At 73.9% G+C, this 113,075-nt stretch carries 103 protein-coding genes, 1 tRNA gene, 4 pseudogenes and 1 riboswitch (2 of these 109 only partly in view); of the genes and pseudogenes, 55 read left to right on the forward strand and 53 right to left on the reverse strand.

Translation table 11 applies throughout. From position 1 onward, the window contains the following. Positions 1-1,042, forward strand: the end of a protein-coding gene (locus IEY96_RS11865) for a prolyl oligopeptidase family serine peptidase (RefSeq protein WP_229791550.1). 1,091 nt of this gene lie to the left of the window's left edge; 1,042 of the gene's 2,133 nt are visible here — the last part of the coding sequence; its start codon lies off the left edge, out of view; its stop codon occupies positions 1,040-1,042. Positions 1,043-1,062: 20 nt separating this feature from the next. Here IEY96_RS11865 and IEY96_RS11870 read toward each other — a convergent pair whose 3' ends face one another. Then, complete coding sequence (locus tag IEY96_RS11870) at positions 1,063-1,911, reverse strand: alpha/beta hydrolase (protein WP_189194882.1); 849 nt, start codon at positions 1,909-1,911, stop codon at positions 1,063-1,065. A 43-nt stretch (positions 1,912-1,954) separates the two neighbouring features. After that, positions 1,955-2,695 (reverse strand): TetR/AcrR family transcriptional regulator, encoded by a 741-nt coding sequence (locus IEY96_RS11875; protein WP_189194883.1) that lies wholly within the window; start codon positions 2,693-2,695, stop codon positions 1,955-1,957. A 112-nt stretch (positions 2,696-2,807) separates the two neighbouring features. Between IEY96_RS11875 and IEY96_RS11880 the strand changes: the two genes are divergently transcribed. The 5 genes and pseudogenes from IEY96_RS11880 to IEY96_RS11900 all read left to right on the forward strand — a co-directional run bounded on the left by IEY96_RS11880 (position 2,808) and on the right by IEY96_RS11900 (position 7,867). Next, positions 2,808-4,256, forward strand: coding sequence for a DHA2 family efflux MFS transporter permease subunit (locus IEY96_RS11880; protein WP_189194884.1), 1,449 nt, complete (start codon positions 2,808-2,810; stop codon positions 4,254-4,256). An 83-nt stretch (positions 4,257-4,339) separates the two neighbouring features. Further along, positions 4,340-5,233, forward strand: a pseudogene (locus IEY96_RS33135) (ABC transporter ATP-binding protein). Positions 5,234-5,264: 31 nt separating this feature from the next. Further along, positions 5,265-6,071 carry an ABC transporter permease gene (locus IEY96_RS11890; RefSeq protein WP_189194885.1) on the forward strand — a complete coding sequence of 269 codons (807 nt, stop codon included), beginning with the start codon at positions 5,265-5,267 and terminating at the stop codon, positions 6,069-6,071. A 21-nt stretch (positions 6,072-6,092) separates the two neighbouring features. Further along, complete coding sequence (locus IEY96_RS11895; protein ID WP_189194886.1) at positions 6,093-7,247, forward strand: sensor histidine kinase; 1,155 nt, start codon at positions 6,093-6,095, stop codon at positions 7,245-7,247. Beyond that, positions 7,244-7,867 (forward strand): response regulator transcription factor, encoded by a 624-nt coding sequence (locus IEY96_RS11900; protein WP_189194887.1) that lies wholly within the window; start codon positions 7,244-7,246, stop codon positions 7,865-7,867. The genes IEY96_RS11895 and IEY96_RS11900 overlap by 4 nt, the downstream gene beginning before the upstream one ends. Before the next feature lie 6 nt (positions 7,868-7,873). Here the strand turns inward: IEY96_RS11900 and IEY96_RS11905 are convergent, their stop codons facing one another. Both IEY96_RS11905 and IEY96_RS11910 read right to left on the reverse strand, forming a co-directional pair. Next, complete coding sequence (locus tag IEY96_RS11905) at positions 7,874-8,788, reverse strand: L,D-transpeptidase (protein ID WP_189194888.1); 915 nt, start codon at positions 8,786-8,788, stop codon at positions 7,874-7,876. A gap of 102 nt (positions 8,789-8,890) precedes the next feature. Then, positions 8,891-10,336, reverse strand: coding sequence for an alpha-amylase (locus tag IEY96_RS11910; protein ID WP_189194889.1), 1,446 nt, complete (start codon positions 10,334-10,336; stop codon positions 8,891-8,893). 246 nt (positions 10,337-10,582) lie between these two features. Here IEY96_RS11910 and IEY96_RS11915 point away from each other — a divergent pair, with 246 nt between their 5' ends. From IEY96_RS11915 to IEY96_RS11930, 4 genes are read left to right on the forward strand one after another with little or no spacing between them, the layout of a single operon-like run. Beyond that, complete coding sequence (locus IEY96_RS11915) at positions 10,583-12,202, forward strand: hypothetical protein (protein WP_229791551.1); 1,620 nt, start codon at positions 10,583-10,585, stop codon at positions 12,200-12,202. Next, positions 12,199-13,665 carry an NADH-quinone oxidoreductase subunit NuoF family protein gene (locus IEY96_RS11920; RefSeq protein ID WP_229791552.1) on the forward strand — a complete coding sequence of 489 codons (1,467 nt, stop codon included), beginning with the start codon at positions 12,199-12,201 and terminating at the stop codon, positions 13,663-13,665. The genes IEY96_RS11915 and IEY96_RS11920 overlap by 4 nt, the downstream gene beginning before the upstream one ends. Before the next feature lie 21 nt (positions 13,666-13,686). Next, positions 13,687-14,274: a TlpA family protein disulfide reductase gene (locus IEY96_RS11925; protein ID WP_189194891.1), complete on the forward strand. Its 588-nt coding sequence runs from the start codon at positions 13,687-13,689 to the stop codon at positions 14,272-14,274. After that, positions 14,271-15,149 carry a cytochrome c biogenesis CcdA family protein gene (locus tag IEY96_RS11930; protein ID WP_189194892.1) on the forward strand — a complete coding sequence of 293 codons (879 nt, stop codon included), beginning with the start codon at positions 14,271-14,273 and terminating at the stop codon, positions 15,147-15,149. The genes IEY96_RS11925 and IEY96_RS11930 overlap by 4 nt, the downstream gene beginning before the upstream one ends. Here the strand turns inward: IEY96_RS11930 and serS are convergent. The 5 genes from serS to IEY96_RS11955 form a co-directional block, all read right to left on the reverse strand. Beyond that, the gene (serS, locus tag IEY96_RS11935) at positions 15,133-16,419 is read right to left on the reverse strand and encodes a serine--tRNA ligase (protein ID WP_189194893.1); all 1,287 of its coding nucleotides are present in this window, start codon (positions 16,417-16,419) and stop codon (positions 15,133-15,135) included. The two genes, IEY96_RS11930 and serS, sit on opposite strands and share 17 nt — an antisense overlap. A 443-nt stretch (positions 16,420-16,862) precedes the next feature. Then, positions 16,863-17,936, reverse strand: a complete 1,074-nt coding sequence (locus IEY96_RS11940; RefSeq protein WP_189195255.1) for a DNA polymerase III subunit beta family protein — start codon at positions 17,934-17,936, stop codon at positions 16,863-16,865. A gap of 47 nt (positions 17,937-17,983) precedes the next feature. Next, positions 17,984-19,159, reverse strand: coding sequence for a saccharopine dehydrogenase family protein (locus tag IEY96_RS11945; RefSeq protein ID WP_189194894.1), 1,176 nt, complete (start codon positions 19,157-19,159; stop codon positions 17,984-17,986). A 31-nt stretch (positions 19,160-19,190) separates the two neighbouring features. Beyond that, positions 19,191-20,339 (reverse strand): zinc-binding dehydrogenase, encoded by a 1,149-nt coding sequence (locus IEY96_RS11950; protein WP_189194895.1) that lies wholly within the window; start codon positions 20,337-20,339, stop codon positions 19,191-19,193. Beyond that, positions 20,336-20,773, reverse strand: coding sequence for a hypothetical protein (locus IEY96_RS11955; RefSeq protein WP_189194896.1), 438 nt, complete (start codon positions 20,771-20,773; stop codon positions 20,336-20,338). The genes IEY96_RS11950 and IEY96_RS11955 overlap by 4 nt, the downstream gene beginning before the upstream one ends. A gap of 165 nt (positions 20,774-20,938) precedes the next feature. Here IEY96_RS11955 and IEY96_RS11960 point away from each other — a divergent pair, with 165 nt between their 5' ends. Continuing rightward, the gene (locus IEY96_RS11960; protein ID WP_189194897.1) at positions 20,939-24,016 is read left to right on the forward strand and encodes a helix-turn-helix transcriptional regulator; all 3,078 of its coding nucleotides are present in this window, start codon (positions 20,939-20,941) and stop codon (positions 24,014-24,016) included. Between the two features lie 12 nt (positions 24,017-24,028). Here the strand turns inward: IEY96_RS11960 and IEY96_RS11965 are convergent, their stop codons facing one another. After that, positions 24,029-24,580, reverse strand: a complete 552-nt coding sequence (locus IEY96_RS11965) for a DsbA family protein (protein WP_189194898.1) — start codon at positions 24,578-24,580, stop codon at positions 24,029-24,031. 59 nt (positions 24,581-24,639) lie between these two features. Next, entirely contained in the window at positions 24,640-25,317 is a 678-nt protein-coding gene (locus IEY96_RS11970; protein WP_189194899.1) for a BON domain-containing protein, read from the reverse strand. A gap of 314 nt (positions 25,318-25,631) precedes the next feature. Between IEY96_RS11970 and IEY96_RS11975 the strand changes: the two genes are divergently transcribed. Continuing rightward, entirely contained in the window at positions 25,632-28,346 is a 2,715-nt protein-coding gene (locus IEY96_RS11975; protein WP_189194900.1) for a cellulose binding domain-containing protein, read from the forward strand. A gap of 62 nt (positions 28,347-28,408) precedes the next feature. Here IEY96_RS11975 and IEY96_RS11980 read toward each other — a convergent pair whose 3' ends face one another. Beyond that, positions 28,409-28,813 (reverse strand): hypothetical protein, encoded by a 405-nt coding sequence (locus tag IEY96_RS11980; RefSeq protein WP_189194901.1) that lies wholly within the window; start codon positions 28,811-28,813, stop codon positions 28,409-28,411. A gap of 425 nt (positions 28,814-29,238) precedes the next feature. On the opposite strand from IEY96_RS11980, the gene IEY96_RS11985 reads away from it, so the two are divergent. Then, the gene (locus IEY96_RS11985) at positions 29,239-29,598 is read left to right on the forward strand and encodes an STAS domain-containing protein (RefSeq protein WP_091319593.1); all 360 of its coding nucleotides are present in this window, start codon (positions 29,239-29,241) and stop codon (positions 29,596-29,598) included. Positions 29,599-29,907: 309 nt separating this feature from the next. On the opposite strand, the gene IEY96_RS11990 is transcribed toward IEY96_RS11985, so the two are convergent. The 5 genes from IEY96_RS11990 to IEY96_RS12010 all read right to left on the reverse strand — a co-directional run bounded on the left by IEY96_RS11990 (position 29,908) and on the right by IEY96_RS12010 (position 36,273). Next, positions 29,908-30,666 (reverse strand): hypothetical protein, encoded by a 759-nt coding sequence (locus IEY96_RS11990; RefSeq protein WP_189194902.1) that lies wholly within the window; start codon positions 30,664-30,666, stop codon positions 29,908-29,910. Between the two features lie 97 nt (positions 30,667-30,763). Continuing rightward, entirely contained in the window at positions 30,764-31,828 is a 1,065-nt protein-coding gene (locus tag IEY96_RS11995; protein WP_189194903.1) for a coiled-coil domain-containing protein, read from the reverse strand. 5 nt (positions 31,829-31,833) lie between these two features. Then, a riboswitch (cyclic di-AMP (ydaO/yuaA leader) is annotated at positions 31,834-31,963 on the reverse strand. A 143-nt stretch (positions 31,964-32,106) separates the two neighbouring features. Then, positions 32,107-33,021 carry a cation diffusion facilitator family transporter gene (locus IEY96_RS12000; RefSeq protein WP_189194904.1) on the reverse strand — a complete coding sequence of 305 codons (915 nt, stop codon included), beginning with the start codon at positions 33,019-33,021 and terminating at the stop codon, positions 32,107-32,109. An 86-nt stretch (positions 33,022-33,107) separates the two neighbouring features. Beyond that, a complete protein-coding gene (locus tag IEY96_RS12005) occupies positions 33,108-35,222 on the reverse strand; it encodes a HelD family protein (protein WP_189194905.1) in 2,115 nt (704 codons plus the stop codon). Between the two features lie 109 nt (positions 35,223-35,331). Beyond that, positions 35,332-36,273, reverse strand: coding sequence for an alpha/beta fold hydrolase (locus tag IEY96_RS12010; protein ID WP_189194906.1), 942 nt, complete (start codon positions 36,271-36,273; stop codon positions 35,332-35,334). 134 nt (positions 36,274-36,407) lie between these two features. On the opposite strand from IEY96_RS12010, the gene IEY96_RS12015 reads away from it, so the two are divergent. Beyond that, the gene (locus tag IEY96_RS12015; RefSeq protein WP_229791553.1) at positions 36,408-37,037 is read left to right on the forward strand and encodes a carbonic anhydrase; all 630 of its coding nucleotides are present in this window, start codon (positions 36,408-36,410) and stop codon (positions 37,035-37,037) included. A 64-nt stretch (positions 37,038-37,101) separates the two neighbouring features. Here the strand turns inward: IEY96_RS12015 and IEY96_RS12020 are convergent, their stop codons facing one another. Continuing rightward, the gene (locus IEY96_RS12020; protein WP_189194907.1) at positions 37,102-37,431 is read right to left on the reverse strand and encodes a hypothetical protein; all 330 of its coding nucleotides are present in this window, start codon (positions 37,429-37,431) and stop codon (positions 37,102-37,104) included. A 331-nt stretch (positions 37,432-37,762) separates the two neighbouring features. Between IEY96_RS12020 and IEY96_RS12025 the strand changes: the two genes are divergently transcribed. The 4 genes from IEY96_RS12025 to IEY96_RS12040 all read left to right on the forward strand — a co-directional run bounded on the left by IEY96_RS12025 (position 37,763) and on the right by IEY96_RS12040 (position 43,365). Then, on the forward strand, positions 37,763-38,254 hold the full coding sequence (locus IEY96_RS12025; RefSeq protein ID WP_091319620.1) for a DUF3145 domain-containing protein: 492 nt from the start codon (positions 37,763-37,765) through the stop codon (positions 38,252-38,254). A gap of 25 nt (positions 38,255-38,279) precedes the next feature. Next, positions 38,280-40,010 (forward strand): glycoside hydrolase family 3 protein, encoded by a 1,731-nt coding sequence (locus tag IEY96_RS12030; protein ID WP_229791554.1) that lies wholly within the window; start codon positions 38,280-38,282, stop codon positions 40,008-40,010. A gap of 95 nt (positions 40,011-40,105) precedes the next feature. Beyond that, complete coding sequence (locus IEY96_RS12035; RefSeq protein WP_268247147.1) at positions 40,106-41,092, forward strand: glycosyltransferase family 2 protein; 987 nt, start codon at positions 40,106-40,108, stop codon at positions 41,090-41,092. Further along, positions 41,089-43,365 (forward strand): hypothetical protein, encoded by a 2,277-nt coding sequence (locus IEY96_RS12040; protein WP_189194909.1) that lies wholly within the window; start codon positions 41,089-41,091, stop codon positions 43,363-43,365. The genes IEY96_RS12035 and IEY96_RS12040 overlap by 4 nt, the downstream gene beginning before the upstream one ends. Positions 43,366-43,372: 7 nt before the next feature. Here the strand turns inward: IEY96_RS12040 and IEY96_RS12045 are convergent, their stop codons facing one another. Both IEY96_RS12045 and IEY96_RS12050 read right to left on the reverse strand, forming a co-directional pair. Continuing rightward, positions 43,373-44,005 carry a lipoprotein gene (locus IEY96_RS12045; protein WP_189194910.1) on the reverse strand — a complete coding sequence of 211 codons (633 nt, stop codon included), beginning with the start codon at positions 44,003-44,005 and terminating at the stop codon, positions 43,373-43,375. An 84-nt stretch (positions 44,006-44,089) separates the two neighbouring features. After that, the gene (locus IEY96_RS12050; RefSeq protein WP_189194911.1) at positions 44,090-44,800 is read right to left on the reverse strand and encodes a class I SAM-dependent methyltransferase; all 711 of its coding nucleotides are present in this window, start codon (positions 44,798-44,800) and stop codon (positions 44,090-44,092) included. Between the two features lie 117 nt (positions 44,801-44,917). On the opposite strand from IEY96_RS12050, the gene IEY96_RS12055 reads away from it, so the two are divergent. After that, positions 44,918-45,139: a hypothetical protein gene (locus IEY96_RS12055; protein WP_189194912.1), complete on the forward strand. Its 222-nt coding sequence runs from the start codon at positions 44,918-44,920 to the stop codon at positions 45,137-45,139. A gap of 58 nt (positions 45,140-45,197) precedes the next feature. Here IEY96_RS12055 and fabF read toward each other — a convergent pair whose 3' ends face one another. The 5 genes and pseudogenes from fabF to IEY96_RS12080 all read right to left on the reverse strand — a co-directional run bounded on the left by fabF (position 45,198) and on the right by IEY96_RS12080 (position 50,063). Further along, a complete protein-coding gene (gene fabF, locus IEY96_RS12060; protein ID WP_189194913.1) occupies positions 45,198-46,424 on the reverse strand; it encodes a beta-ketoacyl-ACP synthase II in 1,227 nt (408 codons plus the stop codon). Between the two features lie 2 nt (positions 46,425-46,426). After that, positions 46,427-46,666, reverse strand: a complete 240-nt coding sequence (locus IEY96_RS12065; protein ID WP_088972559.1) for an acyl carrier protein — start codon at positions 46,664-46,666, stop codon at positions 46,427-46,429. Between the two features lie 87 nt (positions 46,667-46,753). Further along, complete coding sequence (locus IEY96_RS12070; protein WP_189194914.1) at positions 46,754-47,698, reverse strand: beta-ketoacyl-ACP synthase III; 945 nt, start codon at positions 47,696-47,698, stop codon at positions 46,754-46,756. Positions 47,699-47,759: 61 nt separating this feature from the next. Then, positions 47,760-48,683: pseudogene (locus IEY96_RS12075) on the reverse strand (ACP S-malonyltransferase); the annotation flags it as partial. A 78-nt stretch (positions 48,684-48,761) separates the two neighbouring features. Continuing rightward, entirely contained in the window at positions 48,762-50,063 is a 1,302-nt protein-coding gene (locus tag IEY96_RS12080) for a PucR family transcriptional regulator (protein ID WP_308429902.1), read from the reverse strand. 55 nt (positions 50,064-50,118) lie between these two features. Between IEY96_RS12080 and IEY96_RS12085 the strand changes: the two genes are divergently transcribed. Then, positions 50,119-50,664, forward strand: a complete 546-nt coding sequence (locus IEY96_RS12085; RefSeq protein ID WP_189194917.1) for an orotate phosphoribosyltransferase — start codon at positions 50,119-50,121, stop codon at positions 50,662-50,664. A gap of 2 nt (positions 50,665-50,666) precedes the next feature. On the opposite strand, the gene IEY96_RS12090 is transcribed toward IEY96_RS12085, so the two are convergent. Further along, complete coding sequence (locus IEY96_RS12090; protein ID WP_189194918.1) at positions 50,667-51,527, reverse strand: septum formation family protein; 861 nt, start codon at positions 51,525-51,527, stop codon at positions 50,667-50,669. 182 nt (positions 51,528-51,709) lie between these two features. On the opposite strand from IEY96_RS12090, the gene IEY96_RS12095 reads away from it, so the two are divergent. Together IEY96_RS12095 and IEY96_RS33140 are read left to right on the forward strand one after the other, a co-directional pair. Further along, positions 51,710-52,045 (forward strand): hypothetical protein, encoded by a 336-nt coding sequence (locus IEY96_RS12095; RefSeq protein ID WP_189194919.1) that lies wholly within the window; start codon positions 51,710-51,712, stop codon positions 52,043-52,045. Positions 52,046-52,081: 36 nt separating this feature from the next. Continuing rightward, positions 52,082-53,008 (forward strand): NADP-dependent oxidoreductase, encoded by a 927-nt coding sequence (locus tag IEY96_RS33140; protein WP_189194920.1) that lies wholly within the window; start codon positions 52,082-52,084, stop codon positions 53,006-53,008. Positions 53,009-53,018: 10 nt separating this feature from the next. Here the strand turns inward: IEY96_RS33140 and IEY96_RS12105 are convergent, their stop codons facing one another. Then, positions 53,019-53,681, reverse strand: a complete 663-nt coding sequence (locus IEY96_RS12105) for a hypothetical protein (protein ID WP_189194921.1) — start codon at positions 53,679-53,681, stop codon at positions 53,019-53,021. Positions 53,682-53,924: 243 nt separating this feature from the next. Between IEY96_RS12105 and IEY96_RS12110 the strand changes: the two genes are divergently transcribed. Then, complete coding sequence (locus IEY96_RS12110) at positions 53,925-54,506, forward strand: copper resistance CopC family protein (RefSeq protein WP_229791555.1); 582 nt, start codon at positions 53,925-53,927, stop codon at positions 54,504-54,506. Positions 54,507-54,565: 59 nt separating this feature from the next. Here the strand turns inward: IEY96_RS12110 and gltX are convergent, their stop codons facing one another. Genes gltX through IEY96_RS12125 form a run of 3 tightly spaced genes read right to left on the reverse strand, consistent with a single transcriptional unit; the run spans position 54,566 to position 58,630 of the window. After that, positions 54,566-55,975 (reverse strand): glutamate--tRNA ligase, encoded by a 1,410-nt coding sequence (gene gltX / locus IEY96_RS12115; RefSeq protein WP_189194922.1) that lies wholly within the window; start codon positions 55,973-55,975, stop codon positions 54,566-54,568. Between the two features lie 49 nt (positions 55,976-56,024). After that, a complete protein-coding gene (locus tag IEY96_RS12120) occupies positions 56,025-57,302 on the reverse strand; it encodes an MFS transporter (protein ID WP_189194923.1) in 1,278 nt (425 codons plus the stop codon). Next, entirely contained in the window at positions 57,299-58,630 is a 1,332-nt protein-coding gene (locus tag IEY96_RS12125; RefSeq protein WP_189194924.1) for a GH1 family beta-glucosidase, read from the reverse strand. The genes IEY96_RS12120 and IEY96_RS12125 overlap by 4 nt, the downstream gene beginning before the upstream one ends. Positions 58,631-58,817: 187 nt before the next feature. On the opposite strand from IEY96_RS12125, the gene IEY96_RS12130 reads away from it, so the two are divergent. Next, the gene (locus IEY96_RS12130; protein WP_091319671.1) at positions 58,818-59,264 is read left to right on the forward strand and encodes an SRPBCC family protein; all 447 of its coding nucleotides are present in this window, start codon (positions 58,818-58,820) and stop codon (positions 59,262-59,264) included. Between the two features lie 84 nt (positions 59,265-59,348). On the opposite strand, the gene IEY96_RS12135 is transcribed toward IEY96_RS12130, so the two are convergent. Next, positions 59,349-59,876 carry a PadR family transcriptional regulator gene (locus IEY96_RS12135; RefSeq protein WP_189194925.1) on the reverse strand — a complete coding sequence of 176 codons (528 nt, stop codon included), beginning with the start codon at positions 59,874-59,876 and terminating at the stop codon, positions 59,349-59,351. A 74-nt stretch (positions 59,877-59,950) separates the two neighbouring features. Between IEY96_RS12135 and IEY96_RS12140 the strand changes: the two genes are divergently transcribed. Further along, positions 59,951-60,772 carry an alpha/beta fold hydrolase gene (locus IEY96_RS12140; RefSeq protein ID WP_189194926.1) on the forward strand — a complete coding sequence of 274 codons (822 nt, stop codon included), beginning with the start codon at positions 59,951-59,953 and terminating at the stop codon, positions 60,770-60,772. Positions 60,773-60,883: 111 nt separating this feature from the next. On the opposite strand, the gene aceE is transcribed toward IEY96_RS12140, so the two are convergent. Then, on the reverse strand, positions 60,884-63,628 hold the full coding sequence (gene aceE, locus IEY96_RS12145) for a pyruvate dehydrogenase (acetyl-transferring), homodimeric type (protein ID WP_189194927.1): 2,745 nt from the start codon (positions 63,626-63,628) through the stop codon (positions 60,884-60,886). 199 nt (positions 63,629-63,827) lie between these two features. Here aceE and IEY96_RS12150 point away from each other — a divergent pair, with 199 nt between their 5' ends. Continuing rightward, the gene (locus IEY96_RS12150) at positions 63,828-64,232 is read left to right on the forward strand and encodes a YjbQ family protein (protein ID WP_189194928.1); all 405 of its coding nucleotides are present in this window, start codon (positions 63,828-63,830) and stop codon (positions 64,230-64,232) included. A 62-nt stretch (positions 64,233-64,294) separates the two neighbouring features. Here IEY96_RS12150 and IEY96_RS12155 read toward each other — a convergent pair whose 3' ends face one another. Beyond that, positions 64,295-65,947: an alkaline phosphatase D family protein gene (locus IEY96_RS12155; RefSeq protein ID WP_189194929.1), complete on the reverse strand. Its 1,653-nt coding sequence runs from the start codon at positions 65,945-65,947 to the stop codon at positions 64,295-64,297. Positions 65,948-66,084: 137 nt separating this feature from the next. Further along, positions 66,085-66,855, reverse strand: a complete 771-nt coding sequence (locus IEY96_RS12160; RefSeq protein ID WP_189194930.1) for an AraC family transcriptional regulator — start codon at positions 66,853-66,855, stop codon at positions 66,085-66,087. Positions 66,856-66,943: 88 nt separating this feature from the next. Here IEY96_RS12160 and IEY96_RS12165 point away from each other — a divergent pair, with 88 nt between their 5' ends. The 6 genes from IEY96_RS12165 to IEY96_RS12190 all read left to right on the forward strand — a co-directional run bounded on the left by IEY96_RS12165 (position 66,944) and on the right by IEY96_RS12190 (position 72,896). Further along, positions 66,944-68,386 (forward strand): MFS transporter, encoded by a 1,443-nt coding sequence (locus IEY96_RS12165; RefSeq protein WP_229791556.1) that lies wholly within the window; start codon positions 66,944-66,946, stop codon positions 68,384-68,386. A gap of 37 nt (positions 68,387-68,423) precedes the next feature. Beyond that, on the forward strand, positions 68,424-68,906 hold the full coding sequence (locus tag IEY96_RS12170; RefSeq protein ID WP_189194931.1) for a MarR family winged helix-turn-helix transcriptional regulator: 483 nt from the start codon (positions 68,424-68,426) through the stop codon (positions 68,904-68,906). 276 nt (positions 68,907-69,182) lie between these two features. Next, a complete protein-coding gene (locus tag IEY96_RS12175) occupies positions 69,183-71,645 on the forward strand; it encodes a thiamine pyrophosphate-dependent enzyme (RefSeq protein ID WP_373293565.1) in 2,463 nt (820 codons plus the stop codon). Positions 71,646-71,756: 111 nt separating this feature from the next. Then, positions 71,757-72,194 (forward strand): DUF3052 domain-containing protein, encoded by a 438-nt coding sequence (locus IEY96_RS12180; RefSeq protein ID WP_091319704.1) that lies wholly within the window; start codon positions 71,757-71,759, stop codon positions 72,192-72,194. A gap of 80 nt (positions 72,195-72,274) precedes the next feature. After that, positions 72,275-72,742 carry a peroxiredoxin gene (locus tag IEY96_RS12185; protein WP_091269137.1) on the forward strand — a complete coding sequence of 156 codons (468 nt, stop codon included), beginning with the start codon at positions 72,275-72,277 and terminating at the stop codon, positions 72,740-72,742. 79 nt (positions 72,743-72,821) lie between these two features. After that, positions 72,822-72,896, forward strand: a tRNA-Val gene (locus tag IEY96_RS12190). Between the two features lie 352 nt (positions 72,897-73,248). Here the strand turns inward: IEY96_RS12190 and IEY96_RS12195 are convergent. Further along, the gene (locus IEY96_RS12195; RefSeq protein WP_189194933.1) at positions 73,249-73,911 is read right to left on the reverse strand and encodes a tetratricopeptide repeat protein; all 663 of its coding nucleotides are present in this window, start codon (positions 73,909-73,911) and stop codon (positions 73,249-73,251) included. 188 nt (positions 73,912-74,099) lie between these two features. Here IEY96_RS12195 and IEY96_RS12200 point away from each other — a divergent pair, with 188 nt between their 5' ends. Then, complete coding sequence (locus IEY96_RS12200) at positions 74,100-74,621, forward strand: hypothetical protein (protein WP_229791557.1); 522 nt, start codon at positions 74,100-74,102, stop codon at positions 74,619-74,621. 843 nt (positions 74,622-75,464) lie between these two features. Next, a complete protein-coding gene (locus tag IEY96_RS12205; protein WP_189194934.1) occupies positions 75,465-76,013 on the forward strand; it encodes a hypothetical protein in 549 nt (182 codons plus the stop codon). 214 nt (positions 76,014-76,227) lie between these two features. On the opposite strand, the gene IEY96_RS12210 is transcribed toward IEY96_RS12205, so the two are convergent. Continuing rightward, positions 76,228-77,184, reverse strand: a complete 957-nt coding sequence (locus IEY96_RS12210; protein ID WP_229791558.1) for a sulfotransferase family protein — start codon at positions 77,182-77,184, stop codon at positions 76,228-76,230. 197 nt (positions 77,185-77,381) lie between these two features. On the opposite strand from IEY96_RS12210, the gene IEY96_RS12215 reads away from it, so the two are divergent. Beyond that, positions 77,382-78,476 carry a winged helix DNA-binding domain-containing protein gene (locus IEY96_RS12215; protein WP_189194935.1) on the forward strand — a complete coding sequence of 365 codons (1,095 nt, stop codon included), beginning with the start codon at positions 77,382-77,384 and terminating at the stop codon, positions 78,474-78,476. A 42-nt stretch (positions 78,477-78,518) separates the two neighbouring features. Here the strand turns inward: IEY96_RS12215 and IEY96_RS12220 are convergent, their stop codons facing one another. Beyond that, positions 78,519-78,734 (reverse strand): hypothetical protein, encoded by a 216-nt coding sequence (locus IEY96_RS12220; protein WP_189194936.1) that lies wholly within the window; start codon positions 78,732-78,734, stop codon positions 78,519-78,521. A gap of 136 nt (positions 78,735-78,870) precedes the next feature. On the opposite strand from IEY96_RS12220, the gene IEY96_RS12225 reads away from it, so the two are divergent. Then, entirely contained in the window at positions 78,871-79,638 is a 768-nt protein-coding gene (locus IEY96_RS12225) for a hypothetical protein (RefSeq protein WP_189194937.1), read from the forward strand. Here IEY96_RS12225 and IEY96_RS12230 read toward each other — a convergent pair. The 3 genes from IEY96_RS12230 to IEY96_RS12240 form a co-directional block, all read right to left on the reverse strand. Continuing rightward, positions 79,626-80,024, reverse strand: coding sequence for a hypothetical protein (locus IEY96_RS12230; protein WP_189194938.1), 399 nt, complete (start codon positions 80,022-80,024; stop codon positions 79,626-79,628). The two genes, IEY96_RS12225 and IEY96_RS12230, sit on opposite strands and share 13 nt — an antisense overlap. A gap of 74 nt (positions 80,025-80,098) precedes the next feature. Continuing rightward, complete coding sequence (locus tag IEY96_RS12235; protein ID WP_189194939.1) at positions 80,099-80,875, reverse strand: hypothetical protein; 777 nt, start codon at positions 80,873-80,875, stop codon at positions 80,099-80,101. A 106-nt stretch (positions 80,876-80,981) separates the two neighbouring features. Beyond that, positions 80,982-81,353, reverse strand: a complete 372-nt coding sequence (locus tag IEY96_RS12240; RefSeq protein ID WP_189194940.1) for a hypothetical protein — start codon at positions 81,351-81,353, stop codon at positions 80,982-80,984. Between the two features lie 106 nt (positions 81,354-81,459). Between IEY96_RS12240 and IEY96_RS12245 the strand changes: the two genes are divergently transcribed. Then, positions 81,460-82,209, forward strand: coding sequence for a hypothetical protein (locus IEY96_RS12245; RefSeq protein ID WP_189194941.1), 750 nt, complete (start codon positions 81,460-81,462; stop codon positions 82,207-82,209). 62 nt (positions 82,210-82,271) lie between these two features. Here the strand turns inward: IEY96_RS12245 and IEY96_RS12250 are convergent, their stop codons facing one another. Next, a complete protein-coding gene (locus IEY96_RS12250; RefSeq protein WP_189194942.1) occupies positions 82,272-83,177 on the reverse strand; it encodes a hypothetical protein in 906 nt (301 codons plus the stop codon). A 118-nt stretch (positions 83,178-83,295) separates the two neighbouring features. Here IEY96_RS12250 and IEY96_RS12255 point away from each other — a divergent pair, with 118 nt between their 5' ends. After that, entirely contained in the window at positions 83,296-84,300 is a 1,005-nt protein-coding gene (locus IEY96_RS12255) for a DUF3800 domain-containing protein (protein WP_189194943.1), read from the forward strand. Between the two features lie 65 nt (positions 84,301-84,365). On the opposite strand, the gene IEY96_RS12260 is transcribed toward IEY96_RS12255, so the two are convergent. Genes IEY96_RS12260 through msrB form a run of 3 tightly spaced genes read right to left on the reverse strand, consistent with a single transcriptional unit; the run spans position 84,366 to position 86,616 of the window. After that, positions 84,366-85,592, reverse strand: coding sequence for an epoxide hydrolase family protein (locus IEY96_RS12260; RefSeq protein ID WP_229791559.1), 1,227 nt, complete (start codon positions 85,590-85,592; stop codon positions 84,366-84,368). 44 nt (positions 85,593-85,636) lie between these two features. Next, complete coding sequence (gene msrA, locus IEY96_RS12265) at positions 85,637-86,152, reverse strand: peptide-methionine (S)-S-oxide reductase MsrA (protein WP_189194944.1); 516 nt, start codon at positions 86,150-86,152, stop codon at positions 85,637-85,639. Next, positions 86,149-86,616 carry a peptide-methionine (R)-S-oxide reductase MsrB gene (gene msrB / locus IEY96_RS12270; protein WP_189194945.1) on the reverse strand — a complete coding sequence of 156 codons (468 nt, stop codon included), beginning with the start codon at positions 86,614-86,616 and terminating at the stop codon, positions 86,149-86,151. Before msrB ends, msrA begins: the two co-directional genes overlap by 4 nt. Before the next feature lie 165 nt (positions 86,617-86,781). Between msrB and IEY96_RS12275 the strand changes: the two genes are divergently transcribed. After that, positions 86,782-86,970: a ribonuclease gene (locus tag IEY96_RS12275; protein ID WP_189194946.1), complete on the forward strand. Its 189-nt coding sequence runs from the start codon at positions 86,782-86,784 to the stop codon at positions 86,968-86,970. Between the two features lie 10 nt (positions 86,971-86,980). Here the strand turns inward: IEY96_RS12275 and IEY96_RS12280 are convergent, their stop codons facing one another. Together IEY96_RS12280 and IEY96_RS12285 are read right to left on the reverse strand one after the other, a co-directional pair. Then, on the reverse strand, positions 86,981-88,831 hold the full coding sequence (locus tag IEY96_RS12280; RefSeq protein WP_189194947.1) for a glycoside hydrolase family 15 protein: 1,851 nt from the start codon (positions 88,829-88,831) through the stop codon (positions 86,981-86,983). A gap of 65 nt (positions 88,832-88,896) precedes the next feature. Next, positions 88,897-89,865, reverse strand: coding sequence for an NAD(P)/FAD-dependent oxidoreductase (locus tag IEY96_RS12285; protein WP_189194948.1), 969 nt, complete (start codon positions 89,863-89,865; stop codon positions 88,897-88,899). 81 nt (positions 89,866-89,946) lie between these two features. Here IEY96_RS12285 and IEY96_RS12290 point away from each other — a divergent pair, with 81 nt between their 5' ends. The 6 genes from IEY96_RS12290 to IEY96_RS12315 all read left to right on the forward strand — a co-directional run bounded on the left by IEY96_RS12290 (position 89,947) and on the right by IEY96_RS12315 (position 95,897). Beyond that, positions 89,947-90,540, forward strand: coding sequence for a helix-turn-helix domain-containing protein (locus IEY96_RS12290; RefSeq protein WP_189194949.1), 594 nt, complete (start codon positions 89,947-89,949; stop codon positions 90,538-90,540). Between the two features lie 128 nt (positions 90,541-90,668). Beyond that, positions 90,669-91,787, forward strand: a complete 1,119-nt coding sequence (locus tag IEY96_RS12295) for an acyltransferase family protein (protein WP_189194950.1) — start codon at positions 90,669-90,671, stop codon at positions 91,785-91,787. Between the two features lie 77 nt (positions 91,788-91,864). Further along, a complete protein-coding gene (locus IEY96_RS12300) occupies positions 91,865-92,602 on the forward strand; it encodes a Stf0 family sulfotransferase (protein ID WP_189194951.1) in 738 nt (245 codons plus the stop codon). 242 nt (positions 92,603-92,844) lie between these two features. Then, the gene (locus tag IEY96_RS12305; RefSeq protein WP_189194952.1) at positions 92,845-94,326 is read left to right on the forward strand and encodes an NCS2 family permease; all 1,482 of its coding nucleotides are present in this window, start codon (positions 92,845-92,847) and stop codon (positions 94,324-94,326) included. 227 nt (positions 94,327-94,553) lie between these two features. After that, positions 94,554-95,036, forward strand: coding sequence for a GNAT family N-acetyltransferase (locus tag IEY96_RS12310; RefSeq protein ID WP_229791560.1), 483 nt, complete (start codon positions 94,554-94,556; stop codon positions 95,034-95,036). 63 nt (positions 95,037-95,099) lie between these two features. Then, positions 95,100-95,897, forward strand: a complete 798-nt coding sequence (locus IEY96_RS12315) for an alpha/beta fold hydrolase (protein ID WP_189194953.1) — start codon at positions 95,100-95,102, stop codon at positions 95,895-95,897. On the opposite strand, the gene IEY96_RS12320 is transcribed toward IEY96_RS12315, so the two are convergent. From IEY96_RS12320 to IEY96_RS12335, 4 genes are all read right to left on the reverse strand, one after another. Continuing rightward, complete coding sequence (locus tag IEY96_RS12320; RefSeq protein WP_189194954.1) at positions 95,869-97,254, reverse strand: beta-propeller domain-containing protein; 1,386 nt, start codon at positions 97,252-97,254, stop codon at positions 95,869-95,871. The two genes, IEY96_RS12315 and IEY96_RS12320, sit on opposite strands and share 29 nt — an antisense overlap. Next, complete coding sequence (locus IEY96_RS12325; RefSeq protein ID WP_189194955.1) at positions 97,251-97,754, reverse strand: SigE family RNA polymerase sigma factor; 504 nt, start codon at positions 97,752-97,754, stop codon at positions 97,251-97,253. Before IEY96_RS12325 ends, IEY96_RS12320 begins: the two co-directional genes overlap by 4 nt. 140 nt (positions 97,755-97,894) lie before the next feature. Continuing rightward, complete coding sequence (locus tag IEY96_RS12330; protein ID WP_189194956.1) at positions 97,895-98,830, reverse strand: phosphotransferase family protein; 936 nt, start codon at positions 98,828-98,830, stop codon at positions 97,895-97,897. Positions 98,831-98,870: 40 nt separating this feature from the next. Beyond that, a complete protein-coding gene (locus tag IEY96_RS12335) occupies positions 98,871-99,449 on the reverse strand; it encodes a dihydrofolate reductase family protein (RefSeq protein ID WP_189194957.1) in 579 nt (192 codons plus the stop codon). 91 nt (positions 99,450-99,540) lie between these two features. Here IEY96_RS12335 and IEY96_RS12340 point away from each other — a divergent pair, with 91 nt between their 5' ends. Together IEY96_RS12340 and IEY96_RS12345 are read left to right on the forward strand one after the other, a co-directional pair. After that, positions 99,541-100,119, forward strand: coding sequence for a TetR/AcrR family transcriptional regulator (locus tag IEY96_RS12340; RefSeq protein ID WP_189194958.1), 579 nt, complete (start codon positions 99,541-99,543; stop codon positions 100,117-100,119). A gap of 73 nt (positions 100,120-100,192) precedes the next feature. Next, on the forward strand, positions 100,193-101,335 hold the full coding sequence (locus IEY96_RS12345) for a polysaccharide pyruvyl transferase family protein (RefSeq protein WP_189194959.1): 1,143 nt from the start codon (positions 100,193-100,195) through the stop codon (positions 101,333-101,335). An 8-nt stretch (positions 101,336-101,343) separates the two neighbouring features. Here IEY96_RS12345 and IEY96_RS12350 read toward each other — a convergent pair whose 3' ends face one another. Next, positions 101,344-101,550 (reverse strand): DUF8847 domain-containing protein, encoded by a 207-nt coding sequence (locus tag IEY96_RS12350; protein ID WP_189194960.1) that lies wholly within the window; start codon positions 101,548-101,550, stop codon positions 101,344-101,346. 84 nt (positions 101,551-101,634) lie between these two features. Between IEY96_RS12350 and IEY96_RS12355 the strand changes: the two genes are divergently transcribed. Further along, positions 101,635-102,156, forward strand: a complete 522-nt coding sequence (locus IEY96_RS12355; protein WP_189194961.1) for a DinB family protein — start codon at positions 101,635-101,637, stop codon at positions 102,154-102,156. Positions 102,157-102,163: 7 nt separating this feature from the next. On the opposite strand, the gene IEY96_RS12360 is transcribed toward IEY96_RS12355, so the two are convergent. Then, on the reverse strand, positions 102,164-103,036 hold the full coding sequence (locus IEY96_RS12360) for a carbohydrate kinase family protein (RefSeq protein ID WP_189194962.1): 873 nt from the start codon (positions 103,034-103,036) through the stop codon (positions 102,164-102,166). Positions 103,037-103,099: 63 nt separating this feature from the next. On the opposite strand from IEY96_RS12360, the pseudogene IEY96_RS33345 reads away from it, so the two are divergent. The 3 genes and pseudogenes from IEY96_RS33345 to IEY96_RS12370 form a co-directional block, all read left to right on the forward strand. Next, positions 103,100-103,601, forward strand: a pseudogene (locus tag IEY96_RS33345) (ATP-dependent helicase); the annotation flags it as partial. 98 nt (positions 103,602-103,699) lie between these two features. After that, a pseudogene (locus tag IEY96_RS12365) lies at positions 103,700-106,375 on the forward strand (DEAD/DEAH box helicase); the annotation flags it as partial. Beyond that, positions 106,372-107,322 (forward strand): SWIM zinc finger family protein, encoded by a 951-nt coding sequence (locus IEY96_RS12370; RefSeq protein WP_189194964.1) that lies wholly within the window; start codon positions 106,372-106,374, stop codon positions 107,320-107,322. The pseudogene IEY96_RS12365 and the gene IEY96_RS12370, both read left to right, overlap by 4 nt. Positions 107,323-107,343: 21 nt before the next feature. Here the strand turns inward: IEY96_RS12370 and IEY96_RS12375 are convergent, their stop codons facing one another. Continuing rightward, positions 107,344-107,601 carry a DUF3040 domain-containing protein gene (locus IEY96_RS12375; protein WP_089013185.1) on the reverse strand — a complete coding sequence of 86 codons (258 nt, stop codon included), beginning with the start codon at positions 107,599-107,601 and terminating at the stop codon, positions 107,344-107,346. Positions 107,602-108,053: 452 nt separating this feature from the next. On the opposite strand from IEY96_RS12375, the gene IEY96_RS12380 reads away from it, so the two are divergent. The 4 genes in view from IEY96_RS12380 to IEY96_RS12395 are tightly spaced (at most 14 nt apart) and all read left to right on the forward strand, a layout consistent with a single transcriptional unit that may run on beyond the window. Then, complete coding sequence (locus tag IEY96_RS12380) at positions 108,054-110,084, forward strand: DUF1800 domain-containing protein (protein WP_189194965.1); 2,031 nt, start codon at positions 108,054-108,056, stop codon at positions 110,082-110,084. 14 nt (positions 110,085-110,098) lie between these two features. Beyond that, on the forward strand, positions 110,099-111,472 hold the full coding sequence (locus tag IEY96_RS12385) for a DUF1501 domain-containing protein (RefSeq protein WP_229791591.1): 1,374 nt from the start codon (positions 110,099-110,101) through the stop codon (positions 111,470-111,472). After that, positions 111,469-112,884 (forward strand): ferredoxin reductase family protein, encoded by a 1,416-nt coding sequence (locus IEY96_RS12390; RefSeq protein ID WP_189194967.1) that lies wholly within the window; start codon positions 111,469-111,471, stop codon positions 112,882-112,884. The genes IEY96_RS12385 and IEY96_RS12390 overlap by 4 nt, the downstream gene beginning before the upstream one ends. 13 nt (positions 112,885-112,897) lie before the next feature. After that, a protein-coding gene (locus IEY96_RS12395; RefSeq protein WP_189194968.1) for an FMN-binding protein crosses the window boundary here: on the forward strand, positions 112,898-113,075 show its beginning. 407 nt of this gene lie beyond the right edge of the window; only the first 178 of its 585 coding nucleotides appear in the window; it begins with the start codon at positions 112,898-112,900; the stop codon falls past the right edge of the window.

Here is a 113,075-nt window from a genome sequence, read left to right on the forward strand (position 1 = left end):
GCCGGAGTACGAGCACAGCCAGGTCGTGGAGACCGACCCGGACCACGGCGACGACTATCTGCTCGCCGCGGAGGGGTTCCTGCAACCGGCGACGCTCCGGCTCGGGCAGGTCGGCGGCACGGCGGAGACACTCAAGCGCGAGCCGGCGTACTTCGACGCGGGCGGCCTGACGGTCCGCCAGTTCTTCGCCACCTCCGCCGACGGCACGTCGGTGCCGTACTTCCTGGTCGGTGACCCGGACCCGACCGCCCGGCCGACGCTGCTCACCGGCTACGGCGGGTACGAGCACTCCATGACCCCGGGTTACGACGGAGTCGTCGGGCGCGGCTGGCTGGCCCGGGGCGGCAGCTACGTGGTGGCGAACATCCGCGGCGGCGGGGAGTACGGCCCGGAGTGGCACCGCGCGGCGATCCGGGAGAACCGGCCTCGGGCGTACGAGGACTTCGCGGCCGTGGCCGCCGACCTGGTGATGCGAGGGATCACCACCCCCGAGCAGCTTGGCGTCGAGGGTGGCAGCAATGGCGGGCTGCTGGCGGGCGTGATGCTGACCCGCTACCCGGAGCTGTTCGGCGCGGTCGTCGCGCAGGTGCCCGTACTTGACATGCGGCGCTACCACCGGCTGCTGGCCGGCGCCTCATGGATGGCCGAGTACGGCGACCCGGACCGGGAGGAGGACTGGGCCTACCTGCGGAGGTACTCGCCGTACCACAACGTTCGCGGCGACCGGCGGTACCCGCCGGTCCTGCTGATCACCTCGACGCGGGACGACCGGGTGCATCCGGGGCACGCCCGAAAGATGGCGGCGCGGCTGCGCGAGTACGGGCACGAGGTGGCGTACTACGAGAACGTCGAGGGCGGGCATGGCGCGGCGGCGAACAACGAGCAGTGCGCCTTCATCTGGGCGTTGGCGTGTGAGTTCCTGTGGCGGACGCTGGCGGGACCGGCACTGCAGCCTTTGCCACGCCAAGCGTCGCCGGTCCGCGGGGACAACGCCGACCGCTCGGTGCCGGCGTGGCTGCCGGGTGGACCGGAGGTGCCATAGGTGTGCGCCGTCGGCCCGGCTCAGCGGCGGGGGGCCGTGGTGACCACGGTCGGCGAGTACTCGTTCGCCGCCTCCACGGCCCACTCCAGCGCGAAGTCGGCCTCCTCCTCCCAGCCCGGCTCGCCGCCGACGAAGTGCGACCGCCCCGGGAACTCCCGGTAGCTGGTGATCGCCGTCGAGCCGCGGTAGAGGTTGGCCGCGGCGGACGCCAGCGAGGGCGGCACCACGTGGTCCTCGCCGCCGGTCGTCACCAGCAGCGGCGCCCGGTCGGACCGCTTGGTGTCCGCCGCCGTGGCCGAGTTCGGGTCCACGTTGGCGAACGCCCCCTCGAAGAAGACGTGGCCCGCGGCGGGCACCGCGTACCGCTCCCAGGCGGCGTCCGAGTCCTCGGCGCTGATCGTGTTACCGAAGGTGTAGCGGAAGTCCTCGCGGGTGAACGGCACCGCGCGGTGCCGGTTCGCCGGGTTGCGCAGGATGGGGAACCCGGAGCGCAGGGTGCTGAGCGGTAGCTTCAGCACGCCCTTCACCGCCACGGGGTGCAGGCCGACGACGGCTGCGCCGAGGCCCCGGTCCATGAGCAGTTGGGCGATGAGGCCGCCGAACGAGTGCCCCATGATGATCGGCGGCCGGGGCAGCCCGCGGATGATCGCGGCGTAGTGGTCGACGATTCCGGTGACCCGCTGCGCGGCGATCGGCGTCGGGTCCTCCCGCAGCCGCTCGACGTCGACGTCCATCCCGGGCCAGGCCGGGGTGAGCACCTTGAAGCCGCGCGCCGTGTACCGGTCGGACCAGTGCTCCCAGCTGCGTGAGGTCATCCAGAGGCCGTGGATCAGCACAACCGTGTCGACCCGTCCCGTTGGTGTGCCCATGCCCTGACCTCCCTGGTGCCGCGACGACTGGGCCGGGCGCTGGTTACCCGGCCCGGCCCCCCTCACGCCCCGGCGGGACGTACGTGGCGACGCCCCGGACCAGCAGGTCGACGCCGAACAGGAACCGCTCGTCGCCGCCGCCCTCCATGAGGTCGTCCAGGTGCCCGGTGACGTTCGGGTACGTCTCGGCGGGCAGGTTTCCGTAGTAGGTGCGCAGCTGCTGGGACAGTCCGGCCCACCAGGTCTCCCGGTCCTGCCCGGAGGCCCGCACCTTCTCCTCGTAGAGGGCGCCCTCGTAGGCGTCGCCGGCGATGTAGAGGAAGAGCCGGTCGAGGAACCACGCCGCCGGGCGGGGCGGCACGCCGCCGGCGAACAGGATGGCGAGCATGCCTTCGGTGACCCGCAGCGCGTTCGGGCCGGTCGGGATGGTGGCGAGCGAGGCGAGCGCCAGGTTGGTGTGGGTGGCGTAGACCCGGTACGCCTGAAGGGCCACCTCCCGGATCTGCTCGGTCCACCGGTCCGGCTCCGGGGCCGGCACGACGATCTCGGCGCTGGCCCGGTCGACCAGCAGTTCCAGCAGTTCCTCCTTGCCGGAGACGTGGGCGTAGAGCGAGGCGGGGCCGGTGCCCAGCTCCTGGGCCACCCGCCGCATGCTCAGCGCGCCGAGCCCCTCCCGGTTGATCAGGGCGAGGGCGGCGTCGACGACGGCTTGCTGGCTCAGCGGTCGGCGGGTCGCCCGGCTGCGCGGCCGGGTACGCCACGGGGGCGCGGGGGTTTCGCTCACGGACGACCTCCGGGACGGGGGGCGGACTCGAACATCGTACTTGCTGCGAACGCCGTTCGTTGGTAGAACAGTGTTCGTCAACGAACAGTGTTCGCTTCCGATCGGGGGACCCATGACCACCGAACTCACCGCGCCGCACCCCGCGGCGCCGGCCGTCGCGGGCCACCGCTGGCGCTGGATCGCCCTCGCGGTGATCCTCACCGCCGAGGTGATGGACCTGCTCGACGTGCTGGTCACCAACCTCGCCGGCCCCGCGATCCGGGCCGACCTCGGCGGCTCGCCCACCGTCATCCAGTGGATCGGCGCCGGCTACACCCTCGCCATGGCCGTCGGCCTGGTCACCGGCGGCCGCCTCGGCGACCTGTACGGCCGGCGCCGGATGTTCCTGATCGGGGTGCTCGGCTTCACCGCCGCCTCGGCGGCCTGCGCGCTCGCCGGCAGCCCCGGCACGCTGATCGCCGCCCGGGTGGCGCAGGGCCTGCTCGGCGCGCTGCTCCTCCCGCAGGGACTCGGCCTGATCAAGGAGATGTTCCCGCCGGAGCAGCTCGCCGCCGCCTTCGGCGCGTTCGGCCCGGTGATGGGGATCTCCGCCGTCGGCGGGCCGATCCTGGCCGGCTGGCTGGTCGACGCCGACCTGGCCGGCACCGGCTGGCGCGCCATCTTCCTGATCAACGTGCCGCTCGGCCTGCTCGCAGCGCTGGGTGCGGCCCGCTTTCTGCCGGCCTCCCGCCCCGGCCACGCCACCCGGCTCGACCTGCCCGGCGTCGCGCTCCTCTCGGTCGCCGTGTTCCTGCTGGTCCACCCGCTGGTCCAGGGCCGCGAGCTGGGCTGGCCCGCGTGGAGCTTCGCGATGCTCGCCGGCGCGGTCGTCGTGCTGGCCGTCTTCGCCCGCTACGAGCAGCGCCGGCAGCGGGCCGGCCGGGACCCGCTGGTGGTGCCCGCCCTGTTCCGCCGCCGCGCCTTCACCGGCGGGCTGGTCGCGGGGCTGGCCTTCTTCACCGCGCTGGCCGGCTTCTCGCTGGTCTTCAGCCTCTACCTCCAGCTCGGCCTCGGCTGGTCGCCGCTGCGCGCCGGGCTGGCCGGCGTGCCCCAGGCGCTCGGCATGGTGGCCGCCTTCGTGCTCGCCGGAGCCGGCCTGGCCCAGCGGCTCGGCCGGCGCCTCATCCACCTCGGCCTCGGGGTGGTGCTGGCCGGCGTCACCGGGATGCTGCTCACCCTCACCGTGGCCGGCGCCGACGTCACCCCGTGGCGGATGACGCCCGCGCTGCTGGCGGTCGGCTTCGGCATGGGCCTGGTCATGGCGCCGTTCTTCGACATCGTGCTCTCCGGGGTCGAGGAGGCGGAGACCGGCTCGGCGTCCGGCACGCTCACCGCCGTGCAGCAACTCGGCGGCGCGCTCGGCGTGGCGCTGCTCGGCACGGTCTTCTTCGACGGGCTCACCGACTCGGTGTCGCACGCCGTGCGGGTCACCCTCCTCGCCGAGCTGGGCCTGCTGCTGGTCACCGTCGCGGGCGCGTTCCTGCTGCCCCGCCGGGCCCGCGAAGGGGCCGGCGGCCACTGAGCGCCGACCCCTGACAAATGTCACCCCCGGAAGATGACGCCCGCTCCGGGGACCGGACCCCCGGTCCCCGGAGCATCGTTGTCATGACCGACACCCACCCTGCCGTCGAGCTCGCCGGACTCACCAAGACCTTCGGCCCGGTGACCGCCGTCGACGGGCTCGACCTCCGCATCGCCCCGGGCGAGGTGGTGGCCTTCCTCGGCCCCAACGGCGCCGGCAAGACCACCACCGTGGACATGCTGCTCGGGCTGGCCCGCCCGGACGCCGGCACCGTCCGGCTCTTCGGCGGCACGCCCGCCGACGCCGTCCGGCTCGGGCGGGTCGCCGCCGTGATGCAGACCGGCGGCCTGCTCAAGGACCTCACCGTCGCCGAGACGGTACGGATGACCGCGCACTTCTAAGGCCACACCCGGCCGGCCGCCGAGGTGCTGGAGCGGGCCGGCATCGCCGACATCGCCGACCGCCCGGTGGGCAAGTGCTCCGGCGGCCAGCAGCAGCGGCTGCGCTTCGCCCTGGCGCTGCTGCCCGACCCGGACCTCATGGTGCTCGACGAGCCGACCACCGGGATGGACGTCGAGGGGCGGCGGGACTTCTGGCAGGCCATCCGGGCCGACGCGCGCTCCGGCCGTACCGTCCTGTTCGCCACCCACTACCTCGACGAGGCCGACGCGTACGCGGACCGGATCGTGCTGGTCCGCCAGGGCCGGGTGGTCGCCGACGGCACCACCGCCGAGATCAAGAACCTGGCCGCCGGACGGGTGGTCCGGGCCACCCTGCCCGGCGCCGACCAGGCCGGGCTGGCGGCGCTGCCCGGCGTGCAGTCGGTCGAGGTGCGCGGCGACGCCGTGCTGGTCCACACCGAGGACTCCGACGCCGTCGCCCGGCACCTGCTCACCCGGACCCATGCCCGGGACCTGGAGATCACCTCGCGCAACCTCGAGGACGCCTTCCTCGCCCTGACCGCCACCGCCGCCTGACCGCCGACCGCGCCGAACCCGGAGCCCTGAGATGACCGTCACCGCCCCGTCCGCGACCACCTCCGCCCACCGAACCGGGAACCGCCGGCCCCCCGCCCTGGGCGGCTTCTCGACCGCCGTGCTCGGCATCGAGATCCGCCGGGTGCTGCGCAACCGCCGTACGCTGATCTTCATCCTGGTCATGCCGGCGGTGTTCTTCCTGCTGTTCGGCCTGCCGCAGCGCGGGCAGAACCTGGACAACGGCCTGCCGGTCACCGGCTGGATCATGATCAGCCTGGCCGTCTACGCGGCCATGGTCGCCACCACCAGCGCCGGCGCGGCCGTCGCCACCGAACGGGCGCTGGGCTGGAGCCGGCAGCTGCGGCTCACCCCGCTGCGCCCGGCCGCGTACGTGGCCACGAAAGTGGCCACCGCGATGGTGCTCGGCCTGCTCGGCGTGCTGGTCGAGTTCGCCGTCGGCGCCGCCTCCGGGGTCCGGCTGCCGGCGCACGTCTGGGTGGAGTCCGGCCTGACCGCCTGGATCGGCTCCCTCGTCTTCGCCGCCCTCGGCCTCTTCGTCGGCTACCTCGCCCCGGCTGAGAACGTCATGCAGTTCATGGGGCCGGTGCTGGCCGTCCTGGCCATGCTCGGCGGGCTGTTCGTCCCGCTCGACGTGCTGCCCCACGCGCTCCAGCAGATCGCCAAGTTCACCCCGGTCTACGGCGTCGGCCAGCTCGCCCGGGCGCCGCTGACCGGAGCCGGGCTGGACTGGGTCGCGGTCGGCAACGTGGCCGCCTGGACCGCCTTCTTCGGCCTCGGCGCGGCCCGGCTGTTCCGCCGCGACACCACCCGCGTCTGACGCGCGACCGCGGAGGCTAGCGTGTTCACCGTGGGCCTGCCGCGCGAGCCGAGCCAGCCGGTGAGCCGCCGTTGGCGGATCACCGGCTGGCTCCTGGCCGCGGTCTGGCTCTTCTTCCTCAACATCCCGCTGCTCACCGCCCTGCACCAGCCCGAGGTCTGGCGCCGGGTGCTCGGCGCGGTCACCCTGGTCGGCTTCGGCGTGTTCTACGTCTGGGTGTTCGAGTGGGCGCGCGGCCGCCGGCAGGCGCACCGGACCATCCCGCGCGGTCGGGCCTGGACGGCCTTGGCGGTGCTGCTCGGGCTCGGCCTCGCCGGCATCCCGGGCACCGAGGGGGACTGGCTCACCACGCTGGTCTTCGTCGCGGCGGCCGCGGTGTTCCTGCTGCCGTCGCGGGACGCGCTGCTGGTGGTCGCGCTGGCCGCGCTCACCCCGCCGGTCGCGGCGGCGCTGGTGCCCGGCTGGGAGGCCGAGGGCACGGTGGTCTTCGCCGTCGTGCTCGCCTCGTTCGCCATGTTCGGGGTGAGCCGGCTGGCCCAGCGCAACGCCGAGCTCCAGGCCGCCCAGAAGGAGATCGGCCGGCTGGCGGTGGCCGAGGAACGGGCCCGGACCGCGCGGGACCTGCACGACATCCTCGGGCACTCGCTGACCGTGGTGGCGGTCAAGGCCGAGCTGGCCGGGCGGCTGCTGGAGCTGGATCCGGCCAAGGCGGCCACCGAGATCGCCGACATCGAGCGGCTGGCCCGGCAGGCCCTGGCCGACGTGCGCGGCACCGTCGGGGCGTACCGCGGGGTGAACCTGGCGACGGAGTTGGCCGGCGCCCGCTCGGCGCTGGCCGCCGCGGGCATCGCCGCCGACCTGCCGGAGACGGCGCCGGCGCTGCCGGCGGAGCGGGACGAGCTGTTCGGCTGGACGGTCCGCGAGGGGGTGACCAACGTGGTCCGGCACAGCGGCGCCCGGCGCTGCGAGATCCGGGTCGACCCGACGGCCGTGGAGATCCGCGACGACGGCCGGGGGCCGGTCGGCGAGCCGGAGGCGGCCGGCCACGGCCTGGTGGGGCTCCGCGAGCGGGCCCGGCGGTTGGACGCCACGGTCACCGTCGCTCGCGCACGCGGCGGGCGCGGCTTCCTGCTCCGGGTGACGCTGGCCGACCCGGGACGGGAGGCGACGAGATGACCGAGCCGATCAGGCTGCTGCTCGCCGACGACCAGGCACTCGTCCGGGGCGCGCTCGCCGCGCTGCTGTCGATGGAGCCGGACCTGACCGTGGTGGCCGAGGTGGGACGGGGCGACGAGGTGGTGCCGGCGGCGCTGCGGACCCGACCCGACGTGGCCCTGCTCGACGTGGAGATGCCCGGCCTGGACGGGGTCGCGGCGGCCGCGGCCCTGCGGGCCGCGCTGCCCGGCTGCCGGGTGCTCGTGGTGACCACCTTCGGCCGTCCCGGCTACCTGCGCCGGGCCATGGAGGCCGGCGCCAACGGCTTCGTGGTCAAGGACACCCCGGCCCGGCAGCTCGCCGACGCGGTCCGCCGGGTGCACGCGGGGCTGCGGGTGGTCGACCCGACGCTCGCCGCGGAGACGCTGGCCACCGGGTCGAGCCCGCTCACCGAACGGGAGACCGAGGTGCTGCGCACGGCCCGGTCCGGCGGCACGGTCGCCGAGCTGGCCGCGACGCTGCACCTCTCCGAGGGGACGGTGCGCAACCACCTCTCCGCGGCGATCGGCAAGACCGGAGCCCGCAACCGGGCCGACGCGGTCCGGGTGGCCGAGGAGAACGGCTGGCTGCTCGGCGACTGAGCCGGCTCAGGCGGTGGCCGGCGGGGCGGGAAGCTGGTCCACCACCACGACCGCGGTGCCGGGACGCAGCGCGGCGAGAAGCTGCCGCTGGCCGCTGCGGGTGAGCCGGATGCAGCCGTTGGTGACGTTCTTGCCGAGCGTGTCGTCGGTGTACCAGCTGTGCAGTCCGATGTGCGCGCCGCGCAGTCCGGTCGGCACCGCGTCCGGGTCGTCGGGGATCGCACCGAGGGCGAAGATGTCCACCCCGCCGTAGACGTCCTGCGGGGGCGGGGTGCGACCCAGGACGAAGGTGCGGCCGAGCGGGGTGGACTGGCCGGGCATGCCGAGGCTGACCTCCCAGGAGCGCACCGCGCGGCCGTCCCGGAACCAGGTGAGCCGGTGCGGGCGGCGTTCCACCACGATCTGGTCGGGCAGCGCCACCGTGCTCCAGCCGCCGGCCGGCAGCCAGGCGATCCGGCGGTTGGCCGAGGGGAGCAGGACCGCGGTCCAGCCGACCCGCCGCTCGACGATCGGCACGGTCAGCTCGACGCCGCTGATGGTGGGGGCGAGGAAAGCCAGCGGGCGGCCGCCCGGCGCGTCGTACGCGGCCACGGTCCGGGTCGGTGTCAGCCCCTCGGCCAGCGGGCGGGTGTCGGCCGGGCCCGGGTCGGCGGGAAACCCGCCGGGCGCCGGGTCGTAGGTGACCACCGGCAGGTCGTCCGGGGCGGGGGCGGCGGCCGGCACGGACTCCTCGGGGGACGGGCTCGGCTCGTCGGGGGCGGGCGGGATCGCCGCGGTGGGTGCGGCGGCGACCGGCGCCGGGGCCGGACCGGCGGTCAGGGCCCGTCCGACCAGCAGCGCGGCCGCCAGCAGCACCGGTACGCCGACCGCGGCGAGCAGCCAGCCCAGCGCCCAGCGCGAGAACAATCGGTCAAACAGCACGATCTGTACTGTAATCGGGCAGGAGGCCCCCCGCGCCGCGAAACGGCGGTGCGGGGGGCCTCCTGGTTCGGTGGGGGCGGCCGGATCGCGCCGCCGGAGTCGTCAGGACAGCTTCGCGCCGATGTGGATGGCGATGGCGTCGTGCGCGTTGACGGTCGCGGCGAACCAGCCGCTCGCGTCCACGGTGATCACCGGGCCGCTGCACGAGCCGTTGCTGAAGTCGCCGTGGATGACGTCGCAGTAGCGGCCGGCGGGCAGGCCGGTGTAGTAGGACCGGCCGGTGACGGCGAAGTCCTCGTCGTTGAGGGTGAGGTAGCCCTTGCCGGCCCGGCTGAACGCGATGTGCTGCCAGCCGTTGTCGTACCAGTTGGCGACGCCGGCGCCCTGGGTGGCGTTGGCGAAGCCCACCATGTTGGCGATCACCCGCCAGCGGTGCTCGCACTCCCAGCCGGAGTAGCAGGTGGTGTTCGACGTCTTGTTGCTGGCGTCCGAGGGCGGGCCCTGGTCCTTGTTGCTGAACGTGTAGCTCGACATCACCGCCGGGGTGCCGTACGGCCAGGCGAGCATGAAGGCGTTCGCGAGGGCGTACTCACCGCGGTCGCGGTAGGTCAGCACGCCGCCGTCGCGCTGGGTGTCGTGGTTGTCGGTGAAGACCACCGCCGAGCCGCCCGGCAGGTAGCCCCAGGACTCGCCGAAGTTCTTCAGGTACGCCAGCCGCTCGCTGTTGAACATCCGGGCCAGGTCCTTGCCGTACCGGAACTCGTGCACGTCGCCGTTGCCGGTGTACTCGGTCGGCTGGATCGGCTCGCCGGCGCCGTAGATGACCTCCTGCACGAGGTACGCCGACCGGGACAGCTTGCCCTTGATGGCGGCGATGTCGGCGGCCGGCATGTGCTTGCTGGCGTCCAGTCGGAAGCCGTCGACGCCGAGCGAGAGCAGGTCGTTGAGGTACGTGGCGAGCCGGGTGCGCACGTAGTCCGACTCGGTCTTCAGGTCGGCGAGGTTGACCAACTCGCAGTTCTGCACCTCGTACCGGTCGCCGTAGTTGACGATGTCGTTGTTGCCGTTGCGGCCGCAGTAGTGGAAGTCCTGCGAGCCGTAGGTGCCCGGGTAGTCGTAGTGGCCGTAGGTGCTGCCGGCCCAGCCGGTGCCGCCGTTGTCCTGGCCGGACATGTGGTTGACCACGGCGTCGACGATCACCTTCACGCCGGCGTTGTGGCAGGTGTTCACCATCGCCTGGAACTGGGCGCGGGTGCCCTTGCGGGACTCGATCCGGTAGCTGACCGGTTGGTAGGCGACCCACCACTGGTTGCCCTTGACGTGCTCCTGCGGCGGGCTCACCTGGACGTAGCCGTAGCCCTTCGGGCCGAGCACGGTGGTGCACTCGTTGGCCACCGAGGTCCAGTTCCATTCGAAGAGCTGGACGATGACCTTCTTGCTGCCGGGGGTGGAGGCGGCGGCCGGGGGAGCCGCCACGGTGGTCGGGACGAGCAGGCTGGCGGCCAGGCCCAGGGCGAGGGCCGCCGAACGGCATCGACGTCGATGCATCGGGACTCCTGAGGGGGTGCGGCGCGGGGGAAGGATCAGTGCCGACTTCTTGCAAGTCGGACTGAAATTTTCGGCAAGGTTACAAGCGTGTTGCAAGACCTGTCAACGCATGGACATACGTCGTTGCGAAATGCGCTACACGCGCTCCGGTGCCGAACGGTTCGACGGACCGGCCGAGAAATTCCCCACCGGAGGTGATCCGCCCGTGCCGTCCGTCCGTACTGGAGGAGGGAGCAGGGTCGGCCGGTGGGGCGCCGCCGCGAGACGATCGAGGAGCAGATGGCCCGGGCAGAGCAGAACGAGAAGGCGACGACCGTCCGGACCACCACCAGCAGCCGTGGTGCCCGGACGATGTCGAGGTCCGCGATGGTGGCGCTCGCCGTGTCCGCGCTCGGCGTCGCGTGGGCCGGCCTGGAGCTGGCCGGCGCCGGCGCCGTCATGTACTCGTACGGATTCTTCTTCACCGAGTTCTTCGCCGGGGTGGTCGCCCTGGTCTCGCTCAGTCTCACCGTGATGTTGGGGCTGCTCGCCACCGACCGGCTGGTGCTGCTCATCCGGCACCGGGTGCTGCTCCAGTCGGCGCACCGGGCCACCGGCGTCCTCGGCGTGGCCGGGCTGGTCTTCCACGTGATCACCAAGATCTCGACCGGCCGGGCCGCGCCGACCGACGCGGTGGTGCCGTTCCTCGGCGGCCGGGGCCTCTACGTCGGGCTGGGCACCGTGGCCGCGCTGCTGATGGTCGGCGTGTTCTGGACCGGCATCGTCCGGGTCCGGTTCGCCGGCGTCGGTCCGAAGTGGTTCTGGCGGGCGCTGCACTCCATGGCGTACGTCTCCTGGCCGTTCGCGCTGCTGCACGGGCTCAACGCCGGCCGGGCCGCGAAGACCTGGGTGGTGCTGAGCTACCTGGCCTGCGTGCTGCTGGTGGTGGTGGCGCTGCTGGTCCGGCTCTCCGTCCACCTCGGCAAGCGCAGCCGGGAGCAGCACCAGGCCGCCGCGCTGAACAAGGCGATGGCCGGCAAGGGAGAGGAGCGGACCGGCCTGCTCGCCGGGCTGACCCGGCGCCGGGCCACCGCCAAGGAGGAGAGCCGCTCCGGCCGGGGCCGCGAGGGCGGCTGGGCCGAGGCCACCGCCACCTGGACTGCCCCGGCCGGCACCGCCCGGCGCCGCGACCCCGAGCGGTTCGCCGTACCCGTGGTGCCGGAACCCGGGACGCTGCGCGAGCCGGTCCGCGCGGCGGCCACCCGGCGGCGCGACGAGCGGGTGGCCCGGCGCGCCGAGCGCGAGCGGGTGGCCCGCGGCGAGGAGCGCGTGCCCACGGCCCGGCGCCGCGACGACGAGCGCCCCGCCCGCCGCTACCGGGACGAGGAGGAGCGGAGCCCCCGGCGGTCCCGCGTCGACGCCGACGCCGCCGCCCGCTACTCGGCCCCGCCGGAGAGCGGCGGCCGCCACTCGGCCCCGCCGGACACCGGTTCCCGCTACTCCACGCCGCCGGACGCCGTCGCCCGCTACTCGGCTCCGCCCCGCCGGGACCAGCCGGAGGAGCCCTGGGACAGCCCGCGCCGCTGGGAGAGCCAGCCGGTCTCCGGCGAGCCGATCTCGGCCGGACCGATCTCGTCGGCGCCCCGCAGCGGCAGCGGCCGGCACAGCATCGAGGAGGACGTGCCGGAGGAGCCGGACTACTGGCGCCCGCCGGCCCGCTACGCCGCCGACGACGCCTTCGTCGACGACACCCCGACCCTTGTCGACCTCGCCTCCCGGCGGGCCCTGCGGGCCTCCGGCGAGGGCCGGTCGAGCCGGCGTAAGCGGGCCAACGCGGACGCGGTGGACGGGGCGTACTGGGCCGGGCTGCGGGGTGAGGCCAAGTGATGCGGACGACCGTGCCACCGGTGGCCTGCGTCGGCGAGCCCCGGCTCACCGCCGGCTTCGCCGAGTTCGGCCGGCTCGACCTGCTGGCCCACGAGGAGGTGCACGGACCCATCGGGCCGGTGGAACCGGCCGCCCTGCTCCGGCTCGCCGAGGCGATCGACCTCAAGGGCAAGGGCGGGGCCGGCTTCCCGTTCGCCCGCAAGCTGCGCGCCGTGCTGGAGTCCTGCGAGCGGCAGGATCTGGCGGCCGTGGTGGTGGTCAACGCCACCGAGGGGGAGCCGGCGAGCTGGAAGGACAAGGTGCTGCTCACCCGGGCCCCGCATCTCATCCTGGACGGCGCCGCGCTGGCCGCGTACGCGTTGGACGCCGAGGAGATCGTGATCGGGGTGGCCGACGACGACGTGGGCCGGCCCTCGCTCACCGAGGCGTTGCAGGAGCGGCGGATGCCGGTGCCGACCACCATCGTCACCGTGCCGCACCGGTTCATCTCCGGCGAGGGCGGCGCCCTGGTCAACGGGATCAACGGGCTGCCGCACATCCCGCCGGGGACCAAGAAGCGGTCCAGCGACTCCGGGGTGAACGGCCTGCCCACCCTGCTCTCCAACGCCGAGACGTACGCCCAGCTCGCGGTCGCCGCCCGGATCGGCCCGTACGAGTACGCGGCGCTCGGCACCGACGACGAGCCGGGCACCGTGCTGCTCACCGTCACGGGGGCGGCCAAGCGGCCGGCCGTGGTCGAATGCGCGGCCGGCACCCCGCTGCGCGAGATCCTGGAGCTCTGCGAGGTGCCCGACGGGCCGGGCATCCTCATGGGCGGCTACCACGGCAAGTGGATCACCCCGGAGGCGGCGGAGCGGGCCGAGGTCTCCCGCAAGGGGCTCGCCGCGGTCGGCGGCACGCTCGGCGCCGGCATCATCCTCCCGCTGAGCCGGGACACGTGCCCGCTCGGCGAGGCCGCCCAGGTGGTCCGCTACCTGGCCGGCGAGTCCGCCGGGCAGTGCGGCCCCTGCAAGATGGGCCTGCCCGACCTGGCCCGCGCCGTTGACCTCGCGGTCTCGGGCAGCGCCCCGATCGAGGTGGTCCGCGCCGCGGCCGGCGACGTGAAGGGGCGTGGCGCGTGCAGCCACCCCGACGGCACCGCCCGGTTCGCGCTGTCCGCCATGGAGGTGTTCGCCGAGGACCTGCGGCTGCACGCCACCGGCGAGGGCTGCGGCAAGCGGGTCAAGGGCCTGATGGGGCTGCCCGGCGCGCCCGACGGCAACCCGCAGAAGCTCACCCTCGACTGGTCCCGCTGCGACGGGCACGGGCTCTGCGCCCACGTGGTGCCGGACTTCATCCGGCTCGACGGCAACGGTTACCCCGCCTTCCCTCCCACCCCGGTGCCGACCTGGCTGCGGCAGGGCGCGCTCAAGGCGGTCAAGGTCTGTCCCGAACTCGCGCTCCGGCTGGTCAAGGCCGAGTAGCCGAACCCCGAGGAGACGCGGATGCCCCCACGTACCGCCCGCCGGCTCGCCACCGCCGCCGTGCTGGCCGCCACGCTGCCCGGCGCGGCGTCCTGCGCGGTCGGCGCCGAGCGGGCCACCCCGGTCGGCGTGGTGGCCGCCGCGTCGCCAGCCGCCCCGTCCGGGTCCGCGTCGCCGGCCGCTCCGGTGGTCCCGGCCCGGGTGCCGGAGACGCTGTCGTTCACCGCGAAGACCCTGGACGGTACGGCGTTCTCCGCCGCCGCCCTGGCCGGCAGGCCGGTGGTGCTCTGGTTCTGGGCGCCCTGGTGCGCCACCTGCGCCAGCCAGGCGTGGACGGTCGCCGAGATCGCCCCGAAGTACCGGGACACCGTGTCGATCGTCGGCGTCGCCGGCCTGGGCGAACAGAAGGCCATGAAGGAGTTCGTCACCGAGTTCGACCTGGCCGGCACCCCGCAGCTCGACGACCGGTCCGGGACGCTGTGGCGCCGGTTCGAGGTGGTCGAGCAGAGCACCTTCGTGATCGTGGACCGGGACGGCCGGGTGGTCCACCAGGGCTTCCTGGACGGGGAGTCGCTGACCCGCCAGGTCGACGCGCTGGCCCGGGGATGACCGGCGGGCTCCTGCTCGCGCTGACCGCGGGCATGCTCGCCGCGGTCAACCCGTGCGGCTTCGCCATGCTGCCCGCGTACCTGTCGCTGCTGGTCGCCGGCCCCGCCGACGGTCGCGGCGCGGTCGGGCGCGCGCTCACCGCCACGGCCGGCCTGACTCTCGGGTACGCGCTGGTCTTCGGCGCCTTCGGGCTGGCCGTCGCGCCGCTGGCCGACTGGCTGCGCCCCCGGCTGCCCTGGCTGACCGTGACCCTCGGCGTGCTGCTGGCGCTGGCCGGCTGCTGGCTGCTCGCCGGCCGGCGGCTGCCCACCCCGCGCCCGTTCGCCCGGGCGCCCCGGCTCACCCACACCTGGCCGTCCATGGCCCTGTTCGGGGTGGCGTACGCGCTGACCTCGCTGACCTGCTCCATCGCGCCGTTCCTGGCGATCGTGGTGACCAGCCTGCGGGCCGGCTCGACCCTGCGCGGGCTGGCGCTCTTCGGCGCGTACGCGATCGGGATGGGTCTGGTGGTCGGGGTGGCCGCCCTCGGCGTGGCGTTGCTGCGCGGCCGGGTGGTGGCCCGGCTGCGCGGCGCCGGCGCGTGGGTGCCCCGGCTGAGCGGCCTGGTGCTGCTGGTCGCCGGCGGCTACGTCGCCTGGTACGGCTGGTACGAGGTCCGCCTCGCCCAGGGGCGCCACGACGCCTTCGGCGACCCGGTCGTGCGGGCCGCCGCCCGCGTGCAGCAGGCCCTGGTCCGCGCGGTGGACACGGCCGGCCCCGCGCTGCTCGCGGCCGCCCTGGTGCTGTTGCTGGCGGCCGGCCTGCTCTGGAGACGACGGCGGGGGCCGGACGAGCCGACCCCCGCCGCGCGTCAGGCGGTCAGCGGACCGGGGTGAGCCGGTCGGTGCCGAGCTTGTCGCGGAGCACCTCGGGCACCACGACCGAGCCGTCGGGCTGCTGGAACTGCTCCAGGATGGCCGGGAAGAGGCGGCTGGTGGCCAGCGCCGACCCGTTGAGGGTGTGCACGAAGCGGGTCTGCTTGCCGCCCGGCTCCCGGTAGCGGATGGCCGCCCGCCGGGCCTGGTAGTCGCCGCCCCAGGAGACCGACGACACCTCCTTGTACTTGCCGGTGCTCGGCATCCAGACCTCGACGTCGAGGGTCTTCTTCATGGCGGCGCTGGAGTCGCCCGCCGCGAGCAGGCTGGTCTGGAAGTGCAGGCCCAGCTTCTCGACCAGGCCCTCGACGTGGCCGACCATGGCCTCCAGCGCGGCCCCCGCCTGCTCGGGCAGGGTGAACTGGAAGATCTCCACCTTGTTGAACTGGTGGCCGCGCACGGTGCCGCGCTCGTCGGAGTGCGAGCCGGCCGCCTCGCGCCGGTAGCAGGGGGTGTAGGCGAACGCCTTCAGCGGCAGCTTCGCGGTCTCCAGGATCTCGTCCTGGAACGCGCCGAGGATCGCCGTCTCCGCGGTGGGCAGCAGGAACTGGCCGCGCGGGGCGGACTGCTTGTCCAGGTGGTAGACGTCGTCGTAGAACTTGGGGAACTGGCCGGCCGCGAAGCCGGCGCTGTCCAGCAGCAGGTGCGGCGGGAGCAGGAACTCGTAGCCGGCCTGGATGTTCTGCTCGATCAGCCAGTTGACCAGTGCCCACTCCAGCCGGGCGCCCAGGCCGGTGTACATCCAGAAGCCGGAGCCGCCCAGCTTGACCCCGCGCTCGTGGTCGACGAGACCGAGCGCCTTGCTCAGCTCCACGTGGTCGCGGATCTTCTCGACGGCCGGTGGCTCGCCGAAGGTCCGCACCACCCGGTTGGCCTCCTTGCCACCGGCGACCACGTCGTCGGCGGGCAGGTTGGGCAGCTCGCTCATGGTGGTGCGCAGCCGGGACTGCACCTCGTCCAGCTGGGACTCCAGCTCGGCGAGCTGCTTGCGCTCGGCCTCCGGCGCGACCGGCTCCGGCGTGACGCCGGACCGCTTCGCCTCCGCGTACGCCCGCGCCTCGGCCTTGCGGCGCTGCCGCTCGGCGTCGATCTCCATGATCAGGGCGCGACGTTCCTGGTCGAGCCGCTGGATCTCGTCCAGCGCCCGGTTGGCCTCGGCGGGATCCAGACGCTTCGCCAGCGCGGTCGCCACCGCCTCGCGATCCTTCCGGATCAACTCCATGTCGAGCATGCTGCTCCGTACGCCTCCGTCCAGGCAGTCAGGTGGGACCACCAGATGCTACCGTCGCGGCCCCTTCCGCCCGCCCCGGCCCGTGGAGGCGGTCGCCGGATCGGTGGTCCGTACCCCGCCGGCGGTCACCTTCGGTGACCAGCGCGTGGCGGGCGGCGCGGTGTGACGGTGGGTGACGGGCGTCGGGGTGCCCGAGCGCGCCACGTCCGCCCGCAGTGGAGGCGCACGCAGTTGAGCTGCGCTTTCTTTCCCCACCCTTCGCGACCCCCGGTACCATCCAGCACCCGCTTTGCTCTGCAGCCACGGACGCAGCGGTCGCGGTGCGTGCCCGCTGCGCCGATGGCTGCAGAGCAAAGGCGGTCGTGGGATGGTGGGCGGTTGGGCCGCGCGGTCGCTCAGGGTGACGGCCTGGGGCCGGCCGGCCGGGCGGGCGGGGGTGCCGGTCAGAGGCGGACCGGCATGAGGATGGAGAAGACGTCCTCGTCGTCGGGGCGGCGCACGGCCAGCGGGGCGATCGGCCCGTCCAGCTCCAGCACGAGCTGGCCCCCGCCGCCGGCGTCCAGGGCGTCGAGCAGGTACTCCCGGTTCACGCCCACCCGCAGGCCGTCCGGCGCGTCGGGGCCGAGCACGCACAGGCCGCCCCGGTCGTCCAGGCCGAGCACGACCACCTCGTGGTCGACCCCCGCGTACTCCCGGAGCAGCACCGGAGCGCCCTCCGCGGTGAGCGCGCGCCGCAGCGCCCCCGCGTCGACCGGGATCCGGTGGATGGGCGCGCCGCCGACCTGCCCGTGCAGGAGGCGGCGGTAGTCCGGGAAGTCGTACGGCAGCGCGGCGGCGGTCACGGGCCGGCCGGCCACCGAGACCTCGACCCGGTCCGGGGCCACGGTGAGGTGCGCGTCCGGCGTGATCCCGGCGCCGGTGTCGAGCAGGGCGCGCACCGCATCCACCGCGTCCGCCGGGAGCAGCGCGCGCACGGGCGAGCCGTCGACCCTCCCGCCGACCCGGGCCACGGCCAGCCGGTGCCGGTCGGTGGCGACCAGCCGGACGCCGTCCGGCTCGACCTCCAGCAGCACCGCGGAGAGCACCGGCAGTTCCGGGTCGGTGCCGACGGCGAAACGGACGGCGTCCACGGCGGCGGCCAGGTCGGCGCGGCGCAGCACGAGTCGGGTGGTGGTCATGGGGGTCTCCTCCGGATCGATCAGGGCGCGGATCCGGGAGAGCTCACGGCGGGCGTCGGCGAGGCCGTCCTCCAGGCGGCGCAGGTGCGCGTCCAGCAGCCGGTGCACCGCCGCCGGCCGGTGCCGGTGCCGCAGCGCCTCGGCGATCCCGGCCAGCGGCATGCCCACCCGGCGCAGCCCGGCGACGAGGCGGGCCGGAGCCACCTGGTCGTCGGTGTACCAGCGGTAGCCGGTCGCCGGGTCCACCAGCGCCGGCACCAGCACGCCGGAGCGGTCGTAGAACCGCAGCGCGCTCACCGTCAGCCCGCTGGCCCGGGCCAACTCGCCGATGCTGCGCAGTTCGCTCTCCACGACGCCGGATCCTGTGCCCTCAACCCGGTCGAGGGTCAAGCGTCCAGCACCCGGAACGTGATCCCGGCCCGGACCAGCCGGTCCAGCAGGGCGTCGCCCATCGCGGTCACCGGCGTCACCTGCCCGGCGGTCGCCGGCAGGTCGTCGAAGGCCAGGCAGAGCGCGGACTCGGCGAGCATCTTGGCGGTCTCGTCGTAGCCGGGGTCCCCGCCGGCCACCTCGGTGCGTACGGTCCGGCCGCCGCCCGTGCCGACGAACCGCACCCGGAACCACGACTTCGCCCGCTGGGCGGCGCTCGGGCCCTGGCCGGAGGAGAGCCGGCCGAGCAGCCAGCGCCGGGTGGGCGGCAGCTTCACCAGCCCGACCACGCCGGCCAGGCCCACCCCGGCGGCCAGCACGGTGGGCAGCCGCTTCACCGCGGCGAAGTGGCGGTAGCGGAAGTCCGGGCCGTACTCCGGGCGGGCCGCCGCCGACCGGCGGACCACCTGCGGGTCGATGGTGGGCAGCGGCACCGCCCACAGCCCGAATTCCCTGACCCGGCCGACCCGGCCGGGCACCGCCCGGACCCGGCGGCCCTCCGGCCGCGGCTCGACCGCCTTGCGCGCCTTCGCGGCCCGGCTCATCTCGCCGGTGCGGGAGAAGGCGGTGAGCGCCGAGTGGTACGTGCCGGCGGAGAACCGGCCGCCGGCCCGGACGTAACCGTCCACGGTGACCGGCCCGTCGGTGGGCAGCTGCTTGACGGTGAACCAGGCGCCCAGGTCGTGCGGGATGGAGTCGAAGCCGCAGGCGTGCACCAGCCGCGCCCCGGTGCGCACGGCCTCGGCGTGGTGCCGCACGTACATGAGGTCGACGAACTCAGGCTCGCCGGTGATGTCGACGTAGTCCGTGCCGGCGGCGGCGCAGGCCGCGACCAGCGGTTCGCCGTGGTGGATGTACGGGCCGACGGTGCTGGCGACCACCCGGGCGCTCTCCGCCACGGCGCGCAGCGACGCCGGGTCGGTGACGTCGGCGGTGAGCAGCGGCAGCCCGGCCAGGTCCGGGTCGATGGCGGCCAGCCGGTCCCGCACCCCGGCCAGCTTGCCCGGGTTGCGGCCGGCCAGCGCCCAGCGCAGCCCGTCCGGGGCGTGCCGGGCCAGGTATTCGGCGGTCAGGCCGCCGGTGAACCCGGTGGCGCCGAAAAGGACGAGGTCGTACGGGCGGTCGTCGCGCATCCGCCGAGTGTGCCACCCCCGGCCGCCGCGATCACGGGGAGAAGACCGCCCGGACGCAACCGTCGGCCCGGTCCCGGAACAGCGCGTAACCCTCCGCGCCCCGCTCCAGCGGCAGCCGGTGGGTGGCCAGGTGCTCGGTACGCAGCTCGTCGCGGGCCATCCGCTCCAGCAGCATCGGGATCCAGCGCTGCCCGTGCTGCCGGCCGCCGCGCACGGTCAGCCCCTTGTCCAGCACCGCGCCCAGCGGGAAGGTGTCCACGAACCCGGTCCCGGTGCCGAGCAGCACCACGGTGCCGCCCTTGCGGCAGGAGTGCACCGCCTCGCGCAGCGCCGGCGATCCGTCCGCGCGCCGGCCGGGCCGGCCGGCGAACAGCCCCGGCGAGGCCGCCGGGCCGACCGCCTCCACGCACACGTCCGGGCCCCGGCCGCCGCTGCGCTCCCGCAGTTCGGCGGGGACGTCCAGGTACCGGTAGTTGAGCGGTTCCGCGCCGACGTGCCGCTCGACCATGCGCAGCCGCTCGTCGTGCTCGTCGACCACGATCACCCGGTCCGCCCCGCGCAGCCGGGCCGCCGCCGCGGTGAGCTGGCCGACCGCCCCCGCACCCCAGACCGCCACCACGTCGCCGGGGGACACCTCGCCCAGCTCGGCGCCCATCCAGCCGGTCGGGGCGGCGTCCGAGGCGAAGACCGCCCGGTCGTCGCTGACCCCGTCGGGCACGGTGAACGCGCCGACGTCGGCGTACGGCACGCGGACGAACTCGGCGTGGCTGCCGGCGAAGCCGCCGAGCAGGGCCGGCCGCCCGTAGCAGCCGCCGGTGGGCTGCCCCCACTCCGGCTCTGCCCCGGCCGTGCCGGTCGTCCCGTTGTCGCAGCAGGCGAAGAGGCCCTGCCGGCAGAACCAGCAGGCCCCGCAGGCGATGCCCGCGCAGACCACCACGCGGTCGGCGACCCGGTGCCGGCGTACCTCCGGCCCGACCTCGACCACGTCGCCGAGGAACTCGTGCCCGAGCACGTCCCCGGCGGCCAGGTGGGGGACCCGCCCGGCCAGCAACGGCAGGTCGGCGCCGCAGGTCACGCTCCGGCGGACCCGGACGATCATGTCCTGGGCGTTGCGCAGCTCCGGGTCGGGGACCTGCCGGACCGCCAGCGTGTCGGCGCCCTCCCAGCACAGCGCCCTCATCCGGCCGTCCCCGGCCGGTCCAGCCGCGAGCGGTCCGCCCGCAGCACCTCCCCGGTCTCCACGAGCTGCTTCGCCTCCCGCAGCGCCTGCCGCAGGAACCGGCCGGGATCGTCGCCGACCAGGTGGGCGGCGAGGCCCGGCAGCGTCGGCTCGCCGCTGAGCGGGCGGGCCGCCAGTTCGGTGCCGCGGCCGCCGGGGGCCGGGCGGGCCGACAGTTCGACCGCGCCGTCGAGCCGGCGCAGCGGTTCGGGCCAGCGCCCGGGCGGCAGCACCTCCTCGGGTCGCCCGGCCACCGTCACCACCTGCCAGCGTCCGGGCCGCGGGTCGGGCGCGGCCGTGGGCGGCCGGTGCCGGTGCCGGCGTACGAGGGCCAGCGCCCCGCCCGCCAGCACCAGGGCGAGCCCACCGCTGGCCAGCCGTCCCATCCGTGCCACCTGCCCCTCCCGTCGTCGGGGGTCGCCGGGCGGCCGGCTCCGCACGGCCGGCCGCCCGCGTGCCTCCAGGGTGCGGCCGGGCGGGGTGAGCGGGGTTCGCCCCGAAGGGGTGAACCGGCCCGGGCCGGGTAACCGCTGCCCGCACCGACCCGGGGGAGGGGCCGCATGCCGGAGGAGGCTGACCGCACCGAGGTCACCGCGCCGACCGACTTCACCACGGCGACCGACATCACCACGGCGACCCACGTCGCCGGCACGCCGCAGCCCGGCCCCGGCACGCCGCAGCCCGGACCGGCGGTCGTCAGCACGCCGGAGCCCGGCCCGGACGTCGCCAGCACGCCGGTTCCCGGTCCGGGTGGCGCCGGTGCGGCGGCTGCCGGCGCGGCGCCGGGCGGGGGCGGGTCGGCGGGCGGTCTCGGGGTGGTCGGCCCGCCGCTGCTGGCGTCCCGGCTCTCGCCGGCCGCGCTGCCCGAGCCGGTGCTGGTCCGGCCCCGGCTGCTGGACCGGCTCGACCGGGGCACCGCCGGGCCGGTCACCCTGGTGCTCGCGCCCGCCGGTTGGGGCAAGACCACCCTGCTCGCCGGCTGGGCCCGGGCCGTGCGGGCCGAGCCGCCGCCGGCCTGGGTGACGGTGGAGGCGGGGGACACCGGGGAGCGGCTCTGGGCCTACCTGGCGGCGGCGCTGCGGGCGGCCGCCGAGGGGGTGCCGGGCGAGGGGCCGCAGCCGCCGGTGCCGGACGGCCCGCCCCGACCGGACCAGCTCGAACTGCTCGCCGCGGCGCTCGCTGCCCGGGAGCGCCCGGTGCTGCTGGTCCTGGACGACCTGCACCGCGTGACCGACCCGGCCGCGCTGGCCGGGCTGGAGTTCCTGCTCCGGCACACCGAGGGGCGGCTGCGGGTGGTGGCCGGCGCGCGGACCGACCCGCCGCTGGCCCTGCACCGGTGGCGGCTGGCCGGCGAGCTGACCGAGATCGGCCCGGCGGAGCTGGCGTTCACCCCCGACGAGGTCGCCGACCTGCTGGTCGCGCACGGGGTGCCGCTGCCGGCCGCGGCGGTGCCGCGGCTGGCCGACCGGACCGGGGGCTGGCCCGCCGGCCTGCGCTTCGCCGCGCTGGCGCTGCGCGCCCAGGCGGATCCGGCCCGGGCGGTCGACCGGTTCACCGGCGACCAGCCGGATGTCGCCGGGTACCTGCGTGACGAGGTGCTCGCGCCGCTGGACCCGGCCGCCCGGGACGTGCTGCGCCGCAGCGCTGTGGCCGCCGCGGTCTGCGCCGACCTGGCCGACGCGGTGACCGGGCGGGCGGACGCCGGTCAGGTGCTGGCCGACCTGGCCCGGGAGGGCGGCTTCGTCCAGCGGGACGGGAGCAGCCCGCCCTGGTACCGGTGCCAGCCGCTGCTGGCCGACCTGCTCCGCGACGAGCTGGACCGGCTCCCCGCCGACGAGCTGGGCGAGCTGCACCGGCGGGCCGCCGGCTGGTACGCGGACCACGACCGGCCGGCCGAGGCGCTGCGGCACGCGCTGGCCGGGGGTGAGTGGGACACCGCCACCGAGCTGCTGATCGCCCGCTGGCCCGAGCTGGCGCCGTACGAGCGGGACCGCCCCGCCGCCCCGGCCCCACCCGAGCCGCCTGCCGAGGCGCTGCGCCGGGATCCCGAGCTGGCGCTGGCCGGCGCGGCCGAACGGGCGTACGCCGGGGACGCCGAGGCCGCCGCCGGACAGTTGCGGCGGGCCGTCGAGCACGCCCGCGACCTGCCCGCACCGCGTCGGGACCGGTTCCGGCGGCTGGCCGTCGCGGTCGAGCTGACCCTGGCCCGGCTCGCCGGGGACCACGACGAGGTGCGCCGGGCCGCCGGGCGGCTGCTCGCCACCGGCACGCCGGCCGGCCCGGTCGACGACCCGCGGGCCGGGGCGGGGGAGGACGCCGACGTGCGGGCGGTCGCCGGCACCGCGCTCGGGCTGGTGGCGCTGGCCGAGGGGGAGCTGCCCGAGGCCGCCGCGCGCTTCGCCGAGGCGCTGGCGGCGGCGCGACGGGCGGGCCGGACGCGTACCGAGCTGGTCTGCGCCAGCCGGTCGGCGCTGCTGGACGCGGCGCACGGCGCGCTGCGGGCCGCCGAACGCCACGCCCGGGAGGCGCTGGCCCTGCCGTCCTGCGAGGGCTGGTCGTCCCGTCTGGACTGCGGGTACGCGTACCTGGCGCTGGCACTGGTGGCCTGGGACCGCGACGAGCCGGCGGAGGCCGCGGCGAACCTGACTCTGGCTGGGCCGGCGACCGCGGAGCCGGGTGCGGCGGCGTTGGCCGCGCTCTGCCGGGCCGGGCTGCTGGCGGCCGGTGGAGAGCCGGCGGCGGCGCTGCGCGCCCTCGTGGCGGCCCGGGAGACGGCGCCCGGCCCGGAGCTGGGCGCCTGGCTGGCCGCCGACGAGGCCCAGCTACGCGCCGCCGTCGGGGACGTGGAGAGCGCCCGGGCCCTGCTCACCGACGCGGGGGCCGGTGCGACAGAGGCCGCGACCACAGCCGATCCGTCGCGCGCGACGGAGGCCGTGGCCGGAGCCGATCCGTCACGCGCGACGGAGGCCGTAGACGCAGTCGATCCGTCGCGCGCGGCGGGCGCGGGGCCGGCCGGCCCGGAGCAGGGCGGGGCGGGCGGCGGCGGACAGGCCGCCCTCGACGTGGCACTGGCCCGGGTGCGGCTGCGGTCCGGTGACCCGCGCGCGGCCGGGCGGGCGCTGCCCGACTGGACCGGCCCGGACGCTGCGGCCTGGCCGCTGTCCGTGCGGCTCGCCGCCGGGCTGCTCGACGCGGTGCTCGCCGGCGCGGCCGGTGACGGCCGCCGGGCCGGGCGGACCCTGGAGCAGGTGCTGGACCTGGCCGAGCCGGAGGGCTTCCGGCGGGTCTTCACCCGCGCCGAGCCGGCGGTCCGCGACCTGCTCGCCGCGCACCTGGACTCCGGCACCGCACACTGGCCGACGGTGAGCGACCTGGTCCGCGGGGCGGACGAGCGCCGGGCCGACGAGCCGCCCGAGCACCCGGCCGGACCGGAGCGGACCCTGGACGAGCCGCTGACCGAGCGGGAGCTGACCATCCTGCGCTACCTGCAGAGCATCCTGTCCAACGTGGAGATCGCCAGCGAACTGTCGCTGTCGGTCAACACGGTGAAGACCCACGTGCGCAACATCTACCGCAAGCTCGACGCGACCCGCCGGCGGGAGGCCGTCCGGCGGGCGCGCGAGCTCCGGCTGATCTGACCGGGCCCGGGGTCAGGCGTTCGCGGCGGCGTCCACGGCGGCCAGCAGGTCGGCCAGGTCGTAGCCGCCGTCGTGGCGGACCTCGTTGACGAAGAGCGTCGGGGTCCCGTCGACCCCGCTGCGGATGCCGCCCACGAAGTCCTGCCGGACCCGGTCGGCGTGGGCCTGCCGCCCCACCTCCGCGCCGACCTCGTCGGGAGGCAGCCCGAGCTGTTCGACGCCGAGCGACAGGTGCACCGGGTCGAGTTGGTCCTGGTGCTCGAAGAGCCAGTCGTGCATCTCCCAGAACCGCCCCCGCCGCCCGGCCGCCTCGGCGGCCTCGGCCGCGCTCTCCGCGTACGGGTGGACGTTGGCGATGGGGAAGTGCCGGTAGACCAGCCGGACGGTGTCGACGCGCTGGCGCAGCACCTCGGCCAGGTTGGCGTACGCGGCGCCGCAGAACCGGCACTGGAAGTCGCCGTACTCGACGAGGGTGACCGGCGCGTCCGCCGGCCCGCGGACGTGGTCCGTCGCGGTCACCGGGATCCGCAGCCGGGCGGTGGTCACCTGTAGTGGCGTGGTCATGATTCCCACCCTCGCGCGTGACCGGGTGAGCCGGGATCACCCCGCCCGGGTGGTCCGGCTCACCGCCCCACGGTCACGTGGTTGTGCACCTCCCGGATGCCGGGCGCGTTCCACACCACCCGCTCGATCTCCGCGCGCTCCGGCGCCGAGTGGACCAGCCCTTCCAGCAGCACGGTGTCGCCGTGCACCCGGACGCTGATCCCCTCCGCCTCGGTGGCGCCGTTGCGGGCCAGCGCGTCCACGATCCGCTCGGCCAGGTCGTGCCCGTCTGCGCGAGCGGTCGGCCGCACGGTGATGCTGTTGCTCACCCCACGTACGCCGGTGAGCCGGGCGACGGAGCGTTCGGCGGCCCGACGCTGGTACTCCCACTCGACCTCGCCGTGCAGGGTGACCCAGCCGTCGGCGACGGTCACGTCGAGCGCCTCGATCGGCACGAACGCGTCCCACTCCAGCGCTCGGCTGGCCGCGGTGGCGATCTCCGGGTCGCTCTTCTCGGCCGAGGTGGCGATCCGGACGGCGACGTCGTTGGCGACCGCCCGGACGCGGGGCACCCGGTGGGCGGCCCGCTCGGCGGCCCACTTCTTGGCGTAGCTGTCCACCCAGCCGCTCAGCGTCACCACGCCCTCGGTGACGGTCACCCCGATCTCGTTGGGGCGTACCCGCGGCTCCCAGGTCAGTTCGTCGAGGACGGCGGTCTGGATCTCCTGATCGGTGCGGGTGGTCGTCGCGGTGGCCATGCTTGGCTCCCTCCGGGGTCGGGTTCGCGGTTCGCCGGGCTCCGCCGCCGGCACGGAGTCCCGCAACCCCGATCCTGCGCGCACCCCGGGTGACCTGCCCTCACCCCATCCGGGTGGACGGAGTTGCTTGGGAGCGCTTCCAAATGCCGGGGCGCAGTGGTTAGGGTGAATGTCCCTCGGCTGCGGGAGCCAGCACGCCGACGGGGAGCCCGGGCAGCTCCCCCAGATCCCTCGACGTCGTCAGGGCACGGTCGTCCGCCGACCGCCACGCGTCGCTCCCGTCTCACCACCGGGCAACCGAGAGGAACCGCCCCATGCGTAGAAGTCTCGCCAGCGTGGCCGCCGCGGCGCTGGCCGCCACCGCGGCGGCCGTTGTCGTGCAGTTCGCCGCCGCGCCCGCCACCCCGGCCGCCGCCGCCTCGGCCGAGCCGTACAGCTGGAAGAACGTCCGGATCGACGGCGGCGGCTTCGTCCCCGGCATCATCTTCAACCAGACCGAGAAGAACCTGATCTACGCGCGCACCGACATCGGCGGGGCGTACCGCTGGGAGCAGTCGACCCAGTCGTGGACGCCGCTGCTGGACTGGGTGGGCGCCGACCGGTGGGGCTGGAACGGGGTGGTCAGCCTCGCCACCGACCCGGTGCAGACCAACCGGGTGTACGCCGCGGTCGGCATGTACACCAACGACTGGGACCCGAACAACGGGGCGATCCTGCGCTCCACCGACAAGGGCGCCACCTGGCAGGCCACCGCGCTGCCGTTCAAGAACGGCGGCAACATGCCCGGCCGCGGCATGGGCGAGCGCCTCGCCGTGGACCCGAACCGGAACAGCATCGTCTACTACGGCGCCGAGGGCGGCAACGGACTGTGGCGCAGCACCGACTACGGGGTGACCTGGGCCAGGGTGGCCACCTTCCCCAACGTCGGCAACTACCGGGCCGACCCGAACGACAGCTCCGGCTACCAGAGCCAGAACCAGGGCCTGACCTGGGTGAGCTTCGACAAGAGCACGGGTACGCCCGGCGCCGTCACGCAGACCGTCTACGCGGGCGTGGCCGACAAGCAGAACCCGGTGTACCGGAGCACCGACGGCGGCGCCACCTGGGAGCGGATCCCCGGCCAGCCCACCGGTTACCTGGCCCACAAGGGCGTGGTCGACCCGGTCGGCGGCTACCTCTACATCGCCACCAGCGACACCGGCGGCCCGTACGACGGCGGCAAGGGCGACGTGTGGAAGTTCAACCGGGCCACCGGCGCGTGGACGCAGATCAGCCCGGTCCCGTCGAGCAGCGCCGACGCCTACTTCGGCTACTCCGGGCTGACCATCGACCGGCAGCGCCCGAACACCCTGATGGTCGCCACCCAGGTCTCCTGGTGGCCGGACGCCATCTTCTGGCGCAGCACCGACGGGGGCGCCACCTGGACCCGGATCTGGGACTTCGCCGGTTACCCGAGCCGCACGAAGAGATACACCATGGACATCTCCTCGGTGCACTGGCTGACCTTCGGCACCAATCCCGCACCCCCGGAGGAGAGCCCGAAGCTGGGCTGGATGAACGAGTCGCTGGAAATCGACCCGTTCGACAGCAACCGGATGATGTACGGCACCGGCGCGACCATCTACGGCACGACCGAGCTGACGAAGTGGGACACCGGCGGCCAGTTCACCGTCAAGCCGATGGTCAAGGGGCTGGAGGAGACCGCAGTGCTCGACCTGGTCAGCCCGCCCTCGGGCGCGCCGCTGGTCAGCGCGCTCGGCGACATCGGCGGCTTCCGCCACACCGATCTGACCGCGGTGCCGCCCATGATGTTCACCCAGCCGACCTTCACGAGCACCACCAGCCTCGACTACGCCGAGGCCAAGCCGGCGGTGATGGTCCGGGCCGGCAACTTCACCGACGCGGACCGCCCCAACGACAGCCACGTCGCGTTCTCCACCGACGGCGGGGCGAACTGGTTCCAGGGCAGCGAGCCGTCCGGGATCAACAGCGGCGGCACGGTTGCCGCCTCCGCCGACGGCGGCCAGTTCGTCTGGGCGCCGGGCGACGCCGGCCAGCCGGTGGTCCGCTCGGTCGGCTTCGGCACCTCGTGGACCGCCGCGACCGGCATCCCGGCCAACGCGGTCGTCGAGTCCGACCGGGTCAACCCGAACAAGTTCTACGGCGTCAGCGGCGGGCGGTTCCACGTGAGCACCAACGGCGGCGCGAGCTTCACCGCCACCGCGGCCAGTGGCCTGCCCACCACCGGGGTCAAGGTCAAGGCCCTGCCCGGCCGCGAGGGTGACGTCTGGCTGGCCGGTGAGGGCGGGCTGTGGCACTCGACCGACTCCGGCGTCAGCTTCACCAAGCTGGCCGGTGTCACCTCGACGGTCAACGTGGGCTTCGGCAAGGCCGCGCCCGGGCAGACGTACCCCGCGCTGTTCACGGTCGGCACCGTCGACGGCAGGCACGGCGTCTACCGCTCGGACGACGCCGGCGCGGCGTGGGTGCGGATCAACGACGACCAGCACCAGTACGGCAACGCGGGCGAGGCGCTCACCGGCGACCCGCGGGTCTACGGCCGGGTCTACCTGGGCACCAACGGCCGGGGCATCCTGGTGGCCGACCGGCTCGGCGGCACGCCCAGCCCGACGCCCACCTCGGCCAGCCCGTCCCCGACCTCGCCCAGCCCGTCCCCGACCTCGCCCAGCCCGTCGCCCACGTCCCCGAGCCCGTCGCCGACCGGCAGCGGCTGCGCCGCCACCTACGCGGTGACGAACTCCTGGCCGGGCGGCTTCCAGGGCGAGGTGACGGTGCGCAACTCCGGCACCGCCCCGATCGCCGCGTGGACCGTGGCCTGGACCTTCCCGGACGGCCAGAAGATCACCCAGCTCTGGAACGGGTCGTACACCCAGACCGGGTCGGCCGTGACGGTCAGGGACGCCGGCTGGAACGGCAACCTGGGCGTCGGAGGGGTCGCCACGGCCGGCTTCACCGGCACGTACACCGGCGGCAACCGCGCGCCGACGGTCTCCTGCACCGCCCGCTGACCGCACCCCACACACGACGGTGGCCGTCCCCGACGCCGGGGGCGGCCACCGTCGTGTCCGGCTCAGCCGTCGAGGCCGGCGGGGGAGTTGGGGCGGTCGACGTCGACGAACTCGATCTCGTCGACGTCCCGCTCGCGGCTGCCGGCCGCCCGCGCCGCGGTGCCGGCGGCCCAGCCGATCGCCGCACCGGCCAGCGCCGCGGCGATCAGCAGCGTCCAGGGCAGCGCCGGCCGGCGGCCGGCGAGCGCGTCGAAGGCGAGGCTGGCCCGGCGGCGGGCCTCTTCGGCGGCGGAGCCGACCAGGTCGGTGGCGTCGTCGGCGAAGCCGGAGGAGTTGCGGCGGGCCGAGCGGGCGGCGTCCCGCACACTGTCGCCGGCGGAGCCGGCGGCGGCGAGCAGGTGCTGCCACGCCTGGTCGGCGACCCGCTCGGGCTTGCTGCGGCGGTCCAGCAGGGTGGATCCGAACATCGTGTTACCTCCTCGGGGTGCCGAAGTCCGGCGGCCGGTTCGGACTCCGGGGTCATCCGGCGCGTGACGGTTCGCTCCCCGTGCCCAGTGCCCCGAGCCGACCCGGCGCAAACCACCGTGCCGGGGCGGGGCGGCGCGTCACCGGACAGACCACCCGGACGCGCCGGGGGTCGGGTGCCACCCGGACGTGCGCCGGCCCGCTACCCTGGGTCGGCGGATCGGCCGGGCCCGCCCCGGTCGATCGACCGATGGGACCCGCGCCGCGGGGAAAATCGGAGCCCGAAGGTCCGGATTGGGATGCCCAGGTGTGCCCAGTCCGCGAATTGCTCATCCCGAGGGGTGGCGACCGAGGCCGTCGGAGGAATACTCTCGGTCGCGGCCCGCGTACTGATGAGGCGCCCGTACGGGCGAGTGGAGGTGCTCGCGTGAGCCTGTCGATCGTGAAGTCGGTGCTGCCGGGTGGTGTGGTCCAGATCGCTCCGCGAGGGGAGATCGACGTCGACACCGCGTACGAGGTGCGGGAAGCGATCGCCGAGGTGCTCGCCAAGGGCCGCCCCTCCCGGATCGAGCTCAACATGCGGCTCGTCACCTTCATCGACTCCGTCGGCATCAGCGCCATGGTCGCCGGTTTCCAGACCTGCGAGGTCAGCGGCGTCAAGCTGGTGGTCACCGAGCCGAGCCGGTTCGTGCACCGGCAGCTCTGGGTGACCGGCCTGCTCGGCCTCTTCGGCGCGCCCGAGCCCTGGTTCGCCGACAGCACCCGTGAGGTGCTCCCCGGCGCCTGAACGGCCCCCACCCCTCGCTGGTCGACAGGGACTTCCGACCCGTTGCCAGCCCGGCTCCGGTACGGGACGATCGTGCGGACCCACGACGGCGAGGGGGTACCGCTTGCTCAGCAGCGACAGCTTCAGCTACACCGTGCAGGCCCGTTGCACCCGGGCGGACGCGGTGGCCCTGCTCGGCGACCTGAGCCGGCAGGGCGAGCTGCATCCGCTGATCGTGCGGGTCCGCCAACTGCCGCCTCGCCCGGGCGCGCTGGCCAGCTACGCGATCACGGACCGGCTGGCACTCGGCCCGCTGCACTTCCCGGTCACCTACCAGGCCGACGTGCTGATCGCCAACGAGGACGAGGTGGTCACCGTGGCCCGGCAGCAGCCGGCCACCACGGTGCGCAACCACACCCGGCTGCGCGACGAGCCCGACGGGGTGGTGCGGATCGACGTGGAGATCACGCTCTCCGCCCCCGCGCCGCTGTTCGGGTACGCCTTCCGGCAGGCCCGGGCGGCCCACCTCGGCCTGGCCAGCCGGCTCGGCGCCACCCTGGAGGGGCGGGCGGCCTGACTCAGCCGCGCCGCCCGGCCGGCACCGGTCGCCGGGCCGCCCGGGCGGGCCGGCCGCAGCCGCCCCCACGGCTTGTACGTGGACAGCACCGTGACGACGAGCAGCAGCGTGCTGGAGACGGTCGGCGCGACCACGAGGTCGACGCGCAGGTGGGTGGTGGCCGCCCCGGCCAGCTCGCCGAGGTGCCGGACCCGTGGGGTGAGCAGGAGCAGCACCAGCGTGAGCACCACGGTGGTGACGGCGAACTTCACGAGCACCCAGCGCCAGCGCAGCAGTCCCCACGGGGTGAGCAGCGCGCTGGCCAGCCCGACCAGCCAGACCACCACGCTCAGCGGGGCGAACAGCCAGGTGACCAGCAGCGCGGCCGCCGGATAGACCACCTCGGGGTCGGCCCCGCGCAGACCGGCCACGCCGAGGGCGAGCAGCACCAGGTCGGCGCCGAGCCAGCCCAGCGAGGTGACCAGGTGCAGGGTGAGCAGGGCCTTGCGTCCGGCGGGGGAGAGTCGAGTCATGCCCCCGATGCTCGACCGTCGCGGGCGCCGCGTCGTGGGCCGCGCGGCGACACCCGGCGTACGTCGTGAGGCGTAGGCCGGGTGCCGCCGGGGCGGGTCAGTACACCGACAGGTGCACGTGGTTGGTGTGGTCGCTGGACGGGTCGCCGTTGCCGCCGCTGTACGCCTTCCAGCCGCTGCTGGGCAGCCAGATCTGCTTGTACCAGATGACGTAGAGCACGGCGAGCGCGTCGGAGTTGCGGATGAAGTAGGCGGCCAGGTTGTTGCCGTACGTCTTGTCGCCGCCGGTGGCCACGCCGCCGAAGCCGTCCGTCTGCGCGGCGAAGTCGCAGGCCCGCCCCTTCGGGTGCTCGCCCGAGCCGCTGGGCCGGTAGCAGGAGACGTACCGGGTGAAGCCGGCCGCCTTGGCCTGCTGGAGCGCGTGCAGCGTACGCGGGGTGATGCAGCCGTCGGCGGGCGTCGGGTCGTTGACGCTGCACGACTCGGGCGGCCAGGAGCCGTCGGAGTTGCGCGGCGCCGGCTTTGCGTTCGCCGAGGAGGTGCCCTGCACGCTGCCGCCGCTGCTGGACGGGCGGTTGTTCGCCACCTCCAGGGCGCGTTCGGCCTGCTGCTTGCGCTTGGCCATCACGGCGACCTGCTTGCGCTGCTCCTGGATCTCGCCGGTGAGCGCGGCCTGCGTGCGGGTGGCCTGGTCCCGGGTCTCGATCAGGTCGCGCAGCACCCGGTCCTCGTGCGCGGCCACCTGCTCCAGCGCCGCCGCGCGGTCCATGAAGCCCTCCGGGCTGCTGCTGCCGAGCAGGGCCGCGGCCGTGCCCATCCGCCCGGCCCGGTACGCCACCCCGGCGATCTCGCCGACCTTGGCGTCGCGCACGGTCAACTCGGCGTTGACCGTCTTGAGCTGGGCGGTGAGCTGTTGCTGCCGGGCCACCGAGCGGGTCAACGCGGCCCGCGCCTCCAGCCAGCCCTTGCTGGCCGCGTCGAGTTGGGCGCGCAACGCCGGGGTGCCGCCCTCGTCGTCGCCGGGGGCGGCGGCGAGCAGGCCGGTCGCCGGAGCCGCCGAGGCGGGGGAGACCGGCGCGGTCACGACGCCGAGGGCGAGCGTCGCGATGAGCAGGGCCGCCAACCGGGCGGCCGTCCGTCGTACAGGTGCCACTGGGGGCATTCACGTGTCCTTCCGTCAACCGCCGACCGGGTTAGCTGACGGGTTCGGGACGGAAGATCCCTACCGCTCACGCGGATGCACCCCACGAACGTGGTTCCCCGGCTCGCCCTGCGGGCGATTAGGCGACGGCCGCCGCAGGCGCCGGTGGGCGCCGCCCGGCGGAGGCCGCGGTCGAGCCTACCGGCGCTGCTCGGGGCCGGCTCCGCAGGTGGGAGCCGATCGCCCGGTCAAAACCGGCACAAGTGCACAATAGCCACTTGAATTTAAGATTGCCCTAATTACCACTCGACCGCACCGCAGGCCCCGGGAGACGCTCCGGGTTCGATCTGCAACGTGGCGTGATCGATGGAGAAGTCCTCGTGCAGGGCGGTCCGGGCGGCGGCCAGCACCTCGCCCACCTCGGCGCCCGGGGCCATGGTCAGGTGCGCCGAGGCCACCTCCATGCCCGAGGTGAGCGTCCAGACGTGCAGGTCGTGCACCTCGGCGACGCCGGGCACCGCGGCCAGCCGGTCGTGTACCGCGGTCACCTGGACGTGCTCCGGGGCCGCCTGCACCAGGATGCGGACGGCGGCCCGGCCGAGCCGCCAGGTGCGCGGCAGGATGAACAACCCGATCGCCACGGCGACCAGCGGGTCGGCCCACCACCAGTCGGTGAGCGCGATGACCACGGCGGCCCCGATCACCCCGAGCGAGCCGAGCAGGTCGCCCAGCACCTCCAGGTACGCCCCGCGCAGGTTGATGCTCTCCTCGGCGCCCGCACGCAGCAGCGCGAACGCGGCGATGTTGGCGAGCAGGCCGAGCACCGCCACGGCGAGCATCGGCCCGGCGAGCACCTCCGGCGGCTCGCCGAACCGGCGTACCGCCTCGACGAGGACGTAGACCGCCACGGCGCCGAGCAGCACGGCGTTGGCCAGCGCGGCCAGCACCTCGAGCCGGTAGAGCCCGAAGGTGCGCTGCGGGTCGGTGTCGGCGCGCCGGGTGGCGGTGATCGCGGCGAGGGCCATGCCGATGCCGAGGACGTCGGTGAACATGTGCCCGGCGTCGGAGAGCAGGGCCAGCGAGCCGGTGGCGAACGCGGCCACCGCCTCGACCGCCATCAGGGCGGTGAGCAGCCCGAACGCGGCCCAGAGTCGACCCCGGTGACGGTGCGCGGCGTTGGTCACCGCGCCGCTGTGGTCATGACCTGCGCCCACGCCCACACCCTCTCGTCCACCGCCCCGGCCGGGCTCAATCTATGCTCACATCGCTATGTGTGCAAATGAGCGCCGGGGAGCCGTCATCAGCCGACCGGGTCGAGCGTGGTGAGGCGCTGGGTGGCCCGGGAGAGCGCCACGTAGAGGGTGCGGACGCCCGACCCCGGGTCGGCCCGGATCTCGCTCGGGGCGACCAGCACCACGCCGTCGTACTCCATGCCCTTGGCCTGGAGGCTCGTCACCACCTGGAGCCGGCCGCCGAGGTCGCCCAGCCAACCGGCCACCTCGTCCCGGCGCGGCACCGGCGTGATCACACCCACCGTGCCCTCGACCTCGGCCAGCAGCGTGCGGGCCGGCGCCGCGGCGGCGGCGAGCAGGTCGGTGGCGGGCACGGTCCGCTCGACCGGCGCCACGCCGGTCGAGCGGACGGCGGTGGGCAGCGCGAGGTCCGGGTGGACGCGGCGGATCTCCGCGGCCGCCACCGCGAAGATCTCCGCCGAGTTGCGGTAGTTGGTGGTCAGCTCGTACCGGTACCGGCGGCGCCGGCCCAGCGCCTGGTCGCGGGCCCGGGACAGCTCCTGCGGGTCGCCGGTCCAGGCGGTCTGCGCCGGGTCGCCCACCACGGTCCAGGAGGCCAGCCGGCCGCGCCGGCCGATCATCCGCCACTGCATCGGCGAGACGTCCTGCGACTCGTCGACCACCACGTGGGCGTAGTCGCGGTAGTCCTCCGGGCGCTCCCGGGCCGCGGCCCGTGCGGCCCGCTGCCGGTCGGCGGCCGTGCTCAGCTCGCGGACGCCGCCGGCCAGCTGGAACGGGTCCCGCTTCGGCCTCGCCCGCTGCACCGGCTTGCCGAGCAGCGCGTCCAGCTCGTCCAGCAGCGCCACGTCGGCGATGGTGAGCCCCTCGGCGTCCAGGCTCCGGTACGCCTGCGTCAGCAGCCGGATCTCGGCCCCGGAGAGGACGCCGCCGCCGTACCGGCGCAGCCGCTCCGGGCGGGCCAGCCAGTCCAGCACGTGCCGCGGGTGCAGCCGGGGCCACCAGGCCTTGAGGAACTCGCGGAACTCCGGCCGCTCGATGATCTCGTCCTCGAACGCGGGCTGCTCCGGCAGCCGGCCGACCCGCAGCGTGCGGGCCTGCGCCCAGAGTGCCGCGAGCACCGCGTCGAAGGCCGCCCGGCGCACCTCGTTGCGGCGCGCGCCGCGGGACAGCGCCCGGTCCCGGACCGCGTCCAGCTCGGCCCGCTCCAGCCGGAGCAGCTCGCCCCGGTAGAGCAGGCGCAGCTCGGTGGGGGAGTCGGGCACCGCGTCCCGGACCGCGCGCTCCAGCACCCGGCGCATCCGCAGCGACCCCTTCACGGCGGCCACCTCGGGCGGGTCGGTCCGGGTCGCCGACAGGCCCGGGAAGAGCGAGCCGAGCGAGTGCAGGGTGGCGGTCTCCTCGCCGAGCGACGGGAGGACCGAGGCGATGTACTCGACGAACACGCTCGACGGGCCGACCACCAGGATGCCGCCGCCGGCGTACCGGGCCCGGTCGGAGTAGAGCAGGTACGCGGCGCGGTGCAGGGCCACCGCCGTCTTGCCGGTGCCCGGCCCGCCGGAGACGATCGTGACGCCGTTGCCGGGGGAGCGGATCGCCTCGTCCTGCTCCCGCTGGATGGTGCTCACGATGTCCCGCATGCCCCGGCCGGTGGCCCGGGAGAGGGTGGCCAGCAGCGCGCCGTCGCCGACCACCGCCATGTCCGGCGGCGCCGACTCCGGGTCCAGCAGGTCGTCCTCGATGCGGGTGACCCGCTCCGCCGACGACTGGATCGTGCGCCGCCGCACCACACCGCGGGGCTCTGCGGGGGTGGCCTGGTAGAACGCGGCGGCGGCCGGCGCCCGCCAGTCCACCACCAGGGTCTCGGCGTTCTCCCCGCGTACGCCGAGCCGCCCCACGTGCAGCACCTGCCCGGTGCGCAGGTCCAGCCGGCCGAAGACCAGCCCCTCGTGCTCGGCGTCCAGCACGTGGCGGCGCTGCGCCGCGTGGAAGACCATCGCGTCCCGCTCGACCAGCGCCCCGAAGTTGCCGACCCGGGCCAGCCGGTAGCCCTCACGCTCGGCGTCGGCGGCCGACCGACGCAGTTCGGCCAGCCGGGCGTACACCCGGTCGAGATGCCGTTGTTCGACGGCCATCTCCCGTTCCAGGGTGGTCTGGTCGCTCAACGCGGGGGCTCCTGTGGTCAGACGGCGGGCTGAATGAGGGTACGGGCCGCCGGACCGGCCGCTGTCGGGGCCATGCCGTTGCCCGCTGCCCGCCGGTGCGGGATGCCCGTTATCCGGACGTTCCCACCCGTTGCCCGGACGTTCCCGCGTCCCTCCCCGTGAGCACCTGGTGCAGCACCCCGGCGACGGCCGCGTTCACGTCGTCGGGGCGTTCCATCATCAGCATGTGACCGGCGCCGGGGCAGACGGTCAGCTCGGTGGTGGGCAGCGCCGCGGCGATCGACTCGGCGCACGGCGGCGGGGTGAGCCGGTCCCGGTCGCCGACGAGCGCGGCGGCCGGCAGCCGGCCCAGCGCCGCGAGGGTGTCCAACCGGTGCTGGGTCCCGATCGAGGCGCGGAAACCGCCGATCGAGCGCAGCGAGGCGTGCGCCACCGCCGAGGTGACCAGCCGGATGTCGGCCGGGTCGCAGCGGTCGCCGAACAGCATCCAGCGGATGCTCGGGCGCAGGGCGCGCAGCAGCGCGTGTGGCGGGCGCCAGGCGCCGCAGCGGGCCAGCACCCCGGCGCCGGTGGTCTCGGCGAGCCGGATCAGCCGGGCGATCCGGGGGGAGAGCCCGTAGACGGTGTGGGTGTGCCCCTCGGCGGTGGTGGAGACGAAGACCAGGCCGGCGGTGCGGCCGGCGAAGTGCTCGGGGTGGCGGTGGGCGTACTCCATCACGGTCATGCCGCCCATCGAGTGCCCGACCAGCACGATCCGCCCGGACGGGACGATCTGGTCGACCACGGCGGCCAGGTCGTCGCCGAGCTGGGCCAGCGTGGCGGTGCGCAGCGCCATGCAGCTCGACCGGCCGTGCCCGCGGGCGTCGTAGGTCACCACCCGGACCCGCTCGCCGAAGCGCTCACGCAGGTCGGCGAGCTGGCGGTGCCAGCTGCGCCCGTCCAGCGTCCAGCCGTGCAGCAGGATCGCGGTGACCTCGGCGTCGACCGGCCCGGCCGCCGCCACGTGCAGGCGTACGCCGTCGGGTAGCCGCACCTCCAGGTGCTCCGGCATCAGTCCACCTCCCCGGGCCGACCGGTGTCTGTCACACCGGAGTGACCCGGCGGTAACACCGGCGTACCCGTCATGACAACACGGCAACCGGGGTGGTGAGAAGATTCCCAACCCGCCTTCGCGCCGTCGGATCGGTGACCAGGCTGGAGGGCATGCCGCCCACCCCCGCCGCCCGGACGCCCCGGGCCGCCCTGGCCGAGCTGCTCGCCGGCAACCGGCGCTTCGTCAGCGGGCAGCCGGTGCACGGCCACGACGTCACCGCCGCCGCGGCGGTGGCCTCCGGCGACCAGCAGCCGTACGCGGTGTTGCTGGGCTGCATCGACTCCCGGGTGCCGCTGGAGGCGATCTTCGACCAGACGTTCGGCTCGATCTGCGTGATCCGCACCGGCGCGCACGTGCTCGACCGGGCGGTCTGCGGCTCGATCGAGTACGTGGTGGGGCAGCTCGGCGTGCGGCTGGTGATGGTGCTCGGGCACGAGCGCTGCGGCGCGGTGGGCTCGGCGGTCGACGCGCTGCGCAGCGGGCGGCGGCCGGGTGGCTCGCTGGGCTACGTGGTGGACCGGATCGCGCCGGCCGTCCACGAGGTCGGCGCGGACGACCCGGACGCCCACCGGATCGCCATCCGCCGGCACGTCCGGCGGACGGTGGCCACCCTGCGCGCCGACGACCTGCTGGCCGGCCCGGTCGGGGCCGGGGAGGTCGCCGTGGTCGGCGCCCTTTACGACCTGGCCACCGGCGAGGTGGCGCTGCTGCCGGAGGAGTGAGCAGACAGAACCGCCCGCCGGGGTGACCCCGGCGGGCGGTTCGTGGTGTCGCGGGTGAGGGCGCTCAGCCCTCGAAGACGCCGGCCTCGACGAGACGCTTCTCGGTCTTGTCCCAGCCGTGGTCCGGGTGGGTGGCGGCCAGCGCGTTGATCTCGGCGCGCAGCTTGGCGGCGTGGCCGGCGGCGGCCAGCACCCGGAGCTCCTCGACGAAGGCCTCGGAGTCGGTGCGCAGGTGCGCGGTCTTGCCGTTGGTCAGGTTGCGCACGTAGGCGTGCTTGCCGCCGTTGAGCGGGATCAGGTACTTGAACTCGCCCAGCACGCTGAGGGCGCCACCCTGGCCAGCCTGGCCGGCCCGGACTGACGCGCGCGCGGTCTTAGAGGTGTTGCTCGCCACGGAGGTACTCCTTGCAGACGTACGGGAGGACGGAAAACGTCCGGGGGCTGTATGTGCGGTTTGACGCCCGGGGTGAGCGTCAGCCCGCGAAGACGTGCGGCGGCACAGAACCGCCCAGAGAACTGTACACGACCTCGACGCCTGGCTGGTCGTCGCGCCGTCAGGGAGCACAACCGGGTCAGCCGCCCGGGTATTTCCCGGTCACCGGCACCGGCGAATTTTCCGATTCGCTGGCGCACCATCCGTCACTCGGGTCATCATGTGTTCCATAGGCCACTCGGGTGGACGAGGTCGTAGGGGAAGACGCACCTCGGCTCACCGGGAGGTCACCGTGCCAACGCGTGGCGTCGTATACGTCCACTCGACCCCGCTCGCCGTGTCCTCGCACGTCGAGTGGGCGATCGCGCGCGTCCTCGCCGCGCCGGTCAACCTGCACTGGACGGCCCAGCCCGTCGATCCCGGGGCGCGGCGCGCCGAGTGCGGGTGGACCGGCAGCCCGGGGACGGGCGCCGAGCTGGCTGCTGCCCTCCGGCAGTGGCCCATGATCCGTTTCGAGGTCACCGAGGAGCCCAGCCCCGGAGCCGACGGCGAGCGCTTCATGTACGTCCCGGGGCGCGGCCTGTTCCGGGCCACCGTCGGCGCGGCCGGCGACATCCAGCTCGGCGAGGACCGGCTGCGCAGCATCATGGCGTCCGCCCGTGCCCCGGAGGCGCTCGCGCACGCCCTGGACAAGGCGCTCGGCACCGCCTGGGACGCCGAGCTGGAGCCCTACCGCTACGCCGGGGACGGCGCCCCCGTGACGCTGCTCACCCGGGTGGGCTGACGGAAGGTCAAGTTGCCCCGATACGGTGGGGCGCGTGTCGATTTCCCCGCGCCGCGCCGGCGTCGCGCTCGCCGCACTGACCGCGCTGCTCGTCTCCGGGTGCTCGGGTGAGCCGGAACGGCCCCGACCCACCCCGTCGAGCCCGGCGCCGGCCCCGTCGTCGGCCGCCCCCACGCCGACCGGCGCCGACCCGGCCGCCCGGGCGGCCGCCCTGGTGGCGACGCTCTCCGACGAGGACCTGGTCGGCCAGGTGCTGATGCCGTACGCGTACGGCAGCTCGGCCACTAAGGTCTCGCCCGGTTCGGCGGCCGGCAACCGGGCCCTGGCCGGGGTCGACACCCCCGCCGAGATGGTCGCGAAGTACCGCCTCGGCGGCCTCATCCTGGTCGGCTTCAGCGCCGACGACCCCACCTCGGGCAACCAGGCCACCACCAACGTCGACAACCCGAAGCAGGTCCGCGCGCTGACCGACGGGCTGCGCGAGGCCGCCGGCCGGCTGCCCGCCGGCCCCGCCCCCTTCCTGATCGGCACCGACCAGGAGTACGGCGTGGTCACCCGGATCACCGACGGGGTGACCCTGCTGCCCAGCCCGCTGGCCGCCGGGGCCGCCGGCAACCCGGCGCTGACCGAGGCCGCCTGGCGGGCCGCCGGCGCCGAGCTGGCCGCCATGGGCGTCAACCTCGACTTCGCCCCGGTCGCCGACGTGCTGGCCACCCGCAGCACGGTGATCGGCTCCCGCTCCTTCGGCGCCGACCCGAAGACCGCCTCGGCGCAGGTGGCCGGCGCGGTCCGCGGACTGCAGGCCGAGGGGGTCGCGGCCAGCGTCAAGCACTTCCCCGGGCACGGGCTGAGCGCGGCCGACTCGCACACCGACCTGCCGGTGGTCGCGCAGTCCCGGGCCGTGCTGGACCGCACCGCGTTCCCGCCCTTCCACGCCGGGATCGACGCCGGCGCCATGGCGGTGATGTCGGCCCACCTGGACGTCAGGGCGGTCGACCCGGGCACCCCGGCCACCTTCTCCCGCAAGCTCCTCACCGACGTGCTCCGCGGCCAGCTCGGCTTCCAGGGCGTGGTGATCACCGACGGGATGAACATGGCCCCGGCCAAGCGGTGGTCGCCCGGGGAGGCCGCGGTCCGGGCGTTGAACGCCGGCAACGACCTCATCCTGATGACCCCGAACGTGGGCCAGGCGTACGACGGCCTGCGGGCCGCGCTCAAGGACGGCTCGCTGCCCCGGACCCGGCTGGTCGAGGCGGTCACCCGGGTGCTGACCATGAAGTTCAAGCTGGCCGACCGGCCGGCGCCGGCGCTGTCGACGCTGGACAGCGCCGCGCACCGCAAGGCCGCCGCCGACCTGGCCGCCGCCGCGGTGACCATGCTGCGCGGTCGCTGCGGCAGCCCCGTGGCCGGTCCGGTCACCGTCACCTCCTCCGGGGGACGGGACCGCACCCGGGCCGCGCTGGCCGAGGCGCTCACCGCCGCCGGGGTGAAGGTGGTGCCGAGCGGCGGCACCGTGGTGCACCTCGTCGGGTACGGCGACGGCAGCAAGGACCTGCGCGCCGACGCCACCGTGACGGTGGCCATGGACACCCCGTACGTGCTGGCCGGGGCGAAGTCGCCGACCCTGCTGGCCACCTACTCGTCCACCCGGGCGTCGATGACCGCGCTGGCCGCGGTGCTCGCCGGCAAGGCCCGCCCGACCGGCCGCGCCCCGGTGCCGGTGTCCGGCCTGCCGGCCACCACCTGCGGCACCTGACCGGGTCGGCGCCCGGCGACCCACCCGGCCCTGACCTGCCCGACTGGTAGCGTCGGCCCCGTCCGCCGCCACCAGGGAACCGGGGGTCGAGTGTCGTGACCGCGCCGCAGCCGGCCCTGTCCGTGGTGGTGCCGATGTTCAACGAGGAGGCCGTCCTCCCGCTGCTCGCCGTCCGGCTGCGCGGCGTGCTGGACGGGCTCGGCGAGGCGTACGAGGTGGTGGCCGTCGACGACGGCAGCACCGACGGCACCGCGGCGGCGCTGGCCGCGCTGCGGGCCGGCTGGCCGGAGCTGCGGGTGCTCCGGCTGCGCCGCAACAGCGGTCACCAGGCCGCCCTGCACGCCGGCCTGCTCCGCGCCCGGGGCGCGTACGTGGCCAGCATCGACGCCGACCTCCAGGACCCGCCCGAGGTGATCGTCGAGCTGCTCCGCCGGGCCCGCACCGACGGCCTGGACGTGGTCTACGCCGTGCGGGCCGACCGCAGCCGGGACACCCGGTTCAAGCGGTGGACCGCGGGCGGCTACTACCGCCTGGTCCGGCGGCTGGTCGGCGAGCAGGTCCCCGCCCAGGCGGGCGACTTCCGGCTGCTCAGCCGGGCCGTCGTGGAGGCGCTGCGGGAGCTGCCCGAGCGCGCCCCGGTGCTCCGGCTGGTGGTGCCCTGGCTCGGCTTCCCCAGCGGCGAGGTGACCTACGAGCGGCAGGAGCGCGCCGCCGGCCGGACGAAGTACCCGCTGTCCCGGATGGCCGGGCTGGCCGCCGAGAGCGTCACCAGCTTCTCCGCCGCCCCGCTGCGGGTGGCCACCTGGCTGGGCCTGGTCGGGGTGGCGGTCTGCGGGGTGCTCGTGGTGGTGGCGGTGCTGGCCTGGTTCGCCGGCGCCACGGTCAGCGGCTGGCCCTCGCTCTACGTGGCGATCCTCTTCCTCGGGGCGGTGCAGCTGCTCTGCCTCGGCCTGCTCGGCGAGTACGTGGCCCGGATCTACACCGCCGTGCAGGGCCGGCCCGCGTATCTGGTGGCCGGCGACAGCGCCGCCGCCGGTCCGGCCCATCCGGATCCCGCCGAGCTGGCCGACAGCCTGCGGTGACCGCCCTCGCCGCCGGCGCCGCCCCGGCGGCCGTCGACCCGCGCCGCCGTCCGGCCGCCCTGCGCTGGGCCCCGGCCGTCGCCGCCTACGCCGCCGTGGTCGCCGTGCTGCTCGCCGCCGACACCCCGGCCGCCGCGATCGCCCGCTGGACGGCGTACGCGTCGCTGGCCGTGCTGCTCCCCGGCACGCTGGTGTTCCGCGCGCTGCGCCGCCGGCCGCACACCCTGGTCGAGGACCTGGCCATGGGCGCGGCGGTCGGCCTGGTGCTGGAGCTGGTCGCGTGGGCCGCCTTCACCGCCGCCGGGCTGCCGGGCTGGCTGTGGCTCTGGCCGCTCGCCGTGGTGGCGCCGTTCGCCGTGGCGCCCCGGCTGCGCCGGCACTGGCGGGTCCGCCACCCCACGGTCGTCCCGGCGGGGTGGGCCTGGTCGCTGGCGGGGGTGGTGGCCGGCTTCACCCTCTACCTGTACGGCTCGTTCCTCGCCGTCAACCCGGTGCTGCCCACCGACGAGGGGCAGGCGCAGTACATCGACCTGGCGTTCCAGCTCTCCATCGCCGGGGCGGCCACCCACCAGGTGCCGCCCGAGGTGCCGCAGGTCGCCGGGGAGCCGCTGCACTACCACTGGTTCGGCTTCGCCCACCTGGCCGCCACGAGCCTGGTCAGCGGCGTCGACCTGCCCACGGTGCTGTTCCGGCTCGCCGTGCCCGCGCTCTGCGCGCTCGCCGCCGTGCTGGTCGCCGTGGTCGGCTGGCGGATCACCGGCCGGCCGTACGCCGGGGTGGTGGCCGCCGCGCTGATGTTCACCGTGGGCGAGTTCGGCTTCGAGAACGGCTGGCGTCAGCTCTTCGGCAGCCAGGCCACCTTCATCGTCTGGGGCAGCCCGTCGATGACGTACAGCTGGGTGCTGCTGCTGCCGCTGATCGCCGCGCTCGGGGAGATCGTCGGCCGGGCCCGCGGGGTGACCGTGCCCGCGCTGGGCCGCGGTGCCTGGCCGCTGGCGGTCCTCTTCCTGGCCGCGTCAACCGGCGCCAAGGCGAGCACGCTGCCGGTGGTGCTGGCCGCGCTCGGGCTCACCGCGGCGGCCACCCTGCTGGTCCGCCGCCGGCTGCCCCGGGGCGTACTGGCCGCCGCCGGGCTGGCGCTGGCCGCGCAGTTCTTCGCCACCGCGGTGCTGTTCGCCTTCGAGAGCCACGGGGTGGTCCTCGACCCGTTCTCCGGGCTGCGCCCGTACATCCCGACCGACCGGCCGGCCGGGGTGACCGCGCTGTGCTGGGTGCTGGTGGCGGTGGCGTTCCTGCTCAACCTCCAGCTCCGGGTGGCCGGCGCGGCGGCCCTGCTCCGGCTGCGGCGCGGGCGGCTGGAACCGGTGCAGGTGTTCCTGCTGGGCGGCGCGCTCGCCGGCCCGGCGATCTACCTGCTCGTCGGGCATCCCGGCAGCAGCAACCAGTACTTCACCCGGACCGGGTTCGCCTTCGGGGTGCTCCTCTCCGCCTGGGGCTGGGCCGAGGTGGCCGACCGGGCCGCCCTCTCCGCCCGGGGCCGCCGGCTGCTCGGCGCGGGCACCGCCGGGCTCGCCGTGCTGCTCACCGCGGTGCAGCTCGACTCCGCGGTCAGCACGCCCGCCGTTCCCGCGTACGCCCCGGTGCTGCCGCTGCTCCGCTGGGCGGCCGTGCTGGCCGTGCCGGTGGTGCTGGCGGCCCTGTGCTGGCCGGCGCTCGTGGGGCGCTGGCCCGGGCTGGCCGGCCGGGGCGGGCTGGTGCTGCTCACCGCCGTGCTGACCGCCGGTGCGCCGGGGCTGGTGCTGGACGCCGCCGCGACCCGGGTCTACCCGAACGGCGGGGCGTACCCGGTGGTGGCGATGCCCGCCTCCCGGGTCGAGGCGGCCCGCTGGGTGCGGGCGCACAGCGCGCCGGACGACGTGCTCGCCACCAACGCGCACTGCCGGGAGGTGGTGAACGGCTGGTGCGACGCCCGCTCGTTCTGGCTCAGCGGCTACGCCGAGCGGTCGGTGCTGGTCGAGGGGTGGGCGTTCGCGCCCCGGATGGTCGGCCGGCCGGACGGCCCGTACGCGCCGTTCTGGGACCTCGACCGGCAGCGCGCCAACGACCTCGCCTTCACCGCTCCCACGGCCGCCGGCCTGGCCGCCCTCCGCGACCGGCACGGGGTGCGCTGGCTGGTGGTGGACCGTCAGGTCGGCCCCGAGGCGGCCACCCTGCGCGCCCTCGCCGACCTGCGCTTCGAGAACGCGCGGGTGGCCGTCTACCGGCTCCGGTGACCCCGGCTCACTCCCGGTTGTTCTTCGCGGTCTGCTTGGCCAACTGGTACGCCGGCAGCATGGCCAGGTGCTCCTCGTCGTCCGCCCCGCCGAGGGTCAGCAGGTACCGCCCCCAGATGGTCGAGACCAGGATCGCCCGCTCCCGGATGCCGTTCGGCCCCAGGAAGCTCGCCTCGAAGGCGTCGAGCGGGCCGGCCTTCGTCCGGCGGTACTGCCGCTCGGTGGCGTCGCCGTAGGCGTCGAGGAACTTGTCCATCGTGTACTGCTGGCTGAGGCCGGCATCCGCGTCCCAGACGCGCAGGAAGCCGAGGTGCCCGGCGGGCTTGGCGTCGATCTCGCACATCGGCACGGCGTCACCGATCGCGGCGTCCCGGCCGGCCGTCACCGCCTCCGCCCGCCACTTCGCCGGGATCGAGAAGATGACTCCCATCGGGCAGGGGCTCGCCTTGCCGCCGATCTCACGGGCGGCCTCGACGGGGGCCACCTCGTCGTACCAGGGCGGTCCGGCGACGACCGGCGAGCCGGTCGGGCTCGGTGCCGTCGAGGCGGTCGCCGCCGGCCGCGGCTTCCCGTCGTCGCAGCCGGCCATCCCGGCAAGGGCCAGCACGGCCACCACGGCAGTGGCGGTACGTCGCCGCATCCCCGTCCTCCTGAGTCAGGTGCCGCCGCGCCCCACGGCGGCCCAGGAAGGGTAGTCGATCTTCGCCGGCCCTGGTGCGCGGGATCAGGACGGACGGTGTGCCCGCAGCATCAGCGAGACCCCGGGCAGCGCCCGCACGGGCAGGTGGCGCTCGACCGTGACCACCGTACGCAGGCCGAGGTTCACCAGCGGGTGGAGCTCGTCCAGGTCCGAGCCGGTGGACCGGCGGCGACGCCAGGCGGCCACCGGACGGAGCAGCACGTTCCAGCTCCACAGCTCGTCGAGCGCCAGCCCGGCCTTCGCCACCACGGCCCGCAACCCGGCGCGGTCGTAGCGGCGCACGTGCCCGACCGCCACGTCGTGCGCCGACCAGAGCCGCATGTCGGCCGGCACCGCGATCAGCGCCGTCCCGCCGGGGCGCAGCACCCGCCGGATCTCGGCGGCCGCGAGGTGGTCCTCGTCGAAGTGCTCCAGGATGTCGAAGGCGACCACCAGGTCCAGGCCGGCCGAGGGGACCGGCAGGTGCCTTGCGTCGGCCCGGATCACGTCCAGGCCCCGCTCCCGGGCCACCCCGGCGCCCTCGGCGCTGTACTCCAGGGCGAGCGGCCGCCAGCCGTGCGCCCGCAGCACCCGGGTGTTCCCGCCGCCGGCCGCGCCGACGTCCAGCGCCCGGCCCGGGCGGGTGCCTCCCGCGGCCAACCGCCGCAGCGCCCGGCCCAGCAGGGCCCGCCGCTCCCGGTACCACCAGTGGGTGTCCTCCAGCGCGGCGAGCTTGCGGATCTCGGTCGCTTCCACGCGTGGTGCTCCTCGACGGCTCGGCGGCCCTCACCCTAACGGCCCCGGCCGGTCCGGACCGGGCCCGCCGGCAAATCCGGGTGCGGCCCGGCGCCGGCGCTGGCAGGGTGGGCGCCCATGGGAGAGCGCGCGCAGGGCTTCCGCTACGACGAACGGGCCGACGGCTCCGTGCTGATCACCCACCACGGCCGGGTCGCCGGCACGCTGCGCGGCGGGCGCGCCGCGCAGTTCCTCGCCGAGGTCGGCGACGACCCGCAACTGGTGATGTCCCGGTGGACCGGCAACTACCGGCGGGGCAACGAGCGGACCGCCCGGCAGCATCCCCGCAACCGGGGCTGAGACGCGGTCCGGGCCCGCGTCCTGCTGTGGACGCGGGCCCGGACCGGGTACGCCGTGCTCAGACCCGGGTGAAGACCAGGGCCACGTTGTGCCCGCCGAAACCGAACGCGTTGTTCAGCGCCGCGGGGATCTCCAGGTGGCGTGCCTTGTGCGCGGCCACCTCCAGGGAGAGGCCCTCGTCCGGGTCGTCCAGGTTGATCGTCGGGGGCACGACCCCGTCCCGGATGGCCAGGATGGTGGCGATCGACTCCAGCGCACCGGCCGCGCCGAGCAGGTGCCCGGTCATCGACTTGGTGGCCGTCAGCAGCGGGTGGTCGCCCACCGCCTTGTGCAGCGCGCCGATCTCCAGCATGTCGCCGACCGGCGTGGAGGTGGCGTGCGCGTTGACGTGCCGGATGTCCGTCTTCGCGACGTCCGCGTCGGCGACCGCCTTGGCGATGGCCCGGATGGCGCCCTCGCCCTCGGCGTGCGGCTGCACGATGTCGTACGCGTCCGAGGTGATCCCGGCGCCGGCGAGGCGCGCGTACACCCGCGCGCCGCGGGCGGCGGCGTGCTCGGCGCGCTCCAGGACCACCACGCCCGCGCCCTCACCGAGCACGAAGCCGTCGCGGCCCTTGTCCCACGGGCGGGACGCCTTCTCCGGCTCGTCGTTGCGGGTCGACATGGCCCGCATCGAGGCGAAGCCGGCGATCGGCAGCGGGTGGATGACCGCCTCGGTGCCGCCGGCCACCACCACGTCGGCGCGGCCGGAGCGGATGATGTCCAGCCCCAGCGCGATCGCCTCCGCGCCGGTCGCGCAGGCGCTGGCCACCGAGTGCACCCCGGCCTTGGCGCCGAGCTCCAGCCCGACCCAGGCGGCCGGACCGTTCGGCATCAGCATGGGCACGGTGTGCGGGGAGACCCGCCGCGGGCCGGACGCCTCCAGGATGTCGTCCTGGGCCAGCAGGGTGGTGGCGCCGCCGATGCCGGAGCCGACGCTGACCGCCAGCCGCTCCGGGTCGAGCCCGGAGTCGGCCAGGCCGGCGTCCGCCCAGGCCTGCTGCGCCGCCACGAGGGCGATCGCCTCGGACCGGTCGAGCCGGCGCAGCTTGACCCGGTCCAGCACCGTCGACGGGTCGACGGCGAGCTGTGCGGCGATACGGACGGGCAGTTGCGCGGCCCACTCCTGGGTGAGCGCACTCACCCCGGAGCGGCCCGCGAGCATGGCGTCCCAGGTCGACGCGACGTCCCCGCCGAGCGGGGTCGTCGCGCCGAGCCCGGTGACGACGACGTCGGGACGACTCATGATCAGGACTGCGCCGCGATGTAGCTGACGGCGTCACCGACGGTCTTGAGGTTCTGCACCTCGTTGTCCGGGATCTTGACGCCGAACTTCTCCTCGGCCGCCACCACGACCTCCACCATGGAGAGCGAGTCGACGTCGAGGTCGTCGGTGAAGGACTTCCCCTCGGCCACGTCGTCCGGGTTCACCCCGGCAACCTCTTCGAGGATCTCGGCGAGGCCGGCGGTGATCTCGTCACGGGTCATTGCGGTTGGTTCCTCTCATCGGGGGTTCACTCGACGGTCGGCGACGCCGGCCGTCACACCTCGGCGCGCTCGCGCCCGAGGGGGTCTTCAGGGGCAGCGGACGACCTGACCGGCGTAGGTCAGGCCGCCGCCGAAGCCGAACAGCAGGACCGGGGCGCCCGCGGGCACCTCGCGCCGCTCGACCAGCTTCGACAGGGCCAGCGGCACGCTCGCCGCCGAGGTGTTGCCGGACTCGACGATGTCCTTGGCGATGATCGCGTTCGGGATGTTGAGCCGCTTGGCGATGCCGTCGATGATCCGGGCGTTGGCCTGGTGCGGCACGAACGCGGCCAGCTCCGACGGGTCGACCCCGGCCTTCTCGCAGGCCTGGAGCGCGAGCGGGGCCAGCGCCGTGGTGGCCCAGCGGAAGACCGCCTGCCCCTCCTGCGCGATGTACGGCCGCCAGCCCTCGATCCGGACCGCGTCGCTCTTCTCCGGCACCGAGCCCCACACCACCGGACCCACCCCGGCCGGCTCACCCTCGGCGGCCGCGGTGACCACGGCCGCGCCGGCACCGTCGCCGAAGATGATGCAGGTCGAGCGGTCGGTCCAGTCGGTGAAGTCGGAGAGCTTCTCCGCGCCGATGACGATCGCGTTGCGCGCCGCACCGGCCCGGATGGCGTGGTCCACGGTGCCGAGGGCGTAGGCGAAGCCCGAGCAGGCCGTGTTGATGTCGTACGCGCCCGGCGCGCTGATGCCCAGCTTGGCCGCGACCCGGCAGGCCACGTTGGGGCTGCGGTCCACCGAGGTGCAGGTGGCCACCACGACGAGGTCGATGTCGGCGGCCGTGAGGCCCGAGTTGGCCAGCGCCTTGCCGGCCGCGGCGGCGGCCATGTCGGCGACCGTCTCGTCCCCGGCGATCCGCCGGGTGACGATGCCGACCCGGTCCCGGATCCACTCGTCGTTGGTGTCGACCATCTGGGCGAGGTCGTCGTTGGTGACGACGCGGGAGGGCTGGTAGTGCCCCATCGCGACGATCCGGCTGCCGGCCATCAGTGATTACCTTCCGTTCGCGACTGCGGGACCCGCAGAGTCGGCTCGTTGCTCGCGCTCATGCCTGCCCGCCGTGCCGGGCGATCAGGTCCCGCGCCGAGGGCAGGTCGTCGGGGGTGTTGAGGGTGACGATCTCCGGCGCGCCCTCGCCCTTGAGTTCGCGCTTGACGAGGCCCGCCAGGGTGCCGGCCGGCGGAAGCTCGATGACGCCGGTGACGCCGCGGTCGGCCAGGGTGCGCATGCACAGGTCCCAGCGGACCGGGGCGGTCACCTGGCGGACCAGCCGCTGCACCATCTCCCGGCCGTCGGCGACCGCGCCGCCGTCCAGGTTGGAGAGCAGGATCCGGGCCGGATCGGCCGGGGTGATGCCGGCGGCCACCTCGGCCAGGGCGGCCTCGGCCGGGGCCATGTACGGCGTGTGGAAGGCGCCGGCCACCTTGAGCATGATCACCCGGGCCCGGGCCGGCGGCTCGGCGGCGAGCTTCTCCAGGCCGGTCACCGCGCCGGCGGCGACGATCTGGCCGGCGCCGTTGCGGTTGGCCGGGTGCAGGCCGTGCGCCTCCAGGGCGGCGAGCACCTCGTCCGGGTCGCCGCCGAGCACGGCGGCCATCCCGGTCGGCTCCAGCGCGCAGGCGGCGGCCATCTCCCGGCCGCGTACGCCGGCGAGGCTCACGGCCGCCTCGGCGGTGAGCACCCCGGCCAGGGCCGCTGCGCCCAGCTCGCCGACGCTGTGGCCGGCGACCACCGCGACGTCCTGCATGGGCAGGTGCTCGCCGGCGAGCAGCGCGGCCGCGACCAGCAGCGGCTGGGTGCGGGCGGTGTCCTTGATCTCGTCGGCGTCGGCCTCGGTGCCGAGGTGGAGCAGGTCGACCCCGGCAAGCGCCGACCACGAGCGCAGGCGCTCCGCCGCACCGGGCAGGTCGAGCCAGGGAGTCAGGAAACCGGGCTTCTGGGAACCCTGTCCGGGTGAGAGTACGGCGAGCACGCTTACGACTCTGACGGATACTCGCGGGTCGCGCTGTAACGCACGGCACCAAACCGCACTAGAAGCTTTGGAGGATACCTACAAAGATCGGCGCCGATCATCACCTGTCTGCGGCGTTTTGTTGCCACCTGAGGCGGATGTCTGGCTCGGGACCGGTGCGACGCCCGGGACCACGGGGTCGAGCCGGCCCACCGTCAGGGCCACCTGGAGGGTGAACGCGTCGCGCGGGGTGAGCGGGGAGAAGCCGGCCACCTCGGCCACCCGCTTGAGGCGGTAGCGCACCGTGTTCGGGTGCACGAAGAGCGCCCGGGCCGCGCTCTCCAGCGTGCCGCCGGCCGCGAAGAACGCGTCCAGCGTCTCCAGCAGCTCGCCGCCGGCCCGGGCGAGGGGCGCGTACACGTCGTGGCGCAGCCGGCGGCGGGCCTCGGCGTCCCCGGCCAGCGCCCGCTCGGGCAGCAGGTCGGCGGCGGGGACCGGGCGGGGCGCGGTCGGCCAGGCCGGCGCGGCCCGGAAGCCGGCCAGCGCGGCGCGCGCCGAGTCGGTCGCCTCGTCGAGGCTGGGCACGGCCGGGCCGACCACCACCGGGCCCTCCCCGAACGCGGTGAGCAGCTTCTCCGTGGCGGCCACCGGGTCGGCCGCACCGCCCAGCACGATGACCAGCCGGTCGCCGTGCACGCCGCCGATCACCTCGACCCCGATCCGGCGGGCCTGCCGGTAGACGGTGTGCAGCACGGCCGCCACCTCGCCGCCGGGGGAGCGGCCCACCGCCACCGCCACCGGCGGCGCGTCCGACCAGCCCAGCGCCGCCGCCCGGCTGGCCAGCACGTCCGGCGAGTCGCCGCGCAGCAGGGCGTCGACGAGCAACGCCTGCAACCGGGCGTCCCAGGAGCCCCGCGTCTCGGCGGCGCGGGCGTAGACCCGGGCGGCGGCGAAGGCGATCTCCCGGGAGAAGCGCAGCACCGCCTCCCGCAGCAACTGCTCCTCGCCCTTCACGGCGAGGTGCGACACCTGCTCCTCGACCACCTCGATGGTCACCTTGATCAGCGCCACGGTCTGCTGGAGGGTGATCGAGCGCGCGAGGGCCTGCGGCGCGGCGGCGAAGACCTCGTCCGACACCTCCTGGGTGCTGTCGGTCGCGCCACCGCCCTGGTGCAGCCACTGCACCAGCGACCGGACACCGGCCTGGGCCACCAGCATCACCCAGGAGCGCTGGTCGGCCGGCAGCTCCCGGAACCAGGGCAGCGTCTCGTCCATCCGCGCCACGCTGGCCGTGGACAGCGCGCCCGCCGCCCGCTCGATACGGCGCAGCGTCGCCGACAGTTCGGTCCCGCCCGGTTCGCTCACCGCACCAGCCTGACACGCTCTGACCAGCGGCTCCACTTCGAGGCCCGCCCGCCGGACGGGCGATGGCGGCGAGCGGCGACAATGATCTCCCGTGACCGACACCCCGCGCGCCCTCGCCGACCTCGCCCGCGACATCGACGCCACCTGCCGCCTCACCGGACATTTCGTGCTCCGCTCCGGCCGGACCGCCGACGAGTACTTCGACAAGTACCGGTTCGAGGCCGACCCGGTGCTGCTGGACCGGGTCGCCGCCGGCCTCGCCGGGCTGGTCCCGCCCGGCACCGAGGTGCTGGCCGGCCTGGAGATGGGCGGCATCCCCGTGGTCACCGCGCTGGCCCGGCACGTCGGGCTGCCCTGCGCGTTCGTCCGCAAGACCGCCAAGGCGTACGGGACCGCCCGGCTGGCCGAGGGCGCGGACGTCGCCGGGCGGCGGGTGCTGGTGGTGGAGGACGTGGTGACCTCGGGCGGCCAGGTGGTGATCTCCACGGGCCAGCTCCGGGAGCTGGGCGCGACCGTCGCGCACGCGCTGTGCGTGATCGACCGGGGCGAGGGCGGCGCGGAGGCGCTCGCCGGACACGGCATCGCGCTGCGCGCCCTGCTCACCCGCGCCGACCTGGACGCCGCCCGCCGGCCCTAGGGTCAGCGGCGTGGCGGCAGCCGGCGCACCCCGACGCCGGCGAGCGACCGGGTCAGCGGCCTGCCGTCGGTGTGCAGCAGGCAGAGCACCGACGTGTCCCCGGCGGCCAGGTCCTCATCGGTCGGCGGCAGGATGAGCGACCGCAGCCGGCGGCGTACCTCCTCGTCGTCGGCGAGGCCGACGTACCGGGCGATGACGCCGTAGCAGCCGTCCGTCATCTCGTCGGACCGGATCTCCTCGCCGTACGGCACGTCGTCGGCCCACCAGATCCCGGCGAACTCCGTCCGGTGCGGGCCCGTGCAGGAGGCCGGGGGCAGGGCCGTCAGCTCGTCGTCCCGGCCGAAGGTGGCGTTGTAGCAGCCGTGGCGCAACGGGGAGGACGGCGAGCTCAGCGCGCCCTTGAGGCTGTTGGCCCGGGGGGACGGCTCGTAGAGGTCGAGGGCGACGATCTCCACCAGGTCGCAGCGGTACCACCGCTCGGCCGCCGCCCAGCCCTCGGTGGTGGGCAGCACCAGCCGCAGCGACAGCCGCCCGACCACCCAGTCGCCGCCGAGGAACTCCCGTGTCGCCGTGGCGCACGACGACCAGGCCCGCAGCGCCGCGTCCGAACCGGTCACGGGTGGGCCGTCGGACTCGGCGTCGGGCCCGGCGAATCGGCTCACCAGGAACGTCTCGGCCTCGTGCCGCTCCGTGCAGTCGACGGGCCGGTACGCCTCCCCGCTGGCGTTGTCGCCCGGAGCCTGATGGCACACGCCGGCCTGCGGCATGAACCCGGAGGCGGTCTCGCTGGTCAGCAGGCCGCACCCGGCGACCGGACCCGCGGCGAGCGCCAGGAGGAGTGCGACGACCTTCCGGAGACCCATCCCCACCCCTTCCGCGCCCGGACGGGCGGAAGCGTACGACAGGTCCGGGCCCGCGTGCGGTCCCGCGCGGACGATCTCCACGGGTACGCGCTGACGACCCCGTCGGGCCCGGCCAGTACGGTGTCAGAGCACGTCGGGGTGAGGACCGCCCGACGGGCGATGGCGAGCGTGAGGAGACCGGGATGGCGCACGGGGAGGCCGAGCACGGCTGCGCCCAGGGTGAGCCCTGCCGGCCGGGCCACCACGACCAGCAGGCGTCCGCCAAGCACCCGCGCCGGACGGGCCTGACCCATCCGGCCGAGTCGGCCGCCGGCTGGGCGCCCGAGCGCGCGGACGACGAGCCGCCCGTGCCCCGCCAGCGGGCCACCGAGCCGGGGACCCCGGCCGGGCCCGAGCCGGAGCCGGCGCAGGGCTGCCGCAGCGACCTGCCCGGTTGGGCGGGCGCCCACCGGCACGGCGCGGTTCGGCCGCGCAGTCGCGCGGTGCGCCGGGAGCGACCGCCGCGCCGCTGGTGCTGACCCCGCGGTCGCCGTCCGGCGACTAGCGTGTGCGGGGTGAGGGCGATCGCGATCGACGCGTACGGCGGGGTTGACCGGCTCGCCCTGCGCGAGCTGCCCACCCCGCCGGTGGGACCGGACACGGTCCTGGTCCGGGTGCGGACCGCCGGGGTGAACCCCGTCGACGGGAAGATCCGCGAGGGGCACCTGGCCGCCCTGATGCCGAGCCACTTCCCGCTGGTGCCCGGCTGGGACGCCGCCGGGGTGGTCGAGGCGGTCGGGCCGGCGGTGGCCGGGTTCGCCGTCGGTGACGAGGTGATCGGCTACGTCCGGCGCGACGACGTGCAGCACGGCACGTACGCGGAGCTGGTTCCGGCCCCGGAGCGGTGCCTGGCGGACAAGCCGGTGCAGGCGTCCTGGGCGGAGGCCGGGGGGCTGCCGCTGGCCGGGCTCACGGCCTACCAGGCGTTGCAGCTGGCCCGCACCGGTGCGGGCGACACGGTGCTGGTGCACGGCGCGTCGGGCGGGGTGGGGCACCTGGCGGTGCAGCTGGCCCGGGCGCTCGGCGCCGGCCGGGTGATCGGCACGGCGAGCGAGGCCAACCACGACTTCGTCCGGTCGCTGGGCGCGGAGCCGGTCAGCTACGGCGACGGCCTGCTGGACCGGGTCCGCGCCGTCGTGCCCGACGGGGTGGACGTGGCGCTGGACCTGTTCGGTGGCGACGCGCTGGACGTCTCCGCCGAACTGCTGGCCCGGCCGGCGCGGCTGGTCTCCACGGCCGACCCGGAGCATGTCGCCCGGCTCGGCGGCAGCTACGTCTTCGTGAAGCCGTCCACGGCCGACCTGGGTGTGCTGGCCGGTCTGGTCGACGCCGGCCGGCTCACCGTGCACGTTGCCCGGACGTTCCCGCTGGCCGAGGCGGCCGAGGCACAGCGCCTGGTGGCGGCGGGACACGTCCGGGGCAAGGTGGTGCTGGAGGTCTGAGCCCGGGGGCTCAGCGGGTGCGGCGGCGCACCAGCAGCGCGATGCCGGCGAGACCGGCGGTGATGACCACCATCACCCCGACGTTGAGCAGCAGCAGCCGCTGGAGCTCGCCGAGCGCCTCGTCGATGTCCTGCACCGGGTCGAGGGCTTCCTCCGGGATGACCCGCTCGCCGCCGCCGATGCCGCCGCTGATCGTGTCGAACTGCCGCTCCAGCGGCACCCCCACGGTGCGGAGCGTCTCGGACATGTTGAGCCGGCCGAAGAACCAGCCGGCCCGGGTCTTGCTCAGGTCGGGCTGCTTGGCCGGCCGGTAGACCCGGGGGCCGCCCTTGGCGAGCGGGTAGAGGTCGTAGGTCTTCGTCGGCGAGCCCGCGTAGAGCACCACGACCGTGTACTTGGGGCCGAGGTCCTTGGCCGCCGGGCCGCGCTGCTGGCCGCTGGCGCCCAGCCACTTGACCTGGTCGACGACCATGTTCACCTCGGCGGGCCGGGTGTCGGCGCGCAGTTGCAGCGGCTGGTCGAGCCGGTGGCCGGTGATGTCCACACCGGCCGGTGCGAGCTTGGGCTTGGGCGCCGCCTGCGCCGCTGCCGCGCCGGTGAGGGCCAGCGAGCACGCGATCGCCACCACCGCCCCGGCCGCGGCTGCCAGCAGCCGCTTCACCTTTCGGACCATCGCCGCCTCCTCGCCCCGTTCGATGGGTGGCTTCCGCTGCAGATCGCGCTGGATCGGCCGACGGTGGTCGCCGGGCGCGGGCCGGCGTCCACCTTCAAAGACTCCGCAGGATGTCGCTGGGTTGCAGCTGCTGGGAGAGTATTTGGAACTATTTGCGATCTGCGACCGACCAACAGAGCGGCCGATGATCGGCGGCCGGATCGTACCCGGATGGAGGGGTTCATGGGGGGCAAGGTCGCCCGCGTGGCGCATGGCTTGTTGGTGCTCGGGGTGGCGGCCGGGTTGTCGGTGCTGCTGCCGGCCGCGCCGGCGGCCGCGCACAACTCGCTGACCGGTAGCGATCCGAAGAACGGGGCGCGGGTGGCCACCGCGCCGAAGCGGATCGAGCTCCGGTTCCTCGCGTCGCCGGCGCCCGCCACGACGAAGATCACAATCACCGGGCCGGACAACGTGCCCGCCGCCGGCGGCGCGCCGACCTTCGCCGCCAACCGGGTGAGCGTGCCGTTCGCCCCGGGCGCGGCCGGTCTCTACATCGTGACGTACCGGATCGGCTCGGCCGACGGCCACCCGGTCAGCGGGGAGATCCGCTTCACCCTGACCACCGGCACGGCCGCCGCGCCGCCGTCGACCACCCCGGCCCCGACCGGCGCCGCGCCGACCTCCCCGGCGACCCCGCCCACGACCTCCCCGGCGGCCCCGACGCCCGCGGCGGACGAGGTGGACGACGACGGGGGTACGGGTTGGCTGTGGGCGATCGGCGTCGCCGTGGTGCTGGTCGTGCTGGGCGCGGGCCTGTTGCTGCGCCGCCGGTCCGCCCGCGGCTGACCCCGCGTACGCGAAAAGGGGCCCGCCGGACGACCGGCGGGCCCCTCGCGATCCGGGGATCAGAACAGGCGCACCCGGGCGGCCCGCAGCCGGGCCAGCGTCCGCTCGCGGCCGAGCACCTCCAGCGACTCGAACAGCGGCAGCCCGACGGTGCGGCCCGTGACCGCGACCCGGACCGGCGCCTGCGCCTTGCCCAGCTTCAGGCCGCGCTCCGCGCCGACCGCCTCCAGCGTGGACTTCAGCGACTCGGCGTCCCAGGACTCCAGGGCCTCGAACGCGGCGATCGCCGCGTCCAGCAGGTCGGCCGCGCCCTCCTTCATCGCCTTCGCCCAGGCCGCCTCGTCGATCAGCGGGTCGGCCAGGAAGAGGAAGTCGACGTTCGGCACGATCTCGCTGAGCACCGCGATTCGCGTCTGCGCGAGCGGCGCCACCGCGGCGAACGCGGCGGGGTCGAACTCCGCCGGCTGCCAGGGCGGCGGGGCGATCGTGTCGGTGCCGGTCAGCCAGGGCTGGCAGGCGGCGACGAACTCCTCGACCGGCAGCGCCCGGATGTAGTCGCCGTTGAACGCGCGCAGCTTCTTCTCGTCGAAGAACGCCGGGGAGGGGTTCACCTCCTCCAGCCGGAACTCCTCCTCGATGACCGACCAGGGCACGATCTCCCGGTCGCCGGAGGGGGCCCAGCCGAGCAGCATCAGGTAGTTGCGCATGGCCTCGGCGAGGTAGCCCTCGTCCCGGTACGCCTCCAGGGCGACCTTGTCTCGCCGCTTGGACAGCTTCTGCCGCTTCTCGTTGACCACCACCGGCACGTGCGCCCAGACCGGCGGCTTGACGCCGAGCGCGTCCCAGAGCAGCTGCTGCTTCGGCGTGTTGGGCAGGTGCTCCTCGGCCCGGATCACGTGGGTGATCCCCATGGTCATGTCGTCGACCACGTTGGCGAGCAGGAAGACCGGCGAGCCGTCGCCGCGGGCGATGACGAAGTCCTCGATCAGCTTGTTCTCGAAGGTCGGCTCGCCGCGGATGAGGTCGACCACCACGGTCTCGCCCTCGTCCGGGGTGCGGAACCGCAGCGCCCGGCCCTCGCCGGGACCGAGGCCCTTGTCGCGGTGGTAACCGTCGTAGCCCTGGTACTGCGAGCCGGTACGCGCCTGCACGTCCTCCCGGGTGCAGTCGCAGTAGTACGCCCGGCCGCCCTCGTACAGCCGCTGCGCGGCGGCCCGGTGCTCACCCGCGTACGAGGACTGGAAGTACGGGCCCTCGTAGCTGCCCCGCGCGATGCCGATCCAGTCGAGCGCGGAGAGGATGCCCTCGGTCCACTCGGGCTTGTTGCGGGCCGCGTCGGTGTCCTCGATGCGGAGCACGAACACCCCGCCCTGCTGCTTGGCGTAGATCCAGTTCTGCAGGGCCGAGCGGGCGCCGCCGACGTGGAACATTCCGGTCGGGGAGGGGGCGAAGCGTACACGTACCGTCACGTCCCCCAGCCTACGGCGGCCCGCGATCGCTTTCCGGCAGGGGGCCGGTTCAGGGCACCGCCTTGATCTTGAGGACGAGGACGCTGCCGACCAGGGTGACCGCCGCGGTGACCGCGTACAGGGTGGGATAGCCGCCCAGGTGGACCACGATCGGCGCGGAGAGCGCCGGGCCGAGCACCTGCGGCGCCGAGTTGGCGATGTTGATCACGCCGAGGTCCTTGGCCCGGTCGGTGGCGGCCGGCAGCACCTGGGTGATGAGCGCGGCGTCCACCGCGAGGTAGACCCCGTAGCCGGCGCCGAGCAGCAGCGCGGCGACGATCGCCATGGGCCAGGTCGGGGCCACGGCGAGCAGCACCGCCGCCACCGCCATGATCAGCCCGGAGACGATCACGAAGACCTTGCGCCGGCCGGAGCGGTCGGAGAGCCGCCCGGCCACCACGGCGGTGAGCATCATGCCGACCGTGTAGAGCAGGATCAGCACGAGCAGGGCGCCCTCGGGGTCGGCCACCCGCACCCCGTCGGTGAGGAAGTAGAGCAGGTAGAGCGTGCCCAGCGCGTTGCCGGTCTGCACCAGGAAGCGGGTGAACCAGGCCCAGGCGAAGTCGGGGTGCCGGCGTGGGCTGATCCACATCGAGGCGAGCAGCGCGCGCGGCCGCAGCGCCGACCGGTGCTCCCGGGGCAGCGGGTCGTCCTGGGTGAGCAGCGCGAACGGCAGGGACAGCAGCAGCACGGCGAGCGCGATGGCGGCGTACCCGGCGGCGTTGCCGGTGACCACGGCGGTGACCAGCACCGCGCCGACCACCAGGCCGAGCGCCTGCGGGATGCCCACCCAGCCGGAGACGCCGCCGCGCTGCGCCACCGGCACCCGGTCCGGGATGGCGGCGGTGAGGCTGGCCAGCATGGCGTTGAAGCAGACCTGGGCGGCGACCCAGGCGACCGCCACCCCGGCGATGCTGTCCTGCCGGGCGAGCGCCACCAGGGCGAACGCGCCGACCACCGCGCCCGTGGCGGTCCAGACGTGCCGGCGGCCGAGGTGCCGGTTCGCCAGGCGCAGCGAGGTGCGGTCGGACAGCGCGCCCGCCAGGGGGTTCGCCAGCACGGCGGCGAGCGCGCCGAGGCCGGTGACCACCGCCAGCATGGCCTCCTTGTCGGCCGGCGCGATCCGTTCCACCTGCTGCGGCAGGAGCACCTGGATCGGGGTGAAGAAGGCCATCCAGACGCCCAGGTTGGCCGCGAAGATCAGCGCGATCCAGTTCCGCCGCACCGGCACGGTCGGCTCGGCGAGCGCCGCCGGCAGCGAGGCCGGCGTGGGGTTGACGGTGGTCATCGCCGGACCAGGTCCCGGAACCAGGCGTACGACGACTTCGGGGTGCGCCGCTGGGTGGCGTAGTCGACGTGCACGAGCCCGAACCGCTTGGTGAAGCCCTCGGCCCACTCCCAGTTGTCCAGCAGCGACCAGACGAAGTACCCGCTCACCGGCACCCCGGCGGCCATCGCCTCGCGCACCGCCCGCAGGTGCCCGTCCAGGTACGCGATCCGGTCCGGGTCGGGCACCCGGCCGTCGGCGTCCGGCACGTCGTCGTACGCGCAGCCGCTCTCGGTGATCTGGATGGGCGGCAGCGCGTCGCCGTACCGGTGGCGGAGCTGGAGCAGCAGCTCGCGCAGCCCGTCCGGGGCCACCGGCCAGTCGAAGGCGGTACGCGGGTAGCCGTCCAGCGGCACGATCTCGAACGGCAGCGGCGAGTCCTCCTCGGCGGGCGCCCGGATGCCGGTCGGGTTGTAGTAGTTCACCCCGAGCACGTCGATGGGAGCGGCGATCACGTCGAGGTCGCCGGCGCGGATGACGGCCGGGTCGAAGCCCGGCTCCTCGGGGTAGCCGCGGCCGAGCAGCGGGTCGGTGAAGAGCCGGTTGTGCAGCGCGTCGTACGCCGCCCCGGCGGCCCGGTCGGCGTCGGTCTCCCCGGCCAGCCGCACGGGGGAGTAGTTGTTGGCGATGGCCACCGGCGCGGTGCCGCGGGCGCGCAGCGCGGAGACCGCGAGGCCGTGCCCGAGAAGCTGGTGGTGGGCCACCGGGAAGGCGTCGAAGAGCAGCATCCGGCCGGGGGCGTGCACGCCCATGCCGTGCCCCAGGCTCATGTGGATGAACGGCTCGTTGAGGGTGATCCAGAGCTTCACGCGGTCGCCGAGGCGGGCGGCGACCAGGTCGGCGTACTCGGCGAAGCGGTCGGCGGTGTCCCGGTTCAGCCAGCCGCCGGCGTCCTCCAGGGCCTGCGGCAGGTCCCAGTGGAAGAGGGTGGCGACCGGGTCCACGCCGGCGGCGAGCAGGGCGTCCACGAGCCGGTCGTAGAAGTCCAGCCCGGCCGGGTTCGCCGGGCCCGCGCCGGTGGGTTGCACCCGCGGCCAGGCGATGGAGAACCGGTACGCGGACACCCCGAGCCCGGCCAGCAGGCCGACGTCCTCGGCGTACCGGTGGTAGTGGTCGCACGCCTCGTCGCCGGTGCTGCCGTCGATGATCCGGCCGGGGGAGTGGGCGAAGGTGTCCCAGATGGACGGTCCGCGGCCGTCGGCGGTGACCGCCCCCTCGATCTGGTACGCGGAGGTGGACACCCCCCACCGGAAGCCGGCGGGGAAGTCGGGCATCGGCGCGCTCGTCATTCGCCCTCCCAGAAACGCGAAGCGTGCTCGCGACTCTAGGGCTCGCGGGGCCGACGCGCCATAGGCCCCGGAAGGCAGGCGGGGCAAGGGTTTTCGGCGTGTCTTTTCCAAACCCGTCCGCTTAAGTCCGATTTACACATAGAGTGCCGAATATCGCGGATGTGTTTTAAGTGGGGGAAAGATAGACATGATCCTCGTGGAACGCAGTGCGCACGTGGTGGCGCCGGTGGAAGCGGTCTGGGACGTCGTGCAGCGGGCCGAGCAGTTGCCGGCCTGGCTGGCGGGGGTCCGCGCGGCCGAGGTCCTCTCGGGGGAGGGCTTCGGGCGGCGACAACTGGTCCAGGCCGGGCGCGGCGCCGCACACGAGGCCGAGGTCATCGCCTACCAGGAGCCGACCCTGATCGGTTGGCGCGAACGGGCCAGGGGCGCCGGGGCCCGGGCCGAGGCGCGCACCGAGATCTACGTACAGCTCACCCCGGACGAGGAGGAGGGCGGGACAGTCGTGCGGCTCATCGTCGTACGGTGGCCCGCCGGGCCGGTCAAGGCCGCCCTGCTGCGGCTCGGCCTGCGCCGGGTCGGCGCCGATCTGGAGGACTCGCTGGCCCGGCTCACCGACCTGGCCGCCGTCGGCTGACCGAGCCTGTCCCGGCGTCGCCCGCGATGGTGATGGTCCGGCGTCCCCGCCAGGGACGCCGGACCATCGTCACCTCCGCCGCGCTCAGGCCGCCCGCAGTTCCGTGATGGTGGCCCGCAGCCAGGACCGCTCGGCCCGGCTGATCTCCCGGGCCATCACCAGCATCCCGCGCCGGAAGGGGTCGGCCTGCTCGGCGGCCCGCTGCGGCCGGTCGCCGGTGGCGAAGAAGCTCGCCGGCTGGTCGAGGAAGGCCAGTCGGCGTTCCAGCACCGCCGCCTGCGCGGCCGGCTCGTCGAGCTGGCTCAGGAAGGCGAGCAGCGTGAAGAACCGGTTCTGGTCGGTGACGTCCAACTCCGCCGGATCCCGCAACCGTCGCCGCAGCTCCTCCCGCCCCGCCAGGGTCAGCGAGAGGGTGTGCCGCGGCGCCGCCGCCGCGCCGGGCTCCCGTTGCCGGCTGACCAGCCCGGCCCGCTCCAGCCGGTTGATCGCCGGGTAGAGGCTGCCGTCGCTCACCGGCCGGGCGTACCCGGCGAGGCGCGTGATGCGGCTCTTCAGCTCGTACCCGTGCAGCGGTTCCTCGCCGAGGAACCCCAGGATCGCCAACTCAAGCACCCCCGCATTCTGCCTTGCCCGCCGTCCTTGTACCTCGATACGGTGTACCTCGCTTCGAGGTATAGGGGAATGGCATGCGCATCACGGGACACGGCGGGACCGGGCTCAACGTGGTCGACTTCGGGGGCGACGGCCCCGGCATCCTGCTGCTGCACGGGCTCACCGGCCGGGCCGCCAACTGGACGGCCACCGCCCGCTGGCTCACCCGCCACGGCCGGGTGGTCGGCTACGACGCCCGCGGGCACGGCCACAGCGACAAGCCCGACGGCCCGTACGACCGCCCGGCGTACGTCGGCGACGCGGTCGCGGTGATCGAGGCGCTCGACCTGGGTCCGGCGCTGGTGGTCGGCCACTCGATGGGCGGCCTCACCGCCTGGCAGCTCGCCGGCGCCCGGCCGGACCTGGTCCGCGGCGTGGTGATCGCCGACATGAACCCGGTGACCCCGCCCGACCTGGTCGACCGCTGGCGTCGGTGGCTGGCCGACTGGCCGGTGCCCTTCCCCACCCTGGCCGACGTGCGGGACTACTTCGGGGCCGCTCGGCGCACCGAGGGGGAGTCCTTCGTGGAGGTGATGGCCGGCGGCCCGGACGGCTGGCGCCCGCTGGCCCGCCCCGAGCACCTGCTCGCCTCCCTGGCGCACTGGGCGGACCGCGACCACCGGCCGGAACTCGGCTCGGTCCGCTGCCCGGCGCTCGTGGTGGCCGGGGCGGACAGCGACCAGCCGGTCGACCGGCAACGGGAACTCGCCGACCTGCTGCCCGACGGCCGCTTCGCGCTCGTACCCGATGCCGGCCACGTGCTGCACTACGACAACCCGTCCCGCTGGCGGGCGGCCGTCGAACCGTTCGTCGCCGAGCTGGCCCCGGCCCGGCGTCACCCGGTGCCCGGCCGGTAGCAGGACCACAGGTGCCTCCGGGCCTCCGAGGCGCCCGTGACGTTCCACGTGGCCCCCGTGCAACGACGAGGGGCCCGGCGCGGGTGCGCCGGGCCCCTCGTGCGGGACAGGTCAGCTGTCGCCGCCGGTCTCCCCGACCGGAGCGGCGTTGACGTCGTCCAGCGCGTACTTCTTGGCGGCCTCGGCCGGCACGTGGGCCGGCACCGCGCCGCGCAGGGCGAGCTGGCGCAGCGCCGCGACGGCCACCGACTCGGCGTCCACGTGGAAGTGGCGGCGCAGCGCGTGCCGGGTGTCCGACATGCCGAAGCCGTCGGTGCCGAGCGAGGTGTAGTCGCCGGGCACCCAGCGGGCGATCAGGTCCGGCACCGCGCGCATCCAGTCGCTCACCGCGACCTTCGGCCCGTCGGCGTCGGCCAGCTTCCGCTGGATGTACGGCACCCGCTGCTCGCCGCCCGGGTTGAGCAGGTTGTGCTCCTCGCACTCCACCGCGTCCCGGCGCAGCTCGGTCCAGGAGGTCACCGACCAGACGTCGGCGGCCACGCCCCAGTCCTCGGCGAGCAGCTTCTGCGCCTTGAGCGCCCACTGCATGCCCGTGCCGGAGGCCAGGATGTTGGCCTTCGGCGCGTCCCCGTCGACCTGCGGGGCCGGCGAGTAGCGGTAGATGCCCTTGACGATGCCCTCGACGTCCACGCCCTCCGGCTCGGCCGGCTGGAAGATCGGCTCGTTGTAGACGGTGAGGTAGTAGAAGATGTTCTCCTGCGCCTCGCCGTACATCCGGTGCAGGCCGTTCTCCATGATGTGCGAGATCTCGAAGGCGAACGCCGGATCGTAGGCGGCCACCGCCGGGTTGGTGGCGGCGAGCAGCAGCGAGTGGCCGTCCTCGTGCTGGAGGCCCTCACCGTTGAGCGTGGTCCGGCCGGCGGTCGCGCCCAGCAGGAAGCCCCGCGCCATCTGGTCGGCCGCGGCCCAGAGCCCGTCGCCGGTCCGCTGGAACCCGAACATCGAGTAGAAGATGTAGAGCGGGATCATCGGCTCGTCGTGCGTGGCGTACGACGTGCCGGCCGCGGTGAACGAGGCGACCGAGCCGGCCTCGTTGATCCCCTCGTGCAGGATCTGGCCGGTGGTGGCCTCCTTGTACGACAGGAACAGCTCCCGGTCCACCGAGGTGTACCGCTGGCCGTGCGGCGAGTAGATCTTCGCCGTCGGGAAGAGCGAGTCCATGCCGAAGGTGCGGGCCTCGTCCGGGATGATCGGCACCCAGCGCTTGCCGAACTCCTTGTCCTTCATCAGGTCCTTGAGCAGGCGGACGAAGGCCATGGTGGTGGCCACCTTCTGCTTGCCCGAGCCGCGCTTGACGTCGGAGAAGCGCTCGGCGCCCGGGATCTGCAGCGTCTTGCCGGTGGTCCGGCGGGTCGGCAGGTAGCCGCCGAGCTGCTTGCGCCGCTCGTGCAGGTACTCCACCTCGTCGGACTTCTCGCCCGGGTGGAAGTACGGCGGGAGGTACGGGTTGTCCTCCAGCTGCTTGTCCGGGATGTCCAGGTAGAGCCGGTCGCGGAAGAGCTTGAGGTCCTCCAGCGTCAGCTTCTTCATCTGGTGGGTGGCGTTGCGCGCCTCGAAGTGCGAACCCAGCGTCCAGCCCTTGATGGTCTTGGCCAGGATCACCGTCGGCTGGCCGGTGTGCTCCATGGCCGCCTTGTAGGCCGCGTAGAGCTTCCGGTAGTCGTGGCCACCCCGCTTGAGGTTCCAGATCTCGTCGTCGCTCAGGTGCTCGACCATCTTGCGGGTCCGCGGGTCGCGGCCGAAGAAGTGCTCCCGGACGTACGCCCCGGACTCCGCCTTGTAGGTCTGGTAGTCACCGTCGGGCGTGGTGTTCATGAGGTTGACCAGGGCGCCGTCGGTGTCCGCGGCGAGCAGCGGGTCCCACTCGCGGCCCCAGACCACCTTGATGACGTTCCAGCCGGCGCCCCGGAAGAACGCCTCCAGCTCCTGCATGACCTTGCCGTTGCCCCGCACCGGGCCGTCCAGCCGCTGCAGGTTGCAGTTGATCACGAAGGTGAGGTTGTCCAGCTCCTCGCGGGCGGCCACGCCGATCGCGCCGAGCGACTCGACCTCGTCCATCTCACCGTCGCCGAGGAACGCCCAGACGTGCTGCTGGGAGGTGTCCTTGATGCCCCGGTGGTGCAGGTAGCGGTTGAACCGGGCCTGGTAGATCGCGTTCATCGGCCCGAGGCCCATGGAGACGGTGGGGAACTCCCAGAAGTCCGGCATGAGCCGCGGGTGCGGGTACGACGGCAGGCCGCCGTTCGGGTGCGACAGCTCCTGCCGGAAGCCGTCGAGCTGGTCGGCGTTGAGCCGGCCCTCCAGGAACGCCCGCGCGTACATGCCGGGGGAGGCGTGGCCCTGGTAGAAGATGTGGTCGCCGCCGCCCGGGTGGTCCTTGCCCCGGAAGAAGTGGTTGAAGCCCACCTCGTAGAGGGACGCGGAGCTGGCGAAGGTGGAGATGTGGCCACCCACGCCGATCTCCGGCCGCTGCGCCCGGTGCACCAGCATGGCGGCGTTCCACCGGATGTAGGCCCGGAGCCGCCGCTCGATGTGCTCGTCACCCGGGAACCAGGGCTCGCGCTCCGGCGGGATGGTGTTGATGTAGTCGGTGGTCGTCAGCGACGGCACCCCGACCTGGCGCTCGCGGGCCCGCTCGAGCAGGCGCAGCATGACGTAGCGGGCGCGCTTGGTTCCGCGCTCGTCGATGACACCGTCAAGCGACTCGACCCATTCGCTGGTCTCTTCAGGGTCGATGTCCGGAAGCTGGCTCGGCAGACCAGCGGTGATCACCGGGCGCTTGCGTTCCGTAGCCACAGGCGTTCCCTCGGTTCTGTGTGGGATAGGTCTCTAGCGCCATCCTGCCCCCTGGTGGCGCTCGTCGTCACGTCTCCCTCCCCCAGACGCGACGCTGAACACAGGTACTCACCAGTAACTTTGCGCGACCACCGGGGTGTGCGGGACCGCCCGGCCGCCCCGGCGGCGGTTGCCGCCCGGTTGCGGCAGAATGCGCCGTATGCGTAGTGAGGTGATCACCGTCCAGACCGGGTCGCGGCCGACCGTCCGGGACATCACCAGCGAGGCCGAGCGGTTCGTCGCCGGGCAGGGGGACGGCCTGCTGCACGTCTTCGTGCCGCACGCCACCGCCGGCCTGGCGATCATCGAGACCGGCTCCGGCTCGGACGACGACCTGCTGCGGGCGCTCGACGACCTGCTCCCCGCCGACGACCGCTGGCGGCACCGGCACGGCTCGCCCGGGCACGGCCGGGATCACGTGCTGCCCGCCTTCGTCCCCCCGTACGCCACGCTGCCGGTGCTCGGCGGGCGGCTCCAGCTCGGCACCTGGCAGTCGATCTGCCTGGTCGACACCAACGGCGACAACCCCGGCCGGCAGGTCCGCTTCTCCTTCCTGCCCGGCTGACCGGCGGCACGGCGCGGGGGTGGCCGCCCGGTCCGGGCGGCCACCCCCGCGTACGACCCGGGTCAGGGGCGGACGGTCTCCGACTCCACCGTCTGCCGGCCCAGGTCAGCCGCCGCCTCCGGGTCCAGGCTCCGGGCGGCGGCCGGGGGCCGGTCGTACGTCAGGTTCAAGCCCGGCACCCGGTCCTCGATGACGAAGGTGGCCCGGGTGTGCGCGGGCGCGTCCGGCCGGCTCACGTACGGCAGCACGTCGAAGTTCGCGGCGAGCTGGGCCGGGGTGATCGTGGTGCGGACGTAGCCGCGCAGGTTGTTCTGGAAGCGCAGGTGCGGGTTGAACCTCAGCCACGGGTGCGAGCCGGTGGCCGAGTCCGCGCCGTCGCCGCCGGAGGTGATCGAGGAGCAGACCAGCTCACTGCCGACCGTGCGGGAGGTCGGGTCGGCGTAGTCCAGCTTGAGGTCGCTGGCCCAGTGCGCGTGCACGTCGCCGGTGAGCACCACCGGGTTGCGTACCCCGGCGGCCACCCAGCCCCGGGTGATCCGGTCCCGGGAGGCGACGTACCCGTCCCAGGCGTCCATGCTGGTCACGGTGAGCGGGCCGGAGTTGTTGTCCCGCTGGCCGAAGAAGACCTGCTGGCCGAGGATGTCCCAGCGGGCCTCGGAGCGGCGGAACCCGTCCAGCAGCCACGCCTCCTGCTCGGCCCCGGTGATCGACCGCGCCGGGTCGTACGCCGCCGCGCAGTCCTTGTAGCCGTCGCCGCAGCCCTGGTCGTCCCGGTACTGCCGGGTGTCGAGCATGTGGAAGGTGGCCAGCCGGCCCCAGCGCACCCGCCGGTAGAGCTGCATGTCGACGCCGCGCGGGATCGAGGTCCGCCGCAGCGGCATGTTCTCGTAGTACGCCTGGAACGCCGCCGCCCGCCGGGCCGGGAAGTCCGGGTCCGGCGCCTCGGGCACCTCGTCGGCCCAGTTGTTCTCCACCTCGTGGTCGTCGAAGACCACCACCCAGGGCGCGACCGCGTGCGCCGCCTGGAGGTCGGCGTCGGTCTTGTACTGGGCGTGCCGCTGCCGGTAGTTGGCCAGCGTCCGGGTCTCCGGCCCCTCGTGGTCGCGCGGGTTGCCGCCCGGCACGGTGTAGGTGTCCGGCGCGTACTCGTACTGGTAGTCGCCGAGGTGCAGGATCAGCTCCGGTTCGGTCTCGGCCAGCCGCCGGTACGCGGTGAACCAGCCGTGCTCGTACTGCGAGCAGGAGACGAAGCCCATGGCCAGCGAGTCCGGCAGGTGCCACGGCGCCGGCGCGGTGCGGGTGCGCCCGACCGGGGAGACCCACCGCTCGGCCCGGAACCGGTAGAAGTACTCCCGGCCGGGGAGCAGCCCGTCCAGTTCGACGTGCACGCTGTGCGCGGACTCCGGCCGTGCCGTCGCGGCCCCGCGGCGGACCACGTGCCGGAAGTTCTCGTCGGCGGCCAGTTCCCAGTGCACCGGCACCACCCGGGACGGCATCCCGCCCAGGCCGTCCTCGGCCAGCGGCTCGGGGGCCAGCCGGGTCCAGAGCACAAAGCCCTCGTGGTCCGGGTCGCCGGAGGCCACGCCGAGGGTGAACGGGTCGCGGCGCAGCGGGCCGGCGGCCGCCGCGCCGGCCGCGGCCGGCAGCCCGGTCACCACGCCGGCGGCGCCGAGCGCCGCGCCGCTGAGCAGGATGGTACGTCGGGACAGTGCCATCGGTTTCCTCCCCGGAGTCCGGTTCCTCGACTCCGGGCAGCCTCGCGACCGTCGATGTCCGGCAGGTGGCCGGCAGGCGACCGTGGACGGCACCTCTTGCCGAACAGCGAGCCCCGGCTGAATCCGGCGCGCCGGCGTCAGCCCAGCAGCCGGCGCAGCCGGCCCGGCGTGTGGCCCAGCTGGGCCCGGACCGTGCGGGTCAGGTGGGCCTGGTCGGCGAAGCCCAGCTCGACGGCGAGGCCGGCCAGGCTCTCCGCGCCCTCTTCGAGCCGGTCGAGGAGGCGCCCGACGCGCAGCCGGTTGCGGTAGCGGGTCAGCGGCACCCCGACCCGGGCCTGGAACTCCCGGCTGAGCCGGTAGGGCGAGACCCCGAGCGCCCGGGCCAGCGGCAGCAGCCCGGCGGCCTCGGGAGCCCCGTCGTGCAGGGCGGCCCGGGCCCGCTCGACCAGCCGCCCGTCCCGCCCGCTCCCACCCGCCGCCGGTCCGGTGGCCCCGCCGACCAGCCGGACCAGCCGCTCGGCCGCCGCGTGGTCGGGGTCGGCCGTGGCCCGCAGCAGCAGCCGGTGGGCCAGGTCCACCCTGGCGTCGACGTGCACCACGGCGGGCACGGGCCGGTCCGCGAACAGTTCCCGCCACAGCCGCTCCGACAGGTGCACCGAGGTGCACTCGTCCCCGCCCGCCGGGTGGGCGAAGCGTTCCTCCTCACCGGGCACGGTGAGGTAGGCCACGGTCGGCTCGACGAACTCGGCGCCGCCGCGCCCGGCCCGGCGGAAGCCGCCACGGCGGGTCAGCACCAGGCCGTGGGCGGTGGCCGGCTCGGGCGCGGACCAGCCCGTGTGGTCGTCCCGGCACCGCACCGCGCTGATCGTGAAGTCCGGGTGCGCCAGCAGAGGCACGGCGGTACGCATGCCGGTCAGGGTAGGCCGACCGGGTGACAGGACGGTCCCGCAAGGATCGACAAGACCGAGTGCCGCCCCGACCGGCAGGGTGGTGGCCGTGACCGAGTCGAACCGCCGGACCGCCGCCCTGCTCACCGTCCTGCTCACCGGGCAGGCGATGGCCTCCATGGACACCTCGATCGCGGCCGTGGCCGCGCCCGCGATCCGCGCCGACCTGGAAGGACCGCCGGCCGTGCAGCAGCTCGTGCTGGCCGGCTACACCCTCACCTTCGCCGTGCTGGTGGTGGTCGGGGCCCGGCTCGGCGCCCGGCACGGCGGTCCGCGGGTCTTCCTGCTCGGCCTGGCCGGGTTCACCCTCGCCTCGCTGGCCTGCGGTCTGGCCCCGGGGCCGGTCGCGCTGGTGCTGGCGCGGGTGGCCCAGGGCGCGGCCGGCGCGCTGATGGTGCCGCAGGTGCTGTCGCTGATCCAGTCGGCGGTCCCGGGCGCGGCCCGGGCGCGGGCGATCGGGGCGTACTCGATGGTGCTGGCCCTCGGCGTGGCCGCCGGCCAGGTCCTCGGCGGGCTGCTGGTGACCCTCGACCTCGGCGGGTTGACCTGGCGGCTCGCGTTCCTGGTCAACGTGCCGGTCGGCGTGGTGCTGCTGCTCGCCGGGCGCCGGGTCCTCGCCGGCCTGCCGGCCGATCCGCCCCGGCGGGAGCCGCTGGACCTGCCGGGCGCGTTCCTCCTCGCCGCCGCGATGCTCACCGTGGTGCTGCCCCTGGTGCTCGGCGGGGACCTCGGCTGGCCGGGGTGGGTCCGTGCCGCCGCGGTCGCCGCCGGCGCCGTCGGGCTGCGGCTCTTCCTCGGGTACGAGGTTCGGCGCGCCCGCCGCGACGCGGCCCCGCTGCTGGACGTGGCGGTGCTGCGCCACCCCGGGGTGCCGGCCGGTCTGCTCGCCTGCTGCGTGGTGATGGGCTGCTATGCCGGCTTCCTGTTCGTGCTCACCCTGCGGCTCCAGGACGGGCTGGGCTTCACCGCGCTGGCGGCGGGACTGGCCTTCCTCCCGTACGCCTCGGGTTTCGCGCTGTGCGGCCTGGCGGTGGCGCGGCTGCCGGAGCGGGCCCGGGCGGTGCTGCCGGTCGCCGGCCCGCCGGTGCTGGCGGCGGTCGTGGTGGCGCTGGCCGGGCTCGCCGCGGCGGGCTGGCCGTGGCCGGCGGGAAGCCTGCTGCTGGTGGTCGGCGGGGCGGCGCACGCGGCGGCGTTCAGCCCGCTGGTCACCCGCCTCACCGGCGTCGTGCCGGCCGGCGCGGCCGCGGCGCTCTCCGCGGCCGTCTCCACCGGCACGCTGCTCGCCGCCGTGCTGGGCGTGACCCTGGTCGGCGGCCTGCATCTCGCCCTGACCGCGGCCGGCCAGCACGGCCGTGGGCTCGCCCTGCCCCCGGCGCTCCTGACCGCCGGCCTGCTGCTGGCCGGCGCGGTCGCCGCGCGGCGGGCCACCCGCCCGGCGCCGGACACCCGACCGGTCCCGGGCGGTCCCGAGGTCGTCGGCTCGCGGCCGTGACCTGGGACGCCCGGCGCCGGTCAGTACGATGTGAGACATGGCGCAATCCACCGTCCCCACCGCCGGCTCCGACGCGGGCGACCTCTCCGGCCTGGCCGGGGACGCGGTGCGCCGGATCATGCACATCGCCTCGGCGATGCGGCACTACCAGGACGAGGAGATCGCCGCGCTGGGGCTCACCCCGGCCGTCGCCCGCGCCCTGCACGAGCTGGACCCCGACCGGCCGCTGCCCGCCCGGGACCTCGCCGAGCAGTTGCGCTGCGATCGCTCCAACGTCACCGGGCTGGTCGACAAGCTGGAGCAGGCCGGGCTGGTGGAGCGGCGGGTCGACCCCGCCGACCGGCGGCAGAAGACGCTGGTGGTGACCACCGAGGGCCGGCGGGTCCGGGAACGGGTCCGGCTGGTGATGTCCGACTCCCGACTGCTCGCCGGGCTCACCACCGGAGAGCTGGCCACCCTGCGTGAGCTGGTCTGGAAGGTCTCCGACGGCGGTTGCCCGGAGCAGTGCGGGGAGTCCTGACCCCGGCCGGGCGGAACGTGTCCGACTGGGCGAGGTGGGCTCCGGTCGGTAATGCTGTCCGACGTGAGCACCCCGCAAGATCTCGACGACCGGTTCCGGGCGGCCCTCACCGCGCTCGACGCGCCCACCCAGCGGCGTGACCTCGGTGAACCGCTGCCCGGTGGCGCGCCGCTGACCGGGGCGCAGGCCCTGGCCCTGTTCGACGCCCAGTTGACCAGCCGGCTGCTCGACCTCGCTGGACGCTGGCTGCGCAGCTTCGGTGAGGGGTACTACACGATCGGCTCCGCCGGCCACGAGGGCAACGCCGCGGTGGCCGCCGCGCTGCGGCCGACCGATCCCGCCCTCCTGCACTACCGGTCCGGTGCCTTCTACTGCCTGCGCGCCGCCCAGGCGGCGGGCGCCTTCCCGGCCGGCCCGGCAGTTCCCGACGCCGCCGGTCCGGCCGCCCTGATCCCCGACCCGCGAACCCCCGGCGACGACGGTGCGGACGCGGACCGCGCGCTCGACGCCGGAACGCCGGACTCCGAGCAGGACACCGGGTCGGCCGACCCCGGCGCGGACCCGCCCGGCCCCGACGCCGCCCGGTCCGACCCCGGCATGCCGCCGTCCGAGGCGGGGACGTCCCCGCCCGACGGCGTTGCCGGCTCCGACCCCGGCAGGCCGCCGTCCGACCCCGGCATGTCCCCGTCCGACGGCGCCCAGGTCGAGGCGGCGAGCCTGCCCACGGGGGTCGGGGTGGCCGTCGACGCCGCCGGCTCGGCGACGGCCGGCGTACCCGAACTGCCCCTGCCCGACCCCGACGACGCCTACGCGGCCGCCGCGCGCGACGTGCTGCGCGGGATGGTCGCCTCCGCGGAGGAGCCGATCGCCGGGGGCCGGCACAAGGTCTTCGGCCGGGCCGACCTCGCGGTCATTCCGACCACCTCCACCATCGCCTCGCACCTGCCCCGGGCGGTCGGCATGGGCCTCGCCCTGGAACGGCTGCGTCGTGGCGGCCGGCGGCCCGACGGGGACGCCGCGCCCTGGCCGCCGGACGCCATCGTGGTCTGCTCGTTCGGCGACGCCTCGGTCAACCACGCCACCGCCACGGCGGCGTTCAACACCGCCGGCTGGTACGACCACACCGGGCTGCGCATCCCGGTCCTCTTCGTCTGCGAGGACAACGGGCTGGGCATCAGCGTGCGCTCACCGCAGGGCTGGGTGGCCGCCACCCTGCGGGCCAGGCCGGGAATCCGCTACTTCGCCGCCGACGGGACGGACGTGGCCGAGGCGTACCGGGTGGCGGGGGAGGCGGCGGCCTGGGTACGCCGGCACCGGCGGCCGGCGGTGCTGCACCTGAGCACCGTGCGGCTGATGGGCCACGCCGGCGCGGACGCGGAGACGGCTTACCGGAGCCCCGCCGAGATCGCCGCGGACGAGGCGCGGGACCCGCTGCTGGCCACCGCCCGGCGGCTGGTCGAGGCCGGCTACGCCACCGGCGAGGAACTGCTGGCGCGGTACGACGAGCGCGGCTGGCAGATCCGCCGGCTCGCCGAGGAGGTGCTCGACGAGCCGAAGCTGGCCTCCCCGGTCGACGTGGTGGCCGAACTGGCCCCGCGCCGGCCGGTCCGCATCTCCCGGGCGGTCGCCGACGCCGGGACCCGGGCGGCGGGCCCGGATGCCGGCGCCCGTGCGGAGGCGTTCGGCGGCAAGGCGCCGGAGCTGGCCGGGCCGCTCACCCTGGCGCAGAGCATCAACGCGGCGCTGGCCGACGGGATGCTCGACCACCCCGGGATGGCCGTCTTCGGCGAGGACGTGGCCGCCAAGGGCGGGGTGTACGGGGTGACCAAGGGGCTGCGGGACAGGTTCGGGGCGGCACGGGTGTTCGACACCCTGCTGGACGAGACCTCGATCCTCGGGCTCGCGCTGGGCGCGGGCGTGACCGGGATGCTGCCGGTGCCGGAGATCCAGTACCTGGCGTACCTGCACAACGCCGAGGACCAGCTCCGGGGCGAGGCGGCCACCATGCGGTTCTTCTCCCGGGGGGCGTTCCGCAACCCCATGGTGGTCCGCGTGGCCGGGCTGGCGTACCAGGAGGGGTTCGGCGGGCACTTCCACAACGACAACTCGGTGGCCGTACTGCGGGACGTGCCGGGGCTGGTCATCGCGGTGCCGGCGCGCCCGGACGACGCCGCGCCGATGCTGCGTACCTGCCTGGCCGCCGCCGCGGTGGACGGCGCCGTGAGCGTCTTCCTGGAGCCGATCGCGCTCTACCACACCCGCGACCTCTACACCGAGGGCGACGGCGAGTGGCTGGCCGAGTACGCCGAGCCCGGCGCCTGGGCCGCCCGCCACGTGCCGATCGGCCGTGCCCGGGTCTACGGGGTCGGCTCCGCCGAGGACCTCACCATCATCACCTTCGGCAACGGCGTCCGGATGTCGCTGCGGGCGGCGGCCACCCTGGCCGACGAGGGGATCGGCTGCCGGGTGGTGGACCTGCGCTGGCTGGCCCCGCTGCCCGTGGCGGACATCATCCGGGAGGCCTCGGCCACCGGCCGGGTGCTGGTCGTCGACGAGACCCGCCGCTCCGGCGGGGTGGGCGAGGGCGTGATCGCCGCGCTGGTCGACGGCGGATACGTGGGAACGGCGCGCCGAGTGGCCGGACTTGACTCGTTTGTACCATTAGGTCCGGCAGCGCGTCAGGTTCTGGTCTCCGAGGAAGCCATCACCCAGGGTGCCCGTACGCTGCTGGCACGGTAAATTCCGTTCCACCCGGTGCGCCACTTGCGCGGCGAGCCACAACTGTGTGGACTGGGCCCGACGGCGTCGGACGACGCCACGAGCAGGGATGAGATGAGGAGGCACGCGACAGTGAGCGCGACCGCTGGTCAGGCCGCCGACGGGGTACGCAGCCTGGCGGACCGGTTCGGGATCGAGCCGGGGATGGTCGTCATGGAGATGGGCTACGACGACGACGTCGACCAGGATCTCCGGGACGCCCTGACCGACCGCTGTGGAGAGCTGGTCGACGAGGACACCGACGAGGTGGTCGACTCGGTTCTCGTCTGGTACCGCGACGGCGACGGCGACCTCTTCGAGCTCCTCGTCGACGCCCTCGGACCGCTGGCCGACAACGGCGTGGTGTGGCTCCTGACGCCCAAGGCCGGCCGGGACGGCCACGTCGAGCCGAGCGAGGTCGCGGAGAGCGCGCAGACCGCCGGCCTCCAGCAGACCTCCACGATCAACGCGGGCCGCGACTGGAGCGGCGCCCGCCTCGTGCTCCGCCGCGGGTCGAAGGGCAAGAAGTAGGGCCGGGGCCCGCGGCCCGGTGGCCGGCGTCGCCGGGTGTGGCAGGCTGATCATCTCCAGACCCGATCCAAGGAGCTCGCATGCCCATCGAGGTTGGCGCCGAGGCGCCGGACTTCGTGCTCAAGGACCAGAACAACCAGGAGGTCCGGCTCGCCGACTTCCGCGGCCGGCGCACCGTGCTGCTGGTCTTCTACCCGCTCGCCTTCACCGGCATCTGCCAGGGCGAGCTGTGCGAGGTGCGGGACAACCTGAACGAGTACGTCAACGACGACGTCCAGGTGCTCACCGTCAGCGTCGACTCGGTCTACGCCCACAAGATCTGGGCCGACCGGGAGGGCTACCAGTTCCCGCTGCTGGCCGACTTCTGGCCGCACGGCGCGGTGGCCCAGGCGTACGGCGTCTTCAACGACGTCGCGGGCATCGCCAACCGGGGCACCTTCGTGATCGACAAGGCCGGCGTGGTCCGGTTCGCCGAGATGAACATGCCCGGCGAGGCCCGGGACCAGCAGGGCTGGCGCAAGGCCCTGGCCGAGGCCGTCGCCGCCTGATCCCACCCGGGCACGTCGTTCGACCGGGCCGGAGGCCGGCAGGTAAGCTTGCCGCTCCGGCCCGCCGTACGGGCGTTCCGGGCGCGTAGCTCAGTGGGAGAGCACTCGCCTTACAAGCGAGGGGTCGCAGGTTCGAAACCTGCCGCGCCCACCACACACCACCAGCGAAAACCGCCCCGAGAAGATCACTCCCCGGGGCGGTGACAGCAATCGCCGAGCTTCCAGGCCCGGTCGGGCACGGGCATGCCGCGCTGGGATCTCGACTTCAGCTCGACGAGCTTTGGCGTGGGCTTCCTCCCAGGTGGCCCCGTAGACAAACTTGCGCTTACGAGTGCCGTCCGTGGTGAGACGTAGGCCTGTCCGACCCAGCGCCCGTCGCTGGCACGTTGGTCCAACGCCGCAAACCAGCCGGCAGGAGTCAGCAGCAGCGCGCGCATTCTCGACGACGCTTGTGGCTACGGCTGAATCATGGCCGAACGTGCGGAAACGCTGCCGGGGCCACACGCTTAGATCTGCGTTCTCGCCTGCTCGATGTGTCGCATGATGGCGTGAGCACCGTGCGCGCGGGCGATGGTATGCGCCTCGTCGAGTGTTGCAAGCGCGTCCGCTCGGCGGTCCTGGGCGGCGGCGATGTAGGCCAGCCCGATCATGTTGGAGGCCACACCCGGCAGGGCCCCGACCTCCCGACGCAGCCGTGATGACTCCTCCAGCCGCTCGCGCGCCTCGTCCAGCTGGCCAGCCCTGTGCGCCGCTATGCCTAAGTGCCGCAGCGCCTCGGACCAGGTCGGCTTGTCGCCGGTCTGCGCCGCCAGCCGGCAGGACCGCTCCAGGTACGGAACGGCGGTCTCGTTGTCACGCCGGATGAACTGGTAAAGGCAACCGATCCAGAACAACGCCTCGGCCTCGCCGCGCGTGTCGCCCAGTGCCCGGTACAACTCAAGCGCCCGCTCAAACAACGGAAGCTCAGCGGGATCCTCGGAGGACAACGAGCCGGCGTCGGCGTCCGCGCTCTGAAACCGCGCATGCAGAATCCGCCCACGCGCCAACGCTGCATCGGCCTCGACCGCGTCCAAGCCCTGTTCGGCGTCGACCAGCGCGCTGGTATCGCCGCCGTACACTGCCCGTTCATAGAGCTCTCTGGCCCGTGCGATCCGATCGTCGGTGCTCATCGCCGCCCCCGCTGGCATCGCCACTAAGTGCTGGGATCCAGCAGTCTAGTCAGGGCAAGGCCGGAGAGGACATCCGCTCATCGGCACGTTCGGATGCATGCGCCCGCGACCTGGTTACGTTGCGTGACGAGCTCTTCGCGGCATAACAGGACGTATAGCGCGCCAGTTCATGATCCATAATGGTTAGCGTGCAAACCGCCCCCACCGGCGCAACACCCAGTCAGACTGTTCGCGGGCGTCTGCGCTCGCTGGCCGCGCTGGAACTCATGAACATCCCACTGCAAGGCGGGGTATGGTTCGGCCTGATCGGGCTACCGGCTACCGCAACCAACCTGGTCGGCTTCGGCTTGTTTGCGCTATTACTTATCGAGGGCGCCGCGTACTGGGTAGCCAAACTGCATCAGATGAGCGTTCGCCGACGCCACATTCCGGCTTTGGCGGCATTTCGCGCGGCCCGCATCGTCAACCCGTTGTTGCTGGCCGCTGGCCTCGTGGCCACTGGATCCGGCGCGGCGACGGATCCAGGGCGCACCTCGTGGCCGGGACTGGCCTTTGCGCTGTTCGCGGTCCTGGAGCATGTCAACTACTTTCACGTCCAGCTCATGCATGACACGCTCGCGGACCTGCGCCGACTACGGTCGGTCGGTCTGCGCGTCTCCCACCTCGCCCGCGACATCGCGCGGGCCGCGTCCGATACATCTGTGCGATGACGACCCGACGTCACGAAGGACCGGCGAGGCCCTGCGTGCCCCTGGAACTGTCCAATCGGGTGTAAATGATCGGGCCCGCAGGCCGCAGGCAGCCAGCGCACTGACTTCGGCAGAAGCGGATGCTTGGCACCCCATCCGTCGTGGACAGTCGGCGTCACGGTCCGTATCCGGCATGCTCAAGGCCCGTGTAACCCATCAACTGAAGTCACCGTGTAACGCATCAAGCGGAGTACGACAGGGCGGCCGTCGGCAGGCTGTTCAAAGTTTCTGTACGTCTTCAAGGCGGCCCTGAACGGGCCGCACGCGCCGCCGCCTGGGAGTTCGTCGGTCGCTGCCGCTGGCGCTCTGCGGCCGGCACGCAGGACGCCCGGCGGCTGGCGCGGAAGCGAGAAGCCCAAGGGGGCCGCCGCATGACGACAGGCCGTTGCCCGGTGAGGGGGTGGGCTGGCAGCCGGCCGGGCCGCGCGGCCACGAGCCCGCGCGGCGTAGGGGAGCGCACGCCGGCCGCGTCGGCGCGCTGGCGGCGGTCGCGGGGTTGCGGTTAGGGCGCCTCCGGCGGGGGCTTCGGCTCCAGGATGTCCGGGGCTCCGTCGGCGGGTCGCGGTCCGTGGGTGGTTGCGGTAGCCATCCCGCCTGCCATCAACCCGGGCGAGCCGAGCAGACCACCGCCCGACCCGCCAGCGTCCGACCGTGCGTCAAGGTCCGCTTGACGTGGCGGGCCGGGCGGCGGCCCACTCCCCAGGAGGGCGGGCCGACGGCACACGGGATGACCGAAAGTCGATCTTTGCAGCTGACGAAGCAGCAATCGCTGATCGATTTGACGGTCATGTCTACTATCGCCGCGTGAACCAGTTCTGGTCGGGCGTCCTGAGTGGCTTGATTGGCGCTATCGTGGGCGGCATCTTTAGCGCCTTCGGCGCGTGGATTCAAGCTCGTAGCACCAGAGACAGCACCTTGCTTCAGCTGGAGCATTCGCGGGCGGCGGATGCCGATGCCGTTCGCCGCCAGCACCTACAAACAACGTGTCTTACCATCATGACCGCGTTGCAGGAGTCCCATGACCTGCTATGGAATGAGATTGAATCACATGAGGACCAGCCTAAACATGATTTAGAAGTTGCATGGTTGGTGGTCGTGCGAGTCCAGCGCAAACTATTTCATGTTAAGGCTGTATGGGGTGGACTTTTGCCGGACGCAGAAGCAGAGAGTCTGTACAGGGCAGACTACGAGTTAAGCGTGAGTAAGTCGGCATTTTTCGATAAGGCCAACCAGGGCGGTGGAGAATTCTCCGACTGTGGTTTCTGTCAGGTATTAACAGAGTTCGCAGAATGTGTCTCCGATGCGTTGACGACAGTGCAAAAATTGCATAAGAGTACGGTCCCGGGAGGGTAGAGTTCGGGCGGGCCGGGCGGCGGCCCGCTCCCCAGGAGGGCGGGTCGATGGACAGCAACAGGGTCTACGAGAGCCGTCCGTCGCGCTTCCCAAGCGCCTGTCGCATGACGTCAAGGTTGGCGTGCGAGGCTCGGCTGTCACGGTGACGGGCGTGCCGCCTATCGCTGGGGCATGCGATCCTCGGCGCCGTCGTCAAGGTGGAGAGCCAGAGCCGTCACTCATATCCCATGGCCGGGATGACCTTGCCGAGTGCCTCTTCGATGACCTCGCGGGTTTCGTCGTCGAACTGGTTGTTGCGGTTCGTCAGCTTGTGCGACTGGAACATTGAAGGGGTGGCGAAGTCGTCGACGTCGAGCCGTTCGAACAGGGCGCGGCGCTGCCCGGGCCAGTCGGCTGCGAGATCTTCTGCCTTCACCTCGATGTATCGCCTGTCCGTCAGGTCGACCGTGTTCTTCCAGGTGAGCCATCGGTGGTAGACCGGCTTGAGGTAGGCGAGCGCGCCGTCGACGGTGGGCGGTGCCCATGGCTGGGACAGGTGGGAGGCGAGCACTGAGACCGGGTGACGCTTGATGTGGACGATGGTCGCTTCGGGGACCAGTTCCCAGAGGAACTCCATGCACAGCAGGTTGAACGGTGTCTTCTCGCACCAGGTCGGCTTGCCTGCGTCGGCGGCTGCTCCGCCGAACAGGGTGTCGATCAGGCCCCGCAAGATTCCGAGCAGTTCGGCCCGGTCGCTGAAATACCTGGGAACTACCCGCCGACGGCTCGGCGGTTCGAACGGCCCGGCAGGCCGGTCGGCGTTCCCGAAGCCTTCCGCGGGCGCAGGTTCGTCGTATGTGTACACGATCAACTGCGGCCAGAGCTGTTGCACCGCGTCCCGGTAGCGCCGCTCGCCGACCAACTCGGGAACGGTTTTGCCGCGATCGTCGCGCCGGCCGGGCACTCGTACGGTGAGGAAGTCGCTCAGCCGGTGCAGGGCGTCCTCACCGACGGTGGGGTCGTATCGATCGGTGAGCGCGTCGGCCAGGTCCCGCAGGCCACCCGGGTCGATGAGGAACTTGGTCTCCATGGGAATCCGATGGATCAGCGGATGTTCGCCGATGATGTCGGCGATCCGTGACGTTCCCGAACGACCCGTACCCGCGACGAAGATCGGTGAGGGGGACTGCATGGCGAGCAGTCCAACTCTCAGCCCGGCGCCTGTGCAAACCATTTATCCCCTTCACCCGCTGCTACGGGCCGGACCCGCACCCGCCGCGCCGCTACGCGTCCCCGGCCGGGTTCTTGGGCCGACGTGGTGACGAGATGGTCGGTGACCCCTGGGCGACGTTGGAGAGGGTGTCGGGGGCGGGCGATAGCGTGGGCGCCATGAGCGTGCTCGACCGCCAAGCCCTCAACCGGTCGCTTCTGGCACGCCAGCTCCTGCTGCAGCGCCACGACATGCCGGTCGCGGATGCTGTCGAGCATCTGGTGGGGTTGCAGGCGCAGGAGCCCCTGGAGCCGTACGTCGGCCTGTGGAGCCGGCTGGCCGGCTTCCAGCCGCCGGCGCTGGCCGAGCTGTTGTTGAGCCGCCGGGCGGTCCGCACGCTGCTGATGCGCCGCACGCTGCACCTGGTGACCGCGCGCGACTGCCTCGCGTTGCGGCCCGTGCACCAGGCGATGCTGGTCAAACGCATGTGGTCGACACTGCGTCGGGTGCTGCCCGGCGTCGACCTCGACGAGTTGACGAAGCTGGGCCGGCCGCTGTTTGAGGAACGGCCGCGCATGCTGACCGAGGCGGCCCGTGTCATCGCCGACCGCTGGCCGGGGGTGGAGCCGCGCTGGCTGGGTGATGCGCTCAGCACGCTCGTGCCGCTCGTGCAGGTGCCGCCCCGCGGTGTCTGGGGCGAGCGCGGCGCCGCGTACAACACCTCGGTCGAGGCGTGGCTGGGCGCCCCCCTGGTGCCGGAGTCGCCGGCCACCGTCGACGCGCTGGTGCTGCGCTATCTGGCGGCCTACGGCCCGGCGGCCGTCGCTGACATCCGCGCCTGGTCGGGGCTGAGCGGGCTGCGGGAGTCCGTCCAACGGTTGCGACCGTCGTTGCGGACGTTCCGCGACGAGCGTGGCCGCGAGCTGCTCGACGTGCCCGACGGCGTGCTGCCCGACCCGGAGACCCCGGCGCCGCCGCGCTTCCTGCCGGCGTTCGACAACGCGGTGCTCGGCTACGACGACCGCAGCCGCGTCATCGACGCAGAGCACCGCGGGTTGAGTGTCACAGGCGCCCGCTTCCTGCTGGTCGACGGCCGGGTCGCGGGCACCTGGGTGGTCACCGTCGACGATGACCGGGCGACGTTGCGCATCACACCGCTGCGCACCCTCACGACGGGCGAGCGCGACGAGGTCGTCGCCGAAGGCGAGAGGCTGCTGGCCATGTTCCAGCCCGAGTCACAACGCGCCGGTCACGTCACCATCACGGACACCTGACGCAGGCGTATCCCGTCGGCCATGACCCGGGCGTGCCATGACTCAATCTCGCTCCCATTCTGGGTCATCCACCGTCAACACCTGGGGGATCGTGTCTTCCAGGTGTCGCGGTCCATCGATCCGCCACGAGCGGACGCAGCAACCGCAGCCGCCTTCCGATATCGAGGCCAGCGCGGTGCCGTGCCGCTCGACCCACGCCTCCGCCTCAGCAACCTCGGCGGCACTGTCCACGCGAGCCGTCATGCTGAAACGTGCCACGGGATCACGGTAGCCGGCGTAGCCACGTGAGTAACCAAGGCGGCGCACCCGGCCGGACGAGTGCCCACCCGGAATCGACGGGATCGGTTATCGTTCCGTCGTTCCGGCTGCCCGGCCGGTCCACGGGGGTACCAGCATGAAACAGCGCAGCGCCCTGCTCACGATTGCTCTGATCGGTGGTCTGCTCCTCGCTGCCGGATGCGGCGAGACGACGGAGCCCACCCGCTCCGAGCAACCTGCCCGAGCCACCACCGTAGTGCCCTCGCCAACACCCGACGCCCGCGGCGAGCTGGTCGCGGCGTTGCAACGGTCGCAGGGGGTGGCCCACCGGTATGCGGTACGCGGCAGCCTGCCCGAGGGGCAGAGTGTGAAGGGCACCGGCGCCTTCGACCCGAAGAAGCGCCGCTTCCAGGCCACGATCTCGGTCACCGGCGGGAAGTACCCGTCGGCGGGGAGCCGGATCGTGATCGGCACCGACAGCTACGTACGGCCGTCCGGCAAGAAGGACTGGGTGCACGTCGATCTGAAGCGGGTGAAGAGCGACGATCCCTTCCTGCGCTTCGACTGGGTCGACCCGACCGGTCTGAAGGCGTTCACCTCGTCGATCGTCTCGGTGGATCGCGCCGGAAACACCTACACCGGCCGTTTCGACCCCGACGGCGAAGACACCAAGCCGTTCCTCCCCGTGGGTGCGCCGAGCATCGTCTCGATCGGCACACCCCTGTCGCCCTTCACGATCACCACCGACGACCAGGGCTGGGTCACCTCGATCAGGGTGGAGCTGACCCCCGGCACGGGACCGAAACTGACGATGACCACCACCATGAGTGATCACGGGAAGCCCTCGAAGATCAACGCGCCAGCACATCCTGACGAGGCCGCTGACTTCTACTACCGCAAGTGACGGCTCAGTTCCCGCAGAACGCTTGCTTGGTCTTCGCTCCACAGTTCGATCGAGTAGCTGAGGCCCAGATCTGCGAAGACGGCACCGAGCTCGTCCACGCGGGATGGATCAACGACTCCGCTGAAGAGCCGTTCGTCGGGTGACGGCTCCACAAGTTCGATGCACGCCCACTCGTGCTCGACCTCATAGTCGGTCCACGAGGTCGCGCGGGCGCGCCAGCCTGCGCGCACGAACATCTCGGCCAGGACCTTCACCCTCGGGGCACGAGGAAGGCGGCCGTAGACGTTGTTGTCGAGAACGGCCAGACGGTCGGCGAGACGCGGCCCAGGGTACCGCCAGAAGTGATCTCCATGTTCTTTCAATCCTCCGTCGTGCCGTTCGAGCACCGACGTCGTCGATCGTGACGGTCGCACACGCATGAACCAGGCGTGGCCATGGACATGTGCCGCAGACGGGATGGCTACTGGCTCAGCGATCGGCTCTGCTCGCCGAGGGCCGGGGCGGGATCGCCGCCAGGATTCTTCCGCCGGAGCCGCGCCCCGCCAAGGGCGTTCAGCCCCACACCCCAGATGAGCAGAACGCCGAGCCACTGGGCCCAGTTCAGTGCGCTCATCCGGCCGGAGAGCAGGTGCCGGACGGAGGAATACGGAGTCAGGGCCTGGGCCGGCCTGAGGGCGTCGATGGCACCCAGCAGGAACCACAGGCCGAGCGGCAGGACGATGCTGGCGACGAACGCGATGGCGGGACGCTGGATCAGCAGGCCGAGTCCGGTGCCCACGAGCTGGGCCACCACCTGCACCAGAACACTACCCACCGCGATGGTTCCGACGTGCCGCCACGGGTCCTGAGCACTGGACGTGGTCACCGTGAGGGCCGTGACGCACACCAGGAAGCCGAACACGGCCACAGCGGTGGCGAGCAGCGTCGCGGCCAGCAGGGTGGGCGCGAGGCGAGTAGTCCCGGTCGCCCGCTTCAGGTCTCGGGCGAGCAGGATGCCGAAGGCCGGGACGATGACGGACATCAGGCTCTGTACGACATCGGAGAGCTTGGCGAAAGTGCGATCACCAGGCGGTCCCGCCAGAGCAAGCCCTGCGGCGGCCAGCAGTCCCAGCAGCAGGGTGACCGCGAGGAGGACCCGGCGCGTCCGCGTCCCGACAGAGCGGCGGAGGGCATGGGAGGTGGCCGCACCGAGGGTGGTGGAGGTGCTGAGGGTGTGCGGATTGCCTGAATTGCTCATCTGCCTCCTTCGGCAATCGGATCTCAGTCTCTCCTGAAAGGACGCTCACAGCCACGGCCGGCTCAAGAAATGGCATCAGTGAATGCCGATCCAGAGCAACGTTGACCTAGAGAACGCGGCGGATGCCGACGGCGTCAGGGAGGGATGGCGTGCCGCTGTCATGCTCGATCATGCTCTGAACAAGCGCGGGAGCCACGTCCGGCCGGCAGTAGGACGTGATGTCAACGCCGTTGGGGCCGACGAATCGGAAGTCCACCTGGTGATCTGACGACCGGACCGTTTCCTGCCACCAACCGGCCAGTGGCGCGGCGAGTTCGATGAGGGATGACCGTTGTGGCCCGATGAACCACAGGACGTTGCCCGACCGGTACACCTCGATGTTGCGGCTCTCTAATGACGGTGCAACCGCAAGCAGGAGTCCGGCGGGGTCAATCGCCTCTCCCTCGGCGACGAGACTCACACCGAAGCCGACCGACATGCTTCGCAGTCTAGCGGGCATGAGACGCACCCGGTCCGGCCGCCGCCCGCATCGCTGGTAGCCTGACGCGTCTCGCGCGAGAGGTGGCGTCTGCCCGGTGCTCAGGATGGTGCTGCGTTGGTCGGTCGCGGTCGTGTCCGTCTGCATGGTGACCGCGTGCGGTTCTCCGACGGCTGATACGGCGGGCGAGATCCCCTCCACGGCGCAGGCGACGGGCTCGGCCACAGCCACGAAGCCAGCTTCCCCAACAGTTCCGGCGACCGGCGGACCCGGCTACTCCGCGACGCTGTCCGCACGCTTGTTGACCATGGACTCAGTGCCCGCCGGATTTACTGTGGAGATCGCGACAGTCATGTCGGCGGATGCTGGAGATCGACGCCCGAGCGTCGACGTGTCCTGTTCGCACAGCATGATCCCGCTGCTGTCGGCCACGCGCCTGACCGGGACTCCGTCAGCGATGGCCGCAGCCACCCTGAGCTATGACGCGGATCCCGTTGGCTGGGGCTGGGTGGGTAACGAAGTCCTCAGGACCTACACCGATGACGGTGCACGACGAGCGATGGCCGACCTGCGAGCCTTCATCGGCCGTTGCCCCACCGTCGCGTCTTCCGGCCAGGGCGCCGGCGGCAGCTACCGCTTCTCAGTGGCACCAGGGCCGCGGCTGGGCGATGACAGTATTCACGTCAGATGCAGCAGCACGTCCGGTTCTGACGCGCTGGAATGCGACAGCGTGCTCATCCGGATCGGAACCACCCTGGTGATCGTTCAGGAGCTGGGCAACAGACCCGGCGGCGACGAACACCTCACCCAGCTCGCCGAAGCTGCGCTCCGCAAATACCAGACGACCGGATCCTGAACGGCCTCACGCGCCTCGGGGCCGGGGCCGTCTGCGACCCGGAAAGCGTGGAACGCTCACGGTCAGCCGAGACCGAGCCGGTGCAGCGCGAGGGCCACGAATCCGCGCACGGACCGGTCCCAGCCGGAGACGTCGGCGTCGAAGTCCGAGCCGCGCGCGTCGCTGAGCACGTCGAGGGCCGGGTCGGGTAGCTGTTCGCCGAGTCGGTACGCCATCGCCACCGCCGCCGTGACCCGGACGACCGCCGCGTTCGCGGACAGCATCTCGTGGAGGCATGCGTCGATCCGCTCGGAGCCGACCTCGCAGTGGGCGAGGGTCAGGTTGGCGCTGGCCCGGGTGGCGGCGCGGGCCGCGTCGGCCGGGATCGCGATGAGCCCGGCCAACGTGGCCTCGTCCGGTGCGAACCAGGCGAGCAGTTCCGCGGCGTACGCGGCCAGCTCAGGGTCCGGGTCGGTGAGCCAGTGGACGTACCGGTCGGTGTGCCGGCCGCCGGCGTGGAAGGCGTCGGCCTCCCAGCGGACCGCCACGTTGTCGGCCAGCTCGGCGGCCTCCTCGTGCTCGAACAGGTCCTCGGCCTCCAGGTGCCGCTCCACCAGCGCCGCCTGCTCGTCGGTGATCCCCTCGGCGGCGGCGAAGGTCTGCCGCGCATCGAAGGGCAGATCGTCGTCGCGCCGGTCGCCGAGCACCACCGAGCGGAGCAGGTGCGCCACCGCTGCCCGGTCCGGCGTGTCGGGGTCGTCGGCGAGCGCCACCAGGAACGGCACCGCGTGACAGCTCGCCCCCCACCGCGTCCCCTGGTGGTAGACGTTGCCGAACAGCTCGGACAACGCGCGGTGCCGGACCGGCGCCGCCGCCGAGCGCAACGCACGCAACTGGTCCGGCACGTCGACCGCCGGGCCGTAGGCGTGGTGCAGCGACTCCCACGGGACGTCGTCGAGCCCGGCCAGCGGGTCACCCGGTTGATCCATGCGGTGGTTCTACCAGCAGCGGAGCGGGAGCCGACATCCCGCGCGGGTCGGTGGAGCTAACTGGGTGGTCCGATCGGGACGGGTGGGCGACCATGGTCGACATGGCGAGGGACCGGGCATGAGGCTGCCGCTTCAGGGTGGGCTGCCGCCGGCGGACGCGATGACCGGCACGGTCGTGGAGATCGCCTGTGACGAATCCGGGTTCTCCGGCACCAACCTCCTCGATCCGGCCACTCCGGTGATCACCCACGCGAGTGTCGACCTGCGCCCGGAGGAGGCGGCTGAGCTGGTCGCGGCACTGCGGTCCGGTTTCCGATTCGCGCCGAACGAGTTCAAGTCCCGGCAGTTCCTCCGCCGGCCGCAGGCGGGTGAGGCGCTGGAGTGGTTGCTGGCGGCGCTGCGTGGCCGGGCACACGTCCATCTGGTCGACAAGCAGTACTTCCTCGTCACCCGCATCGTCGACCTGCTGCTGACCGAGCCGTCGTACGCGGCGGGCACCCGCCTGACCCAGGCGAACCGTTCGGCGGCCCTCGCCCTGCACCGGGCCGGACGCTCGGCCGGTGCCGACTGGGCGGTCTTCCTCGCGGCCTTCGTCGAGCTGCTCCGGATCAAGCACCGGCCGGATCACCGGACCGTGGAACGGTTCTTCCAGGCACGGGATGCGCTGGTCCGGCACGGGCTGGACCCGCAGGCCGCGGCCGTCCTCCACGGCCTCAGCCGGACCGGGGTGTCCGGCATCCTGGCCAGGCTGAGCGACGACGACCGGTCGATCCCGCCACCGTTGGAGCCGATGCTGCCGGCGCTGGCTGAGACCGTCCTGTTCTGGAGCGGCGGGGGGCGCCGGGTGCTGGTGATCCACGACGAGCAGAGCGCCCTCACGGCCGACCGGTTGCGGCGCCTCCAGCAGGTACTGGCCGACGGCGCCGGGCTGTCGCCGACCGGGGGGTCACCGCTGGCCGGGCTGGTGATGGTCGACTCCCGGGACGATCCGCGGGTCCAGGTCGCCGACCTGCTCGCCGGGGTGGCCCGGCGGATGCCGGAGATCGTCGACGACGGCCCGCTCCAGCCGCTGCTCTCCCCGACCTCACTGCGCGATCCGATCGGTGACGTTCTACCGGGCTGAGGGCCGGGTGGCCCGGAGCCGGGCCACCCGGCATCCGTCGAGCGCAGGCAGGTGCAGACGGCCGGCTAGCGGAGCGACCGGAAGGCGGCCCGCAGCTCCTCGGTCAGGAGCTGCGGCTGTTCCCAGGCCGCGAAGTGCCCGCCCCGGTCGAGCTTGTTGTAGTGGATGAGGTTGGGATAGGCGCGCTCGGCCCAGCTCCGCGGCGCTTCGTAGAGTTCGTCGGGGAAGACGCTGACGGCGGCCGGGACGGAGACGTCCTTTGCGCCGAAGAAGGAGAGCTTGTTCTCCCAGTAGAGGCGAGCGGCGGAGACGCCCGTGTTGGTCAGCCAGAAGAGCGTGATGTTGTCGAGGATGTCGTCGCGGGTGAGGCCGCCGGGCTGCCCGGCGAAGGCCCGGCAGATCAGCTCCAGGCTGGCCGCGTCGTGGTCGCACATGTAGCTGGCCAGCGCGACGGGTGAGTCCGCCAGGCCGATCAGCGTCTCGGGGCGCGTCGCCATCTGCAGGGCGTACGCGGAGTGCTTCCAGAAGAAGTCCTGCTGCTCGCAGGCCCGCCGTTCCTCGTCGGAGAGGTTGGCCGGCAGCTTGGCCATCGCGTTGTTGATTCCGGTGATGTCGGACTGGAACAGCGCGTCGATCTCGGGCGGGACCGCGCTCGGCATGTTGGTGTGGATGCCGGCCAGCTCCGGCGGCGCCTGCACGCCCATGACGTTGGTGATCAGGGCGCCCCAGTCGCCGCCCTGGGCCACGAACCGGTCGTAGCCGAGGCGTTTCATCAGCTCGGTCCAGGCGCGGGCGATGTGTTCCGGCCCCCAGCCGGGTTCGGTCGGCTTGCCGGAGAAGCCGTAGCCGGGCATCGACGGGATCACCAGGTGGAAGGCGTCCGACGCCGACCCGCCGTGGGCCGTGGGATCGGTGAGCGGCTCGATGATCTTCAGCTGCTCGATGATCGAACCGGGCCAGCCGTGGGTGACGATGAGCGGCAACGCGTCCTCGTGCTTGGACCGGATGTGCAGGAAGTGGATGTCCAACCCGTCGATCTCGGTGATGAAGTTCGGCAGGGAGTTCAGCCGCGCCTCGACCTTGCGCCAGTCGTACTCCTTCTCCCAGTAGCGGGCGAGGGCCTGGCTCGTTTCGAGCGGCACGCCCTGCGACTGGTCGCCGACGGTCTGCTTCTCGGGCCACCGGGTGGCCGCGATGCGCTGCCGCAGCGCCTGGAGATCCGATTCCGGGATCTCCACGGTGAACGGCCGGATGTCGGTGGCGCGGGCCAGCGTCTGTGTCTTGGCGGCCACGTTGGTCTCCTTCTCCTCGGACGTGTCGTGGGCAGCAGGTGCAATCAGCTCTGGCTCTCTCCCCGCCGGGGGAGCTTCCAGTCCGGCCGGGGGAAGTGGCAGGTGTAACCGCCGGGATGCTTCTCCAGGTAGTCCTGGTGTTCCGGCTCGGCCTCCCAGAAGGGGCCGGCCGGGGTGACCTCGGTGACCACCTTGCCCGGCCACAGGCCGGAGGCGTCGACGTCGGCGATGGTGTCCTCGGCGACCTGTCGCTGCTGGTCGTCGCAGTAGAAGATGGCGGACCGGTAACTGGTCCCGATGTCGCCGCCCTGGCGGTTCTTCGTGGTGGGGTCGTGCACCTGGAAGAAGAACTCGAGAAGGTCCCGGTAGGAGAGCTTGGCCGGGTCGAATTCGATCTCGATCGCCTCGGCGTGGCCCTCGTGGTTCCGGTAGGTCGCGTTCGGCACGTCCCCGCCGGTGTAGCCGACCCTGGTGTGCAGGACTCCCGGGCGTTTCCGGATCAGGTCCTGCATTCCCCAGAAGCAGCCGCCGGCCAGGACCGCCTTCTGCGTGTCGCTCATCGCTGTCGCCCCCCGTCCGAATGCTCGAACAATGTGCGGTACTCGCCGTAGCCCTCGCGCTCCAGGTCGTCGAGCCGGATGAACCGGAGGGAGGCGGAGTTCATGCAGTAGCGCAGCCCGCCGGTCGCCACCGGGCCGTCGTCGAACACGTGGCCCAGGTGGCTGTCCCCGTGCGCCGACCGCACCTCCGTGCGGACCATGCCGAGGGTGGAATCCCGCACCTCGACCACGTTCTTCGGCTCGATCGGCTTCGTGAAGGACGGCCAGCCGGTGCCGCTGTCGTACTTGTTGACAGAGGCGAAGAGGGGCTCACCGGAAACGACGTCGACGTAGATCCCCGGCTCCTTGTTGTCCCAGTACGGGTTGTCGAAGGCCGGCTCCGTGCCACCTTCCTGGGTGACCCGGTACTGCTCGGGCGACAATCGGGAGACGGCCTCCGGGTTCTTCCGATACTCGGCTGACACCGTTGTTCCTCTCGGACGTGTCCCGGCAGACCTGCCGGGTCCAATCGGGCCTGCAAGCGGCGCGGATGCCTACCCGGCCCGCCGATGGCTAACCGTGCTCCGGCCGAGCCGTCGGCGCCGGGGGACCGGTTTGCCGGTGCGAGCGGCCGGGGTAAACGGCTGTTCATGAGGGATCCGGAGCAGAGTCGGCGGCAGCAGGAGCAAGCGCTCGAGCGCGGCGAGGTGTATCAGGACGTCGAGGGTCGCCGCACCGAGGACCCGGCGACGGGCGCCGCCAACGCCGACAGCGAAGCCGACCGCAACGTCGAGCACCTGCGCCGCGGCGAGGTGGGCCCGGGCGTCCCGGAGGAGTAGCGCCGGAGTTTCACCGTCTCCGGCGGGACTCCGCCTCGGCGTCGAGCAGGTCGTTGAGCGCCAGCGCCGTGTTGATCAGCGCGAGGTGGCTGAAGGCCTGCGGGTAGTTGCCGATCTGCTCGCCGGTCGACGCGATCTCCTCGGCGTAGAGGCCGAGGTGGTTGCTGAAGGTGAACATCTTCTCGAAGGTGAGCCGGGCGTCGTCGAGGCGGCCGGAGCGCGCCAGTGCCTCGGCGTACCAGAAGGTGCACATGTTGAAGGTGCCCTCGTGGCCGGGGAGCCCGTCGGGGGAGTGGACCGGGTCGTACCGGTGGACCAGGCTGTCGGAGACCAGTTCCCGCTCGATGGCGTCGAGGGTGCGGCACCACATGGGATCCGACGGCGTCACGAAGCCGACGGCCGGCATGGAGAGCAGCGCGGCGTCCAGGACGTTCTCGCCGTAGGCCTGGACGAAGGAGCCCCGGCCCCGGTGGTAGCCCCGCGCCATCACCTGGTCGTAGATCAGGTTCCGCTGGGTGGTCCAGCAGCCGACGTCCCCGGGGCGGCCGGTGCGGGCGGCGAGCCGGATGGCCCGGTCAAGCGCCACCCAGGACATCACACGGCCGAAGGTGTAGTCCCGGGGATGGTGCCGGCTCTCCCAGATGCCGGCGTCCGGCTGGTCCCAGTTCTGGCACAGCCAGTCGACGAGCCGTACGGTGCTCTTCCACACCTGGTGGGACACCCGGATGCCCTGTTCGTCGGCGACGTGCATGGCGAACAGCGCCTCGCCGTGGATGTCGAGCTGGAGTTGGTCGGCGGCGCCGTTGCCGATCCGGACGGGCCGGGAGCCGCGGTAGCCCTCCAGGTGGTCGAGTACCTCCTCGTGCAGGTCGGACGAGCCGTCGACCCGGTACATGATCTTCAGTGGCGCCTGGTGGTCGCCGGCCTCGCGGATCCGCTCGTCGAGCCAGTCCATGTACCGGCCGACCTCCTCGGTGAAGCCGAGGCCGAGCAGCGCGTGCACCGAGAAGGACGTGTCCCGGACCCAGGTGTAGCGGTAGTCCCAGTTGCGCGTGCCGCCGACCAGTTCGGGCAGCGCGGCCGTCGGCGCGGCGATCATGGCGCCGGTGGGGGCGTACGTCATCAGCTTCAGCGTGATGGCCGACCGCTCGACCATCTCCCGCCACCGGCCGGTGTACCGGGAGCGCTCGACCCACCGTCGCCAGAAGTCGCGGGTCCATTCGAACATCCCCTGCACCTCTTCGAGCGGGACGGCCCGGGGTTCCATGTCCGAGTTCGTCTCGAGCACCACGCCGCCGGTGTCGCCCTCGTTGAGGGTCGCGAACCCGATCAGGTCGCCGTCCTCCAGGTGCATGTCCTCCTCGGCGATCAGGCGGCGGACCGGCTGGACCGGGTTGAAGGTCAGCGACGCGGACGAGCCGCGGAAGACGTACCCGTTGCGGTGCCGCTCCAGGCGGGGTCGCTCCCGCGCGTAGTCGAACCGGGGCCGGCACTCCAGCCGGAACCGCATGCTGCCCCGGACCATGGTGACGATCCGGACCAGGCGGTGCACGTCGGTCGCCTTCTCGCCGGTGACCGGCATGAAGTCCTGGACCTCGGCGACCCCGTCGGCGCTGATGAACCGCGTGATGAGGATCGGGGTGCCGGGCAGGTAGAGCTGCTTGGTGACGTAGGTGGTCTCGTCGGGGGCGATGCGGAAGAAGCCGCCGCGCTCCCGGTCCAGCACGCTGGCGAAGATGCTGGGGGAGTCGAAACGGGGCGCGCAGAACCAGTCGATCGTCCCGTCGCAGGTCACCAGGGCGGCGGTCTGGAGATCACCGATCAGCCCGTGGTCCTCGATCGCCGGATACCCGTCGTCCACGTCGCCCCCCGTCTCGACTGCATCCCTCCGCAGTAACCTAAAGGGGAATAATGTCCGCGTAAGTCTTATTCGTGAATGCCACCCCTCCGCGTGGTCGCTCGGGCCGCCTCGACGGCCCGGCGGGTCTCCTCGGCGACCAGGTCGCCGTTGATGGCGGCGGCCGCCGTGGCGCCCGCGGCCGCGGCCGCGCCGACCTGGGCGGCCGGGTCCGTGACGTTGCCCGCGACCCATACCCCGGGCACCGCGGTACGCCCCGTCGGGTCGGCGGGGACGTGCTCGCCGACCCCGGCCGGATGCGCGACCGCCGGCAACCCGAGCGCCGCCAGGAACCCGGCCCGCGCCACCATCCGGGGCCCGGCGGCCAGCACCTCGCGCGCGACCAGCCGGCCGTCGCGCAGGCGTACCCCGACCAGCCGGTCCGCGACGACCTCCACCGACGCGACCTCGCCCTCGACGACGCGGACGCCCCGGGCCGCCAGCTGCTCCGCCTGCTCTTCGGTGAGCGGTGGCGCGGTGTGGCGGAGGAAGACGACGTCGTCGCTCCACTGGCGGAACAGCAGCGCCTGGTGCACCGACAGCGGCCCGGTAGCCAGCACCCCGATCGGCCGGTCGCGCACCTCCCACCCGTGGCAGTACGGACAGTGCACCACGTCCCGGCCCCACCGCTCGCGCAGGCCGGGCAGCTCCGGCAGCTCGTCGACCAGGCCGGTGGCCACCAGCAGCCGGGCGGCCCGGACCCGGCGGCCGCCGGCCAGCGTCACCGCGAAGCCCTCGGCGTCGCGGGCCACCGTGTCGACCTGGCCGTCCAGCAGGTGCCCGCCGTACCGGCGGACCTCGTCCCGGCCGCGTGCCAGCAGCTCCGCCGGGGGCATGCCGTCGCGGGCCAGCAGCCCGTGGACCCCCTCGGCCGGGGCGTTGCGCGGGCTGCCCCCGTCGATCACCAGGACCGACCGGCGCGCCCGGGCCAGCATCAGCGCCCCGCTCAACCCGGCGGCGCCGCCGCCGATCACCACGACCTCGTACCCTTCGGTCATCCTGACCACCTCCCGGCCCGAACGATGCGGCGGGGACGGCCACACTCGCAAACTTTGTTGCCGTTCTGGCAAACTGGTGGGATGGACGACGACCTCGACCGGGCCCTCGACGCGGTCGGCCCCCGGCTGCGCACGCTGCGTCGCGAACGCGAGACGACCCTGGCGGACCTGTCGGCCGCCACCGGCATCTCGGTGAGCACCCTGTCCCGCCTGGAGTCCGGCAGCCGCCGCCCCACCCTCGAACTGCTGCTGCCGCTGGCCCGGGCGCACGGCGTGACGCTCGACGAGCTGGTCGGCGCCCCGCCCACCGGCGACCCGCGCATCCACCTGCGACCGGTCACCCGGCACGGCATGACCATGCTGCCGCTCACCCGCCGGCCCGGCGGCATCCAGGCGTACAAGCTGGTCATCCCGGCCGGCGGGCGGCCCGCCGAGCCCACCCCGCAGACCCATGAGGGGTACGAGTGGGTCTACGTGCTCAACGGGCGGCTGCGGCTGGTCCTCGGCGAGCACGACCTGGTGCTCACGCCCGGTGAGGCGGCCGAGTTCGACACCCGGGTGCCGCACTGGTTCGGCCCCGCCGACGGTGAGGCGGTCGAGTTCCTCAGCCTCTTCGGTGCCCAGGGCGAACGCGCCCACCTCCGCGCCCGCCCCCGGGACCCCGGGCGAAGCTGACCGCCCGCCGCCGGTCACGCACCGTGACGGGCCGGGACCGAGATCGTTGGTCAGTCGGCGGCCGATGCTCACCGGACTGACGCGGGCGCCCTCCGTTCCGCGTTCAGTCCGGCACCGGGAGCACCGACATGACCCTGACCGCCCGGCCCAGCGCCCCGCCGCGTACCGCGCGGCGGCAGAACTGCTTCGACGCACTCCGGCTGGCGGCCGCCGGCTGCGTCCTGGTCCAGCACGCCAGCACCCACCTGGGCGCCGGCTTCCTGTGGTACCGCCACGGGGGCGCCCTGTGGTTCTTCGACGGCGTCGTCGCGTTCTTCATCCTCAGCGGCGGCATGGTGTACGCCTCCGCGGAACGCTGCCGCCGGGAGGGCCGGCCCCGCCGGGAGTACCTGCGCAACCGGTTCCTCCGGATCGTCCCGGCGCTCTACGTGTACTTCGCGGTGATGTCCGCCGCGCTGATCGCGCTGGGGATCGTGTCGCTCACCGCGGTCGGCGGCACGCCCTTCCTGGCGTGGGCGGCCAGCAACCTGGCGCTGGTCCCCGTCTACCACCCGGCCCTGTTCCACGGTTTCGGTGTGGGCGTGGTGAACGGCAGTCTCTGGACCATCCCGGTCGAGGTGAGCTTCTACCTGCTGCTGCCCATCCTCGTGTGGCTCGCGCACCGGGCCGGTTTCCGGGCCATGGTCGCGGTCGCGTTCACCGTCGGCCTCGCCGGGACCGTCCTGCACGCGGCGCTCGGTGGACCGACCACCGAGGTGCTCGGCGGGAAGCTGCTCGGCGTGACCTTTCTGCCCTGGCTCGCCTTCTTCGTCATCGGCATCGCCGTCGGCCGGGCCTGGCCGAGGCTCCCGCAGCACGGGGCGCTGGCCGCCGGCGCCGCGCTCCTGTACGCGGCCGGCACCGCGCTCCGCCTCCGGATCGACGCGGACTGGTCCATGGTGGTGGCCGTCGCCACCGCGGTGCCCCTGGCGTACCTGCTGTTCTGGGTCGGCCATCACGGGCCGGCGGTGCTGCGCCGGTCGACCGAGCGGCTCGGTGACCTGAGCTTCGGCGTCTACATCTGGCACATGCCGGTGATCAACGTGCTGCTCTGGTCGGGCCTGGCGGGCCGGCTGCGCGACACCGCGCTGGTCACTGTGGTCATCGTGGTCACCGGGCTGCTCGCGTACGCCTCGTGGCACCTCGTGGAGAAGCCCGCGCTGCGCCTCAAGCGCTACACCTCCCGGCCCGGCGCGCTCGCCGGCTGACCCCGGCGGCCCGCCGGCGGCGGTGCTCGTCCGGATATCGGGTTGCCGGGACCGGGCCGCTCCGATTGGCTCGGGGAGTGACCGGCGTCGACGCGTACTTCGTCTGCGCGGTGCCGCGGACGGGCAGTTCGCTGCTCTGCGGGCTGCTGGCCTCCACCGGGGTGGCGGGCCGGCCGGAGGCGTACTTCCGGGTGCCGGACGAGCCGCTCTGGGCCCGCCGTTGGGGCCTGCCGGCCGGGGAGTGGCACTACCGCGACTACGTCCGGGCGGCGCTGGCGGCCGGCCGGACCGGCAACGGCGTGTTCGGGGCGAAGTTGATGTGGGGGACGCTCGACCGGGTGGTCGAGGGGCTGGCCGCCGGGCACCCGGACCTGGCCGGCGCGGACGACGCGCTGCTGCGCCGGGCGTTCGGCCGGACCGCCTTCGTGCACCTGCGCCGTGACGACGTGCTCGCGCAGGCGGTCTCCTGGCTGCGCGCCGAGCAGACCGGCCGGTGGACCGACACCGCCCCGGGCGCCGTCGACGCCGCCGGCCCGGCCACCGGTGAGCCCCGCTACGACCCGGACGGCATCGACGAGCTGCTGCGCACCATCGCCGAGCATCAGGCGGCCTGGGGCGCGTGGTTCGCCCGGTACGGGATCACCCCGCACCGGGTGCGCTACGAGGATCTGGCGGCCGACCCGGCCGGGGTGACCCGGGGCGTCCTCGACGCGCTCGGGCTGCCGTCGGCGGGGGTGCCGGTCCGGCCCCGGCACGCGCGGCAGGCCGACGCGCTCAACGCGGAATGGATCGCCCGGCACCGGGCCCGGACGTGACCTTGCCCACCTGCGCGCCGGATCCCCGCGTAGGGGCAGGTCATCTGCCGTTACCCGGCGGTTAAGGTGGGCGTCGCGAAGTCGCTTCCCCGGACCTGGGGCGCGGCTTCGTAGTGCTTCACGGGATCCGTGGAGCCCAGCCGTCCCGACGTTCTCCGGGCCAACCGCAACGGGACGGCTGCACCCCCACCGCCCGGCCGGCGTGACCGGCTGAGCCAACCCGGAACGGAGTAAGCCACGCCATGAGCGTGTCTACGCAGGATCCTGCTGCCCCGGTCGCGCCGGCGGAACCCGCCGCGCAGAGCCGCCTCGACCGCTTCTTCGAGATCACCCGGCGGGGCTCGACCGTCCGGCGCGAGGTGCTCGCCGGTCTCACCACCTTCGCGACGATGGCGTACATCGTCGTGCTCAACCCCCTGATCATCGGCACGGCGCCGGACGCCGACGGCAGGACCCTGGGCATCCCGGCGGTCGCCGGGGTCACCGCCCTGGTCGCCGCGGTCATGACGATCATGATGGGCATCGTCGGCCGGGTGCCGTTCGCCGTGGCCACCGGCCTGGGCCTGAACGCGTTCGTGGCGTACGCGGTCGCCTCCCAGATGAGCTGGGCCGAGGCGATGGGCCTCGTGGTGATCGAGGGTCTGATCATCACCGTGCTGGTGCTCACCGGCTTCCGGAAGGCCGTCTTCCGGGCCATCCCCGCCGAGCTGAAGGCGGCCATCGCGGCCGGCATCGGCCTGTTCATCGCGCTGATCGGCTTCGTCGACGGCGGTCTGGTCCGGGCCGGCACCGGCGTGCCGCTGCAGCTCGGCTCGGGCAGCAACGGCACCCTGCACGGCTGGCCCACGGTCGTCTTCCTGGTCGGCCTGCTGGTCACCGGCATCCTGGTCGCCCGCAAGGTGAAGGCCGGCGTCCTGATCGGCATCGTGGCCACCACGGTCGTCGCGGTGATCGTCAACGCGTTCGCCAAGCCCGGCCCGGCTCTCGTCGACGGCAAGCCCAACCCGGACGGGTGGCGGCTCAACGTGCCGACCCTGCCGGACCCGCTCTTCCAGACGCCCGACCTGCACCTGGTCGGCAACGTGTCGTTCGGCGCGTTCGCCCACGTCGGCGTGATGACCGCGCTGCTGCTGGTCTTCACCCTGGTGCTGGCCGACTTCTTCGACGTCATGGGCACCACGGTCGGCCTGGCCAGGCAGGCCAACCTGGCCACCGAGGACGGCACCGACATGCCGCGGCTGGGCAAGGTGCTCTTCGTGGACGGGGTCGCCGCGGTCGCCGGTGGCGCCGGCAGCGCCTCCTCGGCCACCACGTACGTCGAGTCCTCCTCGGGCATCGCGGACGGCGGGCGGACCGGCCTGACCAGCGTGGTCACCGGCGTGCTCTTCCTCGGTGCGCTGCTGCTCACCCCGCTGGTGTCGCTGGTGCCGAGCGAGGCCGCCGGCCCGGCGCTCGTGGTGGTCGGCGCGCTGATGATCCGCCAGGTCAAGGACATCGACTTCACCGACGTGGGCGTCGCCGTCCCGGCGTTCCTGACCATGACCCTCATGCCGTTCACCTACTCGATCACCAACGGCATCGGCGCCGGTTTCGTCAGCTGGGTGGCGATCCGGGTGGCCCAGGGCAAGGCCCGGCAGATCCACCCGCTCATGTGGGCGGTGGCCGTCGCGTTCGTGATGTACTTCGGCATCAACCTGGTCAAGGCCGTCACCGGCGTCAGCTGACCGACCTGCGCCGCACCCCCGTTACCCGTTGGCCCGAGGTAACGGGGGTGCGGCGTATCTCGATCATGGGTTAGAGTGCCGTCGCGCGGACACGCGACCGTCGTGGGCGCAGGGGGATGAGGCCATGGATTGCCATGAGCTTCCCCTGCCATGCCTTTTTCCGGGTCGCGCCTCCTGACTGAGACTCACCGCGACCCGGGTCAACTCCACGACCTTGGAGAATCGCGTTGTCCACTCCTGACCTGACCACCGACCGTCTCGTGCTCCGCCCCTGGCCGGCCGAGGAGGCCGCCGCCATCGTCGCTGGCGAGCGGCGCCCGTACTGGGCGGCGGACTATCCCACCGACGGCGACCGGGTGATCGCCGGGATCATCGCCGGCAACCCGGAGCAGCCACACGGCCACCGGCTCATCATCGAGCGGGAGACCGGCCTCACCGTGGGCGCCATCGGGCTGAAGTGGCCGCCCACCGAGGGTGCGGTCGAGTTCGGCTACGGCCTCGCCGCGTCCCGGCGGTGCCGGGGCTACACCACCGAGGCGGTCCGCGCCCTGGTGGCCCACGCCCGCACCCTGCCCGGGGTGACCCGGGTCTACGCCACGGTCGACCCGGCCAACGTGCCGTCCGTGCGGGTGCTGGAGAAGGCCGGCCTGCGCCGGGACGGCACCGTCGACAGTGACGAGGGGCTGCTGCACCGGTACGTCGCCGAGTAACGCCGAACAGACCGGCCCGGCGGTGGGGCGACCCGCCGCCGGGCCGGTCGTCGTTGAACGGGTGTGAGTTACGCCGACGTCAACGGGGTGCGGCTCTGGTACGAGGTCCACGGCAGCGGCCGGCCACTCGTCCTGCTGCACGGCGGCTACGGCTCGACGGAGATGTTCGCGCCCGTCCTGCCCGACCTCGCCGCGCGCCGGCAGGTCGTCGCCGTCGACCTCCAGGGCCACGGCCGCACCGCCGACGTGGACCGGCCGCTGCGCTACGAGTCGATGGCCGACGACGTCGCCGCGCTGCTGCGGCACCTCGACCTGCCGGCCGCCGACGTGCTCGGTTACTCGCTCGGCGGTGGGGTGGCCCTGCGCGCTGCGATCCAGCACCCGGCCCTGGTCCGCCGCCTGGTGCTGGTCTCCACGCCGTTCCGGCGGCAGGGCTGGTACCCGGAGGTGCTGGCCGCGATGGCCGCCCAGGACGAACGGGTCGGCGAGCGGATGCGCGGCACCCCACCGCACCAGCTCTACGAGCGGGTCGCGCCCCGCCCGCAGGACTGGCCGGCACTCTGGGCCAGGACCGGTGACCTGCTACGCCGCGACTACGACTGGTCGGCCCAGGTGGCCACCCTGCCGATGCCGGTGCTGCTGGTCTTCGCCGACGCTGACTCGATCCCGGTCCACCACGTGGCCGAGTTCTTCGAGCTGCTGGGCGGCGGCCACCGGGACGCCGGCTGGGACGGCACCGGCCGACCCGCGTCCCGGTTGGCCGTGCTGCCCGGGCTCACCCACTACGACATCGTCGGCTCACCGGCCCTGCCGGCGGCGGTGCTGCCCTTCCTCACCCACGAGGTGCGTGCCCCCGAGTGACCCCCAGCGCGCGTCCCCGCCGGAGCAGCCGCCTTGCCAGCAGCCCGCCCAGCACCAGCGCCACCACCCCGGCCGCCCACCAGAACCGGCCGCCCAGGCCGAACGGCGGATCCGCCGCGCGGACCCGGCCGGCGCGCACCACCGCGTCCGCCACGTCGATGGCGAGCACCTGGTCCGGGGCGGTGAGCAGCGTGTTCGGCGCGGCGGCCCCCGGGGTCAGCCCCAGCACGCGGACCGTCTGCACATTGGGATACACGGTCCGCTGGTCCATGTCGACGGGCCTGTCGAAACGCTCCGGCGAGTCCGGATCGGGCCGGTAGCCGACCACCAGCGCGGAGCCGTCCGGCCACCAGCCCAGCAGCCGGATGGTGGTGACGCCGTCGACCGCGGGCAGCGCCAGCACGCCGAGGTCCCGGCCGCTGGCCGGGTCGACCCGGCGCAGCCGCCACCGGGTGGTGTCCGGGTCGCGGCTCACCAGGGCCAACGACCCGTCCGGCAGCCAGGCCCCCTTGCCGGCCAGCCCGCTCTCCGGCGGCAGCGGGAAGGAAGTGATCGACTGCCCGTCGGTGCCGGCGACCAGCACCTTGTCGCCGACCTGGTAGGCCAGCCGGGACCCGTCGGCCGTGAACGCGACCGGGGTGCCGAAGACCGGCACCTGGTCGGTTTCGAGCAGGCGTACCGCCCGGCCGGTGTCGAGCCGGACCAGGCTGAGCGTGTTGACGTAGGCGCTGCCCTCCGGGTTGGCCGGCGTGGTGTCCCGGACCACCAGCGCGCCGCCGTCCGGCGCCCAGCCGGCCGGCTCGGTCAGCGTGCTGCCCGACCTCGGGCTGGGCAGCCGCCGCACCGTCCCGCCCACCAGGTCGACCAGGTCGACCCGGGGGTGCTCCGACGTCCCGGCGGGCACGGCGATCCGCCGCCCGTCGGGGGAGAGCAGCACCTGCTCACCGGCCGGCGCCTCGTGGCCCACCGTCCACGTCCGGTAGCGGTCGGCGTCGGCCGCGACGATGCCGACCGTGCCGTCCTCGTCGATCAGCCCGGTGAGCCCGCGCGCCTGGCCGCTGAACACGACCGACGCCGGGCCGAGCCGGGGCCGGTCGGTGGCGTGCAGCGCGCCGAACCCCGGCAGCCCGATCCGGTCGGGCAGCGCCGGGCCGCCCGCGCCGGCCGGCGCGATCCCGCGTGGCCCGTCACCGCGTACCGCCACCGGCACCAGCGCCACCAGCACCAGCACCGCCGCGACCGCCGCCGCCATCCGCCGCCGGGTGCGCCGCGCGGTCCGCACCGCGCGCTCGTGCACCGGGTACGCGGGCACCTCGGCCGCCGCCTCCCGCAGCGCCTCCCGCAGTCGTACGCTCATCGCCCGCTCCTCTCCGGCGTCCGCTCCCACAGGTCGGGGACGAGGTCGCGGAGCCGGCGCACGGCGTCGTGCCCGTGCCGCTTCACCGTGCCCACCGAGCAGCCGAGCACCTCGGCCACCTGCGTCTCGGTCAGGTCCTCGTAGTAGCGCAGCACCACCACGGCCCGCTGTCGGGCGGTGAGCCGGCGCAGCGCGGCCACCACGCTGAGCCGCAGCGCGGTGTTCTCGGTGTGGTCGCCGCCGCCCCGCTCGACCGGCGTCGCATCCAGCCGTTCCGCCACCCGCCTCCGGCGCCACCACGAGACCTGCTGGTGGTACATGACCCGGCGCACGTACGCCTCCGGGTCCCCGTCGCGGATCCGCCGCCAGTGCCGGTACGTCCGGGCCAGCGCGCTCTGCAACAGGTCCTCGGCGTGCTGGTGGTCCCCGGTCAGCAGGTACGCGGTCCGCGACAGTGCGGGCGACCGCTGCACCACGAACTCGTGGAACGTCTCCGACATGCCCACCTCCTCACCCTGTCCGAACGCCGCCCACCCGCCGGATGGTTGAGGCGGTCATTCGACCACGCCCCTCCGGCCATGAACCGGTTGGACAGGTCGCGCCGGGTGGGCCCGTCGTGCGGTCGAGCCGGAACAGGCCGTCAGCCCAGGCGGCGGGCGAGCCAGGGGAGCAGCGCGTCGCCCTGCAACCGCTGGAACGCCCGGACCGTCGGGATGCCGGGCGGGGGCGGCTGGCGCGCGCCGTCCAGGAAGAAGCCGGTGAACCCGGCCAGCACCCCGGTGAGGTCGGCGGGGTCCACCCCGGCGGCGAGCGGCAGGGCGGCCAGCAGCGCCTCGGGGTCGTGACCGCCGTACACCTGGACGTTGACCAGGACCAGCAGGCTGTCCAGCCAGGACGGCCCGCGGCAGGCCCACGGCCAGTCGACCACGGTGACCGTGCCGTCCGGGCCGATCAGGAGGTTGTCGGCCCGGACGTCGAGATGGCAGAGGGCCTCGCCGGCCAGCGCGGCCAGCCCCCGGTCGGCGGCCGCGCCCAGCTCGGGCAGCCGGGTCCGCGCCCACGGGTCCAGGTCTGCCGGTGGGTCGGCGGCGAGCCGCCGCCAGCCGCCAAAGTCGTACGCGAGCTGCTCGGTCGCGGTGGTGACCACCGCGGCGGGGGCCGGGGTGAGCACCTCGGCCATCGCCTCCAGGGTGGACAGCACGGCGGTCAGCTCGCCGGCCTCCCACGGGGTGACCGGGTGCCGGCCCTCGACGTCGGCGAAGACCAGCGCTATCCAGTTGCCGTCGTCGTGGCTGCCGAGCAGCCGGGGCGCGGGCGTGGCGGGCGGCAGCGCGGCGGCGATCCGGGCCTCGGCGCGGTGCAGCGCCGGGCTGCGGTCGTTCTGCGCCGGGCTGACCGCCTTGACGAAGGCCCGCCCGCCACCGGCGGTGCGGACCCGGTCGGCGGTGCCGGGGGAGAAGCCGCCGTGCTGCGACTCCGCCGCCACCACCCGGTCGCCGAGGATCTCCTCGACTGCGGCCCGGACGGACCCGGGCAGGTCGGCCCAGCGGACCCGGCTCTTCGTCAGGCTGGTCACGGCCCTACCCTGCGCGCCGGCGCCCCGCCGGGGCAACCGATTACCGCGCCCCGGCGGTGTAGCGGAGGACCACCACGCCGCTGTCGAACGGCCGGGTCCCGACCAGGGTGAACCGGCTCGGGGTGAAGCCCCGGTCGGCCAGCGGGACGCCGCTGCCGATCACGACGGGGTTGAGCTTGACGACCAGCTCGTCCACCTCGTCGAGGAGCTGTCCGGCGAGCTGTCCGCCGCCGCAGAGCCAGATGTCGCCGCCGGGCCGCCCCTTCAGCTCGCGGACGAAGGTCACCGGGTCGGCGTCCACGATCTCCAGCTGGGGGTCGTCGGACGGGGGCAGGGAGCGCGAGAAGACGTACTGCTTGAGGTGCGCGTAGGGGCTGGTGACGCCGAGCTTCAGCGCCGGGTCGTAGGTGGCCCGGCCCATGAGCAGGGCGTCGAAGCGGCCGGTGGGCGGCGAGGCGATGCCGAACTGGGCGTGGGTGAACGTGGGGAAGGTCTGGGGCCACTCGGCGGTCAGGTAGGCCGCCACGTCCGGCTCCAGCGGGAGGAAGTCGTAGGACCCGTCGGGGGCGGCGATGAAGCCGTCGAGGGTGCTGGCGACGTAGTACACGAGCTTGCGCAAACCGACTCCGATGTCCGGGTTCAACCACGACGGCTGTCGTGGTGCGATCAGAATGTACAACACCTGTCGTGGTTATTGCTAGGGTGCTCGCATGGCCAGGAATCCGGAACGCCGCACACTGCTCGCCGACGCCGGTCTGCGGGTGCTCGCCGCCGCCGGCGCGCGCGGGCTGACCCACCGCGCCGTGGACGCCGAGGCCGGCGTGCCCACCGGCACCGCCTCCAACTACTTCCCGTCCCGGGCGGCGCTGCTCGCCGGGCTGGCCGAACGGATCTTCGACCGGATCGCGCCCGACCCGGCGGTGCTGGCCGACCTCGGCGGGCGCGAGCCTTCCCTCGCGCTGGTCACCGACTACCTGCGCTACATCGTCGAGCGCACCACGCGCGAACCGGACCTCACCCGGGCCCTGTTCGAGCTGCGGCTGGAGGCGTCCCGCCGCCCCGAACTGCGGGCCGCGCTCGGCGGCGTGCTGCGCCGGGGGTACGCCGACGACGTCGCCTTCCACGTCGCCGCCGGGCTGCCCGGCGGCGCCTTCGAGATCGCCCTGCTGCACTACGCCGTCGACGGGCTCCTGCTCGACCTGCTCACCACCTCGATCGACGCCGGGTTCGACGTCGACCAGGTGGTCTCCGCCCTGGTCTCCCGTCTGGTCGGCGGCGTCGCCGCCTGACCGGTGCTCCGCCCAGGTATGTCGCGGCGACCAGCGGGAACGCTGGCCGGGACGCACCTGGGGAGGAGCGACGATGACGGATGGCGCCGGACTGACCATCGGTGTGCTCGGCTCGTACGGCGGTCGCAACCTCGGCGACGAGGCGATCCTCACCGGCCTCCTGGCCGACCTGCGCCAGCAGGAGCCGAACGCCCGGATCATCGTCTTCTCCCGGAACCCGGCGCACACCGCGCTGGCCCACCCGGACGTGGAGGCGGTGCCCTGGGAGGGCGTCAGCCGGGTCGACTCGTCGGCCGTCCTGGCCCAGCTCGACCTGCTCGTCCTCGGCGGCGGCGGGATCCTCTACGACAAGGAGGCCCGGCGCTACCTGCGGGTGGTCCGGGTCGCCCAGGAGCGCGGGCTGCCGCTGCTCACGTACGCCGTCGGGGTCGGCCCGCTCAGCGAAGGGGTGGACACCGGGATGGTCCGGGAGACCCTGGGCCAGGCCACCGAGGTGACCGTGCGCGACCAGGAGTCCCGGATGGTGCTGGAGGAGGCCGGGCTGCTGAACCCGATCACCGTCACCGCCGACCCGGCGTTCCTGCTCACCCCTGAGGACTTCCCGGAGAGCTGGCTGCGTGAGGAGGGCGTGCCGGCCGGCAAGCAACTGGTCGGGCTGAGCGTCCGCGAACCGGGCCGCGCGGCCGAACGCCTCGACGTCGACGGCTACCACCGGCTGCTCGCCCAGATCAGCGACTTCCTGGTGCACCGGATCGACGCGTACGTGCTCTTCGTGCCGATGGAACGCGACGACATCCGGCACTCGCACGGCGTGATGTCGCACATGATCGCCGCCGAACGGGGGCGGATCCTGCACAACGACTACTCGCCCCGGCAGGTGCTCGGCCTCATGAAGCACTTCGACCTCGCGGTCGGCATGCGCCTGCACTTCCTGATCTTCGCGGCCATGATGGGCACCCCGTTCCTGCCCCTGCCGTACGCCGGAAAGGTCTTCGACCTGGCCCAGCGGCTCGGGGTGCCGGCGTTGCGCGGCGTGGAGCGTGAGGTGGAGGGCCCGCTGCTGGCCGAGGTGGACCGGTTGTGGGACGAGCGCGACCAGCGCGCCGACGAGACCGCCCGGCGGGTTGCCGCCGTGTGCGAGCAGGCCCACGGCACGTCCCAGGTCACCCGGGGGGTGCTGGAGAGCATCCGGTCGCGGACCCTGGCCAGGGCCTGAGCGGGCCGTCAGACCGCCGGGCCCCGCCAGGCGTAGACCCATTCGCGGTCCCGCTGCTCGCCCGACTCCAGCTCGTAGATCTGCGCGTGCGCCAGCCCCTCCGGCCCGATGTGGTGGTGGGTCAGCGGCGGGCGGCCGTTGCTGTCCAGCTCGACGGTGACGGTCTCGCCGTCGGCCGTGCCCCCCACCAGCGGGATCTGCACCGTGGATGCCATGCGCCCATCCTGCCCCGGGGATCGCCGCCGCGCAGCGGGATGCGGGGGCAGCGGGCCGGCGGCGCCGACGACTAGGGTCCGGGAATGGCGGAACCGACGATCGACCCCACCCTCGGTCCGGTCCTCGCCCGCACGGGCGACGAACAGGCGATCCTCGAATCGTTCCTCGACTTCCACCGGGCCACCGTGCTGCGCAAGGCGCGCGGCCTCTCCGACGCCGAGGCGGCCCGCCGCCTGGTGCCCTCCCGCACCACCCTCGCCGGGCTGCTCAAACACCTCGCGCTCGTGGAGCGGAACTGGCTGCCCTGCCTGTTCGCGCCCGGGCCGGGCGACGTCTACCTCACCAGCGAGGCCGACGCCGAGGCCAGCTTCGCCCTCGACCCGGGCGAGACCCTCGACGGGCTGGCCGCGGCCTACCGGGCCGCCTGCGCCCGGTCCCGGGCCGTCGCGGCCCGGTTCGACCTCGACCACGTGGTGCCGCATCCGCAGCTCGGGGAGGTGTCGCTGCGCTGGGTGCTGGTGCACCTCATCGAGGAGACCGCCCGGCACGCCGGGCACGCCGACATCCTGCGCGAGCTGACCGACGGCGAGACCGGGGCGATCTGACGCCGGCTCAGTCCCGGGGCAGCAGGCCGGCCGGATACTCCATGCCGTCGTGGGTGCAGGCGGCCGCGGCCACCCGCGCGGCGTACCGGGCCGCGTCGAGCGGGGTGGCGCCGCGCAGCCGGGCGGCGATCAGGCCGGCGGCGAACGCGTCGCCCGCGCCGTTGGTGTCGACGACGGCTGCCGGCGGGGTGGTCGCGGGCACGTGCACCGGCGGTGTGTCCGGGCTGTGCAGGGTCGCGCCGGCCGCACCGCCGGTCACCAGCACCGTCCGGGGCGCCAGCCCGGCCGCCACCTTCCCGGCCCGGTCGCCCAGCCGGACGTCGCTGACGAAGACCAGGTCGGCCGCGTCGGCGAAGGGCCGGTGGTAGTCGTTCTCGCCGTCCCAGTCGTGCAGGTCGGTGGAGAGGGACACCCCGGCGCCGAGGGCGGCCCGCAGCGTCGGAAGCGCGTCCCGGGCCCAATCCATGATCGACACGTGTACGTGGCCCGCCCCGCGTACGAGTTCGGCCAGCTCCGCCTCGGCGAACGGGGCCGGGCCCGACCAGGGACGCGGGTCGTAGAGCGACATCCGCCGGCCGGCCGGGTCGACCATGTTCACCGAGCGGCGGGTGCCGGCCGGCGCGTGCGCCAGCACGGCGCGGACCGAGGTGCGGGCCAGCGCCGCCCGGACCACGTCGCCGGCCGGGTCGGCGCCGAGCACGTCGACCAGCGCCACCCGCAGGCCGAGGGCGTGCGCGGCCAGCGCCACCCCGGCCCCGGTGTTGCCGATCCGCAACTCGATCGGGGGCACGGCCAGCGAATCGGCGGCCGGCAGGGGCAGGGCGGGCACCTGGGCGCGGATGTCCACGCCCAGCCCGCCGATCACGAGCAGATCGACCATGGCGCCGACACTAGTCCGCGCCGGCCGCCTATCCTGGCCCCGGGCGTCGTCGAGGGGGAGTGCGTGCTGGTCATCCACGGGTTGTGGCTGCCCGGCCGCGGGCTCGCCCTGTGGGCCGAGGACAGCAGCCTGCCGGCCCGGGCGCCCCGCCGGCCGGGCCGCGCCCCCCGCGAGCGGCCGCACCCCTTCGCCGCCGGCCACGCCACCCTGGCCGCCGCGCTCGGCGACCCACCCGGGGCGCCGGCATCCGTGCTGCTCGACCTGCCCACCCGGGCCGGCTCACCGATCGACTCACCCGAGCTGGTCCGGACCGCCGTCGGGGATCCGGTCCGCGGCCCGGTCACCCGCGCCGGCTGGCGGGTCCCCGCCCTGGTGTACGCCCCGGACGCCGCGTTCGCCCTGCTCCGGGCGCTGGATCCGGCGGAGGCGGTGCCCGGGGCGAGCCTGCGCCACCTGGCCGAGCTGGCCGACTTCGCCGCCGACCTGGTCACCCGCGGCCGGGTCCTGCCGGGACTCGCGGATCCCGACCCGGTCCCGGTCTCCACCGGATCCGCACCGGCCGCCGAAGCTGACCGGGTGGCACCGGCCTACCCGGCGGATCCGGCCACCCCTTCCGACGGAGGCCGACGGGGCCTGCGCGTGGTCGACGACTCGGACGTGGTGACCGCGTCGGCCGTCTGGCGTCCGCTGCTCACCGGCACGGACGCGGCGTGGGCCCGCTCGATGGCGCTCGCGCTACCCCCGGCCACCCGTGCCGCCCGCGAATGGCACCCCGTCGCCCCGGATCCGGGTGCGTCTGTTGTCGCCGGGGCGACAACAGACGCACCCACAGCGGCGGACCGCCGGCCCTTGGTCGTGCCAGGCGCCTCGGCCGCGTCCGCGGCGGACGGCGTCGGACCTGGGGAGCTGGTGGCCGAGGCGTTGGACGCGCTGGTCGACGCCGCGGCCCGGGCCGCCCTCGGCGACACGCGGCTGCCCCGGGGCATGCGCCCGGGCGGGCCGGTGCCGAGCTGGCTGGCCGCGCTCACCGGCCCGGAGCGGGTCTTCGCCGCCGAGCCGGCCGCCCTGGACCTGCTGAGGGCCGAGCTGGACGCCTGGCAGCGCGACGCCGCCGGCGGTCCGGTGCGGGCGGCGTTCCGGCTGGTCGAGCCGGCCGTCGATCCGGTGGCCGAGCTGGTCGAGGGCGGCGCCTGGCGGGTCGAGTTCGGCCTGCACCCGACCGACGAGCCGGGCCTGGTGGTCGACGCGGCCCACATCTGGCAGCGCCCCGCGCCCGCGCTCGCCGCCCGTGGTGTCGACCCGCAGGAGACCCTGCTGGCCGAGCTGGGCCGGGCCAGCCGGCTCTGGCCCGAGCTGGACGCCGCCCTGCGCACCGCCGCGCCGGAGGGAATGGAGTTGGACGCCGACGGCGCGCACCGGTTCCTCCGGGAGGGGGCGCCGGTGCTGCACGCGGCGGGCTTCGGGGTGCTGCTGCCGTCCTGGTGGCGGCGCTCCTCGTCCCGGCTCGGCGCGCGGCTGCGGGCGCGCAGCCGGACCGCGCCCGGCACGGTGGCCGTCGCCGCGGGCGGGCTCGGGCTGGACGCCCTGGTCGACTACCGCTGGGAGGTGGCCCTCGGCGACCAGCCGCTGACCGCCGAGGAGCTGGCCTCGCTGGCCGAGCTGAAGTCGCCGCTGGTCCGGCTGCGCGGCCGCTGGGTCGAGCTGGACCCGCAGCGGCTCGAAGCGGGGCTGCGGCTGCTCCGCTCCTCGGGCGAGCTGACCGTGGCCGACCTGCTGCGGATGGGGCTGGCCGGGGCCGACCGGGCCGGGGAGCTGCCGGTGCTGGAGGTGGCCGCCGACGGGGCGCTGGGCGAGCTGCTGGCCGGGGAGGCGGAGCGGCGGCTCACCCCGGCCGACCCGCCGTCCGGGTTCGTCGGGACGCTGCGGCCGTACCAGCGGCGCGGGCTTGCCTGGCTGGCGTTCCTCCAGTCCCTCGGGCTGGGCGGGATCCTCGCCGACGACATGGGGCTGGGCAAGACCGTGCAGCTGCTCGCGCTGCTCGCCGGGGACCCGCCGGTGGCCGGGCCGACGCTGCTGGTCTGTCCGATGTCGCTGGTCGGCAACTGGCAGCGGGAGGCGGCGAAGTTCGCCCCGCGGCTGCGGGTCCACGTGCACCACGGCGCCGAACGGGCCCGGGGCGAGGCGTTCGCCGCCGCCGTGCACGCCGCGGACCTGGTGCTGACCACCTACTCGGTGGCCGCGCGGGACGCGTACGAGCTGGCCGGGGTCGACTGGCACCGGGTGGTGGTGGACGAGGCGCAGGCGATCAAGAACGCCTCCACGCGGCAGGCCGAGGCGGTGCGGTCGCTGCCCGCGCGGCACCGGGTCGCGGTCACCGGTACGCCGGTGGAGAACCGGCTCGCCGACCTCTGGTCCATCATGCAGTTCGCCAACCCGGGCCTGCTCGGGCCGGCCGCCACCTTCAAGAAGAAGTTCGCCGAGCCGATCGAGCGGCACGGCGACGCCGAGGTGGCCGAGCGGCTGCGGCGGATCACCGGCCCGTTCGTGCTGCGCCGGCTCAAGACCGACCCGTCGATCATCACCGACCTGCCGGAGAAGCTGGAGATGGAGGTGCTCTGCAACCTCACGGCCGAGCAGGCGGCGCTCTACCGGGCGGTGGTCGACGACATGATGGCGAAGATCGAGTCCAGCGACGGCATCGAGCGGCGCGGGCTGGTGCTGGCCACCATGACCCGGCTCAAGCAGGTCTGCAACCACCCGGCCCAACTGCTGCACGACGGCTCCGCCCTGCCCGGCCGCTCCGGCAAGCTGGAACGGCTGGAGGAGATCGTCGACGAGGTGCTGGCGGCGGGGGAGAAGGCGCTGCTCTTCACCCAGTACGCCGAGTTCGGCGGGATGCTGCGCGGCCACCTGTCGGCGCGTACCGGCCGGGAGGTGCTTCTCCTGCACGGCGGGGTGGGCAAGGCCGAACGGGACGCCATGGTGACCCGCTTCCAGTCCCCGGAGGGCCCGCCGCTCTTCGTGCTCTCGCTCAAGGCCGGCGGCACCGGGCTCACCCTGACCGCGGCCAACCACGTGGTGCACGTGGACCGCTGGTGGAACCCGGCCGTCGAGGATCAGGCCACCGACCGGGCGTTCCGCATCGGCCAGCGCCGCCGGGTGCAGGTACGCAAGTTCGTCTGCGCCGGCACGGTCGAGGAGAAGGTGGCCACCATGATCGCCGACAAGCGGGGCCTGGCCCAGCGGGTGGTGGGCAGCGGCGAGCAGTGGGTCACCGAACTCTCCACCGACACCCTGCGCGAGCTGTTCGCCCTGGAGGCCGGGGCGGTGGTGGAGTGACCACACCGGACGGAGGGTCGCGGTTCGCCGAGTTCGGGCCGCCCCGGCGGGTCGAGGGCGGACTGAAGGCGCGCAGCACCCGGGGCGCGATCGGCCGTTCCTGGTGGTCCCGGCGTTTCCTGGAGGTGCTGGAGTCCTTCGCGCTCGGCACCCGGCTCACGCGGGGCCGGGCCTACGCGCGCCGGGGCCAGGTGCTCCGGATCGACGTCGCCCCCGGGCAGGTCACCGCGAGCGTGCAGGGCTCCCGGCCGGATCCGTACCCGGTGCGGATCGGGCTGGCCGCGTACCCCGACGAGGTGTGGGAGCGGATCGAGGCGGAGCTGGCCGGGCAGGCGTTCTTCAGCGCCCGGCTGCTCGCCGGCGACCTGCCGGCCGAGCTGGAGGAGTTGTTCACCGCGGCCGGCGCGCCGCTCTTCCCGGGCGCCGTCGGCGAGCTGGTCCAGCACTGCGGCTGCCCCGACTTCGCGGTGCCGTGCAAGCACCTCGCGGCCACCTTCTACCTGCTCGCCGAGGCGTTCGACGCGGACCCGTTCCAACTGTTGCACTGGCGCGGGCGTGCCCGGGGCGAGCTGCTCGACCGGCTGCGTACGCTGCGCGGCGCCGCCGCCCCCGGCGGCGCACCGGCCGGCCCGGCGGCGGCCCCGGACGCACCGGCCGCCCCTGTGGACGCGGCCGGCGGGCGCGGGCCGGCGGCGCGGCCCGTGGCGGGTGCGGGGCGGGTGCTGGGTGGCCTGCCGGCGGTCCCGCCGGACGACGAGGTCGACCGGTTCTGGCTGTCCCCGGTGGCGTTGCCGGACCGGCCGCCCACCCTGGCCACCGGACCGGAACTGCTGCTGCGCCAGCTCGGCCCACCCGGGGCCGCGATCGGAGGCCCGGGCCTCGTCGAGCGGCTCCGCCGGGCGTACCGGCAGTTCGGTCGCGAAGCGGGGTCGGACGACCCGCGCTGACCGTCACCACCGGCCGCGCGGTCATAGCCAGCGCCGGCGGAATCGCCACATGAGTCCGGCGTTGGCGAGCAGCACCACGGCGCAGATCGCGCCGGCCAGGCGCCCGGCCAGTACGGTCATCGCCGGCAGCGAGGCCCACAGCACGATCGTCAGCAGCATCAGGTACCGGCCTCGGCGGGCCCGGGCCCGGTGGTCGAGCCGGGCGAAGAACTGCGGGTCACTTTCCCGCAGCTGGCGGGTGATCTGTTCGAACCTGCGCTGATCCTCTTTGCTGAGCATGGCGGTGCCTTCCCCTCACGGCTTCAGCGGTTCGGCGGCATACCCGCAACGGGGGCGGGTCACGCGCCGGTCCTGCTGCCGGTTTCGCCGAGCGGGACGGGCCTGGACGCACCGGTCGGAGACCTCAGCACGGGCTTATCCGTGCCTTAAGTTTCCCTGAGCGGTTGAACGCCGCGAACAGCGCCGCGAGGGGGAAAAACGTTACGTCCGGGCGGTCGCCGTCCGGGTTGCCCCTGCTCCCCGCGTCGCCGGTCCGGGGCGGTCCCACCGGCCGCCCGGCGGCCGGCCTGAGCACCGTCTTAAGTGCCCTCGCGGGCGCCGCCGACGTGCCTTGAGCACCCGGGAGCGCGTGGTTACTTTCCCGTAGCAACTCCTCCGGCAACCGTCGCCGCCCCTCCGCCCACCCCCTGGGCGGCAGGCGAGCCGGCGCTCGAAGAAAACGGGACAGCTACATGGCCGACCTGAACGTGCCACCGCGTCGACCCCGGGACGACCGCGGCTGGGACGGATTCCCGCACCCCCATCCGGACGGGTACCGCGACAACGCCATGCCGTACGCCGGCCCCGGCGGCCACGCCACCCCGGCGGCCCCGGCGTCCGGCCCGCAGTGGGTCGGACCCAACGGGTTCGTCGGCGGCGGCTACCCCCAGCCGTCCGGCGGGTACGCCCCGCCGCCCGGCCCCGGACTGCCCAACCTGGACGACGACGAGAAGCCGCGCCGCGGCCGGCGCCGGGCCCTCGTCGCGCTCGGCGGCGCCGCCGTGGTCGCCGGCGGCGCCGCCCTGGGCCTCTCCCCGCAGGTGCGCGGCCTGTTCTCCGACGACCCGGTGGCCGGTGACGCCACCGGCACGGTGGTCACCGACGGCACGTCGGCCCGCCCCGGCGGCCAGCAGCCCAGCACGGTGCGCACCTACACGGAGCAGAACGAGAGCTACATGGGCTCCCGGGCCGGCGCGGCGCTCAAGCGCAACGCCCCGTCCGGTGGCCGGATCTTCGCCAGCCCGGCGGCCGCCGCGGCGGCCACCCAGGTGACCGTCAAGACGGTGCTCGCCAAGGACCCGATCCGCCACCTGGCCAGCCGGGCCACCTTCGGCCCGACCCCGAAGGTGCTGGCCGACATCAAGCGGCTCGGCATCGACGACTGGCTGCGCCAGCAGCTGGAACCGGAGAAGATCGCCCCGACGAAGGCGGAGCTGAAGCTGGCCGAGCTGCCCTCGCTGAAGCTGACCCCGACGCAGCTGCGCGACCAGCGGGACCAGCTCAACGAGCGGGGTGTCGACCCGGCGCGGGAGACCGTCGACGCCACCATCGCCCGGCAGATCTGGTCCGACCGGCAGCTCTTCGAGGTGATGGTCGACTTCTGGAACGACTTCCTGCACGTCGCCGCCGACTTCGACGGCGGCGAGATCTACCGCAACTCGTTCGACCGGGACGTCATCCGCAAGCACGCGCTGGGCAGCTACCCGGAAATGCTGGTGGCCGCCAACAAGCACCCGGCGCTGCTGATCTACCTGAACCAGACCGAGTCGCGCAAGGACGCGGTCAACGAGAACCTGGCCCGGGAGAACCTGGAGCTCTACTCGGTCGGCGTGGACGGCGGCTACACCGAGAAGGACGTCCGCCAGGCCGCCCTGCTCCAGACCGGCCGGGGCGTGGCCGACGGGAAGTACGTCTTCCACGCCGACCGGCACTACCTGGGCAAGGTGAAGATCCTCGGGTTCAGCCACGCCAACAACTCGGCCGACCCGAAGGTCGCCGACAAGGTGATCGACGACTACATCCGGTACATCGCGCTGCACGCGTCGACCGCCGGCTACGTGGCCCGCAACCTGGCCACCCGGTTCGTCTCCGACACCCCGCCGAAGTCCCTCGTGGACCGGCTGGCCAAGGCGTACACGACCAACCGGGGGCAGAGCCGGCCGGTGCTGGCCACCCTGTTCAGCTCCTCGGAGTTCTGGGCGGCGGTGGGCCAGAAGGTCCGCCGGCCGATGGAGTACCTGGTCGCCACGTACCGGTCGCTGGGCGTGGGGCCGGACGCGTCGGCGGGCTTCGACGGCGACAAGCGGCGCACCCCGTTCGCCCAGGGGCTGCGGCAGATCCAGGACAAGATGCGCGAGCTGGGCCAGTATCCGATGGGCAAGCCCACCCCGGACGGGTACGCGGACGTCTACGTGGCCTGGACCTCCGCCGGCACCATGGTCGACGGCTGGAACGAGGCCGGCGACCTGATCGGCGGCTGGCGCAAGCAGTTCACCTACGCCAAGCCGGAGAAGCTGGTGGCGAAGCCGCCGGCGACCGCCGGGGCGTACGTGGACGCGCTCGCCCAGCGGCTGGTGCACCAGAAGCTGAGCGCCAAGGAGAAGGCCCTCGTGCTCGGCGTGGCCGGGGTGCCGGCGGGCGCCAAGGTCGACGCCACCTTCAACGGGGCCATCGCCGCGGTCGCGCGGACGATCCTCGCGTCCCCCCAGCACCACCTCCGGTGAGGCATTCGATGGAGATGACCGTGAACCCGTACCCCCTGCACCCCGAATGCCCCGACCTGCGGCGGCTGGCCGACAACCCGGCCGAGGCGCTGCTGCGCGCGGAGGCGGACATCGTCGCGGCGGAGAACGCCGCCGAGGCGGACCGGTACCGCCGGCTGGAGGAGCTGGAGGAGGCCCAGCAGGACGGCCGGGGCGTCACCCGGCGTACCTTCGTCGCCGGCGCCGCGGCCACCGCGACCGCCCTGGCCACCGCCCAGTTCGTCACCACCTCGGCGTCGTTCGCGGCGACGAAGACCGGCACGCTCATCCACGTCTTCCTCTACGGCGGGCTGGACGGGCTGAGCCTGGTCGCCCCGGCCGACGACCCGGTGCTCAGCCGGACCCGCCCCGACCTTCTTCTCGGCAACGACTCGCTGGCCCTCGGCCGCGGCTTCAAGCTGACCAGCGCGTTCGCCCCGCTGGAGCAGTGGCTCAAGGCCGGCCAGCTCGGCTTCGTGCCGGCGGTCTCCGACCCGCGGCTGTCCCGCAGCCACTTCCAGGCCGCCGACGCCTGCAACCTGGGCGGCCTGCCCGGGGAGACCGGCGGCCGGGGCTGGCTGGACAGCCTGGTGGACACTCTCGGCAAGGGCACCGCGTTCCGCAGCGTCGGCATCGGCAGCACGCTGCCCCGCTCGCTGGTCGGCGTGAACGGCGCGATCTCCCTGAACAACGTCGGTGAGCTGCGGCTCAACGGCGACGACCGGTACCGCGCCGCGACCGAGAAGGCGATCCGCGGCCTCTTCACCGGGATCAACCACCCGGTGGAGGAGGCGGTGATCGAGGGGATGGGCGCGCTGGCCACCGCGCAGAAGCTCGCCGCGAAGCCGTACGCGGCCGCCGCCGGGGTGAAGTACGAGGGCGTCGGCAACGCCTTCCAGCAGCTCGCCCAGCTCATCAAGGGCGGCGCGAACGTCCGGGTGGCGACGGTCGGCATGGGCGGCTACGACACCCACGAGAACCAGGGCACCCGCGAGGGCGGCCAGCTCTGGCGCCGGCTCAACGAGCTGGCCAACGCGATGGCGGCCTTCTTCACCGACCTCGGCGACCGGGCCGCCGACGTGACGGTCATGGTGTCCAGCGAGTTCGGCCGGCGGGTCGCCTCGAACCAGGGCGGCACCGACCACGGGCACGGCGGGGTGGTCACCATCCTGTCCGGCCGCAAGCTCGCCGGCTCGCTCCTCGGCACGTGGAACGGGTTGAACGATCTGGACAGCGGAGACGTACCCGAGTACAACAACATGTTCAACGTCTACGGGTCGGTCGCGCAGGGTCGGTTCGGACTGACGACCGTGCAGGTGGACAAGGTCTTCCCCCGGCAGAAATACGTCCCCATGAAGCTGTACGCGTGACATACCAGGACATCCACGCCACCGGCCGCCGTACCGGGTCTTCCGCCCCGTACGGCGGCCGTCCGGCTGCCCCCGTACCCCCGGGACGGCCGCGCCGGGGGCCCGGCGGGCGGCGGGCGCTGGTTGCCGCCTTCTGGCTCGGCCTGGTCGCCGCGGTGCTGCCCTGGTGGCTGGCCACCCCGCCCGGCTCGCTGGCCGACACCACCGACGTGCTCACCGCGGCCGGCCGGATCACCGGCCTGGTCGCCGGTTACCTGCTGCTGGTCCAGGTGCTGATGATGAGCCGGCTCGGCGTGCTGGAGCGCTGGCTGGGCGGCGAGCGGCTCTCCCGGGCGCACCGGGACCTCGGGGCCACCCTGCTGGTGGCGGTCCTCGCGCATCTGGCGCTGCTGGTGGTCGGCTACGCCCGGATGGAGAAGAACTCGGTCCTCGGCCAGGTCGGCGCCCTGCTGACCCACTACGAGGACATGGTCTCCGCCTTCGTGGCCGCCGGGATCATGGTGACGGTCGGCTTCACCGCGGTCCGGGGTGTCCGCCGGCGGCTGCCCTACGAGCTCTGGTACCACCTGCACCTGACCAGCTACCTCGCCCTGCTGCTCGGCTACGGGCACCAGTTCAGCAACGGCGCCCAGCTCTACGAGCCCGGGCCGGTCCGTACCGGCTGGATCGCCGCGTACCTGCTGGTGGTGGCCGCGCTGGTGTGGGGCCGGCTGATCGCCCCGCTGGGCTTCAACCTGCGGCACCGGCTGCGCGTCGCCGACGTGGTCGCGGAGAGCCCGGACACCATCTCGATCTACCTGACCGGGCACCGGCTCAACCAGATCGACCTGCTCGGCGGCCAGTACTTCCGCTGGCGCTTCCTCAACCCCGGCTGCTGGTGGCAGTCGCACCCGTTCTCGGTCTCCGCGGCGGGCAACGGCCGCTGGCTGCGGCTCACCGTGAAGGTCGTCGGCGGGCACACCGCCGAGCTGCGGGATCTCGCCCCGGGCACCCGCGTCTGGGCGGAGGGTCCGTCCGGCACCTTCACGGCGGCGCACCGGACCCGCGAGCGGGCCCTGCTGATCGCCGGGGGCAGCGGCATCGCACCGCTGCGGGCCATGCTGGAGGAGCTGCCGCCCGGCGCGGCCCTGATCTACCGCGCCCGTACCCCGGCCGACGTGCTGCTGCACAACGAGCTGGACTGGCTCGCCCAGGCCCGGCACACCTCGGTCTGGTACGTGATCGGCTCCCGCGACGACCCGGGCCCCCGCCAGGTGATGAGCCCGGAGGGGCTGCGCCGCCTGGTGCCCGACCTGACCCGCCGCGACGTCTACCTGTGCGGCCCGGGCGGCCTGGTCGACGAGGCGGTCCGGGTGCTGCGCCGGGCCGGGGTGCCGCGCCGGCAGATCCACCTCGCCACCTTCGAGCTGTAGGGAGGCCCCGCCCATGCGTCGCGCGCTCCTCGCGATCACCGGCGTGGCCGCCAGCACCACCGCGCTGGTCGTGCTCAAGGGCGCCCCGGGCACGAGCCAGGCCGCCCAGGACCGGCCGGTCGCCGAGGCCCCCGTCGTACCCGGCGGCTCGGCGGCCCCCGACCCGACCCCCGGCGGCGTCACCCCCTCCG

It is taken from the genome of Micromonospora fulviviridis, assembly GCF_014648395.1.
GTDB lineage: Bacteria > Actinomycetota > Actinomycetes > Mycobacteriales > Micromonosporaceae > Micromonospora > Micromonospora fulviviridis.

Coding starts and splice junctions, on each gene's coding strand:
- IEY96_RS11870 (WP_189194882.1), bottom strand. CDS start 1,911: ATGGGCACACCAACGGGACGGGTCGACACGGTTGTGCTGATCCACGGC.
- IEY96_RS11880 (WP_189194884.1), top strand. CDS start 2,808: ATGACCACCGAACTCACCGCGCCGCACCCCGCGGCGCCGGCCGTCGCG.
- IEY96_RS11890 (WP_189194885.1), top strand. CDS start 5,265: ATGACCGTCACCGCCCCGTCCGCGACCACCTCCGCCCACCGAACCGGG.
- IEY96_RS11900 (WP_189194887.1), top strand. CDS start 7,244: ATGACCGAGCCGATCAGGCTGCTGCTCGCCGACGACCAGGCACTCGTC.
- IEY96_RS11910 (WP_189194889.1), bottom strand. CDS start 10,336: ATGCATCGACGTCGATGCCGTTCGGCGGCCCTCGCCCTGGGCCTGGCC.
- IEY96_RS11925 (WP_189194891.1), top strand. CDS start 13,687: ATGCCCCCACGTACCGCCCGCCGGCTCGCCACCGCCGCCGTGCTGGCC.
- IEY96_RS11930 (WP_189194892.1), top strand. CDS start 14,271: ATGACCGGCGGGCTCCTGCTCGCGCTGACCGCGGGCATGCTCGCCGCG.
- serS (WP_189194893.1), bottom strand. CDS start 16,419: ATGCTCGACATGGAGTTGATCCGGAAGGATCGCGAGGCGGTGGCGACC.
- IEY96_RS11945 (WP_189194894.1), bottom strand. CDS start 19,159: ATGCGCGACGACCGCCCGTACGACCTCGTCCTTTTCGGCGCCACCGGG.
- IEY96_RS11950 (WP_189194895.1), bottom strand. CDS start 20,339: ATGAGGGCGCTGTGCTGGGAGGGCGCCGACACGCTGGCGGTCCGGCAG.
- IEY96_RS11960 (WP_189194897.1), top strand. CDS start 20,939: ATGCCGGAGGAGGCTGACCGCACCGAGGTCACCGCGCCGACCGACTTC.
- IEY96_RS11965 (WP_189194898.1), bottom strand. CDS start 24,580: ATGACCACGCCACTACAGGTGACCACCGCCCGGCTGCGGATCCCGGTG.
- IEY96_RS11970 (WP_189194899.1), bottom strand. CDS start 25,317: ATGGCCACCGCGACGACCACCCGCACCGATCAGGAGATCCAGACCGCC.
- IEY96_RS11975 (WP_189194900.1), top strand. CDS start 25,632: ATGCGTAGAAGTCTCGCCAGCGTGGCCGCCGCGGCGCTGGCCGCCACC.
- IEY96_RS11980 (WP_189194901.1), bottom strand. CDS start 28,813: ATGTTCGGATCCACCCTGCTGGACCGCCGCAGCAAGCCCGAGCGGGTC.
- IEY96_RS11990 (WP_189194902.1), bottom strand. CDS start 30,666: ATGACTCGACTCTCCCCCGCCGGACGCAAGGCCCTGCTCACCCTGCAC.
- IEY96_RS11995 (WP_189194903.1), bottom strand. CDS start 31,828: ATGCCCCCAGTGGCACCTGTACGACGGACGGCCGCCCGGTTGGCGGCC.
- IEY96_RS12010 (WP_189194906.1), bottom strand. CDS start 36,273: ATGCCGGAGCACCTGGAGGTGCGGCTACCCGACGGCGTACGCCTGCAC.
- IEY96_RS12045 (WP_189194910.1), bottom strand. CDS start 44,005: ATGCGGCGACGTACCGCCACTGCCGTGGTGGCCGTGCTGGCCCTTGCC.
- IEY96_RS12055 (WP_189194912.1), top strand. CDS start 44,918: ATGGGAGAGCGCGCGCAGGGCTTCCGCTACGACGAACGGGCCGACGGC.
- fabF (WP_189194913.1), bottom strand. CDS start 46,424: ATGAGTCGTCCCGACGTCGTCGTCACCGGGCTCGGCGCGACGACCCCG.
- IEY96_RS12065 (WP_088972559.1), bottom strand. CDS start 46,666: ATGACCCGTGACGAGATCACCGCCGGCCTCGCCGAGATCCTCGAAGAG.
- IEY96_RS12070 (WP_189194914.1), bottom strand. CDS start 47,698: ATGGCCGGCAGCCGGATCGTCGCGATGGGGCACTACCAGCCCTCCCGC.
- IEY96_RS12090 (WP_189194918.1), bottom strand. CDS start 51,527: ATGGGTCTCCGGAAGGTCGTCGCACTCCTCCTGGCGCTCGCCGCGGGT.
- IEY96_RS12095 (WP_189194919.1), top strand. CDS start 51,710: ATGGCGCACGGGGAGGCCGAGCACGGCTGCGCCCAGGGTGAGCCCTGC.
- IEY96_RS12105 (WP_189194921.1), bottom strand. CDS start 53,681: ATGGTCCGAAAGGTGAAGCGGCTGCTGGCAGCCGCGGCCGGGGCGGTG.
- IEY96_RS12120 (WP_189194923.1), bottom strand. CDS start 57,302: ATGACCACCGTCAACCCCACGCCGGCCTCGCTGCCGGCGGCGCTCGCC.
- IEY96_RS12125 (WP_189194924.1), bottom strand. CDS start 58,630: ATGACGAGCGCGCCGATGCCCGACTTCCCCGCCGGCTTCCGGTGGGGG.
- IEY96_RS12130 (WP_091319671.1), top strand. CDS start 58,818: ATGATCCTCGTGGAACGCAGTGCGCACGTGGTGGCGCCGGTGGAAGCG.
- IEY96_RS12140 (WP_189194926.1), top strand. CDS start 59,951: ATGCGCATCACGGGACACGGCGGGACCGGGCTCAACGTGGTCGACTTC.
- IEY96_RS12150 (WP_189194928.1), top strand. CDS start 63,828: ATGCGTAGTGAGGTGATCACCGTCCAGACCGGGTCGCGGCCGACCGTC.
- IEY96_RS12155 (WP_189194929.1), bottom strand. CDS start 65,947: ATGGCACTGTCCCGACGTACCATCCTGCTCAGCGGCGCGGCGCTCGGC.
- IEY96_RS12160 (WP_189194930.1), bottom strand. CDS start 66,855: ATGCGTACCGCCGTGCCTCTGCTGGCGCACCCGGACTTCACGATCAGC.
- IEY96_RS12170 (WP_189194931.1), top strand. CDS start 68,424: ATGGCGCAATCCACCGTCCCCACCGCCGGCTCCGACGCGGGCGACCTC.
- IEY96_RS12185 (WP_091269137.1), top strand. CDS start 72,275: ATGCCCATCGAGGTTGGCGCCGAGGCGCCGGACTTCGTGCTCAAGGAC.
- IEY96_RS12195 (WP_189194933.1), bottom strand. CDS start 73,911: ATGAGCACCGACGATCGGATCGCACGGGCCAGAGAGCTCTATGAACGG.
- IEY96_RS12210 (WP_229791558.1), bottom strand. CDS start 77,184: ATGCAGTCCCCCTCACCGATCTTCGTCGCGGGTACGGGTCGTTCGGGA.
- IEY96_RS12215 (WP_189194935.1), top strand. CDS start 77,382: ATGAGCGTGCTCGACCGCCAAGCCCTCAACCGGTCGCTTCTGGCACGC.
- IEY96_RS12225 (WP_189194937.1), top strand. CDS start 78,871: ATGAAACAGCGCAGCGCCCTGCTCACGATTGCTCTGATCGGTGGTCTG.
- IEY96_RS12235 (WP_189194939.1), bottom strand. CDS start 80,875: ATGAGCAATTCAGGCAATCCGCACACCCTCAGCACCTCCACCACCCTC.
- IEY96_RS12240 (WP_189194940.1), bottom strand. CDS start 81,353: ATGTCGGTCGGCTTCGGTGTGAGTCTCGTCGCCGAGGGAGAGGCGATT.
- IEY96_RS12245 (WP_189194941.1), top strand. CDS start 81,460: ATGGTGCTGCGTTGGTCGGTCGCGGTCGTGTCCGTCTGCATGGTGACC.
- IEY96_RS12250 (WP_189194942.1), bottom strand. CDS start 83,177: ATGGATCAACCGGGTGACCCGCTGGCCGGGCTCGACGACGTCCCGTGG.
- IEY96_RS12255 (WP_189194943.1), top strand. CDS start 83,296: ATGAGGCTGCCGCTTCAGGGTGGGCTGCCGCCGGCGGACGCGATGACC.
- msrA (WP_189194944.1), bottom strand. CDS start 86,152: ATGAGCGACACGCAGAAGGCGGTCCTGGCCGGCGGCTGCTTCTGGGGA.
- IEY96_RS12275 (WP_189194946.1), top strand. CDS start 86,782: ATGAGGGATCCGGAGCAGAGTCGGCGGCAGCAGGAGCAAGCGCTCGAG.
- IEY96_RS12285 (WP_189194948.1), bottom strand. CDS start 89,865: ATGACCGAAGGGTACGAGGTCGTGGTGATCGGCGGCGGCGCCGCCGGG.
- IEY96_RS12290 (WP_189194949.1), top strand. CDS start 89,947: ATGGACGACGACCTCGACCGGGCCCTCGACGCGGTCGGCCCCCGGCTG.
- IEY96_RS12295 (WP_189194950.1), top strand. CDS start 90,669: ATGACCCTGACCGCCCGGCCCAGCGCCCCGCCGCGTACCGCGCGGCGG.
- IEY96_RS12305 (WP_189194952.1), top strand. CDS start 92,845: ATGAGCGTGTCTACGCAGGATCCTGCTGCCCCGGTCGCGCCGGCGGAA.
- IEY96_RS12320 (WP_189194954.1), bottom strand. CDS start 97,254: ATGAGCGTACGACTGCGGGAGGCGCTGCGGGAGGCGGCGGCCGAGGTG.
- IEY96_RS12325 (WP_189194955.1), bottom strand. CDS start 97,754: ATGTCGGAGACGTTCCACGAGTTCGTGGTGCAGCGGTCGCCCGCACTG.
- IEY96_RS12340 (WP_189194958.1), top strand. CDS start 99,541: ATGGCCAGGAATCCGGAACGCCGCACACTGCTCGCCGACGCCGGTCTG.
- IEY96_RS12345 (WP_189194959.1), top strand. CDS start 100,193: ATGACGGATGGCGCCGGACTGACCATCGGTGTGCTCGGCTCGTACGGC.
- IEY96_RS12350 (WP_189194960.1), bottom strand. CDS start 101,550: ATGGCATCCACGGTGCAGATCCCGCTGGTGGGGGGCACGGCCGACGGC.
- IEY96_RS12355 (WP_189194961.1), top strand. CDS start 101,635: ATGGCGGAACCGACGATCGACCCCACCCTCGGTCCGGTCCTCGCCCGC.
- IEY96_RS12360 (WP_189194962.1), bottom strand. CDS start 103,036: ATGGTCGATCTGCTCGTGATCGGCGGGCTGGGCGTGGACATCCGCGCC.
- IEY96_RS12375 (WP_089013185.1), bottom strand. CDS start 107,601: ATGCTCAGCAAAGAGGATCAGCGCAGGTTCGAACAGATCACCCGCCAG.
- IEY96_RS12380 (WP_189194965.1), top strand. CDS start 108,054: ATGGCCGACCTGAACGTGCCACCGCGTCGACCCCGGGACGACCGCGGC.
- IEY96_RS12385 (WP_229791591.1), top strand. CDS start 110,099: ATGACCGTGAACCCGTACCCCCTGCACCCCGAATGCCCCGACCTGCGG.